Source organism: Pseudomonas jinjuensis (assembly GCF_900103845.1).
Classification (GTDB): Bacteria; Pseudomonadota; Gammaproteobacteria; order Pseudomonadales; family Pseudomonadaceae; genus Pseudomonas; species Pseudomonas jinjuensis.
Map to the genome: position 1 here is coordinate 111,758 of NZ_FNIJ01000010.1, position 114,195 is coordinate 225,952.

General features: G+C 64.1%; 96 protein-coding genes, 1 tRNA gene and 2 pseudogenes (2 of these 99 only partly in view). 30 read left to right on the plus strand and 69 right to left on the minus strand.

All coding sequences use genetic code 11. The features are described 5' to 3' along the window. The 4 genes from BLR75_RS15600 to BLR75_RS15615 all read right to left on the minus strand — a co-directional run. On the minus strand, positions 1–213 hold the 5' end (the start) of the coding sequence (locus BLR75_RS15600) for a TonB-dependent siderophore receptor (RefSeq protein ID WP_084312829.1). Its footprint begins 2,205 nt before the window's first position; only the first 213 of its 2,418 coding nucleotides appear in the window; its start codon is at positions 211–213; the stop codon falls past the left edge of the window. 515 nt (positions 214–728) lie between these two features. Then, a complete protein-coding gene (locus tag BLR75_RS15605) occupies positions 729–1,688 on the minus strand; it encodes a FecR domain-containing protein (protein WP_084312827.1) in 960 nt (319 codons plus the stop codon). Then, positions 1,685–2,194 carry an RNA polymerase sigma factor gene (locus BLR75_RS15610; protein ID WP_090416092.1) on the minus strand — a complete coding sequence of 170 codons (510 nt, stop codon included), beginning with the start codon at positions 2,192–2,194 and terminating at the stop codon, positions 1,685–1,687. The genes BLR75_RS15605 and BLR75_RS15610 overlap by 4 nt, the downstream gene beginning before the upstream one ends. A gap of 291 nt (positions 2,195–2,485) precedes the next feature. After that, positions 2,486–4,663, minus strand: a complete 2,178-nt coding sequence (locus tag BLR75_RS15615) for a malate synthase G (protein WP_084312823.1) — start codon at positions 4,661–4,663, stop codon at positions 2,486–2,488. A 325-nt stretch (positions 4,664–4,988) separates the two neighbouring features. Here BLR75_RS15615 and BLR75_RS15620 point away from each other — a divergent pair, with 325 nt between their 5' ends. Next, the gene (locus tag BLR75_RS15620) at positions 4,989–5,507 is read left to right on the plus strand and encodes a glycine cleavage system transcriptional repressor (RefSeq protein ID WP_084312821.1); all 519 of its coding nucleotides are present in this window, start codon (positions 4,989–4,991) and stop codon (positions 5,505–5,507) included. A gap of 486 nt (positions 5,508–5,993) precedes the next feature. Here the strand turns inward: BLR75_RS15620 and rarD are convergent, their stop codons facing one another. The 6 genes from rarD to BLR75_RS15655 all read right to left on the minus strand — a co-directional run bounded on the left by rarD (position 5,994) and on the right by BLR75_RS15655 (position 10,577). Continuing rightward, complete coding sequence (gene rarD, locus BLR75_RS15630) at positions 5,994–6,878, minus strand: EamA family transporter RarD (RefSeq protein WP_084312819.1); 885 nt, start codon at positions 6,876–6,878, stop codon at positions 5,994–5,996. A 250-nt stretch (positions 6,879–7,128) separates the two neighbouring features. Next, on the minus strand, positions 7,129–8,103 hold the full coding sequence (locus BLR75_RS15635) for a serine/threonine protein kinase (protein ID WP_084312817.1): 975 nt from the start codon (positions 8,101–8,103) through the stop codon (positions 7,129–7,131). Positions 8,104–8,167: 64 nt separating this feature from the next. Beyond that, positions 8,168–8,611 carry a substrate-binding domain-containing protein gene (locus BLR75_RS15640; protein WP_084312815.1) on the minus strand — a complete coding sequence of 148 codons (444 nt, stop codon included), beginning with the start codon at positions 8,609–8,611 and terminating at the stop codon, positions 8,168–8,170. Positions 8,612–8,694: 83 nt separating this feature from the next. Further along, positions 8,695–9,459 carry a TOBE domain-containing protein gene (locus BLR75_RS15645; RefSeq protein WP_084312813.1) on the minus strand — a complete coding sequence of 255 codons (765 nt, stop codon included), beginning with the start codon at positions 9,457–9,459 and terminating at the stop codon, positions 8,695–8,697. A gap of 69 nt (positions 9,460–9,528) precedes the next feature. Further along, complete coding sequence (locus BLR75_RS15650) at positions 9,529–10,260, minus strand: ComFC family protein (protein ID WP_084312812.1); 732 nt, start codon at positions 10,258–10,260, stop codon at positions 9,529–9,531. A 23-nt stretch (positions 10,261–10,283) separates the two neighbouring features. Continuing rightward, positions 10,284–10,577 carry a hypothetical protein gene (locus BLR75_RS15655; RefSeq protein WP_084312810.1) on the minus strand — a complete coding sequence of 98 codons (294 nt, stop codon included), beginning with the start codon at positions 10,575–10,577 and terminating at the stop codon, positions 10,284–10,286. A gap of 225 nt (positions 10,578–10,802) precedes the next feature. Between BLR75_RS15655 and bioB the strand changes: the two genes are divergently transcribed. The 7 genes from bioB (at position 10,803) to BLR75_RS15690 (ending at position 19,562) form a co-directional block, all read left to right on the plus strand. Then, positions 10,803–11,861, plus strand: coding sequence for a biotin synthase BioB (gene bioB / locus BLR75_RS15660; RefSeq protein WP_084312808.1), 1,059 nt, complete (start codon positions 10,803–10,805; stop codon positions 11,859–11,861). A 145-nt stretch (positions 11,862–12,006) separates the two neighbouring features. After that, entirely contained in the window at positions 12,007–13,212 is a 1,206-nt protein-coding gene (gene bioF / locus BLR75_RS15665) for an 8-amino-7-oxononanoate synthase (RefSeq protein ID WP_084312806.1), read from the plus strand. Next, positions 13,205–13,930 (plus strand): alpha/beta fold hydrolase, encoded by a 726-nt coding sequence (locus BLR75_RS15670; RefSeq protein WP_084312804.1) that lies wholly within the window; start codon positions 13,205–13,207, stop codon positions 13,928–13,930. The genes bioF and BLR75_RS15670 overlap by 8 nt, the downstream gene beginning before the upstream one ends. After that, positions 13,923–14,729, plus strand: coding sequence for a malonyl-ACP O-methyltransferase BioC (gene bioC / locus BLR75_RS15675; RefSeq protein WP_084312802.1), 807 nt, complete (start codon positions 13,923–13,925; stop codon positions 14,727–14,729). Before BLR75_RS15670 ends, bioC begins: the two co-directional genes overlap by 8 nt. 94 nt (positions 14,730–14,823) lie before the next feature. Next, positions 14,824–15,513, plus strand: coding sequence for a dethiobiotin synthase (gene bioD, locus BLR75_RS15680; protein WP_084312800.1), 690 nt, complete (start codon positions 14,824–14,826; stop codon positions 15,511–15,513). 270 nt (positions 15,514–15,783) lie between these two features. Beyond that, positions 15,784–17,589, plus strand: a complete 1,806-nt coding sequence (locus BLR75_RS15685) for a phenylacyl-CoA dehydrogenase (protein WP_084312798.1) — start codon at positions 15,784–15,786, stop codon at positions 17,587–17,589. Positions 17,590–17,783: 194 nt separating this feature from the next. After that, positions 17,784–19,562: an acyl-CoA dehydrogenase C-terminal domain-containing protein gene (locus BLR75_RS15690; protein WP_084312796.1), complete on the plus strand. Its 1,779-nt coding sequence runs from the start codon at positions 17,784–17,786 to the stop codon at positions 19,560–19,562. 45 nt (positions 19,563–19,607) lie between these two features. On the opposite strand, the gene BLR75_RS15695 is transcribed toward BLR75_RS15690, so the two are convergent. The 11 genes from BLR75_RS15695 to nirS are packed head-to-tail and all read right to left on the minus strand — an operon-like array spanning position 19,608 to position 28,621. Further along, a complete protein-coding gene (locus tag BLR75_RS15695) occupies positions 19,608–21,089 on the minus strand; it encodes a nitrite reductase (protein ID WP_084312795.1) in 1,482 nt (493 codons plus the stop codon). After that, complete coding sequence (gene cobA, locus BLR75_RS15700) at positions 21,080–21,907, minus strand: uroporphyrinogen-III C-methyltransferase (RefSeq protein ID WP_084312793.1); 828 nt, start codon at positions 21,905–21,907, stop codon at positions 21,080–21,082. The genes BLR75_RS15695 and cobA overlap by 10 nt, the downstream gene beginning before the upstream one ends. 10 nt (positions 21,908–21,917) lie before the next feature. Further along, entirely contained in the window at positions 21,918–23,096 is a 1,179-nt protein-coding gene (nirJ, locus tag BLR75_RS15705) for a heme d1 biosynthesis radical SAM protein NirJ (RefSeq protein WP_084312791.1), read from the minus strand. Continuing rightward, on the minus strand, positions 23,090–23,599 hold the full coding sequence (gene ahbB / locus BLR75_RS15710) for a siroheme decarboxylase subunit beta (protein ID WP_084312789.1): 510 nt from the start codon (positions 23,597–23,599) through the stop codon (positions 23,090–23,092). The genes nirJ and ahbB (BLR75_RS15710) overlap by 7 nt, the downstream gene beginning before the upstream one ends. Beyond that, positions 23,574–24,017 (minus strand): Lrp/AsnC family transcriptional regulator, encoded by a 444-nt coding sequence (locus BLR75_RS15715; RefSeq protein WP_084312787.1) that lies wholly within the window; start codon positions 24,015–24,017, stop codon positions 23,574–23,576. The genes ahbB (BLR75_RS15710) and BLR75_RS15715 overlap by 26 nt, the downstream gene beginning before the upstream one ends. After that, the gene (gene ahbB, locus BLR75_RS15720) at positions 24,010–24,534 is read right to left on the minus strand and encodes a siroheme decarboxylase subunit beta (protein WP_084312785.1); all 525 of its coding nucleotides are present in this window, start codon (positions 24,532–24,534) and stop codon (positions 24,010–24,012) included. Before ahbB (BLR75_RS15720) ends, BLR75_RS15715 begins: the two co-directional genes overlap by 8 nt. Next, positions 24,509–24,991, minus strand: coding sequence for an Lrp/AsnC family transcriptional regulator (locus BLR75_RS15725; RefSeq protein ID WP_084312783.1), 483 nt, complete (start codon positions 24,989–24,991; stop codon positions 24,509–24,511). Before BLR75_RS15725 ends, ahbB (BLR75_RS15720) begins: the two co-directional genes overlap by 26 nt. Positions 24,992–25,004: 13 nt before the next feature. Then, positions 25,005–26,186, minus strand: a complete 1,182-nt coding sequence (locus tag BLR75_RS15730) for a cytochrome D1 domain-containing protein (RefSeq protein ID WP_084312781.1) — start codon at positions 26,184–26,186, stop codon at positions 25,005–25,007. Continuing rightward, positions 26,183–26,542: a c-type cytochrome gene (locus BLR75_RS15735; RefSeq protein WP_084312779.1), complete on the minus strand. Its 360-nt coding sequence runs from the start codon at positions 26,540–26,542 to the stop codon at positions 26,183–26,185. Before BLR75_RS15735 ends, BLR75_RS15730 begins: the two co-directional genes overlap by 4 nt. Continuing rightward, entirely contained in the window at positions 26,539–26,859 is a 321-nt protein-coding gene (locus BLR75_RS15740; protein ID WP_084312777.1) for a c-type cytochrome, read from the minus strand. Before BLR75_RS15740 ends, BLR75_RS15735 begins: the two co-directional genes overlap by 4 nt. Positions 26,860–26,908: 49 nt before the next feature. Next, positions 26,909–28,621, minus strand: a complete 1,713-nt coding sequence (gene nirS, locus BLR75_RS15745; protein ID WP_084312775.1) for a nitrite reductase — start codon at positions 28,619–28,621, stop codon at positions 26,909–26,911. Between the two features lie 238 nt (positions 28,622–28,859). On the opposite strand from nirS, the gene BLR75_RS15750 reads away from it, so the two are divergent. The 6 genes from BLR75_RS15750 to BLR75_RS15775 all read left to right on the plus strand — a co-directional run bounded on the left by BLR75_RS15750 (position 28,860) and on the right by BLR75_RS15775 (position 34,245). Then, positions 28,860–29,639: a CbbQ/NirQ/NorQ/GpvN family protein gene (locus BLR75_RS15750; RefSeq protein WP_090416094.1), complete on the plus strand. Its 780-nt coding sequence runs from the start codon at positions 28,860–28,862 to the stop codon at positions 29,637–29,639. After that, on the plus strand, positions 29,623–30,210 hold the full coding sequence (locus BLR75_RS15755; protein WP_084312771.1) for a cytochrome c oxidase subunit 3: 588 nt from the start codon (positions 29,623–29,625) through the stop codon (positions 30,208–30,210). Before BLR75_RS15750 ends, BLR75_RS15755 begins: the two co-directional genes overlap by 17 nt. A gap of 9 nt (positions 30,211–30,219) precedes the next feature. Continuing rightward, positions 30,220–30,468, plus strand: a complete 249-nt coding sequence (locus BLR75_RS15760; RefSeq protein WP_084312769.1) for a cytochrome C oxidase subunit IV family protein — start codon at positions 30,220–30,222, stop codon at positions 30,466–30,468. 97 nt (positions 30,469–30,565) lie between these two features. Then, positions 30,566–31,006 carry a c-type cytochrome gene (locus BLR75_RS15765; protein WP_084312767.1) on the plus strand — a complete coding sequence of 147 codons (441 nt, stop codon included), beginning with the start codon at positions 30,566–30,568 and terminating at the stop codon, positions 31,004–31,006. A 1-nt stretch (position 31,007) separates the two neighbouring features. Then, entirely contained in the window at positions 31,008–32,399 is a 1,392-nt protein-coding gene (locus tag BLR75_RS15770; RefSeq protein ID WP_084312765.1) for a cbb3-type cytochrome c oxidase subunit I, read from the plus strand. A gap of 7 nt (positions 32,400–32,406) precedes the next feature. Next, entirely contained in the window at positions 32,407–34,245 is a 1,839-nt protein-coding gene (locus tag BLR75_RS15775; RefSeq protein ID WP_084312763.1) for a nitric oxide reductase activation protein NorD, read from the plus strand. An 8-nt stretch (positions 34,246–34,253) separates the two neighbouring features. On the opposite strand, the gene BLR75_RS15780 is transcribed toward BLR75_RS15775, so the two are convergent. The 3 genes from BLR75_RS15780 to BLR75_RS15790 all read right to left on the minus strand — a co-directional run bounded on the left by BLR75_RS15780 (position 34,254) and on the right by BLR75_RS15790 (position 36,622). Further along, positions 34,254–34,451 carry a protein DnrP gene (locus tag BLR75_RS15780; protein WP_084312761.1) on the minus strand — a complete coding sequence of 66 codons (198 nt, stop codon included), beginning with the start codon at positions 34,449–34,451 and terminating at the stop codon, positions 34,254–34,256. A gap of 80 nt (positions 34,452–34,531) precedes the next feature. Next, a complete protein-coding gene (locus BLR75_RS15785) occupies positions 34,532–35,215 on the minus strand; it encodes a Crp/Fnr family transcriptional regulator (protein WP_084312759.1) in 684 nt (227 codons plus the stop codon). Positions 35,216–35,743: 528 nt separating this feature from the next. After that, positions 35,744–36,622 carry a LysR family transcriptional regulator gene (locus tag BLR75_RS15790; protein WP_084312757.1) on the minus strand — a complete coding sequence of 293 codons (879 nt, stop codon included), beginning with the start codon at positions 36,620–36,622 and terminating at the stop codon, positions 35,744–35,746. Positions 36,623–36,721: 99 nt separating this feature from the next. On the opposite strand from BLR75_RS15790, the gene BLR75_RS15795 reads away from it, so the two are divergent. Beyond that, on the plus strand, positions 36,722–37,399 hold the full coding sequence (locus BLR75_RS15795; protein WP_084312755.1) for an MOSC domain-containing protein: 678 nt from the start codon (positions 36,722–36,724) through the stop codon (positions 37,397–37,399). Positions 37,400–37,614: 215 nt separating this feature from the next. Further along, positions 37,615–39,573 (plus strand): annotated as a pseudogene (locus tag BLR75_RS15800) (PhoX family protein). 165 nt (positions 39,574–39,738) lie between these two features. On the opposite strand, the gene fnr reads toward BLR75_RS15800, so the two are convergent. Further along, positions 39,739–40,440 carry a fumarate/nitrate reduction transcriptional regulator Fnr gene (gene fnr / locus BLR75_RS15805; RefSeq protein WP_090416095.1) on the minus strand — a complete coding sequence of 234 codons (702 nt, stop codon included), beginning with the start codon at positions 40,438–40,440 and terminating at the stop codon, positions 39,739–39,741. Between the two features lie 210 nt (positions 40,441–40,650). Here fnr and BLR75_RS15810 point away from each other — a divergent pair, with 210 nt between their 5' ends. Together BLR75_RS15810 and BLR75_RS15815 are read left to right on the plus strand one after the other, a co-directional pair. Next, positions 40,651–41,940, plus strand: a complete 1,290-nt coding sequence (locus BLR75_RS15810; protein ID WP_084312751.1) for an NAD(P)/FAD-dependent oxidoreductase — start codon at positions 40,651–40,653, stop codon at positions 41,938–41,940. A gap of 21 nt (positions 41,941–41,961) precedes the next feature. Further along, positions 41,962–42,522, plus strand: a complete 561-nt coding sequence (locus BLR75_RS15815) for a helix-turn-helix domain-containing protein (protein WP_084312749.1) — start codon at positions 41,962–41,964, stop codon at positions 42,520–42,522. Positions 42,523–42,642: 120 nt separating this feature from the next. On the opposite strand, the gene BLR75_RS15820 is transcribed toward BLR75_RS15815, so the two are convergent. Then, positions 42,643–44,076, minus strand: coding sequence for an amidase (locus BLR75_RS15820; RefSeq protein WP_084312747.1), 1,434 nt, complete (start codon positions 44,074–44,076; stop codon positions 42,643–42,645). Between the two features lie 471 nt (positions 44,077–44,547). Here BLR75_RS15820 and BLR75_RS15825 point away from each other — a divergent pair, with 471 nt between their 5' ends. Next, positions 44,548–46,128, plus strand: a complete 1,581-nt coding sequence (locus BLR75_RS15825; protein WP_084312745.1) for a ShlB/FhaC/HecB family hemolysin secretion/activation protein — start codon at positions 44,548–44,550, stop codon at positions 46,126–46,128. Positions 46,129–46,163: 35 nt separating this feature from the next. Continuing rightward, positions 46,164–56,204, plus strand: a complete 10,041-nt coding sequence (locus BLR75_RS15830) for a two-partner secretion domain-containing protein (RefSeq protein ID WP_090416096.1) — start codon at positions 46,164–46,166, stop codon at positions 56,202–56,204. Between the two features lie 354 nt (positions 56,205–56,558). Here the strand turns inward: BLR75_RS15830 and BLR75_RS26540 are convergent, their stop codons facing one another. From BLR75_RS26540 to BLR75_RS15875, 9 genes are all read right to left on the minus strand, one after another. Beyond that, the gene (locus BLR75_RS26540) at positions 56,559–56,906 is read right to left on the minus strand and encodes a winged helix-turn-helix domain-containing protein (protein WP_169720298.1); all 348 of its coding nucleotides are present in this window, start codon (positions 56,904–56,906) and stop codon (positions 56,559–56,561) included. A 53-nt stretch (positions 56,907–56,959) separates the two neighbouring features. Beyond that, positions 56,960–57,250, minus strand: a complete 291-nt coding sequence (locus BLR75_RS15840) for a helix-turn-helix domain-containing protein (protein ID WP_139207030.1) — start codon at positions 57,248–57,250, stop codon at positions 56,960–56,962. A gap of 370 nt (positions 57,251–57,620) precedes the next feature. Then, on the minus strand, positions 57,621–58,256 hold the full coding sequence (locus tag BLR75_RS15845; RefSeq protein WP_084314965.1) for a response regulator: 636 nt from the start codon (positions 58,254–58,256) through the stop codon (positions 57,621–57,623). A 22-nt stretch (positions 58,257–58,278) separates the two neighbouring features. Continuing rightward, positions 58,279–62,583, minus strand: a complete 4,305-nt coding sequence (locus tag BLR75_RS15850) for an ATP-binding protein (RefSeq protein WP_084314964.1) — start codon at positions 62,581–62,583, stop codon at positions 58,279–58,281. Positions 62,584–63,786: 1,203 nt separating this feature from the next. Next, positions 63,787–64,860: a PDDEXK family nuclease gene (locus tag BLR75_RS26545; RefSeq protein WP_139207031.1), complete on the minus strand. Its 1,074-nt coding sequence runs from the start codon at positions 64,858–64,860 to the stop codon at positions 63,787–63,789. 38 nt (positions 64,861–64,898) lie between these two features. Beyond that, positions 64,899–66,659 (minus strand): ATP-binding protein, encoded by a 1,761-nt coding sequence (locus tag BLR75_RS15860; protein ID WP_084314962.1) that lies wholly within the window; start codon positions 66,657–66,659, stop codon positions 64,899–64,901. Next, positions 66,656–67,702: an SIR2 family protein gene (locus BLR75_RS15865; protein WP_084314961.1), complete on the minus strand. Its 1,047-nt coding sequence runs from the start codon at positions 67,700–67,702 to the stop codon at positions 66,656–66,658. The genes BLR75_RS15860 and BLR75_RS15865 overlap by 4 nt, the downstream gene beginning before the upstream one ends. 49 nt (positions 67,703–67,751) lie before the next feature. Beyond that, positions 67,752–68,672, minus strand: coding sequence for a restriction endonuclease (locus tag BLR75_RS15870; RefSeq protein ID WP_084314960.1), 921 nt, complete (start codon positions 68,670–68,672; stop codon positions 67,752–67,754). Between the two features lie 38 nt (positions 68,673–68,710). Beyond that, positions 68,711–69,481 (minus strand): nuclease-related domain-containing protein, encoded by a 771-nt coding sequence (locus tag BLR75_RS15875; RefSeq protein ID WP_084314959.1) that lies wholly within the window; start codon positions 69,479–69,481, stop codon positions 68,711–68,713. Positions 69,482–69,671: 190 nt separating this feature from the next. Here BLR75_RS15875 and BLR75_RS15880 point away from each other — a divergent pair, with 190 nt between their 5' ends. Further along, complete coding sequence (locus BLR75_RS15880; protein ID WP_084314958.1) at positions 69,672–70,409, plus strand: metallophosphoesterase; 738 nt, start codon at positions 69,672–69,674, stop codon at positions 70,407–70,409. 80 nt (positions 70,410–70,489) lie between these two features. Here the strand turns inward: BLR75_RS15880 and BLR75_RS15885 are convergent, their stop codons facing one another. From BLR75_RS15885 to BLR75_RS15900, 4 genes are all read right to left on the minus strand, one after another. After that, on the minus strand, positions 70,490–71,299 hold the full coding sequence (locus tag BLR75_RS15885; RefSeq protein WP_084314957.1) for a DUF3037 domain-containing protein: 810 nt from the start codon (positions 71,297–71,299) through the stop codon (positions 70,490–70,492). Next, a complete protein-coding gene (locus BLR75_RS15890; RefSeq protein ID WP_084314956.1) occupies positions 71,296–72,039 on the minus strand; it encodes a HipA family kinase in 744 nt (247 codons plus the stop codon). The genes BLR75_RS15885 and BLR75_RS15890 overlap by 4 nt, the downstream gene beginning before the upstream one ends. Before the next feature lie 18 nt (positions 72,040–72,057). Continuing rightward, a complete protein-coding gene (locus BLR75_RS15895) occupies positions 72,058–75,507 on the minus strand; it encodes a class I SAM-dependent DNA methyltransferase (RefSeq protein ID WP_090416097.1) in 3,450 nt (1,149 codons plus the stop codon). Between the two features lie 111 nt (positions 75,508–75,618). Next, entirely contained in the window at positions 75,619–76,497 is an 879-nt protein-coding gene (locus BLR75_RS15900) for a competence protein CoiA family protein (RefSeq protein WP_084314954.1), read from the minus strand. A 141-nt stretch (positions 76,498–76,638) separates the two neighbouring features. Between BLR75_RS15900 and BLR75_RS15905 the strand changes: the two genes are divergently transcribed. Then, positions 76,639–77,619: a hypothetical protein gene (locus tag BLR75_RS15905; protein ID WP_139207033.1), complete on the plus strand. Its 981-nt coding sequence runs from the start codon at positions 76,639–76,641 to the stop codon at positions 77,617–77,619. Between the two features lie 167 nt (positions 77,620–77,786). Here the strand turns inward: BLR75_RS15905 and istB are convergent, their stop codons facing one another. The 3 genes from istB to BLR75_RS15920 form a co-directional block, all read right to left on the minus strand. After that, complete coding sequence (gene istB, locus BLR75_RS15910) at positions 77,787–78,536, minus strand: IS21-like element IS1474 family helper ATPase IstB (RefSeq protein WP_139207034.1); 750 nt, start codon at positions 78,534–78,536, stop codon at positions 77,787–77,789. Further along, positions 78,424–80,109 (minus strand): IS21 family transposase, encoded by a 1,686-nt coding sequence (gene istA / locus BLR75_RS15915; protein ID WP_084314951.1) that lies wholly within the window; start codon positions 80,107–80,109, stop codon positions 78,424–78,426. Before istA ends, istB begins: the two co-directional genes overlap by 113 nt. A gap of 182 nt (positions 80,110–80,291) precedes the next feature. Then, positions 80,292–80,477 carry a hypothetical protein gene (locus BLR75_RS15920; protein WP_084314950.1) on the minus strand — a complete coding sequence of 62 codons (186 nt, stop codon included), beginning with the start codon at positions 80,475–80,477 and terminating at the stop codon, positions 80,292–80,294. A 174-nt stretch (positions 80,478–80,651) separates the two neighbouring features. On the opposite strand from BLR75_RS15920, the gene BLR75_RS26550 reads away from it, so the two are divergent. Beyond that, complete coding sequence (locus BLR75_RS26550) at positions 80,652–80,840, plus strand: hypothetical protein (RefSeq protein WP_139207035.1); 189 nt, start codon at positions 80,652–80,654, stop codon at positions 80,838–80,840. Between the two features lie 37 nt (positions 80,841–80,877). On the opposite strand, the gene trbL is transcribed toward BLR75_RS26550, so the two are convergent. From trbL to rpsU, 14 genes and pseudogenes are all read right to left on the minus strand, one after another. Continuing rightward, the gene (gene trbL / locus BLR75_RS15925) at positions 80,878–82,293 is read right to left on the minus strand and encodes a P-type conjugative transfer protein TrbL (protein ID WP_084314949.1); all 1,416 of its coding nucleotides are present in this window, start codon (positions 82,291–82,293) and stop codon (positions 80,878–80,880) included. Between the two features lie 4 nt (positions 82,294–82,297). Further along, a complete protein-coding gene (gene trbK, locus BLR75_RS15930) occupies positions 82,298–82,537 on the minus strand; it encodes an entry exclusion lipoprotein TrbK (protein ID WP_084314948.1) in 240 nt (79 codons plus the stop codon). 10 nt (positions 82,538–82,547) lie between these two features. Continuing rightward, a complete protein-coding gene (trbJ, locus tag BLR75_RS15935; protein ID WP_245726154.1) occupies positions 82,548–83,327 on the minus strand; it encodes a P-type conjugative transfer protein TrbJ in 780 nt (259 codons plus the stop codon). Further along, positions 83,308–83,703 (minus strand): conjugal transfer transcriptional regulator TraJ, encoded by a 396-nt coding sequence (traJ, locus tag BLR75_RS15940; protein ID WP_084314946.1) that lies wholly within the window; start codon positions 83,701–83,703, stop codon positions 83,308–83,310. Before traJ ends, trbJ begins: the two co-directional genes overlap by 20 nt. Positions 83,704–83,977: 274 nt before the next feature. Continuing rightward, positions 83,978–84,370: a TraK family protein gene (locus tag BLR75_RS26555; RefSeq protein ID WP_139207036.1), complete on the minus strand. Its 393-nt coding sequence runs from the start codon at positions 84,368–84,370 to the stop codon at positions 83,978–83,980. Between the two features lie 17 nt (positions 84,371–84,387). Next, complete coding sequence (locus BLR75_RS15945; protein WP_084314945.1) at positions 84,388–85,242, minus strand: helix-turn-helix domain-containing protein; 855 nt, start codon at positions 85,240–85,242, stop codon at positions 84,388–84,390. Further along, entirely contained in the window at positions 85,242–85,469 is a 228-nt protein-coding gene (locus tag BLR75_RS15950) for a helix-turn-helix domain-containing protein (protein WP_071579492.1), read from the minus strand. Before BLR75_RS15950 ends, BLR75_RS15945 begins: the two co-directional genes overlap by 1 nt. Before the next feature lie 524 nt (positions 85,470–85,993). Then, complete coding sequence (locus BLR75_RS15955; protein WP_027600721.1) at positions 85,994–86,308, minus strand: helix-turn-helix domain-containing protein; 315 nt, start codon at positions 86,306–86,308, stop codon at positions 85,994–85,996. Next, positions 86,253–86,649 (minus strand): annotated as a pseudogene (locus BLR75_RS15960) (toxin). Before BLR75_RS15960 ends, BLR75_RS15955 begins: the two are co-directional and overlap by 56 nt. A 47-nt stretch (positions 86,650–86,696) precedes the next feature. Continuing rightward, positions 86,697–87,770, minus strand: a complete 1,074-nt coding sequence (locus BLR75_RS15965; RefSeq protein WP_084314943.1) for a tyrosine-type recombinase/integrase — start codon at positions 87,768–87,770, stop codon at positions 86,697–86,699. Positions 87,771–87,897: 127 nt separating this feature from the next. Then, positions 87,898–87,974, minus strand: a tRNA-Ile gene (locus tag BLR75_RS15970). Positions 87,975–88,095: 121 nt separating this feature from the next. Next, positions 88,096–89,943 carry an RNA polymerase sigma factor RpoD gene (rpoD, locus tag BLR75_RS15975; RefSeq protein ID WP_084314942.1) on the minus strand — a complete coding sequence of 616 codons (1,848 nt, stop codon included), beginning with the start codon at positions 89,941–89,943 and terminating at the stop codon, positions 88,096–88,098. Positions 89,944–90,009: 66 nt separating this feature from the next. Further along, positions 90,010–91,986 carry a DNA primase gene (gene dnaG / locus BLR75_RS15980; RefSeq protein ID WP_084314941.1) on the minus strand — a complete coding sequence of 659 codons (1,977 nt, stop codon included), beginning with the start codon at positions 91,984–91,986 and terminating at the stop codon, positions 90,010–90,012. A gap of 190 nt (positions 91,987–92,176) precedes the next feature. Next, entirely contained in the window at positions 92,177–92,392 is a 216-nt protein-coding gene (gene rpsU, locus BLR75_RS15985) for a 30S ribosomal protein S21 (protein WP_003085057.1), read from the minus strand. Between the two features lie 204 nt (positions 92,393–92,596). Here rpsU and tsaD point away from each other — a divergent pair, with 204 nt between their 5' ends. Continuing rightward, positions 92,597–93,622, plus strand: coding sequence for a tRNA (adenosine(37)-N6)-threonylcarbamoyltransferase complex transferase subunit TsaD (gene tsaD / locus BLR75_RS15990; RefSeq protein WP_084314940.1), 1,026 nt, complete (start codon positions 92,597–92,599; stop codon positions 93,620–93,622). Positions 93,623–93,681: 59 nt separating this feature from the next. On the opposite strand, the gene plsY is transcribed toward tsaD, so the two are convergent. After that, a complete protein-coding gene (gene plsY / locus BLR75_RS15995; protein ID WP_084314939.1) occupies positions 93,682–94,251 on the minus strand; it encodes a glycerol-3-phosphate 1-O-acyltransferase PlsY in 570 nt (189 codons plus the stop codon). Positions 94,252–94,332: 81 nt separating this feature from the next. On the opposite strand from plsY, the gene folB reads away from it, so the two are divergent. Together folB and folK are read left to right on the plus strand one after the other, a co-directional pair. Continuing rightward, entirely contained in the window at positions 94,333–94,686 is a 354-nt protein-coding gene (gene folB, locus BLR75_RS16000; protein ID WP_084314938.1) for a dihydroneopterin aldolase, read from the plus strand. After that, the gene (gene folK / locus BLR75_RS16005; RefSeq protein WP_084314937.1) at positions 94,677–95,213 is read left to right on the plus strand and encodes a 2-amino-4-hydroxy-6-hydroxymethyldihydropteridine diphosphokinase; all 537 of its coding nucleotides are present in this window, start codon (positions 94,677–94,679) and stop codon (positions 95,211–95,213) included. Before folB ends, folK begins: the two co-directional genes overlap by 10 nt. Positions 95,214–95,317: 104 nt before the next feature. On the opposite strand, the gene BLR75_RS16010 is transcribed toward folK, so the two are convergent. The 11 genes from BLR75_RS16010 to BLR75_RS16065 form a co-directional block, all read right to left on the minus strand. Then, positions 95,318–96,547, minus strand: coding sequence for a multifunctional CCA addition/repair protein (locus BLR75_RS16010; RefSeq protein WP_084314936.1), 1,230 nt, complete (start codon positions 96,545–96,547; stop codon positions 95,318–95,320). 88 nt (positions 96,548–96,635) lie between these two features. After that, the gene (locus BLR75_RS16015) at positions 96,636–98,189 is read right to left on the minus strand and encodes a SpoVR family protein (RefSeq protein WP_084314935.1); all 1,554 of its coding nucleotides are present in this window, start codon (positions 98,187–98,189) and stop codon (positions 96,636–96,638) included. Beyond that, positions 98,186–99,457: a YeaH/YhbH family protein gene (locus BLR75_RS16020; protein WP_084314934.1), complete on the minus strand. Its 1,272-nt coding sequence runs from the start codon at positions 99,455–99,457 to the stop codon at positions 98,186–98,188. The genes BLR75_RS16015 and BLR75_RS16020 overlap by 4 nt, the downstream gene beginning before the upstream one ends. 208 nt (positions 99,458–99,665) lie before the next feature. After that, positions 99,666–101,588, minus strand: a complete 1,923-nt coding sequence (locus tag BLR75_RS16025) for a PrkA family serine protein kinase (RefSeq protein ID WP_084314933.1) — start codon at positions 101,586–101,588, stop codon at positions 99,666–99,668. Positions 101,589–101,866: 278 nt separating this feature from the next. Continuing rightward, a complete protein-coding gene (gene glpE, locus BLR75_RS16035; protein ID WP_084314970.1) occupies positions 101,867–102,196 on the minus strand; it encodes a thiosulfate sulfurtransferase GlpE in 330 nt (109 codons plus the stop codon). A gap of 41 nt (positions 102,197–102,237) precedes the next feature. Next, the gene (locus tag BLR75_RS16040; RefSeq protein WP_084314932.1) at positions 102,238–103,056 is read right to left on the minus strand and encodes a symmetrical bis(5'-nucleosyl)-tetraphosphatase; all 819 of its coding nucleotides are present in this window, start codon (positions 103,054–103,056) and stop codon (positions 102,238–102,240) included. Next, positions 103,056–103,436 (minus strand): Co2+/Mg2+ efflux protein ApaG, encoded by a 381-nt coding sequence (apaG, locus tag BLR75_RS16045; protein WP_084314931.1) that lies wholly within the window; start codon positions 103,434–103,436, stop codon positions 103,056–103,058. The genes BLR75_RS16040 and apaG overlap by 1 nt, the downstream gene beginning before the upstream one ends. A 17-nt stretch (positions 103,437–103,453) precedes the next feature. Then, the gene (gene rsmA, locus BLR75_RS16050; protein ID WP_084314930.1) at positions 103,454–104,260 is read right to left on the minus strand and encodes a 16S rRNA (adenine(1518)-N(6)/adenine(1519)-N(6))-dimethyltransferase RsmA; all 807 of its coding nucleotides are present in this window, start codon (positions 104,258–104,260) and stop codon (positions 103,454–103,456) included. A 138-nt stretch (positions 104,261–104,398) separates the two neighbouring features. After that, complete coding sequence (pdxA, locus tag BLR75_RS16055) at positions 104,399–105,388, minus strand: 4-hydroxythreonine-4-phosphate dehydrogenase PdxA (protein ID WP_084314969.1); 990 nt, start codon at positions 105,386–105,388, stop codon at positions 104,399–104,401. A 140-nt stretch (positions 105,389–105,528) separates the two neighbouring features. Next, a complete protein-coding gene (locus BLR75_RS16060) occupies positions 105,529–106,821 on the minus strand; it encodes a peptidylprolyl isomerase (protein ID WP_090416099.1) in 1,293 nt (430 codons plus the stop codon). Next, positions 106,802–109,540, minus strand: coding sequence for an LPS-assembly protein LptD (locus tag BLR75_RS16065; RefSeq protein WP_084314928.1), 2,739 nt, complete (start codon positions 109,538–109,540; stop codon positions 106,802–106,804). The genes BLR75_RS16060 and BLR75_RS16065 overlap by 20 nt, the downstream gene beginning before the upstream one ends. 129 nt (positions 109,541–109,669) lie before the next feature. Between BLR75_RS16065 and BLR75_RS16070 the strand changes: the two genes are divergently transcribed. The 3 genes from BLR75_RS16070 to BLR75_RS16080 are packed head-to-tail and all read left to right on the plus strand — an operon-like array spanning position 109,670 to position 112,126. Next, a complete protein-coding gene (locus BLR75_RS16070; RefSeq protein WP_084314927.1) occupies positions 109,670–110,692 on the plus strand; it encodes an aminoglycoside phosphotransferase family protein in 1,023 nt (340 codons plus the stop codon). Continuing rightward, positions 110,689–111,366, plus strand: a complete 678-nt coding sequence (gene murU / locus BLR75_RS16075; protein ID WP_084314926.1) for an N-acetylmuramate alpha-1-phosphate uridylyltransferase MurU — start codon at positions 110,689–110,691, stop codon at positions 111,364–111,366. Before BLR75_RS16070 ends, murU begins: the two co-directional genes overlap by 4 nt. A gap of 1 nt (position 111,367) precedes the next feature. Further along, positions 111,368–112,126, plus strand: coding sequence for a DnaJ domain-containing protein (locus BLR75_RS16080; RefSeq protein ID WP_084314925.1), 759 nt, complete (start codon positions 111,368–111,370; stop codon positions 112,124–112,126). Positions 112,127–112,138: 12 nt separating this feature from the next. Here the strand turns inward: BLR75_RS16080 and BLR75_RS16085 are convergent, their stop codons facing one another. Continuing rightward, the gene (locus BLR75_RS16085; protein ID WP_084314924.1) at positions 112,139–113,143 is read right to left on the minus strand and encodes an alpha/beta hydrolase family protein; all 1,005 of its coding nucleotides are present in this window, start codon (positions 113,141–113,143) and stop codon (positions 112,139–112,141) included. A gap of 153 nt (positions 113,144–113,296) precedes the next feature. Between BLR75_RS16085 and BLR75_RS16090 the strand changes: the two genes are divergently transcribed. Further along, positions 113,297–114,195, plus strand: the 5' portion of a protein-coding gene (locus BLR75_RS16090; protein WP_084314968.1) for a PAS domain-containing sensor histidine kinase. Its footprint extends 1,555 nt past the window's final position; the window shows 899 of its 2,454 coding nt (coding positions 1–899); it begins with the start codon at positions 113,297–113,299; the stop codon falls past the right edge of the window.

The window sequence follows — 114,195 nt, forward strand, 5'->3', positions numbered from 1 at the left end:
GTGCGCGGTGCGGCCGCTGGCCAGCGCCGGGTCGAGGCTCAGGCTCAGCCCGCCTTCGGCGGCGATGCGGTTGAGGGTGCTGGCCAGCGGGCCGGCGGGAATCTGGTAGCTGCGCACGCTGTCATCGGCGACCGCGCCGCTCAGCGGGGTGGCGAGGAGGATGGCGGCGGCCAGCAGGTGGGGCCGGAAGGCCAGGTCGAACGAACGGGGCATCGAGGAAAACTCCTGAATGAAAATTACTCTCAATGCCTCCTTGCCGAATGAGATTCAAAAAGTGATAGGGCTGGGTGAAAAAAAATTTCGGCGCTGCCGGGAAATCCTCTGCGACGGGGCAAACCGTCTGGCGGATGACGCTGGCGCGTCATGCGCCCTACGCCGTGTTCGAACGGACCGTGTAGGAGCGAGCTTGCTCGCGAACCGGTCCCGCTGTGGAGCTTGTTCGCTAGGCGCCCCCCTCGTTCCTACGAAAAGCATCGCGGCCCTGGATTACCTGTAGGAGCAACTGTCTTCACATCGGCGCGGTGCATCCCCTCACCCTAACCCTCTCCCGGAGGGAGAGGGGACTGTCCGGAGTTGCCGGTTGGCACATCATTCATCCTGACGCCAATCTGCCCCCTCTCCCTCTGGAGCGGGGCGCGCAGCCAGGGCTGGGGGTGAGGGAAACCACGACGCCAGACTTTCCCGTAGGACCATGCCCGCGACCGCGCGCCAACTGTGCGCTGACGGCGTCACTCGCGCGGCACCACCTTGACCCACCAGTCGCCGCTGCGCTCGATGCGCACCGGGAGGGTCGGTTCCAGCGACTTCAGCGCCAGGTCGGTGTCGCGCAGCGGGAAGCTGCCGGTGATGCGCAGCCCGGCGACCGCCGGATCGACGCCGAGATGGCCGCTGCGGTATTCGCCGAGCCTGTCGATCAGCTCGCCGAGGGGCACGTTGTCCACCACCAGCATGCCGTGGGTCCAGGCGTCGGCGGTGGCGCTGTTCGCCTCCAGCGGGCCGAGGCCGTCGCGGCGCACCAGCACGTGCTGGCCCTGCTGGATCACCTTCTCGTCCGTCAGGCGCTCCGGGCGCGCCGCCACCGCCGATTGCAGGACGCTGAGCAGCGTGCCGTCCTCCGCGCGCTGCACCAGGAAGCGCGTGCCGAGGGCGCGCAGGCGGCCGTCGCGGGTCTCGACGATGAATGGACGACTGTCGCCATGGGCGGTCTGCACCATGATCTCGCCGCTGAGCAGGACGATCCGCCGTTCCTGCGCATCGAAGCGGATGTCCAGGGCGGTGCGGCTGTCGAGCTTGACCAGGGTGTCGTCCGCCAGGCGCAGCTCGCGGAGTTCGCCGGTATGGGTGACCACGTCGGCCAGCGCGTAGCGCACCGGCAGGTAGCGGTTGCCCAGGGTCAGCGCCAGCGCGCCGGCCAGCAGCAGCGACAGCCCGGTGCCGGCCAGGCGCCGCAGCCGCCGGCGGGATTCGTCGGGCGCCCGCAGCAGCGCACTGCGCGCTGCCGGTGCGCTGGCCGCGGCGAGGTTCTGGTCGAGCATGCCGAGCTGGCTCCAGGCGCGGGCGTGCTCGCTGTGCGCGGCGTGCCAGCGGGCGAAGGCGGCTTCGTCCTCGGGATGTGCCTCGCCGGAACCGAGGCGCAGCTGCCAGGCGATGGCCTCGTCGAGCACGCGCAGCGGAACCGGGCCTTTCATGTCGGCTCTCCGTACAGGGCGATGTAGCACTGGCGCAGGCCCTGGGCGATGTACTGGCGCACGCGCGGCACCGAGACGCCGAGGCGTTCGGCGATTTCCGCATGGCCGAGGCCGTCGAGGCGGTTGAGCAGGAAGGCGCTGCGCGCGCGGGCGGAGAGTTTGCCGAGCAGGCGTTCGATTTCGCGCAGGTCGGCGAGGATCAGGCACTGTTCCTCGGCCGAGGGCTGCAGCGGCTCGGGCAGGCGCTGCAGTTCTTCCAGGTAGGCCTGTTCCAGCGCGGCGCGGCGCCACTGGTCGATCAGCAGGCCCTTGGCGATGGCCAGGAGGAACGCGCGCGGCTCCTTCAGCGAGGGCAGTTCGGCGCGGCCGAGGACGCGGACGAAGGTGTCCTGGCCGAGGTCCTCTGCGCGCTGCCGACAGCCGATGCCGCGCTGCAGCCAGGCGACCAGCCACTCCCGGTGGTCGCGATACAGCGTCCCGACAATTTCGCCGTTGCTGGCCAACACCCTTGCTCCCCCATCCCACGCGGGACGAAATAACAAAACGATAAGTATTCGCAAATGATCTCAAGATGCGACTACGCCTGCAATTGGCTCCTGTCGGTTTTTGCACGATTGGGGGCCGGGATGAGTGCGCCCCAACGCCGAAGGTCCTGTAGGAGCGGGCCATGCCTGCGAAAGACCGGCAGCGCCGATGTCGCGCGCATGGTGCTCCTACAGGAAAGCGGCGCCGCTGGAATCGGCCAGGCAAGAAAAAACCGCCCCGAAGGGCGGTTTCCTTTTATTGCAGGCTGCGGATCAGAGGCCGTTCTTCGCCTTGAACTCGCGGCGGCGGCGGTGCAGCACCGGCTCGGTGTAGCCGTTCGGCTGCTTCGTGCCTTCGACCACCAGCTCCAGCGCGGCCTGGAAGGCCACGTTGTCGTCGAAGTTCGGCGCCATCGGGCGGTACAGCGGGTCGCTGGCGTTCTGCCGGTCGACCACCACGGCCATGCGCTTCAGGCCTTCCACCACCTGCTCCCGGCTGATCACGCCGTGGCGCAGCCAGTTGGCCAGCAGCTGGCTGGAGATGCGCAGGGTGGCGCGGTCTTCCATCAGGCCGACGTCGTTGATGTCCGGCACCTTGGAGCAGCCGACGCCCTGGTCGATCCAGCGGACCACGTAGCCGAGGATGCCCTGGCAGTTGTTGTCCACCTCGTTGGCGATCTCTTCCGCGGTCCAGTTGGTGTTGGGCGCCAGCGGGATGGTCAGGATGTCGTCCACCGAAGCCGGCGCGCGCCTGGCCAGCTCGGCCTGGCGGGCGAACACGTCGACCTTGTGGTAGTGCAGCGCGTGCAGGGTGGCGGCGGTCGGCGACGGAACCCAGGCGGTGTTGGCGCCGGCCAGCGGGTGGGCGATCTTCTGTTCGACCATCGCGGCCATCAGGTCCGGCATGGCCCACATGCCCTTGCCGATCTGCGCCTTGCCCTGCAGGCCGGTAGCCAGGCCGACGTCGACGTTGTTGTTCTCGTAGGCGCCGATCCACTTCTCGCTCTTCATGGCGCCCTTGCGCACCACGGCGCCGGCTTCCATGGAGGTGTGGATCTCGTCACCGGTGCGGTCGAGGAAGCCGGTGTTGATGAACACCACGCGCTCGCGGGCTTCCCTGATGCAGGCCTTGAGATTGACCGTGGTGCGGCGCTCCTCGTCCATGATGCCGACCTTCAGGGTGTTGCGCGGCAGGCCGAGGACGTCCTCGACGCGGCCGAACAGCTCGCTGGTGAAGGCGACTTCTTCCGGACCGTGCATCTTCGGCTTGACGATGTAGACGCTGCCGGTGCGGGTGTTCCTGCGGGTGGTGTTGCCGTTCAGGTTGTGCACGGCGATCAGGCTGGTGAACAGGCCGTCCTGGATGCCTTCCGGCACTTCGTTGCCGGCGGCGTCGAGGATCGCCGGGTTGGTCATCAGGTGGCCGACGTTGCGCACGAACAGCAGGGAGCGGCCGTGCAGGGTCAGCGCGGAGCCGTCGGCTTTGGTGTATTCGCGGTCCGGGTTCATGGTGCGGGTGAAGGTGCTGCCGCCCTTGGAGACTTCCTCGGCGAGATCGCCCTTCATCAGGCCCAGCCAGTTGCGGTAGACCACGACCTTGTCGTCGGCATCGACCGCGGCGACCGAGTCTTCGCAGTCCATGATGGTGGTCAGCGCGGCTTCCATCAGCACGTCCTTCACGCCGGCGGCGTCGGTCTTGCCGATGCTGTGTTCGCGGTCGATCTGGATTTCGAAGTGCAGGCCGTTGTTCTTCAGCAGCACGGCGCTCGGCGCGGCCGCATCGCCCTGGAAGGCGAGGAACTGGGCGGCGTTCTTCAGGCCGCTTTCGGAACCGTTGGCCAGGCGCACTACAAGATTTCCGCCAGCCACTACATAAGCGGCGGCATCGACGTGGGAGCCCGATTCCAGAGGGGCCGCTTCGTCGAGGAAGGCGCGCGCGTAGGCGATGACCTTGTCGCCGCGGACCTTGTTGTAGCCCTTGCCCTTCTCGGCGCCGTTCTCCTCGCCGATCACGTCGGTGCCGTAGAGCGCGTCGTACAGCGAGCCCCAGCGGGCATTGGAGGCGTTCAGGGCGAAGCGCGCGTTCATCACCGGCACCACCAGCTGCGGGCCGGCGACGCGGGCGATCTCGTCATCGACGTTCTCGGTGACGGCCTGGAAATCCGCGGCTTCCGGCAGCAGGTAGCCGATTTCCTCGAGGAAGGCCTTGTAGGCCACGGCATCGTGGGCCTGGCCGGCGCGCGCCTGGTGCCAGGCGTCGATCTTCGCCTGGAGTTCGTCGCGCTTGGCGAGCAGCGCCTTGTTCTTCGGTGCGAGGTCGTTGATCACTGCTTCCACGCCGGCCCAGAACTTGTCGGCGGCGACGCCGGTTCCCGGGATGGCTTCGTTGTTCACGAAGTCGAACAGCACCTTGGCGACCTGCAGGCCACCGACTTGAACGCGCTCAGTCATTGCTTGCCTCACTCTGCTCAGAACCAGCTTTGGACTGCGGCAAAATCGCCTTGTAGTCCGAGTTGCGGGATACTACATGATGCGACGGGAAAAACCAGTGGGCTAAAGTCGAGGACCGACCAGGAAGCACGCAACAGTCATGCAGTGGCAATAATGTTCGCAAAAAATTGAGTGATTGTTCCAGATAAATCTTGAAACCGTACACGATTGCCCTGCCGACAGCTCTGCGGCGCCCCGTCGCAGCCACCCCGGGAAGTCCACCTATACTTCTTTTTCCAACCCTGAAAAAGCCTTTTCCCGCCCGTCGCTTCCAGGAGTCTGCCTTATGGATCATCTCGTTCTTACAGTCATCGCTCCGGATCAGCCGGGGCTGGTGGAACGGATCGCCCAGTGCATCGCCGCCCATGGCGGCAACTGGCTGGAAAGCCGCATGTCGAGGATGGCCGGGCAGTTCGCCGGAATCCTCCGCGTGGCGGTGCCGGCGGAAGGCTACGACGAACTGGTGGAGGGCCTGCAGGGCCTGGCCGACCAGGGTATCCGCGTGCTCCTGGCGGAAAGCGGCATCGAGCCGTCCTGCAACTGGAAGCCGATCCATCTCGACCTAGTGGGCAACGACCGCCCCGGCATCGTCCGCGACATCACCCGCCTGCTCGCCGAGCAGGGCGTGAACCTGGAGCGGCTGACCACCGAAGTCCTGCCGGCGCCGATGAGCAGCGAACCGCTGTTTCACGCCGAAGCCGTGCTCGCCGTCCCCCTGACGCTGTCGCTGGAAGCGCTGCAGCAGCGCCTGGAAGCGCTGGCCGACGACCTGATGGTGGAGCTTAATCTCCATAATGGAGAGTGAAGGGCGTATCTCCTTGCCGGCTGTGGACAAGTCTGTGGTCAGCCTGTGGGCTGTTGGCTTGGAAGCCCATGGATGCTGGCCCAGCTGAGCGATGGATGGTTCCGGGAATTGTGCACAGCTGGCGTGGACGGGAATGTGCGCGGCCTGTGGATGGATTGCCGTGAGGATTGTGGGGCGTGGGGTTCAGCGTTCTGTACGTTTTTCGATCTGAAAGTGCACCGGGCGCTGCGGCGCATGTCATGCACAGATGCCGTGGATCAGCCTGTGGAAAAGCTCCGGATTCCTTGCCGGAAGCCGGGCCTGGCAAGGGTTGTACGGCCTGGTTCAGGAAATGAGCAAGGGGCCTGAAGGCGGCTGGATCCGTGCGGAACAGGGGAAAGGTGCCGCGTTATCCACGTTCGCGCTGGATGAAGCTGTGGACAACATGCGGGTTATCCTCTGCAAGCCAGGCGCTGCGTGGCTTGCAGGGATTCGCTCGATTTTTGCTCAGCGGCTGCGGGTGACCCGGTACCAGGCGTCCGCGCTGTAGACGATCAGCCCGGCCCAGATGAAGGCGAAGGACAGCAGCCGCGTGCTGTCGAGGTGCTCGCCGAACAGCAGCACCGCCTGCAGCAGCACCAGGGTCGGCGCCAGGTACTGCAGGAAGCCGAGGGTGGCGTAGGGCAGGTGGCGCGCGGCGGCGTTGAAGCAGACCAGCGGCACCAGCGTCACCGGGCCGGCGGCGGCCAGCCAGAGCGCTTCGTGGCTGGTCCAGAATTCCGCCTGGGTGCTCGGGCCGTCGCTGAACGCCAGCCAGCCGAGGGCCAGTGGCAGCAGCAGCCAGGTTTCCACCACCAGCCCGGGCAGCGCGGCCACCGGCGCCTGCTTGCGGATCAGCCCGTAGAAACCGAAGGTCAGCGCCAGTGTCAGGGACACCCAGGGCAGGTTGCCCAGCTGCCAGACCTGCTGTGCCACGCCGATCGCCGCCAGGCCGACCGCCACCCATTGCAGCGGATACAGCCGCTCGCGCAGCACCAGCAGGGCCAGGAGGACGTTGATCAACGGGTTGATGTAGTAGCCGAGGCTGGCTTCCAGCATGTGCCCGTTGTTCACCGCCCAGACGTAGATCAGCCAGTTGCAGGCGATCAGCATGCCGCTGCCGGCCAGCACCGCCAGCCGCCACGGATTCTCGCGCAGCTCGCGCCACCAGCCGGGATGCTTCCATACCAGCAGCAGGAGCGCGCCGAAGATCGCCGACCAGATGGCCCGGTGGGTAATGATCTCCAGCGCCGGAATGCGTTCGAGCAGTTTGAAATAGAGCGGAAAGAGTCCCCAGATCACATAGGCAGTGAGGCCCAGGGTGTAGCCCAGGCGGGGGTTGGCGGTGGCCATGGAACGTCCTTGGATAGGCAGCTAAGGGTTGTCCGGGCCATTCTAGGCGGGCGGCCGCGGGTTGTCTGTGCGTTCAGGTTTTTCGGCGGCGGCGCATGGTGGCTGGAGTAGGGCGAATGAAGCGGAACGCTTCATCCGCCGATAACGCCACGCCGATGGGATGGCGGATAACGCTGGCGCGTTATGCGCCCTACCCGGACATTCCAGCGAAACCCTGTAGGAGCGGGCCATGCCCGCGACCACCGTGCAGTCAGAACAACCGCAACGGCTCCTCGTCCAGCGCCGCCAGCTGTTCGCGCAGGATCAGCACCTGCTCGCCCCAATAGCGCTCGCTGCCGAACCAGGGGAAGCTCGGCGGGAAGGCCGGGTCGTCCCAGCGCCGCGCCAGCCAGGCGCTGTAGTGCATCAGGCGGATGGAGCGCAGGCCTTCGATCAGCGGCAGTTCGCGCGGATCGAAGTCGTGGAATTCCTGGTAGCCATCCATCAGCTCGGAGAGCTGCGAGAGGCGCTCATGGCGCTCGCCGGCGAGCATCATCCACAGGTCCTGCACCGCCGGGCCCATGCGGCAGTCGTCGAGATCGACGATGTGGAAGACGTCGTCGCGGCACAGCAGGTTGCCGGGATGGCAGTCGCCGTGCATGCGGATCGCGTTGTACGGGACGCGGGCGAACAGCTCGTCGAGCCGCTTCAGCAGGTCGCGCGCCACCGATTCGTAGGCCGGCAGCAGGCTGGCGGGGATGAAGTTGCTCTCCAGCAGGGTTTCCAGGGATTCGTGGCCGAAGTTATCCACAGTCAGGGTTTCGCGATGGACGAAGGGCCGGGTGGCGCCCACCGCATGCAGGCGGCCGAGCAACTGGCCGAGGCGGTAGAGCTGGTCGAGGTTGCCCGGTTCCGGCGCGCGGCCGCCGCGGCGCGGGAACAGGGTGAAGCGGAAGCCGGCGTATTCGAACAGCGTCTCGCCGTCATGCAGCAGCGGCGCCACCACCGGCACTTCGCAGTCCGCCAGTTCGGCGGCGAAGCTGTGTTCCTCGCGGATCGCCTCGTCGCTCCAGCGCCCGGGGCGGTAGAACTTGGCGATCAGCGGTTCGCCTTCGTCGATGCCCACCTGGTAGACGCGGTTCTCGTAGCTGTTCAGCGCGAGCACCCGCGCATCGCTGCGGAAGCCGATGCTTTCCACCGCGTCGAGGACCAGGTCTGGCGTGAGGGCGGAAAAGGGATGGGACATGGCGGCGCACCGAAGCTGTGGTCAGAACGCCTAGTTTACGCGCGCCATGCCGGCAGTGGGCGGGCTAGTGAGTGCAACTGGCCTGTTCCGGCAGGTGATAGCCGGCCTTGGTCAGCATCTCGCCATGGGCGTCGAAATACTCGATGAAGCGCTCGGCCAGCTCATGCCGGGGGCCTTCCACCAGGACCACGTACTGCTGCCTGCAGGCGTAGGTATGCGGCGTCTCGCCACGGCCCATGGCGTGCAGCTTCTGCGGGCCGGCGCTGTCGTCGGCGAAATACATGTCGTAGAGCGCGCCCTGGGCGATCTCGTCGGCCATCTGGTCGCTGGGGCCGTCGATCAGCAGCACCTTGTTGCCGGTGTCCATCTGGTACTGGTCGACCAGCGGTTCGAGGGTGCGCATGATCTGGCTGCCGCTGGCGACCCGCAGCACGTCGGGCGTGGCCTGGCTGACCGCAGGCAGCAGGGATAGGAAGAGGGACAGCAGAAGGAGGGGAAGGCGGCGCATGGGCGGACACTCCAGGAGCGTGTGGAAGCCGCCGATTGGATCGCAAATGCGCCGTTTTCCGCTTGATATATGGCAGCCGTTCCTCAGAGCGGCGTGCCGAGGATCACCTGGGCCGGGGAGAACTGCGCGCGCACGTAGTCGCCCACCTGCAGGCGCAGCATTTCGATGCGCTCCGGATCGACCAGCGCGCAGAGCATCTGGCCGCTGGGCAGCTGGATGCGCACTTCGCTGGGGCCGTCGCCGGCTTCGCGGATTTCCTCGATGTTGCCTTCCAGCGCGTTGAGGCCGTCCGGGCAGGCGATCTGTGGCAGGTCGACGTAGAGCCAGCCAGCCTTCATCAGCGCGATCACCGGCTGGCCGCTGCGCAGCTCGAGCTTTTCCGTGCTTTCCCGGGTGACCCGCGCCTGGATGCGCGCGCCGCCCGGCAGTTCGATGTGCACCAGGTCGTTCAGCCCCATGTGCTCGATCTCGCTGACCCGCCCATGCAGCTGGTTGCGCGCGCTGGTGCGCATCATCAGGCGGCCGATCAGCTCCAGGTCGGCCTGCTGCTCGACATTCTCGACGATGCGTTCGCGCAGTTCCTCCAAGTGCTGGTAGAGCGCCAGCAGGCGTTCGCCGTCGGCGGTCAGGCGCGCGCCGCCGCCGCCCTTGCCGCCGACGCTGCGCTCCACCAGCGGGCGGTCGGCCAGGTTGTTGAGTTCGTCGATGGCGTCCCAGGCGGTCTTGTAGCTCATGCCGGCGGCCTTGGCGGCCTGGGTGATCGAGCCGAGCTGGGCGATCTGCGCGAGCAGGGCGATGCGCTGCGGGCGGCGGGTGACGTGCTGGGTGAGGAGGCTGAGGGTGGTCATGGCAAGCGCTGCAACGATTCTTGTTTCAGTCGAGAGTCGATCATACCGGGGTGGAAGGCAAGCGCGGATTCAATCCGGTTTCGCCGTGCGCGCCAGGCAGTACACGTCGACCCGCGCCGCGCCTGCCTTGCGCAGCAGGCGGGCGATGGTCTCGGCGGTGCTGCCGGTGGTCAGCACGTCGTCCACCAGCGCCAGATGCGCGCCGCGCAGATCGCCGCCGGATTCCAGGGCGAAGGCATGGCGCAGGTTGCGCTTGCGGGTGGCGGCGTCCAGGCCCTGCTGCGGCGGGGTTTCCTGCACGCGACGGACGAGGTTCCCGCGCACCGGCAGCCGCAGTTCCCGGCCGAGCCAGTCGGCCAGCAGGCCCGCCTGGTTGAAGCCGCGCTGACGCTGCCGCAGCGGCGCCAGGGGCACCGGCAGCAGCAGGTCGGGGCGCGCCAGGCCGTCATGGAAGGCATGCTGCAGATGGCGCGCGAGCAACTGGCCGAGCAATCGTCCCAGCGGCCACTGCGCGTGATGCTTGAAGCGGGTGACCAGGCTGTCCAGCGGGAAGGCGTAGCGCCAGGGCGTCTCCACCCGGGCGAAGGCCGGCGGCTTCTTCAGGCACTCGCCGCAGACCAGGCCGTGCGCCTGCAGCGGCAGGGCGCAGATCGCACAGTGCGCGGCGAGCCACGGCAGGTCGGCATCGCAGCCGGAGCAGAGCGGCAGTCCGGGCGCGTCGGCGGTGGCGCCGCAGAGCAGGCAGGCGGGGCGCAGGTCCAGCCAGACGGGGCGTAGCCGCGCGAGCAAGGTCTTGTGCATGTCGCCCCTCCATGGGCGGGGAATCAATGGATCAGCCAGCTCATCACGATCAGGCCGAGGAAGGTCCAGACCAGGCCGCCGAAGATCGAGCGGCGCAGGAATGCGCGGATGCCACTGTAGAGCAGCAGCAGGCCGATGAAGAGGACGACGAAGCTGAAGAACGAGACGTCCATTCCGATGGCCCGCGCCAGGCCGTGGAGGAAGTCGTCCATCGCGCCCCAGACGCCGCCGAGCACGCCGGAGAGCAGGTCGACGAGGAAACGGATGGCCTTGCCGAGCGTTTCGCCGAGCCAGTCGAAGAAGCTTTCTGTACCCATGAATCCCTTTGTTCCCTGGGGAATGTTGATTTGGAGCGAAGATTAGCCGTTCGGTTCAGCGGAAGCATGTGCTGTTCATTTGTTGATCATATGTCAACCTGTGTCTTTTCACAGGTTGACAGCATCCAACGGGTTCTGAATTATTCAGCAAGCCTGATTCCCGGTGGCGCGCCGCCGGGCACCCCTGACAAGAGGCGCCCCGAAGCGTCACAAGGAAGCCGAACCATGACTGCCACCGCAGCCCAGACCACCCGCCACGACTGGACCCTCGCCGAGGTCCGCGCCCTGTTCGAGCAGCCGTTCAACGACCTGCTGTTCCAGGCGCAGGTGGTGCATCGCAGCCACTTCGATGCGAACCGCGTGCAGGTGTCCACCCTGCTGTCGATCAAGACTGGCGCGTGCCCGGAAGACTGCAAGTACTGCCCTCAGTCCGGCCACTACAACACCGGCCTGGACAAGGAAAAGCTGATGGAAGTGCAGAAGGTGCTGGAAGCCGCGGCGGAAGCCAAGGCCATCGGCTCCACCCGCTTCTGCATGGGCGCCGCGTGGAAGCACCCGTCCGCCAAGGACATGCCCTACGTGCTGGAAATGGTCAAGGGTGTGAAGCGCCTCGGCCTGGAAACCTGCATGACCCTCGGCAAGCTGACCCAGGAGCAGACCCAGGCGCTGGCCGAAGCGGGCCTGGACTACTACAACCACAACCTCGACACCTCGCCGGAGTTCTACGGCAACATCATCACCACCCGCACCTACAGCGAGCGCCTGCAGACCCTGGCCTACGTGCGCGAGGCGGGGATGAAGATCTGCTCCGGCGGCATCCTCGGCATGGGCGAGTCGGTGGACGACCGCGCCGGCCTGCTGATCCAGCTGGCGAACCTGCCGGAGCATCCGGAATCCGTACCGATCAACATGCTGGTCAAGGTGCAGGGCACCCCGCTGGCCGAGGAGAAGGACGTCGATCCGTTCGACTTCATCCGCACCCTGGCGGTTGCCCGCATCATGATGCCGAAGTCCCACGTGCGCCTGTCCGCCGGCCGCGAGCAGATGAACGAGCAGATGCAGGCCCTGGCCTTCATGGCCGGCGCCAACTCGATCTTCTACGGCGAGAAGCTGCTGACCACCACCAACCCGCAGGCGGAGAAGGACATGCAGCTGTTCGCCCGCCTCGGCATCAAACCGGAAGAGCGCGAGGAGCACGCCGACGAGGTGCACCAGGCCGCCATCGAGCAGGCGCTGGTGGAACAACGCGACTCCCGGTTGTTCTATAACGCGGCTTCGGCCTGACCTGCTTTCCTTGTAGGAGCGAGGGGGACGCCTAGTCCTTGCTCGCGAACCGACCGGCATCTGCGCATCCGGGTAGGCCGTTCGCGAGCAAGCTCGCTCCTACAGGTTCTCCATCGGGGGGACCGCTGCCGACTCGGGGTTGCGTATGTCTTTCGATCTGAATTCCCGCCTTGCCCAGCGCCAGGCGGACGACCTCTACCGCCTGCGCCCGCTGCTGGAAAGCCCGCAGGGTCCGGAAGTGGTCATCGACGGCCAGCCGCTGCTGGCCTTCTGTTCCAACGACTACCTTGGCCTCGCCAACCATCCCGAGGTGATCGCCGCCATGCGTGCCGGCGCCGAGCGCTGGGGCGTGGGTGGCGGCGCCTCGCACCTGGTCAACGGCCACTGCGGACCGCACCACGAGCTGGAACTGGCCCTCGCCGAATTCACCGGCCGGCCACGCGCGCTGCTGTTTTCCACCGGCTACATGGCCAACCTCGGCGCGGTCACCGCGCTGGTGGGCAAGGGCGACACGGTGCTGGAAGACCGCCTCAACCACGCCTCGCTGCTGGACGCCGGCCTGCTCTCCGGCGCGCGTTTCTCGCGTTACCTGCACAACGACGCGACGAGCCTCGCCTCGCGTCTGGAGAAGGCCGAGGGCAATACCCTGGTGGTGACCGATGGCGTGTTCAGCATGGACGGCGACCTTGCCGACCTGCCGGCCATCTGCGCGGCTGCGCGGAAGAAGGGGGCCTGGGTGATGGTCGACGACGCCCATGGCTTCGGCCCGCTGGGCGCCAACGGCGGCGGCATCGTCGAGCATTTCGGCCTGGGCATGGACGACGTGCCGGTGCTGGTCGGCACCCTCGGCAAGGCTTTCGGCACCGCCGGCGCCTTCGTCGCCGGCAGCGAGGAGCTGATCGAGACGCTGATCCAGTTCGCCCGTCCCTACATCTATACGACCAGCCAGCCACCGGCGGTGGCCTGCGCCACGCTGAAGAGCCTGGAACTGCTGCGCAGCGAAGGCTGGCGCCGCGAGCATCTGGACAAGCTGATCGCGCGCTTCCGCAAGGGTGCCGAAGACATCGGCCTGACCCTGATGGACAGCTTCACGCCAATCCAGCCGATCCTCATCGGCGGCAGCCGCCAGGCCGTGGAGCTGTCCGCCGAGCTGCGCGGGCACGGCATCATGGTCGGGGCGATCCGTCCGCCGACCGTGCCGGCCGGCAGCGCGCGCCTGCGCGTGACGCTTTCCGCCGCTCACAGCGAAGCGCAGGTCGACCGCCTGCTCGACGCCCTGGCCGACAGCTGGCAGCGGGTGTCCGCTAGTCTTCTCGCAGAAATCGAAGGCGAGGAGGGTGACGATGCGTGACCAACTGATTCTGCTGCCCGGCTGGGGCCTGGGCTGTGCGCCACTGGAACCGCTGCGCGAGGCGCTGCTGGAGCAGGCGCCACATCTCAACGTACAGATCGAACCGCTGCCCGCTATCGGCGAGGCCGCGGACTGGCTGGATGAACTGAACGACAGCATTCCCCACGATGCCTGGCTCGCCGGCTGGTCGCTGGGCGGCATGCTCGCCGCCGAACTGGCCGCGCGGCGTGGCGAAGCCTGCCGCGGGCTGGTCACCCTGGCCGCCAACGCCTGCTTCCGCCAGCGCGACGACTGGCAGGCGGCGATGGCGAACGCCGTCTTCGAGGACTTCTTCGAAGCCTTCCTGCTCGACCCGGCGCAGACCCTGAAACGCTTCACCCTGCTGGTCAGCCAGGGCGCCCGCGATGCCCGCACCCTGGCGCGCCAGCTGCAGGTGGCGCTGCCGCAGCTGGACAGCGAGGCGCTGTCCGCCGGCCTGCAACTGCTCGGCCAACTGGATACCCGCCAGGCGCTGCACAACTACCCGGGCCCGCAGCTGCACCTGTTCGCCGGCAACGACGCGCTGGTCCCGGCGTCCGCCGCCGAGGCGCTGCTGGAGTGGCTGCCGGACGTGGAGGTGAGCGTGGTCGAAGGCGCCAGCCACGGCCTGCCGCTGGAGCGGCCGGACGAGGTGGCGACCGCGATCCTGCGTTTCATGCGAGAGGGCGAGGATGTCTGATCTGTCGGTCGCGACCCAGGGCGTGCTGCCGGACAAGCGCCAGGTCGCCGCGTCCTTCTCCCGCGCGGCGGAGACCTACGATGCCGTCGCCGAACTGCAGCGCGGGGTGGGCGAAAGCCTGCTGGCGCGCTTGCCGGCCATCGCGCCGCAGCGCTGGGTCGATCTCGGTTGCGGCACCGGCTATTTCAGCCGGGCGCTGGGCCGGCTTTTCCCCGCGGCCGAAGGCCTCGCCGTGGACATCGCCGAAGGCATGCTGCGGCATTCCGCCAGCCTCGGTGGCGCGCGCCATTTCATCGGTGGTGATGCCGAGAGCCTGCCGCTGCGCGACGAGAGCTGCGACCTGGTGTTCTCCAGCCTGGCCATCCAGTGGTGCGCGAACCTGCCGGCGGTGCTGGCCGAGGCGCGGCGCGTGCTGCGTCCGGGTGGCGTGTTCGCCTTCAGCAGCCTGTGCGTCGGCACCCTCGGCGAGCTGCGCGAGAGCTGGCAGGCGGTAGATGGCTTCGTCCATGTGAACCGTTTTCGCCCCTTCGCCGAATACCAGCAGCGCTGCCCCGACAGCGGGCTGCAGGTGCTGGAGTTATCCACAGAGGATCGCGTGCTGCATTTCCCCGACCTGCGCAGCCTGACCCACGAACTCAAGGCCCTCGGCGCGCACAACCTCAACCCCGGCCGCCCCGGCGGGCTGACCGGCCGCGAGCGCATCCGCGCGCTGATCGCCGCCTACGAGCGCTTCCGCCAGCCGGAAGGGCTGCCGGCGACCTACCGGGTGGTCCACGCCATTTTGCGTAACCCCCTGTAGGAGCGGCCCATGGCCGCGACCTTGCAATCGCGGGCATGGCCCGCTCCTACAACATGCCCGCGCAATGCGTGGGATCGATGAGTCGAGAGCTGAAATGCCCCACGCCTACTTCATCGCCGGCACCGATACCGAAATCGGCAAGACCACCATCGCCTGCGGCCTGCTGCATGCCGCGCGGATGGCCGGGCTGTCCACCGCCGCGGCCAAGCCGGTGGCGTCCGGCTGCGAACGCACCGCAGCCGGGCTGCGCAATTCCGACGCGCTCGCCCTGCTCGGCGAGTGCTCGCTGCCGCTGGGCTATTCCCAGGTGAATCCCTATGCATTCGAGCCGCCTGTCGCGCCGCACCTGGCGGCGCGGGAAGTCGGCATCAAGCTCACCGCGGCCGGGCTGTTCGAGCCGGTGCAGAAGGTGCTGGAGCTGGGCGCCGATTTCACCCTGGTGGAGGGCGCGGGCGGCTGGCGCGTGCCGCTGAGCGGCGAGGAAAGCCTGTCCGACCTGGCGATCCGCCTCGGCCTGCCGGTGATCCTGGTGGTCGGAGTGCGCCTGGGCTGCATCAACCACGCGGTGCTCAGCGCCGAAGCGATCCTGCGCGACGGTCTGCCGCTGGCCGGCTGGGTCGCCAATATCGTCGAGCCTTCCACCTCGCGCATCGAGGAAAACCTCGCCACCCTCGCCGAACGCCTGCCCGCCCCCTGCATCGGCCGCGTGCCGCGCCTGCCGCAGGCGACTCCGGCTGCCGTCGCCGACCATCTCGACCTCGATATCCTCGACCTCTCCCTCTGATCCTTTCCGCGCCCACGAAAAGCCCGTCCGCCGGGCTTTTCGTGTTGGGCTTTACTTGTCAGGAAAGGGGTGGCTGGAATGGTACTGGCGTGTCTGACTGGCTGGTCAGTCTTCATGCTTGACAAGGCATTGCGCTGATACGTATGTTTCAAACGCCTGTTTGATTGTCGGGGCGCCGTGCGCGCCGACTGGGCGGCCGGGAATCATCCCGCACTGCGACCGCGAGGCCGGTCACCCATTTACCAGAACCCTTCGTAGAGGTTTACCGCTATGCCCGAATACAAGGCCCCTTTGCGTGACATCCGTTTCGTTCGTGACGAGCTGCTCGGCTACGAAGCGCACTACCAGAGCCTGCCTGGCGCCCAGGACGCCACTCCGGACATGGTCAACGCCATCCTCGAAGAAGGCGCCAAGTTCTGCGAACAGGTGATCGGCCCGCTGAATCGCGTCGGCGACCAGGAAGGCTGCACCTGGACTGCGGAAGGCGTGAAGACCCCGACCGGCTTCAAGGAAGCCTACCAGCAGTTCGTCGAAGGCGGCTGGCCGAGCCTGGCCCATGACGTCGAGCACGGCGGCCAGGGCCTGCCGGAATCCCTCGGCATGGCGATCAGCGAGATGATCGGCCAGGCCAACTGGTCCTGGGGCATGTACCCGGGCCTGTCCCACGGCGCGATGAACACCCTGAGCGCCCACGGCACTCCCGAGCAGCAGCACACCTACCTGACCAAGCTGGTTTCCGGCGAGTGGACCGGCACCATGTGCCTGACCGAGCCGCACTGCGGCACCGACCTGGGCATGCTGCGCACCAAGGCCGAACCCCAGGCCGACGGCAGCTACAAGGTCACCGGCACCAAGATCTTCATTTCCGCCGGCGAACACGACATGGCCGACAACATCGTCCACATCGTGCTGGCCCGCCTGCCCGACGCCCCGCAGGGCACCAAAGGCATCTCCCTGTTCATCGTGCCGAAGTTCCTGCCGAATGCCGAAGGCGGCGTAGGCGAGCGCAACGGCGTGAGCTGCGGTTCCATCGAGCACAAGATGGGCATCCACGGCAATGCCACCTGCGTGATGAACTTCGATGCGGCCACCGGCTTCCTGATCGGCCCGCCGAACAAGGGCCTGAACTGCATGTTCACCTTCATGAACACCGCCCGCCTGGGTACCGCGCTGCAGGGCCTGGCCCACGCCGAAATCGGTTTCCAGGGTGGCATCGCCTACGCCCGCGAGCGCCTGCAGATGCGTTCCCTGACCGGCCCGAAGGCTCCGGAAAAGGCCGCCGACCCGATCATCGTGCATCCGGACGTGCGCCGCATGCTGCTGACTGCCAAGGCTTTCGCCGAAGGCAACCGCGCGCTGCTGTACTTCGCCGCCAAGCAGGTCGACATCGTCCAGCGCAGCCAGGACGAAGAGCAGAAGAAAGCCGCTGACGCGATGCTGGCCTTCCTCACCCCGATCGCCAAGGCGTTCATGACCGAAGTCGGCTTCGAAGCCGCCAACCACGGCGTGCAGATCTTCGGCGGCCACGGCTTCATCGCTGAACACGGCATGGAGCAGAACGTCCGCGACAGCCGTATCTCCATGCTGTACGAAGGCACCACCGGCGTGCAGGCCCTCGACCTGCTGGGCCGCAAGGTGCTGATGACCCAGGGCGAGGCGCTGAAGGGCTTCACCAAGGTCGTGCACAAGTTCTGCCAGGCCAACGAAAGCAACGACGCCGTCAAGGAATTCGTCGCCCCGCTGGCGCAGCTGAACAAGGAGTGGGGCGAACTGACCATGAAGGTCGGCATGGCCGCCATGAAGGACCGCGAGGAAGTCGGCGCCGCCTCGGTGGACTACCTGATGTACTCCGGCTACGTGACCCTGGCCTACTTCTGGGCCGACATGGCCCGCCTGGCCGCCGAGAAGCTGGCCGCCGGCACCAGCGAGGAAGCCTTCTACAAGGCCAAGCTGCAGACCGCGCGCTTCTACTTCCAGCGCATCCTGCCGCGTACCCGCACCTACGTGGCCACCATGCTGTCCGGCGCCGGCAACCTGATGGACATGGCCGAGGAAGATTTCGCCCTCGGCTACTGATTTGCTCCGCACTGGAGAAAGGCCCGCCAATCTTGGCGGGCTTTTTTTATTTCCGTGGCGGGCAAATGGGTGTGACCAATGTGTGAATATCTGGTCATGCAATGACGCTACGTTTCGCAATAGTTGTAGGTGTAAGCTCCGTAGCAATACGCGTTCGCGTAATCCATCAGCCGTCGTTTGTTCGAGGAATTCCCATGGCCGACTACAAAGCCCCGCTGCGTGACATGCAGTTCGTCCTCCATGAAGTGTTCGAAGTCGCAAGGCTCTGGGCGGAACTGCCGGCCCTGGCCGAGACCGTCGATGCGGACACCGCAACGGCGATCCTCGAGGAAGCCGGCAAGGTCACCGCGGGCAGCATCGCCCCGCTGAACCGTTCCGGCGACGAAGAAGGCTGCCAGTGGACGGACGGCGTGGTCAGCACCCCGGCCGGCTTCCCCGAGGCCTACCGTACCTATGCCGAGGGAGGCTGGGTCGGCGTCGGCGGCGATCCGGCCTACGGCGGCATGGGCATGCCCAAGGTGATCTCGGCGCAGGTGGAGGAGATGGTCCACTCGTCCAACATGTCCTTCGGCCTCTACCCGATGCTCACCGCCGGCGCCTGCCTGTCGCTCAACGCCCACGCCAGCGAGGAGCTGAAGCAGAAGTACCTGCCGAACATGTACGCCGGCGTCTGGGCCGGCTCCATGTGCCTGACCGAGCCGCACGCCGGCACCGACCTCGGCATCATCCGCACCCGCGCCGAGCCGCAGGCGGATGGCAGCTACCGCATCAGCGGCACCAAGATCTTCATCACCGGCGGGGAGCACGACCTCACCGGGAACATCATCCACCTGGTGCTGGCCAAGCTGCCCGACGCGCCGGCCGGTCCCAAGGGCATCTCGCTGTTCCTGGTGCCCAAGGTCATGGTCAACGCCGATGGCTCGCTGGGCGAGAAGAACGCCGTGTCCTGCGGCTCCATCGAACACAAGATGGGCATCAAGGGCTCGGCCACCTGCGTGATGAACTTCGATGGCGCCACCGGCTGGATCGTCGACGCGCCGAACAGGGGCCTGGCGGCGATGTTCACCATGATGAACTACGAGCGCCTGGGCGTCGGCATCCAGGGCCTGGCGGCTGGTGAGCGCTCCTACCAGAGCGCCGTGGAATACGCCCGTGAGCGCCTGCAGAGCCGCGCGCCGACCGGTCCGCAGGAGAAGGACAAGGCCGCCGACCCGATCATCGTGCACCCCGACGTGCGCCGCATGCTGCTGACCATGAAGGCCCTGACCGAGGGCGGCCGCGCCTTCTCCAGCTACGTCGCGATGCAGCTGGACACCGCCAAGTTCAGCGAGGAAGCCACCACCCGCAAGCGCGCCGAGGAACTGGTGGCGCTGCTCACCCCGGTGGCCAAGGCGTTCCTCACCGACGTCGGCCTGGAAGCCTGCGTGTATGGCCAGCAGGTGTTCGGCGGCCACGGCTACATCCGCGAATGGGGCCAGGAGCAACTGGTACGCGACGTGCGCATCGCGCAGATCTACGAGGGCACCAACGGCATCCAGGCGCTGGACCTCGCCGGGCGCAAGATCGTTGGCAGCGGTGGAGCCTTCTACAAGCACTTCAGCGACGAGGTGAAAACCTTCGCCGAGGGCGCCGGCACTGAGCTGGCGGAATTCGTCGAGCCGCTGAAGGCCGCCATCGCCAACCTCGACGACCTCACCGCCTGGCTGCTGGACGCCGGCAAGCGCAACCCCAACGAAATCGGCGCGGCCTCGGTGGAGTACCTGCACGTGTTCGGCTACACCGCCTATGCCTATATGTGGGCGCTGATGGCGCGGGCCGCGCTGGGCAAGGAAGGGCAGGACGAGTTCTACGCCAGCAAGCTGGGCACCGCGCGCTTCTACTTCGCCCGCCTGCTGCCGCGTATCCACTCGCTGACTGCCTCGGTGAAGGCCGGTAGCGAGTTGTTGTTCCTGCTGGATGCGGCGCAATTCTAAGATTGCACCCCAGAGCCCTCTCTCATTGAGAGAGGGCTCTAACCCTCAATGTGATGTCCCTTCTGCATACTCGATCTTGTTGCCGACGTTGTACTTGCCGGACGGCTTGTTCATCGGCAAGCGCTTCACCTCTTTCAGCGTGCGGGCGTCATAGACCACCAATGCACCCTGCGTGTCCCAGACGCTGAGCAGCGCATAGCGCCCGTCGCGGGTGAACTCGACGTGGCCGGCGGTCTTGCCGGGCATGGGCTGCAGGCGGTGGGCGATTTCCAGGCTCTGCTTGTCGATCAGCAGGATCTCGTCGTTCTTTCTGCCGAGGAAGGTGTCGGTCCAGGCATAGGGCGAATCGGCATGGCTGCGCATGAAGAAGCCGGGGCCTCCGGTTTCGATTTCCTTGATCGGCTTCCAATCCTGCAGATCGATGACCGAAACGACGCCGCGGCTGATGTTGGGCGTGGCGAAAACCCAGCGGCCGTCGCGCTGCCAGTAGATACCCGAACCCAGGTGTGGCATGCCCGACAGGGGGATTTCGGCAACCTTTTCGCCATTGTCGAGATCGATGACTTCGCCGCCTTTGGCCTGCCGTGAGCTGCCCAGCAGGTAGCGGTAGTCCGGAGTGAAGGAGAAGTCGTCGAGATAGTCCTGGACCTCCAGGCGTCTCGGGATGGTCGGTTCCTGGCCCGCGTAGGGCAGTTCCCACAGTTCGTGCACGTCCTTCAGCGCTACCACGAAGCTGTGCCGGGGCGGGGCGGTGTATGCCGCACTGACCCGCGATGGCTTGCCGGCCCGGTCCTGCGCGGGAATCACGCGCACCAGCGAAAGGTCGCGGCCATCCAGCAGCACCAGGTTCCCCGGCAGGTAATTGCCCACCAGCACCCAGCGGCCGTCGTCGCTGACCGCAAGGTTGCGGGTGTTCAGCCCGGCGCGAATCTCGGCAACCGTCTTCAGGTTGTACAGGTCGTAGAGGGTGATCCAGCCGTCGCGCGAGGCGAAATACACGAAACGGCCGTCCGGCGAGAATTTCGGTCCGCCGTGCAGTGCGTAGCGGGAGGCGAAACGGCTGAGCGGTTCGAAGCTGTCGCCGTCGAGGATGGTGACATGGTGATCGCCGGACTCGACCACGACGAACAGGTTCAGCGGGTCGCTTCGATAGGTGGGGTGCGCAGGCAGGCTGTCCGGCGCATTGGCGATGACATGGCTGGCGCGTATGTCGGCGGCCTCCCAGCGCGGAGGCCTGGCTGGCGGCTGGTAGAGATAGGCGACCAGGCTGTCGATCTGGCCGTCGTCGAGTTGCCCGGCGAAGCCGGCCATCTGGGTTGCCGGGCGGCCATTGCGGATCACTGCGCGGACCTGCTCAGGCTTCAGCCGTCCGAGGCTTTCCGGCAGCAGCGCCGGGCCGCTCGCGCCGAGTCGTGCATTGCCGTGGCAGGCCTGGCAATGCTGCTGGTAGAGCTGTTCGGCAGCATTCTCGCCGGCATGGACGATGGCGGCAAACAGGTACAGTGCCAGCGAAGCGATCAGGCGCATAACTCTGCCTCGCTGGCCGGCCGGGTCAGGGACGGTTGCTTGAGACAGGAGAGCATCGCTTCGTCGAACAGGGCCACCACCTTGCCGATCACGATCAGCGTGGGCGGCTTGAACTGCTGCTGCGCGGCCAGTTGCGGGAGATTCCACAGTTCGCCGCGGACTACCTGCTGTGTGCTCTGGGTGCCCTGGCTGATCAATGCGGCGGGGGTGGTCGTGGGCAGGCCGTGTTCCATCAGTTGCCGGGCGATCTCGCCGAGATTGCCCAGGCCCATGTAGAACACCAGGGTCTGGCGTTCGCAGGCCAGCTTTTCCCAGTCCAGCAGCAGGCGGCCGTCGTTCTGCAGATGGCCGGTGACGAACACGCAGGACTGGGCCAGTTCGCGGTGGGTCAGCGGGATTCCTGCGTAGGTGGTGCAGCCGGAGGCGGCGGTGATGCCGGGCACCACCTGGCAGGGAATGCCGTGGCGCAGGAGGGTTTCCAGCTCTTCGGCGCCGCGGCCGAAGATGAACGGATCGCCTCCCTTGAGCCGCACCACGCGCCGCCCGCTGTGCGCCAGGCCGAGCAGCAGCAGGTTGATTTGTTCCTGCGGCAGGCTGTGGAAGCCACTGCGCTTGCCGACATAGTGCAGTTCGCACCCTTTCGGCAACACCCCGATGAGCTCGTCGGCCACCAGGCGGTCATGGACGACCACGTCAGCCTGCTGCAGCAGACTCCAGGCCCTCAGGGTGAGCAGGCCGGGATCGCCGGGACCGGCGCCGATCAACGCGACGCTGCCGGGTTCGAGGGTTGCACCGAACAACTGGGAAGGAAGATCCATATCGCCTGCCTCATACGGCCTCAAGGGGAATTCGACGGGGCTCGACCAGCCCGATTTCCGTGTCGCTCAGGTGGCATCCGGGGTCCTCGCCCCACAGGTCGCCATCCGCCCAGGCGCGGGTCCGGGTATTGCCATTGCAGATGTCCAGCCAGCGGCACGCTGCACACCGGCCTCCGACATGGCGCGGATGCTGGCGCAGTTGCTGGAGCAGCGCGGCGGGCCGTTCGAACCACAGTTCGGCGAAGCGCTGCTGGCGTACGTTGCCGACGCTGTGATGCCACCAGTAGGTGTCGGGATGCACGTTGCCGGTGTTGTCGATGTTGGCGATGCCCGCGCCGGAGGCATTGCCGCCCCAGTTCCGCAGCATCCGCTGCAGACGGTCCAGCTGCCGGGGGCGACGGCGTTCCACCCAGGCGAGCAGCAGCACGGCGTCGGCGTCGTTGTTGCCGGTGACGAAGTCGCTGTCGCATCCCGTGCGGATGTCTTCGTCGGCGTGGCTGAAGAGCAGTTCCACCGCCTCGCGGGCGCGCTGGTGATGGGCGTCGAGCTTGCGGCTGCGGCGTCCGCGTCCGCTGTAGTTGAGGTGGGAAAGATAGAACTTCTGCACGTGCAGTTCGCGCATCAGGTCGAGCAGCGCCGGCAGTTGCGGGGCGTTCTCCTCGGTCAGGGTGGTGCGCATGCCGACGCGGATGCCGGCCTCCCGGCACAGGCGCATGGCGCCCAGGGCGCTATCGAAGCTTCCGACCTGCCGGCGGAAACGGTCATGGGTTTCCCGCAGGCCGTCGAGGCTGATGCCGACGTAATCGAACCGGGCATCGACGATGCGCTGGATGTTCCGCGAGTCGATCAGGGTCCCGTTGCTGGACAGCGCGACGAGCATTCCGTGTTGCCGGGCGTGGGCGGCGATTTCGAACAGGTCGGGGTGCAGCAGCGGTTCGCCGCCGGAAAGGATCAGGACACGGACGCCTGCGCTGTGCAGGTCATCGATGCCCCGCAGGATTTCAGGCGTGGACAGCTCGTCCCGGAAGGTGCTGTCGGCCGAGGTGGAATAGCAGTGCCTGCAGGTCAGGTTGCAGCGACGCAGCAGGTTCCAGATCACCACGGGTGGGCGGGGCGTACCGGTAGGCGCGGCGTGGGCGCCTTCCTCCGGCATCTCCAGGCTGCGCAGGTAATGGCTGATTCTCAGCATGTCCGCTCCTCAGGCAGGCGCAGTCCGGTTTTCTTCAGGATGTGGCTGCTGACCAGCATGTCGTCGGCCCGACAGCTTTCGTCCAGGAGTACGCGGATCTGCCGGCGATAGTCATCGATTTCCTCGCGGCTGCGGCCGTGAACCATGGCGAACAGGTTGTAGGGCCAGCCGGGCAGGTGCCGCGGGCGTCGGTAGCAGTGGCTGACGAAGGGCAGGATGCCGACGATGCGGCCATACCGATCTACGAGTTGGTCGTCGACGTCCCACACGGTCATGCCGTTGTGTCGGTAGCCCAGACGGTAGTGATTGGGTACGGCGGCGATCCGGCGGATGATGCCGGCGTGCTGCAAGCGGCGGATCAGGGCGAGGGTTTCCGCAGGGGACAGTTGCAGCTGTTCCGCCAGCCACTCCCAGGGTTCGCTGACCAGCGGCAGGCCGGCCTGTGTCAGCGCGATCAGGCGGCGGGCGAACAACTGGTCAGAGGGGGAAATGCAGACCGACATGATAGGTAGCCTCCTTGGGCAGCGAGAGCACCGGCAATCCGGTTTCGTCTTCCAGGCGGGCGAGGGTCGCGGCCATCTGTTCGGGGCTTGCGCAGGCCAGGACGAACCACATGTTCAAGTGGTGCTCGCGCCGATAGTTGTGCGCCACCTCCGGCATGGCCTGCAGATGCGCGGCGACTTCATCGAAGCGGTCTCCCGGGACGCTCATGGCGGCCAGGGTGAAGGCGCCGCCAAGCGGCTCGATGTCGAACATGGGGCCGAAACGGGTCAGCGTTCCGTCGTCCAGCAGGCGTTGCAGGCGCGCCAGCAGTTCCTCTTCGCTGCACTCCAGTTGCTTCGCCACCCCGGCGTACGGGTGAGGTTCCAGCGGCAGACCGTACTGCAGTCGGTCGAGCAGGCGTCGGTCGAGATCATCCATCGCTGGCCTCCATCGGGTCCGGCAGGGTGGTGTAGCGGGCTCCGCATTGCTTGAAGGCGCGCAGGCTGAACAGCATCCGGTGTGGCCGATCGCGCAGGCCGTATCGGTCGAGCAGAGCCAGGACCTGCTGTTCCACCGCCTCGCGCTCGCGGCCGTGGATCATGCAGAACAGGTTGAATCGCCAGTGGGGAAGTCGGCGCGGGCGTCGATAGCAGAGGGAGACGGCCGGCTCCCGTCCAAGCGCCTGGCCGATGGCGTCGACCCGATCGTCGTCGATGTCCAGTACCAGCATGGCGTTGGCCGTGAATCCCAGCGCGCGATGGTTGACCACCAGGCCGACGCGCCGGAACAGCCCGGTATCGCTCCACCGCTGAACCTGCTCCAGTACCTGTACCTCATGGGCGCCGATCTGTTCCGCCAGGTTCCGGTACGGTCGCCGCGTCAGCGGCAGCCCTTGCTCGAGAAGATGGCGCAGGTGCCGTAGCTGTCGTTCATCGAGCGGTGCGAAGGCGGTCATGAGCGGTTCCGAATGGCGGGAACGCCAGGTCGATGTGGTAGGCCTGCAGCATCGGCAGGTCGAGGGGCTGCAGCCCCGTGTCCGCAGCGATCTCGTCCAGAACTTCCTCGATGCGCGCACGGCTGTCGGCAGTCAGGACGAACCACAGGTTGTAGCGGTGGTCACGCTGGTAGTTGTGGTTGACTTCGGGATAGCCGCTGATGCGTTGCGCGACGCACTCCAGTCTCCCGGGGGGAACAGCCAGGGCCGCCAGGGTGCTGGCGCCGGCCAGGCGATGCTCGAATACCGGACCGACGCGGGAGAGGGCGCCGCACGCCTGCAGGCGTTCGAGATGCTGCAGGACTTCCTGCTCGTCGCAGCCCAGCATCTCGGCGATCATGCGGTAGGGTTCCGCACAGATCGGCATGCCTTTCTGGAACTGTTCCAGGAGCTGGCGGCTGAGGGGATCGAGGGTCATGGCCTTCCTCTCCCTATTGGCCGATCTGCTGGGCGCGCTTGCTGAAGAAGATGCCGCTCGGGCTTTGGGCGGGCAGGCTCGTAACCTGTTGCAGGCGATAAGGGTCCCAGACCTGCACCTGTTCAGCGTCCCGCACGGAAATCCATACCTGCTCGCCGCGTCCGCTGAACTCCATGTGCAGCACGGCGGGGCCGGGATGCAGTGTCCTGATGATCCGATGGGTCTCGCTGTCGATGACCTGGACCTTGTCGTTGTCCGGGTAGGCGAAGTTCACCCATATCTGTCGCTCGTCCGGGCTGTTCATCACGAATACCGGTTGCCCGGCGACGGCGATGGCGTCGGTCTGTCTCCAGTCGCGGCTGTCCAGCACCAGTACCTGGTGATGACCGACGGCGGGTACGAAGGCCTGGTCGCTGGCGATGGTCCAGCCTTCCAGGTGCGGCATCTTGTAGACCGGCAGCTTGAGGGCGCCGCGTCCGTAGTCGGCGAGAACGCGCCTGACGCCACGCTCGGGGTGCCAGAGGTCGAGCTGCGCCATGCCGTCCTCGCCGAACAGCCCCGCCATGTAGTAACGGCCAGTCGGGCTGATCAGGGCGTCGTAGGGTTGCTTGCCGATATCGCGGTAGCGGGTGATTCGCGGGGTGTCGCTCTCGCTGAAGTCGGCGACCCAGATTTCCCCCGTATCGAAGAGGCTGAACACGAAGCGCTGGCCGGGGGCATCCACCAGGCCCACCACGCGGGAATTCTTCTGCTGGCCGGGCAGCGGGGTGGCCGGGATATCCGCGACCAGATGCAATGTCCGGGCGTCGAATACCTTCACTCCGCCCGGTTCGTAGTTCGAGACCGCAATCAGGCGGCCGTCTTGGCTGATGGCTCCACCGATGCTGTTGCCGCCCTGGATGATGCGGCGGTCGATGCGCCGGGTCAGCAGGTCGACCTTGCTCAAGCCGCCATCACGGCCGAATACATAGGCGTAACGCTGGTCACGCGAGAACACCACCGAGGCATGGGAAAGGTCGCCCAGGCCCTCGACGCGCCCCAGGGCCTTGCGGGTGCCGGTGTCCACCACCTGCACGCTGCCGCTGGCCCGCTCGATGATGACGCCGAGATCGCCGGTACCGCGCAGCGAATGGATCTGGCCGCAGCCACTGAGCGATCCGGCGAACAGGCAGAACAACAGCAGGACGCGGATCATGGTCCGGTATCTCCTTGCAGCAGGTGGTCGACGAGCCAGGCGGCGTCGTGCTCGTCGAGCTGGCCGGCCCAGGGCGGCATCGGTGTGCCGGGGCGGCCATGGAGGACTGTGGCGACCAGCGAGTCGCGGGGCTTGCCGCGCAGGGCGGCGGGGGTGAGGGCGGGACCGAGGCCACCGGTCAGGCGCAGGCCGTGACAGGAGCCGCAGTCCTGCAGAAGCAGGTGGCGCAGTTGAGCCTGGCGTTGCGTGTCGATTCCATTCGCCGCTGTGGCGGCCGGAAGTAGGACGGCGAGCGTCGCCCCGGCTGCGAGGCCTAGGAGGAAAAGGCCGGAACGACGCTCGCCGTGTCTGGTCATTTCTGCGAAAGCACCCACTTGGCCAGGGTGGTGGCTTCTTCCGCAGTGACTGCGTTCGGCGGCATGGGGATCGGTCCCCAGACGCCCTGGCTGCCTTCCTTGATCTTCTTGGCGAGCTCTGCGTCAGCACCCGCCTGCCCGGCGAACTTGGCGGCCACATCCTTGTAGGCGGGGCCGACCATCTTCGCGTCGATGGCATGGCAGGCAGCGCAGCCCTTGCTCTTGAACAGGGCCTCCCCGTCGTCGGCGAGGGTGGTCTGCTGGTAGCCCAGCAGGCCGCCGACCGTGAGCAGGGTGAGCATTCCGTAAGCTTTCATGATGGTTCCTCGTTCAGGTGCGCGGGCCGTCCGGCCCGCGCGGTTGCGGTCAGTACACGTCGTGCTGGGTGTTGTAGACGTTGAACTTGCCGGTCGGAGTGATCAGGTGCGGGTCCTTGATGACGGCTTTCAGCTTGCGGGTCTTGTCATTCACCACGACCAGCGCCGAGGTGTCGTCCTTGCCGTTCCACACGGAGAACCAGACTTCGTCTCCCGCCTTGTTGTATTCCGGCTGCACCACGCGTTTGGGGCCTTCACCGAGGTCGGCCCATTCGGCGATCGGCAGCACCTCGAACTTGCCTTCGGGATTCTTGAGATCGAACACGGCCACGGACTGGCTGATTTTCGGATCCGGGTTGAAGGTCGTATCGACGTAGAGGTTGGTGGATTTCGGATGGGTCTTGATGAACAGCGAACCGCCACCCTGTCCCTGGAGTTCGGCGACCTTCTTCCAGGCGTATTGCGCATGTTTCTGCGGATCGGTGCCGATCAGCGAGATGCTGCCGTCGCCCAGGTGGCTGGTGGCCCATACCGGGCCGTATTTCGGGTGGATGAAGTTGGCGCCGCGGCCGGGATGGGGAATCTTGCCGACGTCGATCAGCGCGGTGAGCTTGCGATCCCGGGAGTCGATCACGGCGATCTTGTTGGAGTTGTTGGCAGCGGTCAGGAAGTAGCGGTGAGTGCTGTCCCAGCCGCCGTCGTGGAGGAAGGGCGCCGTGCCAATGCTGGTGACGGTGAGGTTGTCGATGTCCTCGTAGTTGACCAGCAGGACCTTGCCGGTTTCCTTGACGTTGACGATGAACTCGGGACGCTCGTGGGAGGCGATGATCGCGGCCACTCGTGGTTCCGGGTGGTAGGTCTGGGTATCCACGGTCATGCCGCGGGTGGAGACGATCTGTTTCGGCTCCAGGGTTTCGCCATCCATGATGGTGTACTGCGGCGGCCAGTAGGAGCCGGCGATGGTGTATTTGTCCTCGTAACCCTTGTACTTCGAGGTTTCCACCGAGCGGGCCTCGATGCCGACCTTGAGCTCGGCGACCTTGGTCGGTTCCTTCGGCCACAGGTCGATCATGTCGATGCGCGCGTCACGGCCGATGACCAGCAGATAGCGGCCCGAGGCGGACATCCGCGAGATGTGCACGGCATAGCCGGTGTCGATGATCTTGATGATCTTCTTGCTGTCGCCATCCACCAGGGCGATCTGGCCGGCGTCCCGCAGGGTGACGGAGAACAGGTTGCCGAGGTTCAGGTCGTTCTGCTGTTTCTTCGGCCGGTCTTCCGGCTTGACCAGCAGCTTCCAGGACTCGCGCATTTCCGGCATGCCCCACTCCGGCGGTTGCGGCGGGGTGTGCTGGATGTACTTGGCCATCAGGGTGATCTGGTCCTTGCTCAGTTCGCCGGATGTGCCCCAGTTGGGCATGCCGGCGGGAGAACCATAGGTGATCAGCGCTTCGAGGTATTGCTGGCCACGCTGCTGGGTGATGTCCGGCGTCAGCGGCTTCCCGGTGGCTCCCTTGCGCAGGACGCCATGGCAACCGGCGCAGCGCTGGAAGTAGATCTGCTTGGCCTGGTTGAACTCGCTTTCGCTAATGTCCGGCGCACCCGCGGTGTGGATGACCGGAACGGTGGATGGATCGACGGTGGAGGGGGCGCCCTGATATTGCTCGGTTGCCTTCATCTCGTCCTTGGCTTGGGCAGTTGCCAGGCCCAGCAGCGTCAGCGAGGCGATCAGGGGCCACGCGAATTGCTTGCCGAATGGCATGGTAGTTCTCCTTAGGGAGCTCACGAGTAGCTCTCCGTGCAGTAGCGGTTTGGCTGCGGCGGAACTCCCGGGATTCCAGGCGCGACAGGATCATAAGAACGGTCGAGTCCCGCTTCGCTTGATTGCAATCAAGTTTGTCTCCCGTGCGACTTGTTGATGCAGGGGGGCGCAGTTAGCTTGCCGGCGGGAAAACCAGGCCGTGCAGGAGTTGCGTATGAGTCGAACAGCGAACGCGGGGATGGGCGCGACGCCTTTCTATCTACCCGTGGGGAATGAGGTGGAGCTCTTCGAACAGGCCTGGCGACATGGCCTGCCGGTACTGCTCAAGGGGCCGACCGGCTGCGGCAAGACCCGCTTCGTGCAATACATGGCGCATCGTCTGGAGTTGCCGTTGCATACCGTGGCCTGCCATGACGACCTGAGCGCCACCGATCTGGTCGGACGCCACCTGATCGGCGCCGATGGCACCTGGTGGCAGGACGGACCACTTACCCGCGCCGTGCGGGAGGGCGGTATCTGCTATCTCGACGAAGTGGTCGAGGCGCGCCAGGACACCACTGTGGTGGTCCACCCGCTGGCCGACGATCGCCGCGAACTCCATCTGGAGCGCACCGGTGAACGCCTGCAGGCATCTCCCTCGTTCATGCTGGTGGTGTCCTACAACCCCGGCTACCAGAACCTGCTGAAGGGGATGAAGCCGAGCACTCGCCAGCGTTTCCTGGCATTGCGCTTCGACTACCCGAGCGAGGCCGTGGAAACCGACATCCTGATCGGCGAGGCGGGGATCGACGAAGCGCTGGCCCGGCGTCTCGTGTCTCTCGGCCGGGCTCTCCGGCGCCTGGAGCAGCATGATCTCGAGGAAGTCGCCTCGACGCGCCTGCTGGTGTTCGCCGGCCGCCTGATTCGCGCGGGGCTGGACCCGCGTCAGGCCTGCCTGGCGAGCCTGGCCGAGCCGCTGTCCGACGATCCGGCCACAGTGGCTGCGCTGATGGATATCGTGGATGTCCATTTCCACTGAGCACCTGCCGCAATCCGTCCCCCGGCTGCCGGGCGACCTCGCCATGTGGTTCTTCATCCTGATGGAACTGACGGTGTTCGGTCTGCTATTGCTGGCGTTCGCCGGCGCCCAGGTCATGCAGCCGGAGCTGTTTCAGCGCGGCCGGGAGGAACTGGACAGCCGCTGGGGCATGCTGCTGACCTTCTCTCTGCTGACCTCCGGGCTTTTTGCCGCCCTGGCCGTGCACGGGGTGCGTCAGTCACGGTTGCGGCTGGCGACCTCATGCCTGCTCGCCGCGTTGCTGACGGCGGGAGGCTACGTGGGTCTGAAGCTGCATGAATACGCCCATCTCGCCAGCAGGCAGCTGGATATCGAGCACGACACCTTCTTCACCCTGTACTGGAGTCTCACCGGCTTCCACTTCCTCCACGTGCTGCTGGGCATGCTGATCCTCGCCGTCATGACGCTACGTTGCGCTCGCGGTCGCTATGGGCCGGAAAACTGCTCGGGGCTCGAGTCGGGAACCCTGTACTGGCACATGGTGGACCTGGTCTGGGTCCTGGTGTTCCTGCTGGTCTACGTACTGCACTGAGGCGTGTGTATGCGGGTCTTGCTTCTCTGCTGGGGTGTCCTGTTGCTGCTGACGGTGGCCAGCGTGGCTGCCGGTTCCCTTGGGGAACACTGGGCGATGCTGCTGGCGCTGGGCGGTTGTGTGGTCAAGGGCTGGATCATCAGCGAGCACTTCATGGAGCTGCGCAGCGCGCCACGCTTCTGGCGATTCCTCCTGCTGGCATGGCCCCTTCTGCTTACTGCGTTGATCGGTACGACGCTATGGCTGGGCATGTGGTAATAGCCGACTGAATCGTTCGGGAATTCTTGATTGCCATCAAGCGGAACGCGCGGGACGGCTTCCTAGAATGGCGCCGCACTGCCAATCAGGAGGCTTCATGTCCGAAACCTTTACCAAAGGCATGGCCAGGAACATCTACTTCGGGGGAAGTCTGTTCTTCATCCTGTTGTTCCTGGCACTGACCTTCCACACCGAGGGAACCCTCCCCGAGCGCACCAACGAGGCCGCGATGAGCGAGGCCGTGGTGCGCGGCAAGCTGGTCTGGGAGCAAAACAACTGCATCGGTTGCCACACACTGCTCGGCGAGGGCGCCTATTTCGCGCCGGAGCTGGGCAACGTGGTCCAGCGCCGCGGGGGAGACGAGGGCTTCAACGCCTTCCTGCATGCCTGGATGAAGATCCAGCCGCTCGGCGTCCCGGGACGGCGCAGCATGCCGCAATTCAACCTGAGCGAACGCCAGGTGGACGACCTTGCCGAGTTCCTCAAGTGGACCTCGAAGATCGATACCAACAACTGGCCGCCGAACAAGGAAGGTTGATATGTCACCCAATCCGACACTGAAATTCGCTTCCCAGACGGTCGCCAAGCCCTACTTCGTATTCGCCCTGATGCTGTTCGTCGGGCAGATCCTGTTCGGTCTGATCATGGGCTTGCAGTACGTCATCGGCGACTTCCTGTTCCCGGCCATACCGTTCAACGTCGCCCGCATGGTGCATACGAACCTGCTGATCGTCTGGCTGCTGTTCGGCTTCATGGGCGCGGCCTACTACCTGATTCCGGAAGAAAGCGACTGCGAGCTGTACAGCCCGAAGCTGGCCTGGATCCTGTTCTGGGTATTCGCCGCCGCCGGTGTGCTGACCATTCTCGGTTACCTGCTGGTGCCCTATGCGGGGCTGGCGAACATGACCGGCAACGAACTCTGGCCGACCATGGGCCGGGAGTTCCTCGAACAGCCGACCATCACCAAGGCGGGCATAGTCGTGGTCGCCCTCGGCTTCCTGTTCAACGTCGGCATGACCGTGCTGCGCGGGCGCAAGACGGCGATCAGCATGGTGCTGATGACCGGCCTCGTCGGGCTTGCCGTGCTGTTCCTGTTCTCCTTCTACAACCCGGACAACCTCGCTCGCGACAAGCTCTACTGGTGGTGGGTGGTGCACCTGTGGGTCGAGGGCGTGTGGGAGTTGATCATGGGGGCGATCCTCGCCTTCGTGCTGGTGAAGATCACTGGCGTGGACCGCGAGGTGATCGAGAAGTGGCTCTACGTGATCATCGCCATGGCCCTGATCACCGGCATCATCGGAACCGGTCACCACTACTTCTGGATCGGCCTGCCCAGCTACTGGCTCTGGCTCGGCTCGGTGTTCTCGGCGCTGGAGCCGCTGCCGTTCTTCGCCATGGTCCTGTTCGCCTTCAACATGATCAATCGCCGCCGCCGCGAGCACCCGAATCGGGCTACGGCCCTGTGGGCGATGGGGACCACGGTGATGGCCTTCCTGGGCGCGGGCGTCTGGGGCTTCATGCATACCCTGGCGCCGGTGAACTACTACACCCACGGCAGCCAGATGACCGCCGCCCACGGCCACATGGCCTTCTATGGCGCCTACGCGATGATCGTGATGACCATCATTTCGTACGCCATGCCGCGCCTGCGGGGGATAGGCGAGGCCATGGAGAGCCGTTCGCAGGTGCTGGAAATGTGGGGCTTCTGGCTGATGACCATCGCCATGGTGTTCATCACCCTGTTCCTCACTGCCGCCGGTGTGTTGCAGGTCTGGCTGCAACGCCTGCCGGACGACGGGGCCGCCATGTCGTTCATGGCCACCCAGGACCAGATGGCGATCTTCTACTGGATGCGCGAGGCATCCGGGGTGATTTTCCTGATCGGTCTGGTGACCTACCTGCTCAGTTTCCGCCGCCGCCAACTGGCCTGAATCCTTCGTGGGTATTCCACTGGAACTGGAGGAGTGGGTAGGCGGCCACTGGCATCGCTTCATCACCCGCCATGCGGAAGCCGGTTTTCCGCAGGCGGAAGTAACCCTGGAAAGCATGGCCCGATCGCTGGCCATGCTCTTCCATGCCTTCGGTGGTGAGTCCGGCATGGCGCTGGAAGGCGCGCCGGCCCGCCAGCTGCTGCTGCGCCGCGGCTGGCTGCAGCGGATCGCCGGCACCTGCCGGCAGATGACGGTCGCCTGGCGGAGCCAGGATTGCCTGCGCCTGCCGGAGCGTCTGGCGGTGTACCCGGAGGCCGGTCTGAATCGTGAGCTCTACCGCTGGCTGGCATTGCTGGCAGCCGGAGCCGATGGAATTTCCCACTGGGGGCGGGACAACCAGCGCTGGACGGCTCGCCTGCTGGCGGATTATCCGGCACTGCGGCCGCGCTACCGGCAACTGGTGGAGGCGCACATCGCCTTGCGCCCAGCCATGGATAGCCTGCCGCGTCTCGAAGCCGGTCTTGAGGATTGCATTCGGCATGCGCTGCTGGAACCGGGCAGCGTGGAACATTTCCCGCGCGCGGAACGAGCGCCCTGGCCGGTACCGCTATGGCTGTATCCCGAAGGACAGTTGCAGGCGCCGCAGTCGACGCATCTGCTCGACGGGGAACCGGGCGGAGGCGCACCACGGATCGATCAGGGACGAGGCCCGAGCAAGCGGGCCGAGCGGGTCGCCGACAGCCAGGGCAAGGATGGCCTGCTGCTGTTCCGGCTGGAGAACCTGTTCAGCTGGTCGGAATACCTCGACCTGGATCGTTGCGGCGACGACGAAGAGGATCAGGACGCCGCCCGGGTGGCCGAGGATCTGGATCATCTGGCGCTGTCCCGGCATCGCACGCACAAGGGCGGCGGTCTGCGCCTGGACCTCGACCTGCCCGCGGCCGAGTTGGACGACGTGCCGCTGGGGCCGGGGCTGAGGTTGCCGGAGTGGGATTACCACCGGCAGTGTCTGCTGGCGGACCACGTGTCGCTGCAACAGATGCTGCCCCGCGATGCCGTCCCGGCAGGACTGCCTGAGCGGCTGCGGCCGATGTCACGGCGTTTGCGTCGGCAGTTCGAGCAGTTGCGCGATGGCCGCCAGCGCCGCAGGCAGAGGCCGCAGGGCGAGGAACTGGATCTGGATGCCTGGCTCGATTTCCAGGTCGAGCGCAGGCATGCGATCTGCGCCGAGCCCGGCTTCTTCGTCGAGCGCCTGCCCTTGCGCCGGGACCTGGCCTGCCTGCTGCTGGCGGACCTGTCGATGTCCACCGAAACGTACCTGGACAACGAGCGGCGGGTGATCGACACGATCGTAGACAGCCTGCTGCTGTTCGGCGAGGCGCTCGACGCACTGGGCGATCCCTTCGCCCTGTACGGGTTCTCCTCGCTGCGCCGGCAGCAGGTACGCATGCAGGTGCTCAAGCCCTTTGCCGAAAGGTATGGGGACGCCGTGCGCGGACGCATCCTGGCGCTCAGGCCGGGGTACTACACGCGCATGGGCGCGGCGATTCGCCAGGCCACGCGCCTGCTTGGCGGTCGTTCCGAGAAGCGCCGCCTGCTGTTGCTGGTCAGCGATGGCAAGCCCAACGATCTGGATCGTTACGAAGGTCGTTATGGCGTGGAGGACACCCGCCAGGCGGTGCTCGAAGCGCGCCGACAGAATCTGCTGCCATTCTGCATCACCATCGATCGCGAAGCCGGCCAGTACCTGCCGTACATGTTCGGCGCCAACGGTTATGCGCTGGTGGCCCGCCCGGAGCAACTGGCGGTGCGCCTGCTGCACCTCTACCGGCAACTACGGCGCTGAGTCGCGCATCAACCCAGGATGGTGCGGGGCAGCCACAGCATCATCACCAGGCAGAACAGCGCGAGTCCCACGCAGAACCAGAGGAAGCACCGTTGCCGGCGGCGCAGCCGGGCATCGACGGTTGCGGCGGGCAGGGGCATCCCGCATTGCGGGCAGTCCTGCAGGTGGTCGGTGGTGTCGTGGTGGCAGTACAGGCAGTGGCGCATGATCCGGCTCCCGAATGACCGGCACAGCATGTGGCCGTTGCCGGGAAATCCCCCTTGATGGCGATCAAGGGGGAGGGGTGTCACTCGAAGTTCTCCAGGCGGGGGCGGTCGAGGATGTCGATCTCCCGCCCGTTCAGGCAGATGATTCGTTCGTCGTGCAGGCGATGGAGGATGCGCGAGAGGGTTTCCGGCTGGATCGACAGGTGTCCGGCGATCAGTTGCTTGCTCACCGGGATGGAGAAGCGCTGGCGCTCCGCCGGCAGGCGCGAGGCTTGCGTCAGCAGATAGCGGACCACGCGGTGGGTGGCGTTCTTGAGCGACAGCGTTTCGATCTCGTGGATGCGCTGGTGCAGGCGGACGCACAGCTTGGCCATCAGCGCCAGCATCAGGGTGGGCTGGTTCTGCAGCAACTGCAGATAGGCCCTGTTGGAAATCCGGAAGAGTTGCGTTGGCGCCACTGCCTGGGCAGTAGCGATGTAGTCCGGGGTATCCATCAGCGTCATGGCTTCGGCGAAGGTGTTGCGGTCGCCGACCACCTCGAGGATTTTTTCCTGCCCCTCGGGCGTCAGGCGGTAGATCTTCACGCAGCCGGAGATCACGAAGTAGAAGGCATGGGCCGGTTGGCCCTGGCGGAACACGTAGTCTCCCTTGTCGAGGCTGAGCAGGTCGCTGCTGGCGAGCAGTTCGCGAAGCTGTTCGGCATTCATGGATTCGAAGAGCAGGTGGGATTGCAGCAGTTGCTGGTGGATCAGTTGCGGTTCCATTGCGTCGATATCACAGTCCAGGCTCGTCCGGATCTATGCTCGCTGGAGAGCGGCCGGCATTGAATTGACTCAGGGCAATGGCGAAGGACTGTGGGAATGCCGCGTAAGCCAAAGCTTACAAGTGCTGGTGGCGATAACGCCTATCGCCTCTGAGTCTGGATCGCTAATCTTGTTTCCAGTCAGGACATTGCGCAGGAAGCGCCAACGACAAAACGGAAAATCAGGGAATCCACCACGGATGGTGGCTCGCAAGGACGTCAGGATATCGGTCTGCAAAGCCCCGCTTCGGCGGGGTTTTTTAATGTCTGCGATTTTTGTGGCTGCCCCATCGCTCCCACATCCGCCCCGAAGGGGCCCGTAGGAGCAAATGTCCTGGTATCTCCGCGCATTTTGTTCGCGAGCAAGGACTGGGCGTCCCCCTCGGTCCTACGAAGAGCGAGAACGTACCTGTAGGAGCGAGCTTGCTCGCGAATTCTGTGTAGGAAGCGGGCCATGCCCGCGACCCGCATCGCACCCAGCGCCCGCCTTTCAGACCACCCCTTCCAGCAACGACCGCAGCAACTCCACCATGCTGTGCTGGCGCTGTGCGTCCCGATAGACCAGGCCGACGCTGAGCGGGATGCGTGGCTCGCTCAAGGGTTTCCACAGCAGTTCCGGATGGCTGTGCATCTGCCGCGCCCGCCCCGGCAGCACGGTGGCGAAGCGGCTGTTCGGCAGGCTGTCGAGGATACCGCTCATGTGGTTCAGCTCGGCCTGTACCCGCGGGCGGCGGCCGATCGCGGCGAGTTGTTCCTGCCAGATCTGCCGTGCGCGGAATTCCTCGCCGAGCAGCAGCATCGGCAGCTCCGCCGCCTGGGCCAGCGAAACCTTCTTGAATTCGCGCAGCGGATGGTCCCGCGGGATCACCAGTTGCAACTCGTCGCTGTACAGCTCCATGCCATGCAGCGCCGGCTGGCGCGGCGGCAGGAAGCCGATGCCGATGTCCAGCTGGCCGGCGAGCAGGCGCCGCTCGATCTCCACCCCGGACAGTTCGTAGATGCGCACCTGCAGGTGCGGCTGGGCGCTGTGCAGGCGTTCGACCAGATAGGGCACCAGGCTGGCGTTCACCGTCTGCAGCACGCCGAGCGCCAGGCCGCGCGGGGTGTGGCCGCGGAATGCGCGCAACGCTTCGCGGGCGCGCTCAAGGCCCTCCAGCAGCGGCACGGCGTGGTGATACAGGGTGTGCGCCGCCACGGTCGGCACCAGGCGCTTGCCGTTGCGCTCGAACAGCGCGACTTCGAGGTTGCGTTCGAGCTGGCGGATCTGCTGCGAAAGCGCCGGCTGGGACAGCGCCAGGCGCTCCGCGGCGCGGCCGACATGGCCCTCTTCGTAGACCGCGACGAAATAGCGGAGCTGGCGAAAATCCATAAGAGATACTTATCAACGAAACTGGAAAATCGAAATGGAGAGCATACCGGCGAATCGCTAGTCTAGCGCCTGTCCGCTGTCAAAGACGGGGTCCGCAAGGTGGAACCGATCGTTATCCAGGGCGTTTTCATAGGCAAAGTCGAAGAAGTCTGGGGAGGTTTGCTCAGCGGCATCGACAAGCTTCCGACTGACCAGGAGTGCTGGCTGGGGAATGATGGCCTGCCCGGCGACGAACAGGCCGACCTGCGCCACCACGGCGGCCTGGACCGGGCGCTGCACCACTACCCGGCGGAACACTACCGGCACTGGCGCAAGCAGTATCCGCAGCAGCGCTGGCAGCAGCCGGCCTTCGGCGAGAACCTGTCGACCTTCGGCATCAGCGAGGCGGACGTCTGCATCGGCGACCTGTTCCGCTGGGGCGATGCCCTGCTGGAAGTCAGCCAGCCGCGCTCGCCGTGCTACCGCCTGGGCGTGCGCTGGAATCTTGCCGAACTGCCGCGGCAGGTGCAGGAACAGGGCCGCTGCGGCTGGTTCTACCGGGTGCGCCGGGCCGGCATGGTTTCCGCTGCCGCGCCGCTGGAGCTGGTGCAGCGCCATTACCCCGAGCTGAGCGTGGCGCGCCTGCTGGACTGGTACTTCGGCACGCCGCTGGATCGCACCGCCCTGCGCCTGATGCTGGCCTGCGAGGCGCTCTCGCTGCGCTGGCGCAAGACCGCCGCCAGGCGCCTGGCCAGCGGCGAAGTGGAAGACTGGACGGCCCGCCTGCTCGGGCCCTGAACGCATTCCGCGGAGTGGCGCATGCCCGCTCCGCCTATTGTCCTCGCGCCCGCCCCCGGACGTCGTCTTGGTCCTGTGGGGCGGTTTTTATTCCGCTGTTCGGGTGGTGGAAAGCGGCTTCGCCGTTTTCCCCCACTCGCTTTGCTCCTCCGTCACGGGACCGTAACCTCGACTGCCTAGCCTGCCGGACCGTGGACCGCATTCGAGGAGCAACGATGAGCGACAGCTTTCACCAACGCCTGGAAGCGCTGGATGACCAGCGGATCAACCCGTCCGGCAACGCGCCGCTGGAGGAACTGCTGGACCGGCGCCGGCGCGACCTGCTCAAGGGCGGCCTGGCCTTCTGCGCCCTCGGCTTCCTCGGCGGCGGACTGCTGCCGTTGCGCACCGCCTCGGCCGCTCCCGGCGCGCTGCTCGGCTTCGCCGGCGTGCCGGTGCAGCAGGACCCGTCCTTCGACCGGGTGGTGGTCGCCGAAGGCTACAGCGCGCGGCCGTTCTTCTCCTGGGGGGACCCGGTGCTGCCCGGCGCCCCGGCCTGGCGCGCGGACGCCTCGGACGACTGGCGCGCCCAGGAACTGCAGGCCGGCGACAACCATGACGGCATGCATTACTTCCCCTTCCCGGACGATCCCAACGGCCACGGCCTGCTGGTGATCAACCACGAGTCGATCAACTAGACCCTGCATCCCGCCGGGCTGACCTTCGAGCCCCGCGCCGATGGCAGCCGTGGTCGCCCCGAGGGCGAGGTGCGCAAGGAAATCGCCGCCCACGGCCTGAGCGTCATCGAGGTGCGCAAGGACTCTGCCGGGCAGTGGCAGCGCGTCCTCGACTCCCGCTACAACCGGCGCATCACCGGCAGCACGCCGATGCGCCTGAGCGGCCCGCTGGCCGGCCACGACGCGATGAAGACCGCCAGCGATCCCGCCGGCCTGACCGTGCTCGGCACCCTGAACAACTGCGCCATGGGCGTCACGCCCTGGGGCACCTATCTCGTGTGCGAGGAGAACTGGCACCAGTACTTCGTCAACCGCGACAAGGCCGACTACGCCGCGCGCGTTTCCCATCGGCGCTACGGGCTGTCCAACGGCGGCTCCAGCAACTACTACGCCTGGGAGGCGGTGAAGCCGCGCTTCGACGCTACGCCCTACGCTGACCAGCCCCACGGCGGCCATGTCAACGAGCCGCACCGCTTCGGCTGGGTGGTGGAAGTCGATCCCTTCGACCCGCAGTCGGTGCCGGTCAAGCGCACCGCCGTCGGCCGCTTCTGCCGCGAGTGCTCGACCCTGTCGCTCGGCGCGGACAACCGCATGGCCTTCTACTATGGCGACGACACCAAGGGCGAATACGTCTACAAGTTCGTCCCCGGCGGCCGCTACCAGCCGGACGATGCGAAGGCCAACCGCGACCTGCTGGACGAGGGCATTCTCTATGTCGGCCGTTTCGACCCCGATGGCAGCGGCCAGTGGCTGCCTCTGGTATTCGGCGAGAACGGCCTGACCGCCGCCAACGGTTTCGCCAGTCAGGCCGAGGTGCTGCTCAATGCCCGCGCCGCCGCCGACCTGCTCGGCGCCACGCCGATGGATCGTCCCGAATGGGTGGCGGTGCATCCGCGGAGCCGCGAGGTCTACGTCAGCCTGACCAACAACAACGACCGCGGGCGCAAGCCGGAGCAGCCGCTGGACAAGGCCAACCCGCGCGAGCGCAACCTGCACGGGCAGATCCTGCGCTGGAACGAGGAGGGCGGCGACCCGACCGCCACGCGCTTCCAGTGGGAAGTCTTCCTGCTGGCCGGCGAGGATCGGCATGCGGGGGCACCGGGGCACCTGACCGGCGACATCGACGGCGATATCTTCTCCTCGCCGGACAGCCTCTACTTCGACCCGGCGGGCCGCCTGTGGATCGAGACCGACTACGAGGATGGCGAGGAAGCGATGCAGGCCATGGGCTGCAACCAGCTGCTCTGCGCCGACCCGGCCGGCCGCGAGGTGCGCCGCTTCCTGGTCGGTCCGCGCGGCTGCGAGATGACCGGCATCACCCAGACGCCCGACGGCCGCAGCATGTGGGTGAACGTCCAGCACCCCGGCATCAGCTACCCGGCCAGCGATGGGAAGAGCCGGCCGCGTTCGACCACGGTGCTGATCACCAGGGATGATGGTGGGGTGATCGGGGGTTGAGGGAGTGCGGATGCGGCGGGTTTCACCCGCCCTACGCGACGAGCGCCGAACCTGTAGGGGCCAGCTTGCTGGCGATTCCGGAGTTATCGGTAACCACTGAGCAGCCGGCAGGCACGGATCGCCAGCAAGCTGGCTCCTACGAAAAGCGCTTCGGCGCGGTGAAGCTCAAAGCTCCACTTCGCCGCCCGCCAGCGCGCACAGCTCGGTGAAGTCGAGGATTTCCGTCTCGCGGCCTTCGGCGTGGATCAGCCCGTGTTTCTGCAGGCGGGTGAAGCTGCGCGACACGGTTTCCACCGCCAGCCCGAGGTAGTCGCCGATCTCGTGGCGCGACATGCTCAGGCGGAAGCGCAGGGCGGAGAAGCCGCGCTCGCGGAAATGCGCCGAGATGTTGAGCAGGAAGGCGGCGATGCGTGAGTCGGAATTGAGCCGCGAAAGCAGCAGCTTCATCTGCTGATCCTCGCGGATCTTGCGGCTCATCATCAGCATGATCTGGTGCGAGAGACCGGGAATCTGCTCGGAGAGGGCTTCCAGCTGCTCGAACGGAATCTCGCTGACCATGGCGCTTTCCAGCGCCTGGGCGGAGACCGGATAGCTGTCCTCCCCAATGCCGGAGAAGCCGAAGATCTCGGTGGCGAAGTAGAAGCCGGTGATCTTCTCCAGCCCCTGTTCGTTGGTGGTGAAGGTCTTCAGCGAACCGGAGCGGACCAGATACACGTTCTCGAACGGGTCGCCCTGGCGGAACACGAACTCGCCCTTGCTCAGCACATGCCCCGGCTTGATGACGGCTTCCAGCTGCATGACCTTGTCGTCGCTCAGGCTCGGCGGCGCCAGGCGGCAATTCTTGCAGTACGGTTGCTGTTTGAGCATCTGATTCATCCATTTCCCCTGCGCGGTCGCATCCAGGCGCTCTGCGCATTGCGCACCTGAGTTCCGGGGATTTCCCCCCTATATGACCATAGCAACTCGCGGCAATCTGTCACTGCGAGCCCCACGGGATTCGTGTTGCCGGACTATTCTTGTGAAAATTATTGTGTTAATTTTCATGAAAAATATGAATTGTATTTTCACGAGGCCGTCATGTTCCTGCGTTCCACCGAGCCTGTTTCAACCTACTACGCCGCCGCCAACCCGGAGCTGCTGGAGCCGCGCCCGCCGCTCGACGGGCCGCTGGATTGCGAAGTGCTGGTCATCGGCGCCGGCTTCAGCGGCCTGCACACCGCGCTGCAATTGGCGGAGGGCGGTCGGCAGGTCTGCATGATCGAGGCCAGCCGGATCGCCTGGGCGGCGTCCGGGCGCAACGGCGGGCAGGCGCTGCCGGGCTGGTCCAGCGATCTCGGGCCGATCGAGGACGACCTTGGCCACGAAGGCGCCCTGCGCCTGTGGCAGGGCATGCTCTGGGCCGCGCGGGAGCTGCGCGAGCTGCCGCAGCGGCACGGCTTCGATTGCGACTACCGCGTCGGCCACCTGTGGGCCGCGGTGCTGCCGCGCCGGGTCGGCCTGCTCTACGACTGGCAGGCCGAGGCCAACCGGCGCTGGAACTACGAGGGCCTGCGCTTCGTGCCGCGCGAGGAACTGCCGGAATGGATCGCCAGCGAGCGCTACCAGGCGGGCCTCTACGATCCCAATTCGGCGCACCTCAACCCGCTGAAGCTGGCCTACGGCCTGGCCTGCGCCCTGGAGCGCGCCGGCGGGCGCATCTTCGAGCAGACCCGTGCGCTCCACTACCGCGAGCATGGCCAGGGCTTCCAGGTCGACACCGAGCACGGCACCATCCGCTGCGCGGCGCTGGTGCTGGCCTGCAACGCCTACATCGACGGACTGGACCGCGACATCTCGGCGCGCATCCTGCCGGTGGGCACCTACCAGATCGCCACCGAGCCGCTGGGCGAGGAGCGCGCCCGCGCGCTGCTGCCGAAGAACTGCTGCGTGACCGACAACCAGTTCGTCCTCGACTACTTCCGCCTCACCCCGGACCACCGTCTGCTGTTCGGCGGCGGCTGCACCTATCTCGGCGGCATGCCGAAGGACATCCGCGCGGCAACCCGGCCCTTCGTCGAGCGGGTGTTCCCGCAACTGCGCGGGGTGGAGCTGGAATACGCCTGGGGCGGGCATATCGACTGCAGCATGCGGCGCACCCCGGACGTCGGCCGGCGCGGCGAGCTGTACTGGCTGCAGGGCTATTCCGGGCATGGCGTGCTGCCCAGCCTGGCCGCCGCCCACGCGGTCAGCGAGGCCATGCAGGGCCGCCCGGAGCAGTTGCAGCTCTACCAGCGCCTGCGCAATCCCGGCTTCCCCGGCGGCCAGCGCTTCGCCGCACCGCTGGAAGCGGTGGGCAAGGCGTATTACCGTTTGCGCGACTTCTTTTAAGGACTGCTATCGGAATCGCCAATGATCGAAGAGAACAGCAGCGAGGATCTTGCCGCCATCGCCGCGCAGATCCGCGACCTGCGCAAGCGCAAGGGCGTGACCCTGCAGGCGCTGGCGGATGGCATCGGGCGCTCGGTGGGCTTCGTCTCCCAGGTCGAACGCGGTCTATCGCGGCCGGCGGTGGACGATCTGGTTGCGATCAGCCAGGTGCTCGGCGTTTCCGCCACCTATTTCTTCGGCAGCCGCCCGGAACCGGAATCGTCCTGGATCACCCGCCCGCAGGAGCGCCGCACCCTGGCCTACGCCCGCGGCGCCGAGGACAGCCTGGTCTCGCCGCGTCTGGGCGGTGCCTTCTTCATGCTGGAAACCCGCCTGGAACCGGGCGCCGACAGCGGCGAGCGCAACCTGGTGGACAACTCGGAGCAGGGTGGCTACGTGCTCGAAGGCGAACTCAGCCTCTGGCTGGATGACGAGCTGTTCGTGCTGCAGGTCGGCGATGGTTTCCAGATTCCCAGCCATATGCGCAGCCGCTATGCCAATCAGGGGAAGGGGCTGCTGCGGGTGTTGTGGATATACGCCTGAGTACTGTCTTTCGTAGGATGGGTTGAGCTTGCGATACCCATCGGGGCGGACGCGGGAGCGTCCTGGGATGCGTTCCCACGCGGGAGCGTGGGAACGATGGGATCGCCAGCAAGCTGGCTCCTACAGGTTCAGCAGCGGCGGCAATCTTTCCGCCCACGGCCTCGCCCGTTCCAGTTCCGCCGCCAGCCGGAACAGCACCCCGTCCTCCCCGAAGCGCCCGGCGAATTGCACGCCGATCGGCAAGCCTTGCTCCGACCAATGCAGCGGTACGCTCATCGCCGGCTGGCCGGTGGCGTTGAACAGCGGGGTGAAGGCGGCGTAGTGGCTGGCCTTGATGAAGCCGGGCAGCGGGTCCCGCGCCGGGTAGCGCAGTTCGCCGATGGCGAGCGGCGGTTGCGCCAGGGTCGGGCTGAGCAGTACGTCGTGGTCGAGGAAGAAGCGCGCGATCTCGCGGGAAGCGGCGTGCAGGGTGCGGGTCGCCTGGATGTACTGCGGAGCCGACAGGGTGCGGCCCATGGCGGCGAGCCGGCGGGTGATCGGTTCCAGGTCGCGGGCGTGGGCCAGGTGCCCGGCGAGCGCCTCGGCATGGTCGACGTTGGCCGCCGCCATCACTGCATAGACCTTGCCGAACGCCTCGCGAAAGCCTTCCGCATCGAGTAGCGTGGGATGTTCCTCGCGCACTTCGTGCCCCAGTTCGCGGCACAGCGCGATGGCCGATTCGAGGGCGGCCAGGCACTCGGCATGCACCGTTGCGCCGTTGAGCGGCACGCGCATCACGCCGATGCGCAGCTGCTGGTGGGGCGCGTCGATTTCCTCGGCGAACGGGCGTAGCCGGGGCGGCGCCGCGTAGGGAGCGCCCGGATCGGCGGCGCAGGTGGCGTCGAGCAGCGCGGCGCTGTCGCGCACCGAGATCGAACAGCAATGGTCGGTCGCCAGCCCGGCCACGCTCTCGCCCAGGCGCGGCCCCATCGGGTTGCGCCCGCGCGTGGGCTTGAAGCCGAACACGCCGCAGCAGGAGGCGGGAATGCGGATCGAGCCGCCGGCATCGCTGGCATGGGCGAAGGGCACCAGCCGCGCCGCCACCGCTGCCGCCGCGCCGCCGCTGGAGCCGCCGGGCGAACGGGTGAGGTTCCACGGGTTGTGGCAGGCGCCGAACAGCTTCGGTTCGGTGATCGGCGGGATGCCGAATTCCGGCGTATTGCTGCGCCCGACGAAGACCAGCCCGGCGGCACGCAAGCGGCACACCAGTTCGCTGTCGTAATGGGCGATGTTGTCCTTCAGCAGGCGCGAGCCGCAGGTGTGCCGGGCGCCTTTTTCCACGCCGTTGGCCAGGTCCTTGAGCAAGAACGGCACCCCGCGGAACGGCCCGTCCGGCAACTCGCCGCGCGCCCGCGTCCGCGCCTGCTCGAACTGTCGCTCGACCACCGCGTTGATCTTCCTGTCGAGGCGCTCGATGCGGGCGATCGCCGCATCGACCAGCTCCAGTGGCGTGACCTGCCGGGTCGCCACCAGTTGCGCCTGGGCGACGGCGTCGAGCAGCGCGAACTCATCCATAGCGTCCTGCCTCCCGTTTGTCGGAATGGGGCAAGTATCGTCGCTGTTCAAATTCGTGGCGAATAGAGACGCATATATATCGGCGGGAAATTATTTAACTTGAGCGATTTTTCGAGAATTTATTCAGGTGATGCGTTTTGCAACTAATTGCGGCCTTCGCCGAATGTCGGCAGTGCATTGTGCAAATAGTGGGAAACGCTCGGGGAGGTGAAACGCCGATAATTGTTAATAAATGTCAGCTTTATATGTGACGGCTTTAGCAGAATTGCCGAGCCATGCCGTGGAAAGGCTCCGGCACTCTCGCTGCAAAGGCGGGACGCCGGTGGGTCAGGGATCTGACAGGGTAATCGCGGTTTTGTTCCCGGTAGTTTGCGAAAGCATGACCGCTGCAGAAATCAGGATAGGCGTTGCGCCGGAATCTTCCTGTTTCTTCGTTTATTTCAAAAACAAACAACGCATGTCAGGTCGGCTATGTCTTATTCCAATGCGGCAATTCCAAAGTTCATTTGCGCCCTGAGTCTGGCGATTCTCTGCGCCAACAGTGGCTACACCCTGGCGGCCGAAGTGCCCGCCGGCGAGGCGAGCGTGCTGGTCAGCCGCGTGTCCTTCAGCGGCAATCGCACCTTCACCAGCGAACAACTCAATGCGCAGATCGCCAACGAGATCGGCAAGCCGATGACGCTGCTGCAGATGCGCGCGCTGGCCGACAAGATCCAGCAGCTCTACCGCGACGCCGGCTACCAACTGGTCAAGGTCATCGTGCCGAACCAGGATTTCGGCAATGCCGAGTCGCTGCGCCTGGTGGTGCTGGAAGGCTGGCTCGGTGACATCGAGGTCACCGGCAACGACCGCTATAGCCGCGAGCGCGTGATCGAAGCGCTGGAGGCCGCCGGCATCCATGCGGACAAGGCATTCGCCCTGGAAGACGTCGAGCGCGCCCTGACGCGCCTGAACCGCCAGTCCGGCATCGAAGTCAGCTCCACGCTGAAGCCGGGCAAGGAAGCGGGCTCCACCGACATGCTCATCGAGGTCAAGGAAGCGCCGCGCGTGCAGGGCATCGTCGAGGTGAACAACTACGGCAGCGAGGACACCGGCGAGAACCGCCTGATCCCCAGCCTGCAGCTGACCAACCTGACCGGCCGCGGCGACGAGATGAACCTGCTGGGAATGACCAGCGTCGGCGACGGCGACCTGCACTACGAGTACATCGACTACTCCACGCCGATCAACGCCATCGGCACCAAGGTCCACGCCTACTACACCCAGGGCAACGTCGACGTCGGCGAGGAATTCCAGGTTCTCGAGATCGAGGGCGACAACAAGGGCTGGGGCCTGGGCGTGAGTCACGATTTCGTGCAATCCGCGCGCACCATCTACAGCCTGGAAACCTGGCTGGAATCCCAGGACCTCGAGCAGAAGATGCTCGGCACCACCACCTCCGAGGACAAGATCCGCAAGCTGCGCGTCAGCTTCCGCCTCGACGATTCCGGCCTGAACGGCCGCACCCTGGCCTCGGTCGATCTGCACCAGGGCCTCGGCGAAATGCTCGGCGGCATGGACGACGATTCCGAGATGTCCAGCCGCAGCGGCGCGCATGCCGACAACAGCTTCACCAAGGTGTCCTTCGACATCGCCCGCCTGCAGCGCATCACCCCGCGCATCATGCTGATCCCGCGCCTGTACGGGCAGTACTCCTTCGATTCGCTGGTTTCCAGCGAGCAGTGGGGCATCGGCGGCATCGGCTCGGTGGTCGGCCATGAGTCCTCGACCTTCTCCGGCGACCACGGCTACACCGCCAGCCTCGAAGGCCGCTACTCGCTGTTCGGCGACAACGACCGCTACCAGCTGGCGGCGCGCATCGACCACGGCCAGGTCTTCGTCAAGGACCCGCTGATCGATCAGAACGACAGCGACGACCTCTCCGGCGCCGCCATCGGCTTCCTCGCCCGTCCCATCGACAGCCTGGACTTCCGCATCGACTACGCGGTGCCGGTCGGCGAGCGCACCGACAAGAGCTCCTACGTCTACGCCCAGGCGCGTTACCACTTCTGATCCGACGGCTCTCGACTCGCAAAGGAATTCCCATCATGTCCCGCAAGAAAAAGCAGAATCCGTCGGTACGGAGCGCAATCACCACTGTTTCCGTTTCCCTGGCTGCCGTCGCCCAGACGGCGCTGGCCGGCCCCACCGGCGGTGTGGTCGCCGGCGGCACCGCGACCATCGACCAGAGCGCGGCGCTGCAGACCATCATCAACCAGGCGACCAAGAAGGCCGTCATCAACTGGCAGGAATTCGACATTCCCGCCAACGAGCTGGTGAAGTTCGTCCAGGCCGCGGGTAACGACTCGGTCACCCTGAACCGGGTGCTCAGCAACAAGTTCTCCAACATCCAGGGCGCGCTGGAAGCCAACGGCAACATCTTCCTGATCAACCCCAACGGCATCGTCTTCGGCGCCAACGCCAAGGTCGACGTCGCCGGCCTGCTGGCCTCCACCCTGGACGTCGATCCCGCCAGCTTCATGAGCGGCGACAGCCTGTCGTTCAGCCAGGTGCAGGGCAAGGAACTGGCCTCGATCAGCAACCAGGGCGAGATCAAGGTCGGCGACGGCGGCTTCGTCTATCTCGTCGCGCCGAAGGTCGACAACTCCGGCATGGTCATCGCCAACATCGGCCGCGTCACCATGGCCGCCGGCAACCGCTTCAACGTCGACCTGCAGGGCAGCGGCCTGATCAACTTCAACGTGTCCGCCGATCAGTTGGGCTCGGCCACCGGCAATGCCAAGGTCGGCGTCGACAACAGCGGCGAGATCAAGGCGCAGAACGTCCTGCTGCAGGGCAACATCGCCAAGGACCTGATGTCCTCGGTGGTGAACAACACCGGCGTGATCGAGGCGACCTCGCTGACCATCAACGCCGCCGAGATCGAGCAGGCCGGCCAGATCAAGGCCGCCGCCGGTACCGTCAACCTGACCGCCAGCGACAGCATCCGCACTGCCGACGGCAGCAGCACCCGCGCCGGTACCCTGAACCTGGAAGTGACCAACGATGGCGCCTCCATCGGTGCCGAAGGCGTCGCGCTGAAGGTCGACGCCGACGTACTGAATGCCAAGGCGAAGAACGGCCACGTGCTGGTCACCGACGTCAATGGCGGTGTCGCCCTTGGCGAGATCACCACCGGCAACAAGGACAACGTCAACCAGCGCCGCGCGATCATCAAGAGCCAGAACGGCAGCATCACCTCGGCCAACCCGGCGAAGACCAACGTCACCGCCTGGTCGACCAACCTGGAGTCCGACGGCGCCATCGGCAATGCCGCGCAGGCGGTCACCACCGCCACCGACGTGCTCACCGCTTCCACCCAGAACGGCGGCATCTACGTCACCGACACCGATGACCAACTGATCCTCGGCAAGATCACCGCGCGCGAGACGCTCAGCGTCAGCGGCCAGCCCACCGCGCTGGAAGCGATCAGCGACGGCAGCGGGCAGGTCACCCTGTCCAACGGCGCCACCGGCACCAAGGATGTCCAGATCATCTCCCAGGGCAGCATGTTCATCACTGGCCCGGTTTCTGCGACCAACTTCCTCGGGCTCGGTTCTTTCAGCGGCGGCCTGTTCAACGCCGCCGACGGTACCCAGCTGACCGGCCGCAACATGACTCTGATCGGGGACAACGTCGGCCAGGCCGAGCGTGCCTTCAACATCCAGAGCAACAAGCTTGACGCCACTGCCAGAACCGGCGGCGTATACATCACCGAGAACAACGGCCTGACCGTCGGCAGCATCCAGGCCGGCAACGGCAGCGACGTGGTGCTGAAGGCTGCGCAGGGCTCGCTGCAGGTCGGCAGCATCGTGGCGCAGAACGGCAAGGTCGGCCTCACGGCGGACAACGGCGCGATCCTCGACAACAACGGCGATGCGCTGAACGTCACCGCCGCCGAGCTGGCGCTGAACGCCAACACTGGCATCGGCGCGTCGAACAACGCGCTGGAAACCTCGATCAGCAAGCTCGCCGCCGCCACCCGCGCCGCGCAGTCGGGCATCTATGTGAAGAACAACCTGGCGCTGCAGAGCATCGATGCGCAGACCGCCAACGGCGACGCGCAGATCGACTTCAGCGGCGGCCAGCTGTCGTTCAACCGCAACAGCGGCCAGCTCTCGCTCAATGCGCCGCTGGACCTGACCTTCACCAACAGCGCCGGCGCCCTGGTGCTGGCCGGCATCGATGCCGGCCCCAGCCACAGCGTCAAGCTGACCGCCGCCGGCAACATCAGCCAGGGCAGCGGCAGGCTGACGGCCGGGGACGTCACCCTGGATGCCAGCAACAACATTGGTAGCGCCGACACCGCGCTGGTCACCGATACCGCCAGCCTTGACCTGACCAGCCGCAACGGCACCATCAACGTCGACAACCGCTCGGCGCAGCAGACCCGCGTCAAGGCCAGCGCCAACAGCACCAACGGCGCGGTGAGCGTGAAGCAGGCCGGTGCACTGCTGGTCGATTCGGTTTCGGCATCCAAGGCGGTCAACCTCACCGCCGGCGGCGCCATCGAAGGCGCGGCGGACAACAGTGGCTTCCACGTCTCGGCGGGTTCGCTGAACCTCGACGGCGCTGCCATCGGCAGTTCGACCACCGCGCTCTCCACCAAGGTCGACGCGGGCTCGGTCAGCCTGACCAGCCGTGGCGGCGATATCAATCTGTCCAACGTCGGCAACATCGCCCTGCTGAACGCCAATGCCAGCGGCAAGATCGCCTTCCGCAACTCGGGCGATGCCAGCATCGACAGGCTGCAGGCCGGCCAGTCGATCACCTTCGACATCACCGGCGCCGCGAAGAACGGCGGCAGCGGTGTCAACTTCATCGCCACCGGTCTCGACGTTTCCGCCAAGTCCTTCGGCGAAAGCGGCAAGGCCATGCAGATCCAGGTACAGAACCTGGTGATCGATACCGTCAACGGCGGCATCTACGCCCGCCAGGCCAGCGGCCAGCTGCTCGGCCTGATGCAGGCCACCTCCGGCGGCAGCGGCAGCGACATCGAGATTTCCGCGGACGGCAGCATCGGCCTCGGCACGGTCAACGCCGGCGGCAACAATGTCGTGCTCAAGGCCGGCGGCAGCATCGAGGATGCCCGCAGCGACAAGAGCAAGGCCAACGTCACCGCGCGCTCGCTGGACATGAGTGCCCCGGGCGGCATCGGCATGAACGGCGACCTCAACCTCGACGTCAGCTTCCTCTCCGCCGCGGGCGGCGCCAGCGGCGTGAAGGCGGCCAACGCCGGTGCCATCGCCGTCGACAACAAGACGCTGACCGGCAAGGGCAGCAGCGAAATCTCCATCATCGCCGCCAGCATCACCATCCTCGACAACAACGGCGGCACCATCACCATGGACGGCGGCAAGCTGACCATGACCGCCACCGCCGGCAACATCGTCTTCCTCAACCAGAGCGACACCATCTACCTGCCGGGCGGCGGCAGCATCACCCTGACCGCCATGTCGAAGTCCGAGATGGACGGCTACAGCGGCGTGATCATCGCCGGCAACCTGAAGACCGACGGCGGCGATATCAAGCTGCAGGCACAGTCGAACATCACCATCGGCATGCTCGATGCCCTCGGCAATGCCGGCACCGCCGGCGACGTCTGGGTCGGTTCGCTGCACGGCATCATCATCGATGGTAACGGCAGCGCGCAGAACATCCGCGGCGACCACGTCACCCTGCAGGCCAGCACCCCGTCGCTGCGCGACGCCGAGCTGAACCGCGACACCGCCATCTCCGAGTATTCGGCGAAGGTGGCCGAGGCCGCCGCCAAGCTGCTGCAGCTGGAAATCCTCCAGCAGCAGCTGAAGAGCTACCAGCAGATGGTGTCCCAGGCCGAGTTGCAGCAATCCCTGGCCGCCAGCATCGAACGCCTGACCGCCCTGCAGCAGCGTGCTGCGCAAGCTTCCGTGGACAGCGCTTCGGCCTATGTCGACATCCTGAATACCGCGCTGAATGCCGCCACCGTGGTGCGCAACGCCGCCGCCATCGTCGCCGGCGCCGCCCAGGCGATTCCGTTCTCCGGCGACGCCGGCGCGGATGCCGCCTTCGCCGTGGTCGACCTGGCCCTGTCCGCCGCCACCCTGGCGCTGGACAGCTACGAGCGCTACACCCTGGCGCCGCGCCAGGACGCGCTGGACGACCTGAACAACCAGCTCGATGTGGCCACTGCCGCGCTGACCGACGCGCAGACCAACCTGAATATGGCCACCACCATCCGCGACACCACGCAGACCTCGAAGGACATGGCCGACCTCGCCGTGTTCAAGGCCAACGTGGCGCGCGATGCCGCCCAGCAGGTGCGCAAGCAGGCGGTGAGCGCCTATGACCTGAACAAGGACATCGACAGTTCCGCCGACAAGCCGCTGGGCATCACTGCCAACCGCCTGGACGTGAACCAGGGCAGCACGCTGAACACCGACCTGTTCCTCGACTCCACCGGCAGCATCGGCCTCGGCGACATCGAGGTGATCTCCGGCAAGCAGATCGTCGCCAGCGCCAACCAGGACCTGAACCTGGTCGGCACCGTGCACAGCGACAAGTCGATCAGCCTGAACGCCGGCAATTCCATCCAGGGCGCCGGCGGCAAGCTGTTCACCCCGGACCTGCTGCTCAAGGCCAACAACGGCATCGGCAACCTGACCGCGGTGAACACCCAGGTCGATCGCCTGGCCGCCTCTGCCGGCAACGCCGGTGTGAACATCGTCAACCGCAACTCCGGCGCGCTGCTGAGCGTCACCAGCGAAGGTGCGGTGAACGGCGTTTCCGGCAACGGCGACATCAGCATCGACACCGACGGTTCGCTGCGCGTCGAGAAGCTGATCAGCGACACCAACCAGACCCACACCGTGACCCTGACCAGCGGCGGCGCGATCGTCGACGGCAACGGCCAGGAGCGCAACGTGCAGGGCGGCACCCTGGTGGTGAACGCACTCAACGGTGTGGAACTGGACAGCGAGATCGTCCGTCTGCAGGCGCAGATCACCGGCGTCGGCGACTTCGCCATCCGCGAAGCCAGCGAACTGGTGGTGGATAGCCTGTCGACCGCTGACGGCGACATCGATGTCGATGCTACCGGCAACATCACCGTTGGCAGCCTGAGCGCCGCCGGCCACCGCATCGACCTGGCGTCGGGCGGCCGCATCGACGACGACAACAACAACGCCACCCAGATCGTCGCCAACGAACTGGGCCTGACCGCCGCCGGCTCCATCGGCGGCACCGGCGCCCATGCCACTCGCGCGCTCGACACCCATGTGGGCAGCGTGGATGCCACGGCCCATGGCGAAATCAATATCGCCGAGCAGGACGACCTCAGCGTCGGTGTGGTGGAAACCGACACCGGCAACATCACCCTGACCAGCGGTGGTTCGCTGGACATCGGCCGCGTCGCCACTGGCACCACTTCCGACACCATCACCCTGATGGCGGCCAATGCCATCCGCAATGCGCTGAACGACGGCGCGGCCAACCTGACTGCCGCCAACCTGGCGCTGACCGCCGGCAGCGGCATCGGCGAAGGCAAGGCGCTGAACGTCAGCGCCGACCGCCTGGTCGCCAGCGGCGGCAGCGGTGGCGTGGAAGTTACCGATCTGGACGGCGATCTCACCATCGGTGGCGTCACGGCGAATCTGGGACTGCCGACGCCGTTTGGCCTGAACTCGACCGGTGGCGACATCCGCGTACAGGCGGACGGCGGTTCGCTGTTCGTGGACGAGATGGTGGTCACCCTGGGTGGCGGCGACATCGCTCTCGGCGCGGAAGGTTCGCTGCAGCAGAACGCGGCTGTCCTCGGCGCCGCCAATGTCTCGCTGACTGCCGATGACGACATCACGCAGAACGCGGTGATCGTCACGAGCAATGGCGACATCGCCCTCGCGGCAGGCGGCAGCATTTCGCAGAACGCGCTGAACCTGACCGTCTCCGGCGACATTTCGCTGCAGGCAACCGACGGCGACGTGACCATTGCCGCCGGCGCTACCAACACCGTCACCGGCGCCGGCAATATCACCGTCGAGGCGGGCGAGGACGTAGTTCAGAACGCTGCGATGTCGACCGGCAGCGGCAACATCTCGGTGAAGGCCGGTTCCGGCGACGTGACCATCGCCAGCGCTGCGACCAGCACTGTGACTGGCGCAGGCGACATCACCATCGAGGCGGGCTCCAACGTCCAGCAGGGCGCGAACTTCAGCACCGGCACCGGCGACATCAGCGTCACCGCGCACACCGGCAACATCGAAATGGGCAGCGGCGTCTCCAGCATCGTGGGCGGCACCGGCAACATCGCCTACAACGCCGGCAGCAACGCGGTGATCGGCGACCTCGGCAGCATCACCGGCAACATCGGTGTGCTGGCTGGCGGCGACATCCAGCAGAACGGCAATATCGTCACCACTACCGGCGACATCTCGCTGGCTGCCGACGGCGATATCCAGCAGGCCGGCGATACCGGTACCGACGAGGGCTCCATCAGCGTCGTGGCCGGCAACGACCTGCTGCAGATCGGCAACACCACCACCCGCGTGGGCGGTATCACGCTGAACGCCGGCAACGATATCGAGCAGAACGGCAATACCGGCACCGACGAGGGCGCCATCAGCGTCGTGGCCGGCAACGACCTGCTGCAGAACGGCAACACCACCACCCGCGTGGGCGGTATCACGGTGAACGCCGGCAACGATATCGAGCAGAACGGCAATACCGGCACCGACGAAGGCGCCATCAGCGTCGTGGCCGGCAACGACCTGCTGCAGAACGGCAACATCACCACCCGCCTGGGCGGTATCACGCTGAACGCCGGCAACGATATCGAGCAGAACGGCAATACCGGCACCGACGAGGGCGCCATCAGCGTCGCGGCTGGCAACGACATCCTGCAGAACGGTGACATCACCACCAATGCGGGCGCTGTCTCGGTGGCTGCTGGCGGCAATATCCAGCAGGTCGGCGACATCACCACCTCGGTGGGCGGAGTCGAGAGCGGCGCTGCCGGCAACATCACCCAGACCGGCAACATCGGCACCGGCACCGGCGACATCGCGGTGACTGCCAACGGTGACCTGCTGCAGGACGGCGATACCTCCGCAACCAACGGCGACATCGCGCTTCTGGCCCACGGCAATATTCGCCAGAACGGTGCGGTCACCAGCGGCGCGGGCGACATCTCGCTGGCCGCCGACGGGGATATCCGTCAGGACGGCAACATCGGCACCGACGCTGGCGACATCAGCGTCGCCGCCGGGCAGGACATCCTGCAGAACGGCAATGTCAGCAGCGGCGCCGGCAACATCGATGTGAACGCTGTGCGCGACATCACCCAGAACGGCGATATCCGTACTGACGCCGGCAACATCAACATCGCTGCCGGTCGGGACATCCTGCAGAACGGCGACGTGACCAGCGGCGCAGGCGACATCGCGGTGAACGCGGTGCGCGACATCGTGCAGAACGGCGTTATCGGTACCGACGCTGGCGCGATCCAGATCGGCGCGGGCAACGACTTCACCCAGAACGGCCTGGTCACCACCAACGCCGGCGACGTCGCGATCACTGCCGTTGGCGACATCGAGCAGAACGCGGACATCGAAGTCGGCACCGGTAACCTGTCGGTACAGGCGGGTGGCAACCTGACCATGGCGGATGGCACCTGGAGCGAAGTCGGTGTCGGCAATATCGGCTACCAGGCCGGTGGCGATCTCGTCAGCAACATCATCTGGGCAGGCTCGGGCAATGTGGACGTGACTGCTGCGCAGAATCTGTTGCAGAAGGTCTACACCGTTGCAGAGAACGGCAACCTGGCGGTCACCGCAACTGCGGGCAACCTGGTCATGGCTGACGGCGCCGTGGGCTTCGCCTCGGGCACCGTCGACTATCAGGCCGGCGCCGATGCCGAACTGAATGTCCTGGTCAGCGAGGGAGCCGATGTAACGGTCAACGCTGGCGACAACATCCGCCAGAAGACCTTCATCGCCACTACCGATGCCAATATCGTGCTGAACGCCGGCTCCGGCGACATCGGCATGGACGAAGGCGCTTCCAGCTACGTCAGCGGCAGCGGGGACATCCGCTACAGCGCGGGCCGCAACATCCTGATCGACGAGTTGGCGACCGATGACGGCGACGTACGCCTGACCGCCACCGCCGGCTCCATCGGCGTGCATGGTTCGGCTGCGGACAACGTCAGCGCCAACAGCCTGATCGCCACCGCCGCCAACGGCATCGGCAGCCTCGGCAATGCGGTGCGTACCCGCATCGACAGCCTGGTCGCCAACCTGACCGGTGCCGGCGATATCGCGGTGACCGAGGCCGACGGCATCGAGCTGACCCAGGTGCGCAACGCCAACGGCACCGTCGCGGTCCATGCCGGCGGCGACATCACGGCGGTGGACGTGCAGTCCCGCCAGGGCAGCGTGCAGCTGGATTCGGCTGGCCGCGTGGACACCACCCCGGCTGGCCTGATCCAGGCCGGCGCGCTGCAGATCGATGCAGTGAACGGCGTGGCGGTGCGCACCAGCGTCGACCGCGCGAGCGTGGCGGTCAGCGGCACCGGCGACCTGAGCATCGGCGAAACCGACGGCATCGTTCTCGATCGCCTGACCACCGCCGACGGCGACATCGCGGTGAATGCCGGCGGCAACATCGGCGTGGATACCGTCCTGGCCAATGGCGACGTCAGCCTGAACTCCGGCGCGGCAATCAGCAGCCAGCGTTCCGTGGCGACTCCGGCGAACGCCGTGGTCGGCAACCGCATCGCCCTGCAGGCGGCCAGCGGCATCGGTGCGCAGCGCGCGCTGGATATCGCCGGCCAGCAGGTCAGCGCGCAGACCACCGGCGGCGACATCCGCCTGGCCCAGGCCGGCGCGGTGGTGCTGGAGAACGTGCGTACCGGCAACGGCAACATCGACGTCGCGGTGAGTGGCGGCGATGCGCAGGTCGGCCAGGTTTCGGCCAACGGCGCGGTGAACCTGAGCGCCGCGAACGGCAGCCTGCGTACCGACGGCAGCGGCAACAGCCGCGTGAGCGCCGGCGACCTGGCCCTGCGTGCTGCCAACGGCATTGCCCTGAACACCGCGGCGGGCACGCTGGATGCGCGCCTGAGCGGCGCCGGCGACATCGCCATCGACGAACTCGATGGCCTTGCCAGCCTGACCGCCATCGCCCCTTCCGGCGACATCAGCGTACGCAGCGCCAGTGGCAATATCGCCGTGGACAGCGTGCAGGCCAGCGGCCATGCCGTCCGCCTGCAGGCCGACCGCGGCGCGATCCGCGATGCGCACAACGGCACGTCGAACAACGTGACCGCGGCGCGGCTGACCCTGAGCGCCAGCACCGGTATCGGCCTGCCGAGCAATGCCTTCGACATCACCGTAGGCAGCCTGAGCGCGCAGACCGGCAGTGGCGGCATCTACATCAACAACTGGGGTACCGCCCCGCTGGTGCTGGAATCGGCCAGCGGTCCGGCGCTGCAGACCGGCACCGGCGACATCGTGCTGAACACTGCCGGTCGCCTGAACGTGGAAGACGAGGTGCGCAACACCGGCACCGGCGGCATCAGCCTGAACGCCGCCGGCGATATCGCGCAGGATGCCGATGTGCGGGCCCAGGGCAGTGGCAACATCAGCCTGAAGAGCGGCGGCAGCATCGACATGGGCGACGGCGTGACCACGGCTTCCAACGGCGGCAACATCCGCTACGAGGCGGCCGGCCAGCTCTCGGTCAGCCAGGTGGAAACCAGCAGGGGTGCCGGTGGCGGCGTGGTGACCTTCGTTGCACCGGAGATCATCGACAACATGCCTGGCGTCGCCAACGTCAAGGCGTGGGTGATCGACCTGCAGTCGCCGACGGCGAACAAGGCGCTGGTCCGTGAAATGATCGGCGAGACCCAGGACCAGGCGCTGATCCGCCTGAACTTCCGCCCCATCGGCGGCAGCCTGGCGGAGAGCCGTCGCTTCATGGCCGACCTGCTGAACATCCCGCCGGTGGCCACCGCGCCGACCACGGCCGTGCTGACCAGCGGCGTGATCAGCGACACCGACATCACCGCGGACGAAGGCTACAACGCCGATGGCGAGGGTAATCTGCGGCTGTGATGGAGAGCCCGCCGTTTCCCCTGAGCGGGGCAGCGGCGGGCCTTGCAGGAGCCGGCTGGCGGGCGCAAGGCGTTTTCGCTGGATGCTTCGGCGTCCGGGGCAGCGCCGGGTCGCCAGCAAGCCGGCTCCTGCAGGTTGGCGCCACTTGTCCATCGTTCCCACGCTCCCGCGTGGGAACGCCTCCAGGGACGCTCCCGCGTCCGGGCGCGGCGTAATGACTGCAAGTGCGGCCGGGTTTCCCGGATAGCTTCGTGCGCCTCCCGACCCCGTCGTCCCCGCGAACGCGGGGACCCGGTGAAGCGGCGCAGGAGCGGTCTTGGCCCGTCGTGCGGCCTATGCGCCGGGGGAGACGGATCAGTGCTGGATGTGCAGTTCCTGCACCAGGCAATAGCCGCGGTTGCGCACCGCGCGGAGGAGGTCCTGGCCGCCGCAGCCCAGGCGGAACTTGGTCTGCAGGCGACTCAGGCTCATTTCCAGGCCCTTGTAGGTGTCCGGGTCTTTTTGCAGCAGGGCGACCATCTCGGACTTGCTCAGTACCCGCTTGCCGCATTCGACGAAGCCGGTGAGCAGGCGCAGTTCGGTGCCGGTCAGGTGCAGGCTGTGGTGCTGGCCGGCCAACGTGCGGTTGGCCGGGAGCAGTTTCCAGACGTGCGGGAGGTGCGGGCGTGGTTCGCCGTCGCTGGGCAGTGTGGAGGTTCCCATGGTGTTTCGCCGGGCAGTGGGGTAGTGGAGATGGTTGCGAAAGCGTCCGGAGGTCAGTGGCTCAGCGACTGGGACAGCCGGTAGCCGTGGCCGCGCACGGAAACGATGAGCTTGCAGCCGAAGGTATGGGCGATCTTCAGACGCAGGCGGCTGACGCATTTTTCCAAGGCGCGGGCATCGTAGTACAGCTCGTTCCGGCCGAGGATTTCGGCGATCTCGCTGCGCGAGAGGGTGTGCTGCCGGGCTTCGTTCATTGCCCTGAGCAATTCCGCTTCGTCATAGGAAAGCTGCAGCCGCTGGGGTTCCCGGTGCAGGCAGAGTTGGGACAGATTGATGGTCAACAACGCTTGGCTCCGATCGTAGTACTGCTCGTTACAACGCGGGGCGCCTCTTGCGAAGCATGTCTGATATCACCGGGCCAGCATAATAGGGAGCCAGGATCGCTGGCACAAGCATGTCTCTATCGGATCGCCGCTTCAAAAGGACGCGGTTCCGTCGGGGGCAGCGAGGTCTGCCGGTGTTGGCGGCCGGCACGCGCCTGTATAGGGAAAACCCGTGCGCCGCTCAAGCGCCGGGTGTGCGGGACGATCAATTCGGAAAAAACAGCCAGTTTGGCGGGCGCGGGGTTGCGGTTTTTTCTGCGGGTGGGCGCCGGGAGGCCAGCGAAAAGCCGCACGCACGCGCGGCTTCCGGCAGGGTGGATGAAGCGCCGTCCTATGCTTCCATCAACCCATGCTTGCTGGCATAGGCGAACAGCTCCGCTTCGCCGCCCAGCCCCAGCTTCCTGATGGCGCTGATCTTCTGGGTGCTGACGGTCTTGATGCTGCGATTGAGGTGCTGGGCGATGTCGGTCATGGTCATGCCGTTCACGTACAGCCTCACGACTTCCAGTTCGCGCGGCGTGACCAGCGTCGCCACCTCGCTCCCGGCGCCGTCGCCCCCTGGCGGTTCCGCGGCCCGGTTGCTCCGCGAATAGCGGCCCTCATAGGCCGCGGTGATCACCTGCGGCAGCTTCGACAGTTCGTTGCGCTTGTTCAGCACCGTCAGCGCGCCGGCCTTCAGCATGCTCAGCTGCAGGCCCGGATTCTCCAGCATGGTCAGCACGATCACGCGCAGCTTCGGGTAGGCGCTGCGGATGTTGCGCAGCATGACCAGGCCGTCGGGAATGCTGCCGGGCATGGAGAAATCGGTGATCAGCACGTCGCACGAGGCGCTTTCCAGTTGCTCCATCAGCATCTTCGGATCGGCCGCCTCGGCCACCACGGAGATGTGCCTGGAAGATTTCAGTATCTGCCGCACGCCGAATATGACCACGGGATGATCGTCGGCCACTACTACTCGTATTGTCATTCTCTGCTACCGATTATGGGGTTCATGGGGTCATCGCTTCGAAGTTCCCTGTCCTGGCAGCGGTCGTTGCCTTCTCGAATATCCCTATGAGCTGGTCGTACATCGCAAGGAGCGCGGCGGTTGGAGAGCTTTCCGCCGCCGGGATTGCGCCGGTGCGCAATGTCCGGTGGAAGCTGTCGACGATTTCGTCGAGCGCAGCCATGCCGAACATGCTGATGGCGCCTCTGGCCCGGTGGCACCAGGCGCGCAGTTCGTCGATGGAGCCCTTCTCGAGCGCAATGCGCAGGCTTTCCCGGTCATCGCGCAATGCCCCGCTGAACAGCCGGCAGGTGTCGGCGTCATGCAGAAGGTCGGCCAGCGCGGCGGCCAGTTCGTCCCGTTCGACGGGGTGGGTGGAGCGGCTGTGCTCGATGTCCGGCGGTGCGTCGCTGGCCGCTGCCGCCAGTGCCTTCTGCAGCGAGGCGAGGGTGGTGGGCTTCAGCACGTAGGTGTTCATGCCGACGTCCAGGCAGCGGCGCAGTTCTTCGCGCACCGTGGTCGCGGTCACTCCCACCACGGGAATGGAGCGCAGCTGCGGGTCGTCGCTGGCGCGAATCCGCGTGGTCAGGTCGAAGCCGTTCATGACCGGCATGTGGCAGTCGGTGAGGATCAGGTCGAATTCTTCGCGCGCCAGCGCGAGCAGCGCCTGCTCGCCGTTTTCGGCTACCACGCTGGTGCAGCAGAGCAGGCGCAGCTGTTGCTGGATCACTTCCCGGTTGATCGGATGATCCTCGACCACCAGTACCTTGCGGCATGGCAGCGCCGGGGCTTGCGCCGGCATCGGTCCCGCCGGCGGCTGCGCCGGGTTGCCGGTCAGCGTCGTGGTTGCGGCGAGGAAGGCCATCCAGCGCAGCGGGTTGACGCTCAGTCGCGCTGTGCCTGCCTCGACCCGGTAGCCGAGCTGCTTCGGCACGGTGCTGACCTGGATGACGTACTTCGATCGTCCCGCGTCTTCCGGATGATCCGCATCGACGAAGTGGATGGCCTCGGGATGCCTGTCCAGCAGGCGCATGCCGGCGGCCATGGCGAAGGCGGCGAGGCTTTCCCGGCTTTCCGCGTCACGCACCGCGAGCACCGCGGGCCGGTTCTTCAGCAAGGGCAGGTCGTATTCCGCGCAGAGGATGGAGCAGGGAATGCGCAGCGAGGCGATGGTGCCCACGCCTTCCGCGCTTTCCAGGGTGACCTGGCCGCCCATCAGCTCCGCCAGCCGGCGCGAGATCGAAAGCCCCAGTCCGGTGCCGCCGAAACGCCGGGCGGCACTGCGTTCGCTCTGCACGAAGGGCGCGAACAGGTGCTGGATGTCATCCCTGGGGATGCCGATGCCGGTGTCCTCGACACTGACCACGACCACCGCGGACCGGCTGTCCATCGACTCGACGCGGGCATGCAGCCTGACGCTGCCGTGGCTGGTGAACTTGATGGCGTTGCCGAGGAGGTTGAACAGGATCTGCCGGACGCGGATGCCATCGGCATGCACCGTCGCCGGCACCCGGGCATCCACGCCCAGGCGCAGCTGCAGGCCCTTTTCATGGGCCTGCGGCAGCAGCAGGCTCAGCACGCTGTCGATCAGTTCGCGCAGGTCCAGCGGTTCCGGGGTGATGCTCAGCCGGCCGGCTTCGATCTTCGCGTAGTCGAGGATGTCGTCGAGAATCTGCGCGAGCGCCTGTCCGGACTCCTTGGCGAGGGCGAGCAGCCGCCGCTGTTCGTCGCACAGCTCGGTGGTCTGCAGGACCTCCACCAGGCCCAGCACGCCGTTCATCGGCGTGCGGATCTCGTGGCTCATCATCGCCAGGAAACCTTCCTTCGCCCGCAGAGCCGCCTCGGCGACTTCCTTGGCCTCGCGCAGCGCTTCCTCCTGGCGATGGCGGTCGGTCACATCCGAGATCACGCCATTCCACATCTGCAGCTCGCCATCCTTCTTCGGCACGGCGCTCAGGTGTACCCAGCCGCCGCCGAATTCATCGACCAGTTCCAGCTCCAGGTCGATCGGGGCGGAAAAGCCATCACTCTGGTTGAGTTCCTGCTCCAGTCTCCGGGTATCGGCCTGACGGAATACCTGCGGGCACCTTTCCCCGCGGCGGTTGACGAGGGCCTCGTCGACTTCCTGGCGCCCGGATATGTCGCCGGCGATGTAGCTGACCTGCCACTCCTTGTCTCCCTGACGGCGCCGAAGCTGGAAGACCACCGCCGGGAGACTCCTGGTGACGTCCTTCAGCTGCTGCTCGGCGCGCAGGGCCCGCTGGCGCGCCTCGTGAATCTCGGTGACGTCCTGATACATGGCGACAACGCCGCCGACGGAGCCATCGGCCAGGGGATAGGGAACCGCCCAGGCGATGACCGTGCGCTTCTCGCACTGTGCATTCAGCAGAGGCACCGTCGCATGCCGGACCTCCATGGTTTCCAGCGCCTGTTGCTGCAGTTCCCGCAGTATCTGGATCGAGCTGGTCGGCTCCTTCAGCGCCAGATCCGCCTGGCCCAGGTAATCGGTCTTCCGCACCCCGAAGAATTGCTCGAAGGCCGAGTTCATCTCGACGTAGCGATGCTCCGTATCCTTGGCCACGATGGGCTGCGGCAGGCATGCCAGCAGCGTTTCCTTCAGGGCGAGTTCGCGGGCCAGGCGATCCTCGATCTGGCGCCGGCGGCGGACCTGGTAGTGCAGGCGGAAGTAGGCGACCACCAGCAGCAGGATCACCAGGGCGGTCAGTGCGAGCACTACCCAGTAGCGGGCCAGCAGCATCGTCCAGGGCGTGTCGAACTGGTATTTGACCGCGGTCCAGCGCTGGCTGATCCGGTTGCGTTCCGTGGCGGGCATCGACGACAGGGCGCGCTGCAGGACATGGCCCAGCGAGGCCTGCCGGGCCGACAGCCACAGGCCGAAGTCCTGGTCGAATCCCGCGGCTCCGGCGATCCGCATGTCCTGGCCAGCCTCGCCGCGCACCAGCGCATCCAGGGTCAGCAGGTTGCCAATCATGGCGTCTGCGGCGTGGTTGCGCAGCAGTTCGAAGCCGCTCTGGAAGTCGTCAACTTCCGTCACCCTGGCGTCCGGCAGCTTTTCATGGAGCGTGCGGGCGATGGTGCTGGCGGCGATGACCGCTATCTTCCTGCCGCGCAGGGCTTCGAGCCCGGTGGTGTAGGGCGTGCTCGCGGCGGTGACGATCGCCGCCGGGATGGAGGCATAGATACCGGCGGATACCAGCGCGGAGTCATCGACCGGCTCGCTCACGGAGCCCGCGATCAGGTCGATCTCGCCCCGGGCAAGCCGAGCCAGGGCATCTTCCGGACTATTGCTGGGAACATGGACGAATTCGACGTTCAGCAGCTTGCGCAGGTAGTCGAGGTAGTCGACCGTCAGCCCGCTGAGCCTGCCCTGCGCGTCCTGCGAGGCGAAGGGGAACTGCAGCGACGGGGCCGTGTAGCGGATGGTCCTGTGGGCGGAAAGCAGGACCTTCTCGGAAGGGAGCAGGACAAACTCCTTCGGGCTGCCGGTCTCGACGCCGCCCAGCCATTTGTTGCGCAGGTGCTCCATGGCGATATCGGGGAAGAGGGCCAGCCGCCGGTCCAGTTCGCGCACCACTTCGGCGGACTTCAGCGGCGCGCCGAAACGATAGGCCGTGTTGCCCATGTCCAGGCGGCGCAGGCCGGTCAGGTCCTGGTTGTCCTTCTCGGCCAGCATCCTGGTGATCAGAACCGCCGAGCCGACATAGACGTCGCCGTGGCCGTCCCGCAGGGCGCGCATGGCGTCGTGGGGCGAACTCACGCCGAGCAGGCGCGCCTGCGGATACTGCAGGCGCAGCTCGGTGGCCCAGGGCGTGCCGGTCTCGACGATGATCTGCGCGTGGCGCAGGAAGCTGGCGTCGAGCGCTCTTTCGTCGCCGCTCCGGGCAACGAGCATCGCCCGGCGCTCGAAATAGCCCGACGAATAGACCAGGCAATCGGCAAATTCAGGCAGCGGTACGGCGCCGAGAACGAGATCCACGTCGCCACGGCACGCCGCGCGCATCGTGTCGTCACGGGTTGCGTACCTGTGCAGTTCGAGAGCGCTATCCGTCGCCAGCAACATGTTCAGCAACTCGCCGCTGAAGCCGGTCAGTTGCCCGTCCTTCATGGCTTCAAGAGGCGTGTCGGTGCCAATCACGGCAACACTCAGTCGCTTCGGCAATCCGAGATCGGAGAGGTACTGCTGCCCTTCGCTGGCCTCTGTCTGCGGCAGGGCCGATATGCTCGCGGCCACGAACAGACATATCGTTCGCAAGAAGAAGCTCATCCAGCGGCATGAGGAAATATTCATTTCTGATTCCTCATGCGCCGGGCAGAACTTCCGGGTACGGCGAAATGCAGATCGAGAAGCGCTGCATCGATTGCCGGCGCCTGATTTCCCGCAGTCATTTCAATACTGGCAACGTTCAATTTCTTTACCGGAAATGGACGGCTCTGTCCGTTTTTCCTGAGTCCATTTCAGGCGCGTGGTTTTGGTGGGCTTTTATTTCTGTGACGTACTTTCAATATAAGCCTTGGCCCGGGATGAATTTTCTTGATGTGTATCAATGCAGGGGAGTTGCAGTGGATTTAATGCGCGGGTTATTAGGAATACTCCTAATGAATCGCCGCCAATCCAGGCGGGATGGCGGTCAGAGCCTTCCGGGAATTCATGGGCGTGCTTTGTAGCGCTCCACCCCAGGGCTGGTGCGGCATGGCGTACCTGGCTTCGATCGTGGGGGTGCGGAGATATGACGTGCCGACGCACATCTTTCGCGAATTGATTCTGGAGCGGGAAAGTAACAGGCGGGATGGCTGGATATGGGAGAAGTGACACATCCCTGTGTCGGGCTCAGCAAGAGGAGCCAAGGAAATTATGTGGGTTTCCTGTTCGGTTTGAAATCGGCCGTTTCCTGGTTTCGGTTTTGCTTTTACCTGAGGTATCCGTACTTCAGAAATGTTCTGTTTTTTGCGGCGCAGTGTTTCCGTGAGCGCTTCCGTTACATGAACATGCTCACCCCGATCGGATCATCGCAGTTCTGCAGGAGCGGGGCTCCGGTAGCAATCGCTGGGGCGTTGTGGACGCTTTGTGAACACAAAGGCGCTTCCATTGGGCCGCTGGCTTGACGTCCAGAAAGACGAAAGCCGCGCGATGCGCGGCTTTCGATTTGGTGGGCCCACACGGACTCGAACCGTGGACCAAAGGATTATGAGTTGCCCAGAAACGCTGCAAGCCCAGTGAAATCGTGCGTAGCTTAGCGCAGGTACAATTAGCTGAAAGTAGCGTCGTAGAGCGGGTTAAGCGTAATTGAGCGAAATCTGTAAAAGCTGGGCACTGTACCGGCAGTGTACCGTTTTTTGTACCGCAAAAAGCCCAATTTCTTGGGTTTTCATCGGACTACCCAGCTTTTGATGCTCATTTTTTCTAGGAGGTTGGTTCGATAACCTCTGCAACGATGAAGGCGAGTCGCATTTGTGGGGGTATAGGCGACTCTGAAAAGTATTTGGTGTGGAGTTATCCGTACAGAAAGAGCCTGCCAATTATATCTCGCATGTTTTCTGGGAGAATCTTGCATAATATATATGGCGTCAATAGATTTCTTGATTTCTGAGAGTTTAGCTCATTTATAAACTCTTCACTTTTCTTTAGGTTTTTCAGCTCTTTTGTGTTTGGTGGGTGAGGGTGTGTGTTGCGAAGTGCCATGGTTTCTGCGAGGGATTTATTTGCTTTGCTGTCATCCCAAAATGACCAGGCTGCATTTATGAAGTATATGGTTGATTTTCTCTCAAGGCTAAGCCTTAAAGTATTCCATTTTGGGGTGTAAATGGATTTTCCTGATGCGGATGTTCTCTCTATGAAATACTTTGGATAGAGTTCGGCGGCATCTCGACAGGCTCTTTCAAAATAGGGTTTTTGCTGAATTGACGTCTTTATAAGGTTTTCGTAGTTTGCAATCCTTGCTTTGGCTTCTTGTATTGTCGATGGTGATAGGTTTTGCAATGGATAGGCGTGGTTTCCATACTTGACTACATTTCCTTCGAGCAATACGTCATCTGGGGATATGTGTTGAATGGTTTTTATAATTGTTCCATAGTGGTTTGTCATTGATATTGGAAAGTAGCGTGCAGCTATTGCCGTCCCCTCTGCTGAGTTGAGTAGTTCGTGCTCTATCGCTTCTTTCGTGTATCGGATTACTTTTATTTTATGCTTCTCAGCTCCAGATAGGCGGCTGTCAACCGTAGTGCTTGGGACAGTTGTATAGAAGGCAATGAAGCCATCGCAATCCCAATCTCTTACTCTCTCGATAATGCTCTCCTCCCTACTAACTGGTTGGTCAGAGTGAGCATAGTGCTTGCAGCTAACGAGCCATCGTGTTCCATCTGAGGCGCTTTCGACACCAAGATCAATTCCATCGTCAGGGCCATTGGAGACTGATTTAAAAATGGACATTTTCTTCACAGTCAAGAAAAACTCCTGAGCGAATAGCTCAAAGTCGTCTACCGAATTTGATTTGCCGACCTTGTTGTTTGAGGTCTTTGTGTGATTTCGGTTGGGCGAGGCGATTTCCCGGAAATCAAGTATCCCCATGCTTCTCTCCTTGTGCAGCAAATAAATTATATGGTGGCTCAAGCTCCTGAGTTTCTAGTTTGGCGCCTTAGTGATTCTACAGCTTTAGATAGCGCTGCTAGATCAGGTTCTTGAGACCCCCAGTCTTTCCAGAAGTCCCGAGTCGCGCTGTCTGGTCTGACGGTTGGAAGGTCTAACTTGATACGCGATGGCAAAAGCACTGCGTCACCAAGCATTAAAGCCTCGCCTGTATCCAGTAGCGGGAGGACGCTGGTTAATCCTGCTAAAGAGTCAGGCATTAGTCGTTTGATGACACCTTGATCCATATCGTTTGTGAGTCGTAGAGATAGAAAATTGTTGCATTGACTCAAAATCGTTCGGCTGACATCTGATGGACGCTGGCTGACTACAAGTAGTGAAAATCCGTACTTCCTTCCTTCTTTGGCAATTCTCTCGAAGGCTCCTAGCGCCTGCCTTTGAACTGCGTCAGCATCGTCGCGGACGGGTAAGTAAAGGTGGGCTTCGTCGCAGAGCAAGGTAACGGGGGTGCGCTTCTCTGCGGTCATCCAGAACTGCACGTCATACAGCAGTCGTGCAAGCGTCCCAGTAACCACTGGCAACACATCAGAGGGTACTTCTGAAAAATCGATGATCTTGATGCCATGTCCACCAGTGGAGCCAAGAAGTCGCGCGATCTGGGTTGCTAACCATTCATAAGCATTCGCTTCAGTAGGCGGTGAGAACATGAATCCGTAGCGGCGGTCCTCTAGCTTGGCTTCCATTCTTGAGATGAAGCGTGTCAGCTTGTCCTCCCACTCACCTTTGACTGGGCCAGTTTTGCCCACCCCCTTAGTAGTGTTATCTATATTTAGGGCCGCAAGGAGATCCTCGATTGCATAGGGAATTGGTGAGTCAACGGTGAACGTCTTCGCCACATCTACCTGCCCCTCCGCTTCAAGGGTTTTTTGTTTAAGGGCGCGAACATGAGAGGTGAATCTTGACGCCTGATTTGGTGCGTTCTGGTCGCTGCGATCGAGAATCATCGACAACATCTCGTCGCGATTTAGCAACCAGTAGGGGAGAAATAACGCATCGTCACTTGGGATCGCCAAATCACCAGGCCCGGCGATGCGCAGGCGCGTCGCGTAACCTCCATTGGCTACATCAGCGAGTGGGGCATATTCCCCATGCATATCAAAAATAATAATATTCGGGTACTTGAGCTGAGCTGCGCGCTCCAAAATAAGAGCTACTGCATAGCTTTTACCGGAGCCTGTACTTCCCAGAATTGCCGCATGTCGCTGAAAAAATTTGTCGCCGTTAACAATAGCCTCAGCTGTACGGTCAGCGACAAATACACCCAATTTCAGGCGTTCGTTCTCAGGGTAGTCCGCACCAAGAATGCCCATGAATCGTTGAAGGTTCGCACCTTCAATTACATAGCACTCTCGGTCAATCTGCGGAAAGCTGTCGGCTCCCCGTTTAAATGTGTTGCTCTTGACTCCATCTACAGTTCGAAAGGTTCCAATCAGTGCCCCCCGAACCGTGTCTGTTGGTAAGGCCGTTAGAGATAGCTCTTCGCCCTCAAGAGGGATTTCGTCAGGAAGGTCATCGCTCAGTGTTCGTGTAACACGTTCGACGATTGCTATAAGATATTCACGTTCAGTGCTGCCTTTAATGGCGATGAGATTCCCGATGCCAATTCGTGTTAGCAGTGCTGAGTTCGAAACGTCGATAGCTACCCTGCTTGTATCGACAGAAGAAACTCGACCCAGCAAATCAGTATCAGCAAATTGCAGCGCGGCGAGATTAGCTGTCATGGCTCCAGAACCTCCGTTACAAATAAACCTACGTCCCACATTCCGGTTTTCGGAAAGAAGAACTCCTTTGTTTCAACAATGGCAGTTGTGCCTTCGATTCCATCCAGCGCTGAGTGTTCGAGTGCGATTACATTGGGGCACGAGAGTGCAAGGTGTCTTGCTGTGTGCGACAAAGATCGGGTTAGCATCAATGTGGGCTTGCCACTTTTAATACCGGGCGTCAGGTGTGTTTCAAGATGGTCATCATTGAAGCCGTAGCCGAGAATCAAGTACCGGCTAGCACGATCAATTGCATCATTGGCCCGTGTGCGATGAAGGTCGAATGGGCTTTCATAGCCGTTTCTGAATTTATTTTGGCCAGGTGTAATAATTAATCGAGTAGCGTCTGGTAGGTCACCCGCATAAAAGACGGGGCGGCCAGCTCGAACATACCAATCAAGACTTCCATGCGGCTTACAGATTAGTGCTCGTGACCGGTACTGAAGTGAAACTATTTTTGTGCGGGGTTTGACTGTTGCTTCGCGACAGAAACTCATTCGGCTCTCGCGTTCATTTAGCTGCCCTGCAAAGCGGCCGACAAACATTGTGTCTGCGCCAATACCCGCTTCCTCTGCGGCTATCTCGACAAGGCGATCATAATTTGTCGTTACTATTACCATACCTGCTGTTGGTTTGATTAAGTGCCCCAACAGTCGTGTCAGCCTTAGCGTTCGAGCTCCTGCAAATAGCTCAGAAACAACTGTGCGTTCCCGTTCTGATATAAGTTGGCCTGTTTCGGCCGATATCGATGCTTCAAGCTGTGGTGTGGGTGGGGCAGCTAATAACGCTGCCTCCAAGCCTTTGGTTTTTATAAGCTCCGAGGCGGCCTTCCACGCAGCAGCGTCAGCGCCGGTCAATGCATTACCAACTTTTTCAAGCAGGTGGTCAGCAAGCTCACCCATGCCAGGCAGGCCTTCTGCACAAGAGAGCCCTGACCCCACAATAGTGACAAGTCCATCACTTAAGTGGGCTTGTAGGCGGGCCTTCAACGTATGTAGATCCATTTCCTAACCGTCTATCGCTAAATAGAAATGATGGATAGGGGGGTTGAGGTCATTCTTCATCGAAGTAATCGCTATCCAGCTTTGGCAGCTTTAGCAGGCGCGAAGTGACCCCAACCTCGTGATCCATCATCAAGTTGACCAGTCGACTGCCATCAATAAGAACCATGCCTTCTACGGAACGGGAAAAATCGATTGCCTGTGCTGTAAAACCGGAGGTGGTAATAAACACACCACGCTTGGCTTTCTGTCCGGCGAGAGCGCCATAGAAGGCTTGCAGTTCTGGCCGCCCAACCGTGCCTTGCCAGCGCTTGGCCTGAATGTAGACCTTTTCTAGGCCGAGCTTGTCGAGAGAGATCACCCCGTCGATACCGCCATCGCCGCTGCCGCCGACGCGCTGCAGATCGTTACGGCTAGCGCCATAGCCAAGGCTATGCAGCACGTCCAGCACGATGACCTCAAAGCGGTTGGGACTGACTTGCAGAAGGTTGTCCAACAGGTCTGCAGCCGTTGCCTCGCGTAGCTCGCGTAGAGCCTGCTCCAGCCGGTCGTCAGGGCTAACAGTGGCTGAGCTAAGCGCCAGCGCAGGCTGCTCTTGTGCATCGAGCGGGATAGCGTCGGCCGGACTCTTGAGTTTCACGTCCATAAAGCCGATGGCGAGCTGTTCGACCTTCTCCGGAGCCAGGGGGCCGGGGTGCTGGGCGGCATAGGTAATGCCTGCGTCAGTTAGCTTCCAATACCCACGCTTGGCGCTGCTGGACAGACCGGCGCGCTTTAGACGGTCATGGGCCCAGCCTGCACGGTTTTTGTAGGTGGCCTGGCCGCTGGCAATTAGCTCTTGGCGCTGTGCTTCCGAAAGATTCAGCGCATCCGCAGCGGCTTCATGGGCATCACGTGCTGCCGCGCCTTCGGGCGTTGCGGCCAGGTAGCGCAGGATCGGTTCAATGAACTGGTCGTAGGTTGGGACGGACATTGCGACTCCAGGCGCAGGGAGGATGATTTGGCCGCGTGTTACAGGCTCTGCATGGTTCTGCACTTGGGAAACCCCGAGCATCCCCAAAACTGCTGCCCCGCTTTCGCCCCTGATTTCACGGTGCGAATCAGCAGCGCACTACCGCATTTCGGGCATTGCCGTTCGGCTGTCGGATCGCTACGACGCTTGAGGTTTTGCACGTGCTCGCGGTGGGTGGCGAGGGTCGGCGCGCGGCGGCCGGTTTGCAGGGCATGCAGCATGGCGTCGACTTCAGCCTTGCTGAATACCGGCTGCTGGAATGACTTGATATAGCGGACAAAGCCGATGCCCTGGGTCACGTTGGCCGGCACCTCGGTTTTAAAGGTGCTGCCGCCAACGAAGGTGATGACCGATTGCAGGTGCTCAGGGTTTACGCCAAGGGTGGCTTCCAGGGCTTTGAGGTGCTTGTAGTTCTGCCGCAGCGGGTTCTGGAACTTGAAGGTGCGTTTGTAGAGCTTCTGCGTCCACTGCGCCTGCTTCTCGCTGCCAAAGATCCAGCCGCTCATGTTCTTCGTTTCCAGCACGAAGATGCCGTAGGGCGAGAGGAATACGTGGTCGATCTGCGTGGTGCCGTCTGGCGTGCCCAGCGTGACGTTGTGTAGGCGGCGGTAGGTCAGTTTATCCAGCTGCCAATGGGCAAACAGCCGTACCAGGAGTTCGCCAATATGGCCCTTGGCCCAGGGGGACTTGAGCAGGCCGATCAGCAGCATCAGTGGGATAACCCAACCGAGCGTGCCCCAGACCTGGGCGACTATAGGGGTGAAGTCCATTTCTTAACCTTCAGCAATTCTCAGTTAATCGGATATTACCGAAAGTAAGCGTAAATGAACGAAAGTATTCAATGAGGCCTCTAGATCGGGCGATAGCTGCTGATTGTTCGCCAGCTTGCGGGCCGGTATATGTGGTTATGCACCTGGTAGGGCTCGCCGCTCGGCCTGGCTAAACCACTGAGAAATGACGATGCGTATCCACCTGCTGTCCGACCTGCACAACGAATTCAGCCCCTTTGAGCCGAAGCCTCTGGAATGTGATGTGGTGATTCTGGCGGGCGACATCGATGTCAAAGCACGCGCTGTTGAGTGGGCCAAGAAATCCTTCTCTGGGCCGGTGCTGTACGTTCCAGGTAATCACGAGTTTTACGGCGGGCACCTGACGCACACCCTGCAGAAACTAAGGGCGGCGCAGGATGGCCGCGTTCGGGTGTTGGATCGGGATGAAGTGATCCTGGCCGGGGTGCGGTTTCTGGGGGCAACCATGTGGACGGATTTCTCCGCTACTGGAAACCCACCTATGGCGTGCATGAGTGCCCAGAATGCGCTGAACGACTTCCGGCAGATTCGAACTGAAAGCTACAGGCGCATTCGGCCCGCTGATTTGGTTGCCCAGTCAGTGCAGACGAAAGACTGGCTGCGCATGAAGTTATCGGAACCGTTTGACGGGCCAACAGTGGTGATCACTCATCATGCGCCGACGCTGCGCTCTCTCCAGGGCAACCCACATGCCGGCACGCATATGGATGCTGCGTATGCCAACCGCTGGGAAGGCCTTATGGGGGCCGAGCAGATGGCGCTGTGGGTTCATGGACATTCACACACTGCCGTCGACTATGACGTGGCAGGTACGCGTGTGGTCTGCAACCCAAGGGGGTATCCGGGTGAAGAGACTGGCTTTCGCCCGGATTTGATCATCGATGTATAGCTCGCTGGTGTAACGCAAGAACAAAAGCACAAGGCCCCGGACTTACCGGGCCTTGTGCTAAGCAGGAAAGCTGCTTGAGGCTATTGAACGTAGCTCTGCGCGAAGGCAGCGATTTTCTGGGTGGCCTGATAGTCGACCAGCTGCAGGCCGCGTTCCTGGATGCTGTCCTTGGCTATCTGCACCGCTTTGCGGTGGCGGGGCGAATCGTTCTCTGCCGGGGCAGCAACAGGTATGAGCACGTTTTTCAGCTGAATAACCCCTTCCCGCTCTGCACGCACGAACTTCATCAGCCACTGATCGCAGTGGTCGAGGATTGCGCTTGGTTCCGCCTGGTCAAAAGCTAAAGGCTTGATGGCGGCAACGACTTCATTGCGGTGAACCAGAGGTAGATGCAGCTTGGTGAGATCACCGGTCAGGGTGTCATCGCGGAAGCTACGGATAGAAGCTTCCGTGAACAGGGTGCGAATTTCACGCACCATGACTTCCTCGCGACGATCACGTGCCATGCCTTGGCGGTCGATATAGCGGCCAAACAGCTCATCAAGGGTCGCGTCAAAGTTTTCCACCAGAATCGAGCGCATGGGGCTGAAGCGAATCAGCGACTCCTTGGGCTCGGTCAGGAAGCGGAAGTGGTTAACGATTTGGCTCTCTTGTGCTTCTGCCGTCATCGCTCGCACAGCATCCAGCTCGTTCTGGGCTATTTCCATGGCCTTGGCGAACAGATTGTTGCACTCGAAGAAATGATTGACCCGTTTTAGGTTTTTACGGGCGAGCCTGTACTCCATGCGCCCGATAGCCGGGGCCGAGAGAACGATGCCGACATTGGCAAATTCTTCGGTTTCGGCAAAAGGCGCGAAGCGCACGATGCTGTAAAGACAGGCGTATTTCATTGCAGGACGCTCCAGAACTCGTCCGAATTGCAGCGCATCAGGTTACTTTCGATTTCTTCGAGCAGAATGTCGAGTCCCTGTTTGCCGATAGATTCACACCATTCATCGGGTATGTCTGAGCATAGGTCACGAAAGCGTTCGGCAGTGTCGTGCATCCGCTGGCTGTATTCAACTTTGTCGACCAGATCCAGGCGCCATGCACGATTGCTTGGGCCAAACACATGGCTTTCAGCAAACTCTTGGGCATCCTGCGGCCAGTGAAACGCCTGGTTGTGGTCGATCAGCTGCAGCTGATTGTCTGTGCTGCACATCAGCAGATTGGGGCGGCCGCCCAGCGGCCCTAACTGACGATCACCGTTACCAACCCAGTAATCAAAGGTGAAAACGGCTTTTTGCAGGTCGATAGGAACCTGCAGTGCTTGCGAATAGAGCAGATCTGCAGCGTCTGCGACATAGGCCAGGGCGAAGCTGTCGCCAGGCCCCAGGTCGCTGCGTGCTTCTGGGTTGTAGCGCAGCAGGGCGGGGTCAATATAGATATAGCCGTGCTCTGGGATTGGTAAGCCAAAGTCAGCGGCCAGGCGGGCGCAAAGCAGCTCGGCAATACGTTCTGCGGGCGGTAGCTCCAAGCCCTTGGCCACATAGTGTTTGCCGTTGCTGGCTCGGCATAGGAAAGGACGTGTCATGCCGCCCTCCAGCCGCCGGATGATCTCCACCGCTTCTATGTAATTACCCTCGGCCATTGCCCGCTCCCTTATGCATCAGCTGGCCAGACGATACTGGTCTGCGTCTTGCTGCACCATGCCTAGCTCTTCCAGGGCATCCAGTACGGCCTGAACGGCGACCTTGGGCGAGCGTTTGAACTGGGCGGCGAGGGCGTCGGCGGGCAGTGGGCTTTGGCTGAGTGCGTGGCGCACGGCAGCGACCTGTTCGCGCATTTGCTTGGGCCAGGTGAGCTTGCCGGTGACGGCTGCGGCGGCAGGGGCGGATTCGAAATCCGTTGTGTCGTCCAGCTCGGCTTCGCGTTGCTCCGGCGCGACGGCGGCGCTCGGGTTCTGGTACTCGGGGCGCAGCCAGCGGATATGGCCACGGGCTTCCTCGGCGGCACGCTCGCTGTTGAGCGCCACCAGGCGGCAGAGCAATTCTTCTTCGGCTTCGGCCTGCGCTTCTGGTTTGTCCGGCAGCGGCGTGGTCGCGCCGGGCTTGCCCGCCAGCTGCTCGGCCAGATCATCCCAACCATAGGCAGTGAAGACCGCGCGATCCAGTTCGTCATGCAGCTCGCGCAGCAGGGATACCAGACCTTGTTCGTGGATGGTCTTGTCTTTGGCACTCAGCGGTTCGCCGGCGCGCAGCTTTTCCAGCACGTTGTACATGCCGGTTAGGGTCAGCTCGGGGTGCTGTCCTTGCTGGCGTTTGCGGTGGGCGTCCAGGCGTTCGGCTAGATCGCGGATCTGTGCCTGTTGTTCTGGATTAGTATCGGGGAAGGGGAATGTTTCGAAGCAGCGCGAGTTATTGTAGCGAGGATCGTTGCCGACTCCGAGGCGGCCGCCCGTAGCCTGTGCCCACAAGGCATGCACGCGGGACGACAGAACACCTAGAGATTTCGCACCCTGCAGGGCAATGGAGACCAGCCCTTGATCAGGAAGAATTCCCTCCTCGAGAAATTGAAAAACTCGATGTTTTGCAGTCATGGAAGTCACAATAAACCGTGACAATCCAGTGAGACTCTCGCGCAAGCGTGGATTGGGTTCTCCGAACAACCACCAGTTCTCACGGCGACCCGGGCGAGGGTTCAGGTCACGCTCTGGTTTTACGCGCTCAAACAGCCATTGATACACGGCGGGATGAAGCTCCCGAAGTTGATCCCGTGATAGGCCATATGCATCGAGTACAAATACTCCGCGTGGTTTATCCGTGATGTCCTTGCCATTTCTGTAGGGGCGAATGACCTTCTCGGCCCCGGCGGCATGACCCAGGCCGAGCTTTTCTGCCTGATGCTCGTCAACAACGAATCCGGCCCCCATCAGCACCAAACCTCTCACACTGACACCTCGATTGGCTTCAAGCGTCGCGGCGGCGGCCACGTTAGCTCCTGTGCGCAAGTCCGCGTGTAGGACGCCACGCTTTTCCGCCAATGTGACATGGCGCTCATCACTGTCGGTTTCACGCTCATCGATTGAGGTCAGCAAACGGCCCTCTTCGGCCTCGTTCGCGCCGACGGTCATTGCAATGCGCACCGCCGCACCGTCCGCTGCGTCCACCCACGGATGGTCGGGAATGGCAAAAGTCAGCGCTAGCGGATTCTTCGCGCCGAGCTGGGCTTCGATCACGCGGCGGTTGAAGGTCTGCTTGATACTGTTGGTAGTGATAAATCCAAAGCGCTTTGCATTGCCAGCGCGCACCGCTTCGGCTGCGATATACCACCAGTGCATGACGAAGTCTGCCGACTCCGGAACCTCAGGCCAGGTGCTACGCACAGCATCGACATAGCCATCACCTAGGGCGCGACGCATTGTCGATGCACCAATAAACGGAGGGTTCCCGACGATATAGTCTGTCTGTGGCCACTCGGCCTTTTGCGGGTTGCGGTAGATGTATTGTTCTACTTGCGCCGATTCATCCGGCACCTGTTCGCCGGTAATCGGGCTGGTTTTGGTGGTAATGCCATCCCAGCGAGTGATGGGCTTGCCGGCTTCGTCACGCAGCAGCTCGACGGCGTCGTAGGCAATCAGTGCATCGCGGTGTTCGATATTGTGGAAGTCGCGCAGTACCGGCTCGGGCGGGTTGACCTTGCCGTGGGTGCGAAAGTGCCATTGCAGGTAGCCGATCCACAGCACCATTTCGGCGATGCGGGCGGCGCGCGGGTTGATTTCCAGGCCGAGGAACTGGTGCGGGTCCACGGTGACGCCTTCCAGTTCCAGCAGACCCTGGGATTCGCCCAAGTCGTGCAGCAGGTTGAGCACTTCGCCTTCGAGGCGCTTCATGTGCTCCAGGGTGACGTAAAGGAAGTTGCCACTGCCGCAGGCTGGATCGAGTACGCGCACGTCGCACAGATGGCGGTGGAAGGCGCGGATCTCGGCGACGGCTTCCTTGTGCTTGCCCTGGCCTTCATAGGTGAGCGCGGCAACCTGCACTTCCTTCCACTCGGCGCGCAGCGGCTCGATGACGGTGGGCAGTACCAGGCGCTCGACATAAGCGCGGGGCGTGTAGTGGGCGCCGAGCTTGTGTCGCTCGCGGGGGTTGAGCGCGCGTTCCAGCAGGGTGCCGAAGATCGCCGGTTCGACATAGCGCCAATCGGCCTCGGAGGCCTTGAGCAGCAGCTCCATCTGGTCGCGGTCGAGAGCTATAGCCTGGGCTTCGGCGAACAGGCCGCCGTTGAACTTGAGCAGGGTGCTTTCCAGGATCGGCGAGAAGCCGCCGCTGTTCATGGTTTGCCAGAGGTTTTCGAGCATCGGCGCGAAGGTGTCCGGCTTGTTCTTCAGGCGTTGTAGCAGCTCGGTAAAGCCGCGCTCGGGGAGCAGGCCCACGTCCTCGGCGAACATGGTGAACAGGGCGCGCATCAGGAAGCTGGCGACCAGTTGTGGCGGATGACCATCGGCTTCTAGCGACTTGGCCAGTTTGGCCAGTTGATCGGCGATTTCGCGGGTGACGCGGGCCGAGCGGCGCGAAGGGTCGAGCGAGAGCGGATCAAGCCAGACGGCGCGCAAGCGTTCGCGAACATCTTCCTTGCGCAGGTCTTCCAGGCGGATGCGGTGGTTGCGGGCATCCGGGTAGGGCGTGTAAGTGGCGCCGGAGCGGCTGAATTCGGCGTACAGCTCGATGTTGCGGCCCACGTCCACTACGAGGATGAACGGCGGACGGCCTTCCTCGGCAGGCAGAGCCCGGGCGTACTGGTCGGCCTGGTTGTGGGCCTTGAGCATGGCCTTGTCCCAGCCGGAGCTGTCCAGGGGCTTGCCGGTTTGCTTGGCCTCCAGCACAAAGCTGCTGCGCTTGTAGAGGTCGATGAAGCCGTTGTTGCTGCTGCCGTCTGGCTGGTTGATGACTACGCGGCGCTCGAATACGTAGGCGTTGTCTCGAGTGTCGTCGCCGGCCGGCTCCGGCAGTGGCAAGCCCAGCAGACTGCACAGTTCGGTGAGGAACAACTGGTAGTTGGCGCGCTCAGTACCTCCAGCCTTTTGCCAGCGGGCCAGGAAGGTGTCCAGGTGTTCCATCACGGCATTGCTCCGACTGCGAGAAAGGCTTGGATTCTAACGGAGAGGTCAGGTCAGGGGTATGGCATCGCAAAGCTGCGTAGTTGAACGCATTTTGCGATGCCTTTTTACTCAGGGAGCTTCATCCAACTGCTTGAGGCGATTCAGCACTTCTTCGCGACTTCGCGGGTAGTAGATCCAGTTCTTGAATTTGGGGTTGTATTCACCGCCCAGCTCGTTACGCCAGGATTTAAGCAGTTCGGTGATCTGCGGGTTGAATGACCAGGAGCGCACGGCAATTGAGCCTGTAGGCAGTTCCCGGGCAGACACCCACATACCCATAATCGTGAATCGATGCTCAAGGCATTTCGCTTGAGGCTTAGCCACAAGCGGCTTTGCCAGAATGGATTGCCAATCCATTGCGTATGGCAATGGCTGTCGTGGTGGTTCTGGATAGATCCACGATTTGTTATGCGTCTGCTTCAGGATATGGGCTGCGACCTCTTCCGAGGGTACAGGCTGCTTGTTGAACAGCAGTTCGCTGAGGTCAATTTCGACGGTATTAATGCCGACGGTTTTGATCCGCTCCAGCTTTTCCTCGTCAATAAACGAGGTGACTGCGATTTCGATGAATAGCTGGCTGCCATCTCTCAGGTGGGCGACCAGGTCAGGTTGGAATCCTGGTTGTGGGACTTCTTCATCCACCCCTTCGAAATCCCACCAGCTGGTTTGGTCTTCGCTCTCTGAGCAAGTGCCAGGCATTGGGGGCAGTTGCAGACCGAGCTTGTTGCGGATGACTTGTTTGGCGTACAGGTGCAGCAGGCTTTCGCGCTGGATGAAGCAGCTTTCTTTGTTCGAGTGGTGAGAGAAGTGATGCTCACGGATTAGGCCTTTGCGAGCGACTACCGGCTCACCGCAGCATGCGCAGGTGCAATTGCACGCAAGACCACGTATGGCGTTTTCAATGGTGATCAGCTGGCCGTTTGGATCGAGTGCAACGAACATGCTCATGGGGTAAGCCTCTGGTGTGAAGACGGCTTCAAGAGTCATGATTCGGGCAGGTTGAAACCTCCCCCGAACCCTACGTGAAGGGTTCGGGAGGGTTCATGGAAGTGCTTGGGCCCCTTTGTTTTCGGGGCTTTGGGAGGAGTTGTGCTGGAAGTAATGCGTTGTCTGGATGAAGAGCTGCGGCAGTCGCCAGCCCCTGAGTTAAAGCCCTATAAGGTGATCCGGATATTGCTGGACGCCAGTATTAACGCATTGGAAAAAGGCAATCAGGACCCGCAGACCTTTGATCGTGCGACCTTGTTAGCAATATGCGATCCAAAAGCTAGAACAGCGGGGCGTGATCCGGCGCGTTGGCTGGCAAGCGATGCGCTAGAAATATTTCTGGACGCGCGGATGAATTCGATTCGGCAGCGTGCGGAGCAAATGGGTTTAAAGCATCTGCCCGTAATCGCCAGCAGTGAAAAGAAGGGGGGCGCAGGTAACCAGCGAATTTTCTGGCTCGCAACACAACCGTTCGAATCCACTGGTGACGGGGAGTCGAAAGGGCAACCGCATAGTCAGATCATCTACACCCGTACGGAGAATGGCGAAGTTCAGCCGGCATTGTGTTTGCGGCTTATTTTCCGCAAGGGTGTTCTTGAAAACCGAAGCTGGCGTGGCTTGATGATGTTTATCACTGTGCTGCTGGGCATGGGGGCACTGCTGCTGTGGGTCTTGGCATCAATATGGAGCCTTTCTGCGCTTGACCAGGCCCTCACGCTCCGTCAGCTCGCCAGTAGTTTTTTGGTGAGCTTCCTGGCTTGGTGCATATGGCGCGGGCTTCATCAGCCGTGGGTTGAGCTGGTGGAAAATCGAGTGGTGAAGGCGCCGGCAGTTTTGCTTGCGTTCAAGGAAGATTCTGCTGAGCTCGAAATGTATCGCGACGAGGCGAAGAGGCCTTGGACAAGGTTCGTGCGCTTTTCCAGTGAATGCCCATTCTGTGGTGGCCGGGTTTTACTGGCAGAGGGCAGGCCGGATCATCTGATGCCTCTTGTTGGGCGATGCGGTGAAAGCCCCCATGCACACGTGTTCAGTTTTGACCGGGCGAGGCTTTCAGGGAGTTACATCGGGCCGCCTTTGAGCTGATCCGATGTTTGGCAAATTGGCTTCTGTGTATTAACAGCAGCATTGCTGGCTGCCTTGGCTGATGTGTTCCTAGCTGCGGATTTCGGTGAACATGACCGAGCGTTTCGCTAATACGTGACCGGTGCTTCCACCCCGGTTGCGCGGGTTCTGGATTGTAATCGCATCGGTCACGATGCGGTTTGTTCCTCGGCTTTTTTCCGGCGCAGTGACTCACCCTTCATCGTCAGCCGGTAGGCGTTGTGCACCAGGCGGTCGAGTATGGCGTCGGCCAGGGTCGGGTCGTTGATCCAGCCATGCCAGTGTTCGAGGGGCAGTTGACTGGTCAGGATGGTGGAGCGGTTGCCGGCGCGGTCGTCGATCACCTCCAGCAGGTCATGCCGAGCCCCTTCCTCCAGCGGGGCCAGCGCCCAGTCGTCCAGCGCCAGGACGTCGACCTTGGCCAGCTGTTGCAGGGTGCGGCCGAAGCTGCCGTCGCCGTGGGCGATACGCAGTTGCTCCAGCAGGCGCGGGGTGCGCAGATACAGGGTGTTGTAGCCCTGGCGGCAGGCCTGGTTGCCCAGAGCGCAGGCCAGCCAGGTCTTGCCGGCACCGGTCGGCCCGGTCAGCAGCAGGTTGTGCTGCTGGCGGATCCAGTCGCCGCTGGCCAGGCTGGCGATCAGGCGCTCGTCCAGGGCGCGGCCGGGGCGGCGGTCGAGATCTTCCAGGCAGGCGTTGGCGTACTTGAGCTTGGCCTTCTTGCGCAGTCGCACCAGGCGCTGGTTGTCACGCCAGGCCAGTTCGCGGTCGAGCAGCAGGCCGAGGCGTTCATCGAAGCCCAGGCTGTGGCTGGCTGGCAGCGTCCATTGCTCTTCCAGCGCGCGGGCCATGCCGTCCAGGCGTAGCTGGTGCAGTTGATTGAGAGTGTGTTGCGGCATCATCGAACAGCTCCTGTTGCGGGGGTTGGTAGTAGTCAGCACCACGGACGTTTTCGTGGTGCTCGGGCAAGGCCGTTTCGGCCGCGCGCTTGGGCAGCGGCTGCCGATCCAGGCCTTGCTGGAGCAGGTTGCGCACGCTGCGCCCGGTGAAGGCGCGCAGTTGGACGGCCCGCTCGGCGGCGGCTTCCAGCCGTGCATTGCCGTAGCGGCGGGCCAGCGAGAGCAAGCCGAGACAGGCGCGATAGCCCATCTCCGGGTGCGGTTTGTGGGTCAGCTGGTGATCAATCAGTTGGCGCGTGCAGGGGCCGATTCGCTCGCCCCAGTCGAGCAGGCGTTGCGGTGTCCACTCACGATGGGCCTGGTGCGCGGCGGGCATGTGTTCGCGCTGGGTGCTGTAGGCGCCGCGACGGCCCAGCAGCACATGGCTGGCCACCCGTCGGTTGCCATGCAGCACTTCCAGGGTGTGCGCCGTCAGCCGCACGTCGACGCTCTGCCGGGCCAGGGCCGAGGGCACGCTGTAGAAGCTGCCATTGACCTCGACGTGGTAATCGATGCTGACCTTGCAGCGCTTGAAGCTGGCCACCTCGTAGGGCTGCGCCGGCAACGCTCGCAAGGCCGGGCGATCCAGGCGCTCGAACCAGTCGCGCCGGCAGCCGTCGAGGCGCTTGAACGGGAGTCGATTCAGATCCTCCAGCAGTTCGGCGATGGCCTGGTTGAGCGCATGCAGGCTGAAGAACTGCCGATGGCGCAACCGCGCCATGATCCAGCGCTCGACCACCTGCACCGCCACCTCGGCCTTGGCCTTGTCCTGGGGTTTGCGTGGCCGCGCCGGCAGCATCACGGTGTCGTAATGGCGGGCGCACTCCAGCGCCGCCCGGTTCAGGCCCGGTTCGTAACGATCCGGCAGCGCGACTAGAGCGCGCGGATTGTCCGGCACCACCATCTCCGGCACGCCACCGAAGTAGGTCAGCGCCTGACTCAGCGACGTCAGCCAGTCCACCTGGGTTTCGCCCGGCGTCGCGCAGGCATAGGTGTAATTCGAGGCGCCCAAGGCCGCGACGAAGATATGCGCCCGGCGGACTTCGCCGCTGGCCGGATCGACCACCGGCAGCGTCGGCCCGGCATAGTCGATGAACAGCTTCTCGCCCGCCCGGTGCAGCTGGCGCATCGAACGTTTGAGCGTCTGGGCGTAACGCCGGTAGTGCTCGACGAACTGGGTGTAGCGGTAGGTCGGCTGCCCCGCATGCGCGGCGAGATACTCCTCCCACAGCAGCTGCAAGGTCACGCCCTTGCGCCGCAGCTCGCGGTGGATGCTCAGCACGTCCGGCAGCACCCGCTCACCGCGAGTCCTTCCCGACGGCACCGGCGCAAACAAGGCGGCTGCCAGCGCGGCCTCATCCATGGCCGCCAACGTCGGCCAGTCCAGCCCGGCCACGCGCGCCGCCGTGACGTATTTGCTGACCACGCCCTTGGACAGCTGCAAGGCGCGGGCGATCTTCTCGTGGGATAAACCGGCCTCGAGCTTGAGGCGCAGACATTCTTTGATGTTTCGCATGGCTACTCGCGGCGCCGCCATCCCTCGTCTCCCGAAATCGGGCGAGGGTGACGGTCGCGTCAGGTCATGCGCAACGAAGGAGAAGGCTTTCGCTAAGCCGTGACCGGCGATTTCGGTAAGCCGTGACCGCCTGTTTCGGAGCAGGCGGAAAATCGGTCACGTTGCTACCGAAATGAGCGGTCACGCGTTAGCGAAATGACCGGTCACGATCTACCGAAACAGCCGGTCACGATGCTCCGAAATCCGCACCTAGCCATCGCATCCAGTACGGTTTCGCCCTCTTTCAAGCCAAATAGCTCACGCGCGTTGGTGGTGGAAATAAACGTGAGCAGGTCTTTGCTCGGGCCATCATCGTCCAGAAAGGCTGGTTCATAATCAGCGTTGTTCATTGTGGCCTCTATCTAGTTGTCCGGCTCTCTCGTGACGTTAACGAGCCTGCGGCTAATATCCTGGCTGCGTAAGCTTTTTGGCATTTTGCCGGGCAGCAAAGAGAATTTTAGCGGCTAAAAAGGGAAGGGCACTTTAGCTGCTAAAATTTTGGCCACGATCTGAGAGGTGCCGCTATGCCGAGTCGAGATGAGCTTGAAGCTGTCTTGGAGCGTTATGCCCTGGGGAAAACTGCAGTAGCCAACGCGATTCGCGAAAACAAGCGGTTTGGCCTGGGTGATGCAGAGCTGCCGACTGAGGAGGAGATTGCGGCAGAGATTGCTGCGCTGGACTTCTCTCGCTGGAAATCTGTTCCAGTGACATAGCGGTAGCCCCTGTACGGGGCTACCTAGATTTTAGCGGCTAAAATTTCTCGTCACGGCTGCCGCGATTAACGAACGCGGCGATTTCATCGGCCGGGGTATCGCCTGTGCCACCACCGGGTCCGATGCTGTTGGATTGATCGTCTTCCTGGCTCCGAATGGCTGCTGCCATCTGGCCGCCAAGAGTCTGCTGGGCTCGCTCCATAAAGTCGCTGCCAAGCTTGGCGGCTTTCTCCTCGATCACTGCCCCTGCGCCTTTGGCGAGTTCGGCGGTGGTGCGTGCAGCGACTCTGGCAGCTTGTTGTAGTGAGCCGCGTTCGGGATTGCCCATGGCGACGGCAAGCGGGCTGCTGCTTTCGGAGTCGGAAGGCATGCCACCTTCGCTCTGCTGCATGCTGCCATTGAAGTTAGGCATGCTGCTGCTCTCAATTGAGCTTTGTGCCTTCTCAACGGCTGCCTTGATGGCTGAAATGCCCCCGGCCATGTTCTGCGCTCCGGCCATGGCAGTGGCGCCTGCCATACTCATGGCTGCAGACGCCATGCCTGCTGCTCCCATAGCCGCGCCGACCGCTGCGCCGGCCCCGAAGTTGCCAATGCCCCCCGCACCCGTACTGCTTCCTGTGATGATGCTGGCGAGCATGGGGGGCACCTTGTTGGTCAGGAGCAGCAGGCAGAGGCAGAAAATCAGCATGACGCCCAGCTCCTCGAAATTGAGGGTGCCTTTGGTCATCTTGGCGTAGAAACTAGTGAGCAGGTCGCTACCAATGCCAACCAGAAGCACCATGGCAAACAGTTGGACGGCCACACCCAGGACGGTCTTGTAGTAATTGATGGCCATGTCGGAAGTCCAGCGTGAGCCGCCGAAGCCCAGGAAGAAGATGCCGGCATAGATCAGCAACCAGCCGGACACCAACATGATGAGCATGTTGATCGCGATGAGCGCCAACATGAACAGAATCATCAGGCTCAGCACTAAACCAACCAGACTATCTACTGGACTCCAGGCCGAAAGCGCGGCGAGTGTCTGCCTCCACAGCATGAATCCAATATCCACGATGCCGGATGGCGTGACCGAGGTTATGCCGGATGCCTGTTCGCCCAGCCTCTGCAGCGACCGAATGATTGAGGTCGCAAACTCCGGCCCGTTCCTGAGTAGCCACAGGTAGAAGCCGAAGAACAGAATGAAACGGCAGAACTCGGCAAAGAACTCGGCTAGGTCGGCCTTGCGCAGGGCCATCATGCCTAATGTCCAGGCCAGAGATATGGTGCCCAGCGTCCAGAACAACCAGGACGCGGCATTGAGGATGACCGCCTGCCAGGTGGACGCACGGCTGCTGAACTCGGTAATGACCTGATCCAGCATGCCCTGATTGGTGAGCTGGGCTGCGGCACCACCGGAGTAGAGGGCTAGCAGCAGACAGCAGCTGATCAGGCTGGTGTTCTTGAGCGTTTTCATACGGTCACTCCTGCGAACTGTTCAGTTCGAGCCAGTTCTTCGGTTGCTCGGTGGGCTGGATGGCGCCCGAGCGTCTGGAGCACTGGCCGGCAAACTCTGCCCGGGCCGTCCTGTCCTTGATCTGGTTGATCACCTCCAGGGTGCAGTTGGTATCGCTGACTTCGGGTATGGCTTGCGTGTTTGGCTGGTCATCGCATCCGGCAAGCGCCAGAAGGGTGAGTATCAGCGGGGTTAGTTTTTTCATGGGGCTCTCCTTAGCGGTTCATGTCCAACCAGTTTTTGGGGGCCTGGGTGGGCGCTATGCGCCCCTCGGTCGAGGCGGCGTGGGCGGCTTGCTGCTTGGCCTCCAGGTCGGCCTCGGCCTGCATGCGTGTGGCAATGGCGTTTTGCTGGGCGACCAGCAGGCCGCGAATCTGAAGTAGCTGATTGGCTTGCTGGCTGGCCAGTTGGTTGGCGTAGCCGATGGCCTGCATCTGGCCGGTAGCGCCTTGTGCCTGGCGTTGCAGTTGCTGCAGCGTAGTGGCGTCGTGTTGCAGCGCAGCCTGCTGCTGATCCAGGCCGCGAAACAGCGCATCGTTGGCCCTCTTCTGCGACTCGGAGGCAAGGCGCCGATTCTCGTCCAGCGCCGCCCACTCGGCCTCGCTGCAGCCGGCGCTGGAGAAGCAAGGGGAGGCTCGGTAGTAGGCAACGTCCTGGAACTTGCCGAGGTAGCCGTCGATGCTGCCCAGGCTGCGCTTGTAGTAGTCCAGGGTGTCGATGGCAGTACGCAGCCTGTCTATCGTCTGGCTGGCCTGGTCCCAGATGTAGACCGAGGGCGCCGCCGTGTTCTGCAGCATGTTTTCGTATTGCTGCAGCTGGGTCTGGTACTGCTCGATCTGCTTCAGTGTCTGCGCCACGCTTTCCATGGCAGTCAGCACGTTCTGGGTGAGATTGCCGCCGTCGATGACGGGGATACCGGCATTGGCGTTTAGGCTTATGAGCGAGCTGGCGATGCAGGCCAGAAGCCAAGGATTTTTAGCCGCTAAAATTTTCATCATCGTCTCCATACACTTTCATGGCTAGTTGCAATAACGCCTGCTGCGTTTCCTCGATTTTTGACAGCACCACCCCAATGGTTCGGCGCATCTGTGCCTCCTCGAAGCCAGCGAAGCGCTCGTCATTGGTCAGCCACATTTTCAGCAGTCCCCCCAAGCGCCCCTGGTCGGCATTTATCTTCACCAGCTCCCCGACCAAATAAGCGTCAATGACGCTTTCGACCTCGTACCCCATCCCCAGTGCGAGCAAATAGGAAGACGCCGTTTTTCCTGCATTCCTAGCGCCGGCCCCTATGTGAGCCTTCTCGTCTGGAAGGCAGTACACCTTGATGGGGGGACTGCTTTTTCTCGTCGCTTCGCTTTGAACTTTTTTCATGCTCTTGGCTTCTCGTTTCTGCTAGCGGTAGCTGGCGCCTCGCAGAGCAAGACACCCCCTTGAGCGCGTAGCGCGAATGTGGGGGAAGTGAAGAAGGCCGATCCGCTTGCGGGTGGGCCTACTTCACCTGTCTTGCCCGGCATTTCATGCCGATTAAAGGCCGCCTGTAGTCGCCAACGGATCGCCTCTCTGCCGTTCAGCGATGGGTTAACGCCAGGAGAACGGGAATTGAACGGTTCCGTTGATACTTGAACGACTGCGCGGGGTTTTTTGTTCATGGCAGTGGCTCCTTGGCGGGCTTTGCCTTGAACGCAGAGGCGCCTGCAGCAGCTTTGGGATGCGGCCGGGGCACAGGTGCTTTCCTGCTCTGCTGCTGACTGCCGTTTTCCGGCACTGATAGGTCGAGCAGCTGATGTGCGTATCGCCGGAAGGCTTGGTATGTGAAGGAAACACGCCCTTCATCGTGCAGCGTTTTCCAGATGGACAACAGCGACCAGCCGTCTGTGTAGGCCAGCTGGATTTCGCTTCTCAGGCTGAGAAAGGTGCTGCGGTTGCGAGATGTAATGCTGGCATCAGGTTTTCTCTGAATCCGGGCTGCAATTCTTTGTGAGAGTGTCTGGCCAGCTGGCTTCTCGGCTGTGCTTGGGTGAATGTCGATCTCGCTCATGCTCCGTCCCTCAAGTGTCAATGAGCAGCGTTTTTCTCGGTTGCTTTGCCCAGGCCCGCAGTAGCGCGATGTTTCCACCCCGTTTTCATTGACCCTTGAGGGATGGGGGCCGCTTTAGTCGCTGCATGCTTTGTTGTGATCCGATGGCTGAAGGTCTGCCTGGCAATTTGCAGAGCGTCTTCCGCTGCGATACCGCCTTGGATCAGGCGCTCGACATACGCCGCTTCTGATAGCTCCGGCACCGCCTGCGCCGTCGATTGATATCCTTTGCGGCGAATGACGGCTTTCAGCCAGCGTGACGGGGAGGTTTGGATTGCTCCCTTGGTCAGCGCGTCCACCAGAAGCGCGGTAATCGCTTCCTGTTGGTCCGTGGGCACTTCGGAGATCAATCGTGCGAGCTTTAGGCGCTCTTCGGCCTTGAGCTGCGTAATTTTTGCCAGGCCCGGTGTTGATGATTCTTTTGATGGTTCATGTGGTGGTTCTAGGGGTGACATAGCTGCGTCACTCCCCCCATGACATAACTCTGTCGTGCCCGGGGTGACGCTAGCGACGCCCTCCCTGTTGTTGCCGCCTCGCTGTTGGGAGGGGGGTGACAATTTGTCGGGGTAGGAAAGCGCGAGCGTGTAGCTATTGGATACTTGCCTTCCTGACCCATCGAATCGAGCTGCTTTGTGCAGCAGGCCGGTCCCCAGAAGAGACTTTATGGTTCTCTGGATGGTGCGTTCTGAAGTGCAGCACTTAGTGGCAATTGTCCGCATCTTGGGCCAGCAATAACCGTGATCGTCGGCGTTGTCTGCAAGAGCCAGGAGCGTCAACTTCGGCACAGGTGGAAGCTGCTGCTCCCATGCCCAGTTCATTGCTTTGATGCTCATTAGCTTTGCCCGAATGTATCGATCAGCCTGGCTACTTCTGCGGTTTTAAAGTAAACGCGGCGCCCGATTTTTACCCTGCAAGGGAGGATCTTGCGAGAAAGATCATTGTTGCTGCATAAGCTGATTCGTAGTCCTTGCTTGCTGCGATGCAATAGCTCGGCGAGCTGCTCAAGTGATAGCAGTGGGGCGCCGTTATAGCGGCTTAGTATTAATTCTTCGGTTGTCATGGTTTGTCTCACGAAGGTTTGCGTGTGTGAGACTATTTTGAGTGCAATTTTGATTAGATCAATACGTCATCTAGATTTTGTATTGCTAATCAATGGTTTATCTAAACTATGGCTGTCCTCATGAAGATCCGGGGGATAAGTTAGGACGATATGTCCTAATTTTTCTGATTTGCGCGCCTGGGCGCGCGGCCGACAGCGCCTGGTTATCGATTTGTTTGATGTGTTGGGGCAGTTAATGGGCGTGCTTCAAAAATTTAGCTGCTAAATTTTGATAAGTGGCTGGGAGGTGGGGTGGTTGTGGTTTTTTATCTGCGTGAGGTCTGCTTGGACTTTTTAGTGTATGATTCAGAGGGTAATAATAAGAATAATATTATTATTCTTATTATTATGGGCGGTTGTCGCGGGTGCTGTTCAGTTCTGCTGCTGTAGTTTTGCCAGGATCGGCGGGGCTGATTTAGATCGACGAGGTTTGGAGGCGGCTAATAAGCTCGAAGAGCTGCTGGTAGATGAGTAGCTTTGGAAGGTTAGCCAAGGGCTGCAAGGTGCTCGACAGTTTCAGGATACTTTTGCACCAGACGAATCAGCGTAGTCGCCTGGGCGTTTGGCTTGGCCCGGCCTTGCTCCCAGTTCTCCAAGGTGCGTGGGTTGGTGCGCAGGTACATGGCGAAAACCGGGCGTGACATGTTCAGCTTCTGGCGGATTTCCACCAGCTCCTCGGAGCTGACTTCGCACAGTTCGGGTAATTGGACTTTGTGCGAGCGCAGAGTCACCTTGCCTTGGCGTTCATCCTCCAAAGCCTCGAAGCCCTCGACCAGCTCGGCAAAGATGTCTCGTTTCATGGTGTCGTCCTCGCATCAATTTCTGCTTGCAGCAGCTGCTTGAGTAATTTCTTCTGCTGCTCGTTCAGGTCGTCCTGGACGTCCTTCCCATACAGGGTAAACAGCCAGAACTGCGCGCCACCCAGCCACCAGTAGTAGATGACTCGGATGCCACCGCGCTTGCCTTTCTGTCGTCGCTCGTCGGCGAAGCGAATCTTTCGTAGGCCGCCGGTTCCCTGGATCACGTCGCCGGCTTCCGGTTTCTTCATCAGCAGGCGCTGGAAGCTGCGAAAGGCCTCATCGTCCAGGTAGTCCGCTCGATGGCGCTCAAAGGGCGGTAGTTCGACAAATAGTGCTTTCATTGTCTGTACGTTATCTGCGTATAGTTTGTGGTGCGTTTAAGGCACCGTCAAGGCGCCTTGCGCTGGCGTTTCAGCTTGTCCAGCTTGCCGACGAGGTCCTCGGCCCGCAGGTGGGTGTAGCGCTTGAGCATCTGCATCGACTTATGTCCGCTAATGGCCGATACCTCCTGGTCGGATAGGCCGCCCTCGACCAGCCGGCTGACAGCCTCATGACGCAGATCGTGGAAGCGCAGGTCGGGCATGCCGAGTTTCTTCTTCAGCAATCCCCAGGTCTTGGTGAAGGCATAGGGGCGACGTTTCTCGTCCTTTCCCGGTTCGCCAAAGAACACCAAGTTGCAATCCTTGGGGCGCACAGGGTTATCCAGGGCGGCCTTAAAGGCTTCGGTGGCCAGTTTGGTGAGGGGGACAGTTCGGGCGCTGTCGTTCTTGGTGTCTGCGAGGCGCACCACGCGCTTTTTCAGGTCGACCTGGTGGCAGCGTAGGCCCGTGATCTCCGAGGAGCGCATGCCCGTTTCCAGGGCGATGCGGACGATCCAAGCCAGCATGGGGTTGCTGTGGTTGTTCACAGCGGCGAGCAGGCGTCTTTCCTCGTCGGCGGTGAGTCTGCGGTCGCGGCCGTCACCCGGGCTGGGCTTGCGGATATTCAGTACAGGATTGAAGGTCAGCCCCAGGCCCCATTCTTGGATTGCCACCGTGTAGAGGTGGCTGAGGAGGGCCAGCTCAAGCCGCACGGTATTGTTGCTGGTGGGCGCGCCGCGTTTGCTCAGGGTGCCGAGTCGGGTGTCGCGGTAGTTGGCGATGACCTCGGCAGAGAGGGCGGCGAGGGAGTATTTGCCCAGGTGCTGGATCAGCTGCTTGGCTTTGGTGGCTTCAGCTTTGCGCGTGGTTGGCTTCTTGCTCGGCGTCACCTCGGCCAGATAGCGCTCAAGTGCCTTTTCCAGCGTCAGGCGCTCGGAGCCGCTGCGCTGGATGTATACGCCACGCACCATCTCGTCTTCGGTGCGGCGTGCCCAGTCTTCGGCGTCGCGCTTGGTGCGGAAGGTTTTGGTGTTGGTCGGCCAGCCCGTTTTTCGGACTACGGCCTTCCATGTGCCGGCAGGGGTTTTAACGATTGTGGCCATCTGAAAGGACTCCAAAGGCAGGCTGGCGTACCAGCACTGTACCGATTTTGTACCTTTGGACCATAGGACTGATCCAGATGCCACAACCTTATAAGGCTTAAAGCCGCGCAATGCGCGGCTTTGAAGGTGGTGGGCCCACACGGACTCGAACCGTGGACCAAAGGATTATGAGTCCTCTGCTCTAACCGACTGAGCTATAGGCCCTCAGAGGGTCGGCGGATTATACCGATGCGTTCGGGGAAGCGCCAATCTCATACCCTGAGGTGAGGACCGGGCTGTGCGGAAGGCGCAAAAGAAAACCCCCGGACTGGCCGGGGGTTGTTCATCACTCGTCGAGGAAGGAGCGCAGGTGCTCGCTTCGCGACGGGTGGCGCAGCTTGCGCAGCGCCTTGGCTTCGATCTGGCGGATACGCTCGCGGGTCACGTCGAACTGCTTGCCGACTTCCTCGAGGGTGTGGTCGGTGTTCATGTCGATGCCGAAGCGCATGCGCAGCACCTTGGCTTCCCGTGCGGTGAGGCCGGCGAGGACTTCGCGGGTGGCTTCCTTGAGGCTCTCGCTGGTCGCCACTTCGATCGGCGACTGCATGGTGGAGTCCTCGATGAAGTCGCCCAGGTGCGAGTCTTCGTCGTCACCGATCGGCGTTTCCATGGAGATCGGTTCCTTGGCGATCTTCAGGACCTTGCGGATCTTGTCTTCCGGCATGTCCATGCGTTCGCCCAGCTCTTCCGGGGTCGGTTCGCGGCCCATCTCCTGCAGCATCTGGCGGGAGATACGGTTGAGCTTGTTGATCGTCTCGATCATGTGCACCGGGATACGGATGGTGCGCGCCTGGTCGGCGATCGAGCGGGTGATCGCCTGGCGAATCCACCAGGTGGCGTAGGTCGAGAACTTGTAGCCGCGGCGGTATTCGAACTTGTCCACCGCCTTCATCAGGCCGATGTTGCCTTCCTGGATCAGGTCGAGGAACTGCAGGCCGCGGTTGGTGTACTTCTTGGCGATGGAGATCACCAGGCGCAGGTTCGCCTCGACCATCTCCTTCTTCGCGCGACGGGCCTTGGCCTCGCCGATCGACATGGAGCGGTTGACGTCCTTGATCTCGGCGACCTTCAGGTCGACGTCGCTTTCCAGCGCCGCCATCTTCTGCTGGTTGCGCTGCACGTCGGCCTTCACGCGCTCCAGCGCTTCGGCGTATTTCGGCTTGTTCTTGAGGACGCTGTCGACCCAGGACTCATTGGTTTCGTTGCCGGGGAACTGGCGCAGGAAGTCAGCGCGCGGCATGCGGGCATCACGCACGCACAGCTGCATGATGGCGCGTTCCTGGCGGCGAACCTGGTCCAGGGCGTCACGCACGCGGGCGACCAGGGCGTCGAACTGCTTGGGCACCAGCTTGATCGGCATGAACAGCTCGGCCAGGGCGACCAGCTCTTCGCTGGCCTGCTTGCTGCCGCGGCCATGCTTCTTCAGCGCCTTCTTGGCTTTTTCCAGCTGCTCGGAAACAGCGCCGAAGCGGCGAGCGGCTTCTTCCGGGTCCGGACCGCCATCGCCTTCGTCTTCGCTGTCGTCGCTTTCTTCCTCTTCTTCCTCGTCGTCCTTGTCCTTGGACTCGGCGGCGTTGTCCTTGAGGTCGAGTTCGACTTCCTCGGCCGGAACCGAGCCGTCGTCCGGATCGATGTAGCCGCTGAGAACGTCGGACAGGCGGCCGCCTTCGGCCACGATGCGGTTGTATTCGTCGAGGATGCTGTCCACCGCGCCAGGGAACTGGGCGATGGCGCTCATGACTTCGCGGATGCCTTCCTCGATGCGCTTGGCGATTTCGATCTCGCCTTCGCGGGTCAGCAGTTCCACGGTACCCATCTCGCGCATGTACATGCGCACCGGGTCGGTCGTGCGGCCGACATCGCTCTCCACCGCGGCCAGGGCGGCAGCGGCTTCTTCTGCGGCGGCTTCGTCGGTATCGGTTTCCGCCAACAACAGGGCATCCGCATCCGGGGCAGTCTCGAATACGTTGATCCCCATGTCGTTGATCATGCGGATAATGTCTTCTACCTGTTCCGGATCGGAGATATCCTCCGGAAGGTGGTCGTTGACTTCCGCGTAAGTCAGGTATCCCTGCTCACGACCACGGCTGATCAGTTCTTTCAAACGAGATTGCTGTTGCGCTTTTCCGGACATAACACCCTATCCACTGACGGTCTTGGCGGGCAAATACAAGCTGACCATTATAGCTGAGAGACGACCTCAAGCGCCAGATGAGGTCGGGGCGACGGGGGTAGCGGGGCGGCTGAGAAGGTCGCGCAGGCGTTCTTTCTCTTCCGCGCTGAGCTCGCTTTGACGAGCCTTGCGCAACAGTTGTTCGAGGCTGCGTTCGCGTTGGCTGGCCGCTAACCTAGTTATAGTGTCGAAAAACTGTTGTTCAAGGTTGTCCGCTGAAATCAGCCACTCCTTTTCCGCCAGTGCGCGCAGCAGGCGGCCCTGTTCGGTGCCGTGCCAGCGCGCGATGAGCTGCATCGAATTCTGCTTCGGGGCTTTCTGCAGGGAGTCCAGCAGGGCGACCAGAAGCTGTGCGTAAGTGTGTTCTTCATCGGCGAAATTGCCGGCTTCATCGACCTTCTGCGCCAGCTCGGGATGGTGCAGAAGGGTGCGCAGGGCGGTCAGGGTCGGGGTTTCCACGCTGACCGCGGTGCGCGGCTGGCGCGGCGTGAAGTCGCCGCGGCCGCCTTTCCTGTTCCATTTCCTGTCGCCCTTCCAGGGTTTGCGCTCCTTGTGCTGCCCACCTGAATCGGACGAGCTGTCGAGGTAGGCAGGCACATCCCGGGCATGTCCGCCGTCGGATTCCGCGTACCCCGCCTCATAGCCGGAATAGTCGAACCCGTGATCGTCGATGGACGGGCCGTGGCCGTTGTTCTGCCGCGGCGCGCTCAGCTGGCCGAGCATCTCGCTGTTCAGCCCGGTGATTTCCGCCAGGCGCTGGCGCATCAGCAGGCGCAGGTTGTTGCCGGGAATCTTCTCCAGCAGCGGGCCGGCGAGGGTGGCGAGGTGCGCCTTGCCTTCCAGTGTGCTGGGGTCGGCTTCCTCCTGCAGTTGCTGAAAGAAGTATTCGGCCAGTGGCAGTGCCTGGTGCGACAGGCGGGCGCGGAAGGCGTCGGGGCCTTCGGCGCGGACCAGGCTGTCCGGATCCTCGCCTTCGGGGAGGAACAGGAAGCGCACCTTGCGCCCGTCCTGCAGGTTCGGCAGCGCCGATTCCAGTGCGCGCCAGGCGGCATTGCGGCCGGCCTGGTCGCCGTCGAAGCAGAACAGGATGTTCGGCACCAGGCGGAACAGGCGCTTGATGTGCTCTTCGCTGGTGGCGGTGCCGAGAGTCGCCACGGCATTGCGGATGCCCTGTTGCGCCAGGGCGATCACGTCCATGTAGCCTTCTACGACCATGATCTCATCGAGGTCGCGGTTGTTCTTGCGCGCCTCGAACAGGCCGTAGAGTTCCTGGCCCTTGTGGAATACCGGGGTTTCCGGGGAGTTCAGGTACTTCGGCTTGTCGTCGCCGAGCACCCGGCCGCCGAAGGCGATCACCCGCCCGCGGCTGTCGCGGATGGGGAAGATCACGCGGTCGCGGAAACGGTCGTAGCGTTTGCCGCTGTCGGGATTTTCCACCAGCAGGCCGGCGTCGAGCATGGTCTTGAGCTGCAGGTTGTCGCCGCCGAGGTGCTTGAGCAGGTTGTCCCAGCCCGGCGGGGCGAAGCCGAGGCCGAAGTCGCGGGCGATCTGGCCGGTCAGGCCGCGGCCCTTGAGGTAGTCGACCGCCGCCCTGCGCGCCGGATGGCTCTTCAGCGCCTGGCGATAGTAATCGGCGGCGGCGGCGAGCAGCGGGTAGAGCGGCGAATCGGTCGGCTGGCGCGGCTTGCTGCCGCGGCGGCCTTCCTCGCGCGGGATGTCCATGCCGGCGCGCTTGGCCAGTTCCTCGACGGCCTGGGGAAACTCCAGGTTGTCGTGGTCCATGATGAAGCCAAGGGCATTGCCGCCGGCGCCGCAGCCGAAGCAGTAGTAGAACTGCTTGTCCGGGCTGACGGTGAAGGAGGGGGTCTTTTCCTTGTGGAACGGGCAGCAGGCGCTGTAGTTCTTGCCGGTCTTCTTCAGCTGGATGCGCGAACTCACCACATCGAGAATATCGGTGCGGTTGAGCAGGTCATCGATGAAGGATTGCGGGATCAGGCCGGCCATAGTGCGTTCCGGGGGCGGAATGGACCCAGGCAGGCTTCCCCGTGTCGCGGGAGCGCGCTGGATTTCATGGAGGCATGAAAGCAAAAACTCCGATTGTCGCCGTGGCGAATCGGAGTCTGGCGTGCTTTTTCAAGCACTCGCCCGGCGAGTGGGCCGGGCGATGCGGAGGCGTTTGGCCGAGTATCGAAACTCAGTACAGACGCTCGCGACGGCGCTGTTCGCGCTGCACTTTCTTGGCGTGACGCTTGACAGCGGCAGCAGCCTTGCGCTTGCGCTCAGCGGTGGGCTTTTCGTAGAACTCGCGGCTACGGACTTCAGCCAGTACACCTGCTTTTTCGCAGGAGCGCTTGAAACGACGCAGGGCTACGTCGAAGGGTTCGTTCTCTTTAACTTTGACGGCGGGCATCCAGGTCGTACCTATCAATGATTACCGGGGATTTATCGCGCTCCGGGCAGGTGCCTGCAGAGACGGCGGTTTTCAAGGGTTGCGGATATTAACGTTTCGGGCGGAGGAATGCAAAGCCTTCGATCGAAAAACGCTGGCCGGCATTGGGGGGCGGCATTATGATGCGCGGCTTCAATTTTGACCAGATTGGGAAGGCTCGAGCCCATGCGAGTGCTGGGGTTGGAAACCTCCTGCGACGAAACCGGCGTCGCCCTTTACGACAGCGAGAAAGGCCTGCTGGCCGACGCGCTGTTCAGTCAGATCGACCTGCATCGCATCTACGGCGGCGTGGTGCCCGAGCTCGCCTCGCGCGACCACGTCAAGCGCATGCTGCCGCTGATCCGCCAGGTGCTGGACGAGGCCGGCTGTGCGCCCACAGACATCGATGCGATCGCCTATACCGCCGGCCCCGGCCTGGTCGGGGCGCTGCTGGTCGGCGCCTCCTGCGCCCAGGCCATGGCGTTCGCCTGGGGCGTGCCGGCGGTCGGCGTGCATCATATGGAAGGCCACCTGCTGGCGCCGATGCTGGAAGAACAGCCGCCGCAGTTCCCGTTCGTCGCCCTGCTGGTTTCCGGCGGCCACACCCAACTGGTGCGGGTGGATGGCATCGGCCGCTACCAGTTGCTCGGCGAGTCGCTGGACGATGCCGCCGGCGAAGCCTTCGACAAGACCGCCAAGCTGCTCGGCCTCGGTTATCCGGGCGGCCCTGAGATCGCCCGGCTGGCCGAGCGCGGCACGCCGGGGCGCTTCGTCTTCCCGCGGCCGATGACCGATCGTCCGGGGCTGGACTTCAGCTTCAGCGGCCTCAAGACCTTCGCCCTGAACACCTGGCAGCGCTGCCGCGAGGCCGGCGACGACGGCGAGCAGACCCGCTGCGACATCGCTCTGGCCTTCCAGCAGGCGGTGGTCGAGACGCTGACCATCAAGTGCAAGCGCGCGCTCAAGCAGACGCATCTGAAGAGCCTGGTGATCGCCGGTGGCGTCAGCGCCAACCAGTCGCTGCGCGCGCATCTGGAGAAGGTGCTCGGCGACATGAAGGGGCAGGTGTTCTACGCCCGCCCGCGCTTCTGTACCGATAACGGCGCGATGATCGCCTATGCGGGTTGCCAGCGCCTGCTGGCCGGCCAGCAGGACGGCCCGTCGATCGCCGTGCAGGCGCGCTGGCCGATGGAGCAGTTGCCGGCGGTCTGAACCCGGATCGCGTCGTTTCCAGGCAGGCGGCCGCTTCCGGCTTTCCCGCAAACTATGTTCTAGAAATGCCGTTCACGCCCGGCGAGCAGATCGCGCAGGTTGCTGCGGTGGCGCCAGACGATCAGCCCGGTGAGAAGGGTCATCGGCAGCAGCGCGGCGGGTAGCTGCCAGGCGAGCAGCGGCAGGGTCAGCGGAGTGGCGACCAGCGAGGCGAGGGAACTGGTGCGGGACAGCCTGAAGGTCACCAGCCAGGCGCTGATGGCGAGCAGCGCCGCCGGCGGATAGAGCGCGAGCAGCATGCCGGCGGAAGTGGCCACGCCCTTGCCGCCGCGAAAGTTGAAATACACCGGATACAGGTGGCCGAGCACCGCAGCCAGGCCGACCCAGGCTTCCGCCATCGTGCCGAGGCCGAGCCAGCGGGCGATGAGGACGGGTAACAAACCCTTGGCAAGATCGCCGGCAAGGGTGAGGATGGCGAGCTTCCTGCCCGCCAGGCGCAGCATGTTGGTGGCGCCGGGATTTCCCGAGCCGCCGGCGCGCGGGTCTTCGGTGCCGAACAGGCGACTGAGGACAACCGCGAAGGACAGGGAGCCGAGCAGGTAGGCGAGGATCGCCAATAACCAGACCATGGTTTCCACCGGGGGCGAGTCAGCCTCCGATTCTAACGGGGCGGCGCGCGGTTGTCGTGGCTGCCTTGGAGCACGTAGCGAGTGGACACAGTTTTTATCGAGGGCCTGGAAGTCGACACCGTGATCGGCGTCTACGACTGGGAGCGCGGCATCAGGCAGTGCCTGCGCCTGGACCTGAGCCTGGGCTGGGACATCCAGCCCGCCGCGGCGGATGACGACATCGCCCGGGCGCTCGACTATGCGGTGCTCTCCCAGCGCATCGGCGAATTCGCCCGGGATGCGCATTTCCAGTTGGTGGAAACCTTCGCCGAGCGCCTCGCCGCGCTGCTGATGGCGGAATTCGGCATCCGCTGGCTGCGCCTGAAGGTGACCAAGCCCGGGGCCGTGCCGACGGCGAAGGGCGTTGGCGTGGAGATCGAGCGCGGATGTCGCTGACCACCGTTTTCCTGGGCCTCGGCAGCAACATCGACCGTGAGCGCCATCTGCATGCCGGCCTCGAGGCGCTGACCGGTTTCGTCGACGATCTGCGCTGTTCGCCGGTGTTCGAGAGCGAGCCGGTGGGTATCCGCAGCGGTCCCTTCCTCAACCTGGTGGTCACCGGCCAGACCCGCCTGCCGCTGCGCGAGCTGGGTCTGCGGCTCAAGCACATCGAGGCGGACAACGGCCGCTACGCTCCGGAGCGCAAGGGCCTGCCGCTGGATATCGACGTGCTGCTGTACGACGACCTGTTCGGCGAGTTCGATGGCCTGACCCTGCCGCGCGCCGAGGTGCTGAAGAATGCATTCGTGCTCTGGCCGCTGGCATTGCTGGCGCCGGATGCAACGCATCCCGGCGCGCAGCGGACCTTCGCCGAGCTGTGGGCTGAGGCTCGGATCGAGCAGAAGCTCTGGCCGGTGCCCTTCCAGTGGCGCGGCGTGGAGCTGACGCCGGCGGCGCTGATCGAGGCGCATCCGGCCGCTTGAAGGCTCTTTCGCAGGAGCAGGCTTGCTCGCGAACCGCCCAGCGATGAAGCGGCCGGTGATCTCTTGTTCTCGAGCAAGCTCGCTCCTACAGGGTTATCCCATCATCAATCCGCGTAGCCTTCCTTGTAGGCCTTGAGCGCCCGCACGCGCTCACCTTTCAGCGCCTCGCCCAGTTCGGCGCCCTTCAGCCCGCGCTCCAGCAGCGGTTGCACGCTGACCGCGCGGGCCGCCCTGGCGGCGCCGCGCAGGTAGTCCGCCTGTGGATAATCGCGCTGCTCGAAGCCGAGGCGGCCGCGTGCGTCCATTTCGCAGGCGGCGATGAATTCCTCCATGCGCTGCGGGCGGCGATACAGGTCGAGGGTCTGGAACAGTTCGGCGATGGTCTTCGCCCGCAGTTCCAGCGCCCGATGGCAGTGGGAGTGGTATTCGCCCACCAGCAGGGCCAGTTCCTGGCAATCCCGCGGCACCTTGAAGCGCTGGTTGACCGCCTCGATCGCCGGCAGGCCCAGGGTTTCGTGGCCGTGGTGCTTCGGCCAGTCGTCGCGGCGCGTGAGCGCCTTGCCGAGGTCGTGCATCAGGCAGGCCCAGCGCACCGTCAGCGGTTGCTGGTGCTCCGCGCACTGGCGCAGGACCGCCAGCACGTGCACGCCGGTATCCACTTCCGGATGGTGCGCCGCCGGCTGCGGCACGCCGAACAGGGCGTCGACCTCCGGCAGCAGCACGGCCAGGGCGCCACAATCGCGCAGGGCCTGGAAAAACACGTCGGGGCGCGGCTCCATCAGTGCGCGGGCGATTTCCTTCCAGCTGCGCTCGGCGGTCAGGGCCTGCAGTTCGCCTGATTGCGAGAGCTCGCGCATCAGCTCCAGGGTTTCGTCGGCGATTTCGAATCCGAGCGGGGCGTAGCGGGCGGCGAAGCGGGCGACGCGCAGGACTCGCAGCGGATCTTCGCTGAACGCCGGCGAAACATGGCGGAGGAGGCGCGCCTCCAGATCACGCTGGCCATCGAACGGATCGATGATCCTGCCGTTGTCGTCTTCCGCCATGGCATTGATGGTCAGGTCGCGACGGGCGAGGTCCTCTTCCAGCGTCACGTCCGGGCTGGCGTAGAAGGTGAAGCCGCCGTAGCCGCGGCCGCTCTTGCGCTCGGTGCGGGCCAGGGCGTACTCCTCGCCGGTCCGTGGATGCAGGAACACCGGGAAATCGGCGCCCACCGGGCGGAAGCCGCGTTCGAGCATGTCATCGGCGCTGGCGCCGACCACCACCCAGTCGATATCGGCCACCGGCCGCCCGAGCAGCCGGTCGCGAACCGCACCGCCAACTTTGTATGTCTGCATGAAAAACCTCCGTGACCTTAGAGGATACCGTAGCCACGGAGGTTCGAAGGATCGGCCTGGCGACACTGCCCAGGCCGTGGAGCGGGGCTCAGATGGGTGGGATGATCAGATCGAGCCGCGGGTAGCCCTCCTCGTTGCCCGATTCACCCTTTGGGGGCATGTGCTGGGTGTGCACGATCTGGTCGCCCTGCAGGGTTTCCAGGTGGATGTCGAAGCCCCACAGGCGGTGCAGGTGCTTGAGTACGTCATCGGTGGAGTCGCCCAGCGGCTTGCGGTCGTGCTGCTGGTGGCGCAGGGTCAGCGAGCGGTCGCCGCGGCGGTCGACGTTCCAGATCTGGATGTTCGGTTCGCGGTTGCCGAGGTTGTACTGCGACGCCAGGTTCTCGCGGATCTTGCGGTAGCCGTCGTCGTCGTGGATGGCGTCGACCAGCAGCTCTTCCTTGTGGTCGTCGTCGAGGATGCTGAACAGCTTGAACTCGCGGATCACCTTGGGCGAGAGGAACTGCAGGATGAAGCTCTCGTCCTTGAAGCTCTTCATGGCGAACTTCAGGGTGGCCAGCCAGTCGCTGCCGGCGATGTCCGGGAACCAGCGGCGGTCTTCCTCGGTGGGCTCCTCGCAGATGCGGCGGATGTCGCGGTACATGGCGAAGCCCAGCGCATAGGGATTGATGCCGCTGTAGTAGGGACTGTCGAAGCCCGGCTGGTAGACCACGCTGGTGTGGTACTGGAGGAACTCCATCATGAAGCCGTCGTTGACCAGGCCTTCGTCGTAGAGGTCGTTGAGCAGGGTGTAGTGCCAGAAGGTCGCCCAGCCCTCGTTCATCACCTGGGTCTGGCGCTGCGGGTAGAAGTACTGCGCCACCTTGCGCACGATGCGCACCACCTCGCGCTGCCAGGGCTCCAGCAGCGGCGCGTTCTTCTCGATGAAGTAGAGGATGTTTTCCTGCGGCTCGCTGGGGTAGCGGGCGAGGGATTGTTCCTTGTCCTTGCCGCCGGCCCGGGGAATGGTCCGCCAGAGATCGTTGACCTGGCGCTGGATCAGCTCCTCGCGCTCCTTCTGGCGCTGCCGTTCTTCCTCGGCGGAGATCGGGTAGGGCCGCTTGTAGCGGTCGACGCCGTAGTTCATCAGCGCGTGGCAGGAGTCCAGCAGATCCTCCACCGCGTCGATGCCGTAGCGCTCCTCGCACTGCATGATGTACTGCTTGGCGAACACCAGGTAATCGATGATCGAACTGGCGTCGGTCCAGGTGCGGAACAGGTAGTTGCCCTTGAAGAAACTGTTGTGCCCGTAGCAGGCGTGGGCGATCACCAGCGCCTGCATGCACTGGGTGTTCTCTTCCATGAGGTAGGCGATGCACGGATCGGAATTGATGACGATCTCGTAGGCCAGGCCCATCTGACCGCGCTTGTAGTTCTTTTCCGTGCTCAGGAAGTGCTTGCCATAGGACCAGTGGTTATAACCGATGGGCATGCCCACGGAGGCGTAGGCATCCATCATCTGCTCGGCGGTGATCACCTCGATCTGGTTGGGATAGGTGTCCAGCGCGTAGCGTTCGGCGATGCGGCTGATCTCGCGGTCGTACTGGCGGATCAGGTCGAAGGTCCATTCCGAACCGGTGGCGATAGGCTGGCGCTTGCTCATGCGACGAGCCTCCTGTGGAACAGTTCACGGAACACCGGGTAGATGTCGGCGGCCGAGACGATCTGCTGCTGGGCGAAGCTGTCCGGGAAGGCTTCGCGGATGCGCTCGTACTCGAACCACAGCGCCTGGTGCTCGCGCGGGGTGATCTCGACGTAGGTGTAGTACTGCACGAACGGCATGATCTGCTTCATCAGGATATCGCGGCAGACCGGCGAATCGTCGTTCCAGTTGTCGCCGTCCGACGCCTGGGCGGCATAGATGTTCCATTCATTGACCGGGTAGCGCTCGGCCATCACTTCCTGCATCAGCTTGAGCGCGCTGGAAACGATGGTGCCGCCGGTTTCCCGGGAGTAGAAGAATTCTTCCTCGTCCACTTCGCGGGCGCTGGTGTGGTGGCGGATGAACACCACGTCGATCTTCTCGTAGTTCCGCTTGAGGAACAGGTACAGGAGGATGAAGAAGCGCTTGGCGATGTCCTTGGTGGCCTGGGTCATCGAGCCGGACACGTCCATCAGGCAGAACATCACCGCCTTGGAGGTCGGGTTGGGCTGCTTGACCAGCAGGTTGTACTTGAGGTCGAAGGTATCGAGGAACGGCACCCGGTCGATGCGTGCGCGCAGCCGGGCGATTTCCTGCTCCAGCGCCTGGATGTCGCCGAGGTTGTCCGGCTCTTCCAGCTTCAGCCGCTCCAGTTCCTGCAGCGCCGCGCGCAGCTTGTGCCGGCTGCTGCCGGACAGGGCGATGCGCCGCGCGTGGGCCGAGCGCAGGGTGCGGACGATGTTGATCCGCGACGGGTTGCCTTCGTTGCTGATGCCGGCGCGCACGGTCTTGAAGGTGTCGCTGCCGGTCAGGTGGCGCTTGATCAGGTTGGGCAGTTCGAGGTCCTCGAACATGAAGTCGAGGAATTCCTCCTGGGTGATCTGGAAGACGAAGTCGTCCATCCCTTCGCCCTGGTTGCTCGCCTTGCCGCCGCCGCGCCCGCCGCCACCGCCGGAGGGGCGGGGGATGCGGTCGCCGGTGGTGAATTCCTTGTTGCCCGGGTGAATGATGGTTTGCCGCCCGCCACGGCCGTGGTGCAGCACGGGCTCGTCGATGTCGCGGCTGGGAATGCTGATCTGTTCGCCGTGCTCCATGTCGGTGATGGAACGGCGGCTGACGGCCTCCTCGACCGCCTTCTTTATATGGTCACGGTACCGCCGCAGGAAGCGCTGGCGGTTAACCGTGCTCTTGTTCTTGCCGTTCAGACGGCGGTCGATCACGTAGCTCATACGAGCCCTCCGGGCTGAGGCTGAAGGCTGAAGGCTGGACGGGGTGCGGCTTTTGCGTCCAGCTTTCAGCTTCCCACCTTGAGCGGCTTTGGGTTGCTGCGATTTACGTACCCGCCAGCACCACTTCTACGAGCCCTCTGCGCTGAGGCTGAAGACTGGACGAGGTGCGGCTTTTTCGTCCAGCCTCCAGCCTTGAGCGGCTTTTGGGTTACTGCGACTTGCGTACCCGCAGATACCATTCCGACAGCAGGCGTACCTGTTTCTCGGTGTAGCCGCGCTCGACCATGCGTTTGACGAAGTCGTTGTGCTTCTGCTGATCCTCCTTGCTGGCCTTGGCGTTGAAGCTGATGACCGGCAGCAGGTCCTCGGTGTTGGAGAACATCTTCTTCTCGATCACCACGCGCAGCTTCTCGTAGGACAGCCAGCTCGGGTTCTTGCCGTTGTTGCCGGCGCGGGCGCGCAGGACGAAGTTGACGATCTCGTTGCGGAAATCCTTCGGATTGCTGATGCCCGCCGGCTTCTCGATCTTCTCCAGTTCCTCGTTGAGGGCCGCGCGGTTGAGGATTTCGCCGGTTTCCGGATCGCGGTATTCCTGGTCCTGGATCCAGAAGTCCGCGTACAGCACGTAGCGGTCGAAGATGTTCTGGCCGTACTCGCTGTAGGACTCCAGGTAGGCCGTCTGGATTTCCTTGCCGATGAACTCGACGTAGCGCGGCGCCAGGTATTCCTTGATGAAGCGCAGGTAGCGCTCGCGGGTTTCCGGCTGGAACTGCTCCTGCTCGATCTGCTGTTCGAGGACGTAGAGCAGGTGCACCGGGTTGGCGGCGATCTCATGCGGGTCGAAGTTGAACACCTTGGACAGGATCTTGAAGGCGAAGCGGGTGGAGAGCCCGGACATGCCTTCGTCCACGCCGGCGGCGTCGCGGTATTCCTGGATCGACTTGGCCTTGGGATCGGTGTCCTTCAGGTTCTCGCCGTCGTATACGCGCATCTTCGAGTAGATGTTGGAGTTTTCCGGCTCCTTCAGGCGCGACAGCACGGTGAACTGCGAGAGCATCTTCAGCGTGTCCGGCGCGCAGTGGGCGTGGGCCAGCGAGCTGTTGATCAGCAGCTTGTGGTAGATCTTGATCTCGTCGGTGACGCGCAGGCAGTACGGTACCTTGACGATGTAGATCCGGTCGATGAACGCCTCGTTGTTCTTGTTGTTGCGGAAGCTGTGCCACTCCGATTCGTTGGAGTGGGCCAGGATGATCCCGCTGAACGGCAGGCCGCCGAGGCCCTCGGTGCTGTTGTAGTTGCCTTCCTGGGTGGCGGTCAGCAACGGGTGCAGCACCTTGATCGGCGCCTTGAACATCTCGACGAATTCCATCAGGCCCTGGTTGGCCCGGCACAGCGCGCCCGAGTAGCTGTAGGCGTCGGCGTCGTTCTGCGGGAATTCCTCCAGCTTGCGGATATCCACCTTGCCCACCAGCGAGGAGATGTCCTGGTTGTTCTCGTCGCCCGGCTCGGTCTTGGCGATGGCGATCTGGTTGAGGATCGACGGGTACACCTTGACCACGCGGAACTTGCTGATATCGCCGCCGAACTCGTTGAGTCGCTTGGTTGCCCAGGGCGACATCACGGTGCGCAGGTAGCGCCGCGGAATGCCGTATTCCTCCTCGAGGATGGCGCCGTCCTCGTCCGCGTCGAACAGCCCGAGCGGCGATTCGAACACCGGCGAGCCCTTGATCACGTAGAACGGCACCTTTTCCATCAGCTGCTTGAGCTTTTCCGCCAGCGACGACTTGCCGCCGCCGACCGGGCCGAGCAGGTAAAGGATCTGTTTCTTCTCTTCGAGCCCCTGTGCCGCGTGGCGGAAGAACGCCACGATCTGGTCGATGCATTCTTCCATTCCATGGAAGTCGGCGAAGGCTGGGTAGCGACGGATCACCTTGTTGGAAAAGATCCGCGACAGACGCGAATCGGTGGACGTATCAAGCAGCTCGGGTTCGCCAATGGCGACCAGCATGCGCTCGGCAGCCGTCGCGTAGGCGGTTTTGTCCTGCTTGCAGATATCCAGATACTCCTGAAGGGAGTATTCCTCCTGGCGGGTCGCTTCGAAGCGTTCCTGGAAGTGACTGAAAATGCTCATGACGTCTCCTCGCTCGATGCATGGAGCCGGCGCGGGGTCGATCGTGAGGGTGCGGGCGAGCCGCCAGTGTTGCCGGCGAGATTCCCCCAGAACTCCAGCGATACCTGGATATCCCCTCCAGGACCGCTCCAAATGGTCACGGCCGATAAACCCGGAAGCCGGTGTGCCGGCTCTCCCCTGTTTTGGATGGCCTGAGGGAAAGGATAGTTCGTTATCTGGCGTGTAAAGGCCAAACGGCGAGGAAGTTACAGATTTTTTGAAGGAACTTTTCTGGATATTCAGTCGGAGCCGTCACGGCTGGTATCCGCGGGATAGACGCTGCGCCACAGTTCGAAACCGCCATCCAGACTGTAGACGTCGGTGAAACCCTGCTGGATGAAATAGGCCGCCGCGCTCTGGCTGGAATTGCCGTGATAGCAGACCACCACCAGTGGCGCGTCGAGATCGGCCTGGCGGATGAAGTCGGCCACCGAGTAGTTGTCGACATGCTGCGAGCCGCTGATGTGGCCCATGGCGAAGCTCTGCGGGTCGCGGATGTCCACGACCTGGGCGCCATCGGCGCGCAGTTGCTGGGCGTGGTTGGGGGCGATGCGTTTGAAATCGGTCATTCGGGTCACCTCGGGCGCGCGGAGCGGCCCGTTCATCGGGATTATTTCCTGGCGCAGTCGCAGCTGATGCGCTCGCCGCTATCGACATTCAGCAGGGTCAGGCTGCCGCCCCACACGCAGCCGGTGTCCAGGGCGTAGAGGCCGGGCTCCCTGACGCGGCCTTCCAGCGCCGCCCAGTGGCCGAAGATGATCTTCTGCCCGCGGGTCTTGCGCCTGGCGAAGCTGAACCAGGGCGCGTAGCCGGGCGGGGCGGTGTCCAGGCCTTCCTTGCTCTTCAGGTCGAGCCTGCCGTCCTCGGTGCAGAAGCGCATGCGCGTGAAGTAGTTGGTGATCACCCGCAGGCGTTCGATGCCGTGCAGCTTCTTGTCCCACTTCGCCGGCTCGTTACCGTACATGCCTTCGAGGAACAGCGGCAGCCGCTCGTCGTCGCGCAGCGCTTCTTCCACCTCGGCGGCGCGCAGGAGCGACTTTTCCAGGCTCCACTGCGGCGGAATGCCGGCGTGCACCAGGGCGACGTCGCGTTCCCTGTCGTGGAACACCAGGGGCTGCCGGCGCAGCCAGTCGAGCAGGTCGGCACGGTCCGGCGCCTCGACGATCTCGCGCAGGGTGTCGGATTTCTTCAGGCGCTCGACGTTGTGCGCCACGGCCAGCAGGTGCAGGTCGTGGTTGCCGAGCACGCAGGTCAGGCTGTCGCGGATGGAATGGAGGAAGCGCAGGGTTTCCAGCGATTGCGGGCCGCGGTTGACCAGGTCGCCGGTGGACCACAGGCGGTCTTTCGCCGGATCGAACTTCACCCGTTCCAGCAGGCACTTGAGCGGGCCCAGGCAGCCCTGCAGGTCGCCAACGGCATAGGTCGCCATCAGTGCAGGGCCCCCGGGACGGCAAGGCGGAATACCGGAATCTCGGCGTCGAAATGGTGGCCGTCGGCGGCGAGCATCTGGTAGCTGCCGTGCATGCTGCCGACCTGGGTGGCGAGCACGGTGCCGCTGGTGTAGGTGTGGCTGGCGCCCGGTTCGATCAGCGGTTTCTCGCCGACCACGCCGGCGCCGCGGACTTCCTGCACGTGGCCGTTGCCGTCGGTGATGATCCAGTGGCGGGTCAGCAGCTGGGCGGCCTGCTCGCCGGTGTTGCTGATGGTCACCGTGTAGGCGAAGACATAGCGCTGCTGTTCCGGCTGGGACTGTTCCGCCAGGTGGCGGGTGGTGACGCTGACGGAGATCTGGTAGCGGGGATCGCTCATGCTGGGTTGCCTTGGGTTCATTGGCCGGGCGTCAGCTCCGCCAGGCGGTTGGCCAGGCGGACGAACGCTGCGACGTCGAGCTGTTCCGGGCGCAGGGTCGGGTCGACGCCGACGGCCTCGATGTCTTCAGAAGACAGTAGACCCTTCAGGGTGTTGCGCAGCGTCTTGCGGCGCATGTTGAAGGCCTCGCGGACGACGCGTTCGAGCAGGCGGTGATCCCTGGCCGGATGCGGCGGCTCGTCGTAGGGCACGAGGCGGACGATGGCCGACTCGACCTTCGGCGGCGGGTTGAAGGCGCCCGGGCCGACGGTGAACAGGTAATCCACCCGGCAGAAGTACTGCACCATGATCGACAGCCGGCCCCAGTCGCCGCCGCCCGGCTCGGCCGCCAGGCGCTCGACCACTTCCTTCTGCAGCATGAAGTGCATGTCCTGGATGACCCCGGCGTGCTCCAGCAGGTGGAAGATCAGTGGCGTCGAGATGTTGTAGGGCAGGTTGCCCACCACCCGCAGCTTCTCGCCGGCGGCGGGGAGGGTGGCGAAGTCGAATTTCAGCGCGTCGCCCTGGTGCAGGGCGAAGTTCGGCTTGAGGCCGAAGCGCCACTTGAGCTGCGGGATCAGGTCGAGGTCGAGCTCGATCACGTCGAGCCGGGCGCCGCTGTCCACCAGTCCTTCGGTCAGCGCGCCCTGGCCCGGGCCGATCTCCACCAGATGCTGGCCTTCGCGCGGGGCGATGGAACGCAGGATGCGGTGGATGACGCCGGCGTCATGCAGGAAGTTCTGGCCGAAACGCTTGCGCGCGCGGTGTTGGTAAGGCTCGGACATCGGAGGCTCCAGTGGAGCAGCTGGAAGCTGGAAGCTTGAAGCTGGAAGCGGAAAAAGGCATCAGTTTATCAGCACCAGGCCCCGCTCGACGACTCGAAGCGCCAGTGGTCAATGTCCTCCAGCCTCCAGCCTCCAGCCTCAGCTATGTCCCGTCATCTGATACGCCGTCTCCAGCGCCACCCGCAGGCTGCCGCCGTCGATCCGCCCGGTTCCGGCGAGATCCAGGGCGGTGCCGTGGTCCACCGAGGTGCGCACGATGGGCAGGCCGAGGGTGACGTTCACCGCCGCGCCGAAGCCCTTGTACTTGAGCACCGGCAGGCCCTGGTCGTGGTACATGGCGAGCACCGCGTCGCAGTGGTCGAGGTGCTTGGGGGTGAACAGGGTGTCGGCCGGCAGCGGGCCGATCAGCTCGATGCCTTCGCCGCGCAGGCTTTCCAGCGCCGGTTCGATCACCTCGATCTCCTCGCGGCCCAGGTGGCCGCCTTCGCCGGCATGGGGGTTGAGGCCGCAGACCAGGATGCGCGGCTTGGCGATGCCGAACTTGTCGCGCAGGTCGGCGTGCAGGATTCGGGTGACCCGCTGCAGGCGCTCGGCGGTGATGGCATCCGCGACCTGGCGCAGCGGCAGGTGGGTGGTGACCAGGGCGACGCGCAGGCCGCGGGTGGCGAGCATCATCACCACCTGTTCGGTGCGGGTCAGTTCGGCGAGAAATTCGGTGTGGCCGGAGAAGGCGATGCCGCCCTCGTTGATCACGCCCTTGTGCACCGGAGCGGTGATCATCCCGGCGAAGGTGCCGTCGAGGCAGCCCCGGCCGGCGCGGGTCAGGGTTTCCAGCACGTAGGCGGCGTTCGCCGGGTCCAGCTTGCCGCATTCCACCGCGGCGCCCAGCGGCGTGTCCCAGACGTACAGGCTGCCGGCGGGCGCCGGGCGCTGCGGCCAGTTGCCGGGCCCGGATTCCTGCAGGTCGATATCCAGGCCCAGCTGCGCGGCGCGCTCGGCCAGCAGCGTGCGGCTGGCGATGGCGACCAGCGGGTGCGGCTGCGCCTCGCGGGCGAGCAGCAGGCACAGGTCGGGGCCGATGCCGGCCGGCTCGCCGGGGGTCAGGGCGAAGAGTCGGGATGCAGTCATGGAGCGGACCTCGTTGGCGCCGGGCATTTCGTCCCGGTCGGGCGGAATGGGATGGGGCACTACTCTACGCCGGGGACGGCGCAGTTAAAAAAAAACCCGGCGCTGGGGCCGGGTTTCCGAGAGGGCGGGACGGGTGGAAGTCAGTTCTTGATTTCCACGTAGGCCTCGTCGCGGATCTGCCGCAGCCAGGCCTGCAGTTCCTCGTCGTACTTGCGGTTGCGCAGGGCCTGGGCGGCCTGCTGCTCGCGGTACTTGTCGCTGGCGTCGGTGGCGCGGCGGCCGAGGACTTCCAGGACGTGCCAGCCGAACTGCGAACGGAACGGCGGGGTCACCTTGCCCTGGGGGGCGTTGTTCATCTGCTCGCGGAATTCCGGGACCAGCGACTCCGGATCGACCCAGTTGAGGTCGCCGCCGTTCAGCTTGGAGCCAGGGTCTTCCGAGTACTGCTTGGCCAGGGTGGCGAAGTCCTCGCCGGAACTGATGCGCTCGTAGAGCTTCTGCGCCAGCGCCTGGGTTTCCTGTTCGCTGCGGATTTCGCTGGGCTTGAGCAGGATGTGGCGGACATGGACCTCGTCGCGGACCATCTTGCTGCCGCCGCGCTTGTCTTCCAGCTTGATGATGATGAAGCCGCCCGGGGTGCGCACCGGCTCGGTGACTTCGCCGACCGACAGCGAACCGACCATGCTGTCGAACGGCTGCGGCAGCTGGGCCGCCTTGCGCCAGCCGATCTCGCCGCCTTCCAGGGCGTTGTCGCCGGCCGAATGGGCGATCGCCATCTGGCTGAAGTCGGCACCCTGGCGCAGCTGCTGGTAGACATCCATGGCCTTGCGGCCGGCGGTCTGGATGGCCTCGGGGGAGGCGCTTTCCGGTACCGGGATGAGGATGTTGGCCAGGCGGTACTCTTCGGAGAGCTGGATCTTGCCGAGGTCGGAGGAAAGGAAGTTCTGCACTTCCTGATCGGTGACCTGGATGCGCTCGGCGACGCGACGCTGGCGCACGCGGCTGATGACCATCTCGCGGCGCACCTGGTCGCGGGCCTCGTCGAAGGACAGGCCGTCGCGGGCCAGCGCCTGGTGGAACTGGTCGAGGGTCATGCCGTTGCGCTGGGCGATGGTCGCCATCGCCTGGTTCAGCTCTTCGTCGGTGATGCGCACGCCGGAGCGTTCGCCGATCTGCAGCTGGATGTCCTCGAGGATCAGGCGTTCCAGCACCTGCTGGGACAGGACGCTTTCCGGCGGCATCTGTGCGCCGCGTTTCATGATGGTCTGGCGAACTTCACGCACGCGCTGGTCGAGCTGGCTCTGCATCACCACGTCGTTGTCGACGATGGCGACGACCCGGTCCAGGGGTACGACTTCCGCGTGGGCGAGGGAACTCACCAGCACTGCGCCCAACAGCAGCGGGCGCAGGCCGTTACATAGCATTTTCTTCACGTTGACGATAACCTTCGATGCCTTGGTCGAGGAAGCCTTCCACCTGGTTGCCGACCACGCCGCCAAGGCCTTTCAGGATGATTTGCAGGAAGATGCCGCGATCGGCCTCGGACGACGACGTGATGAAATCGTTGTCGTCGTAGTCGACCCAGTAGCGGCTCACGAGACGCATTTTCCAGCAGCAGTTGTCGTACTCGAAACCGCCCAGGGATTCCAGGGTACGGCTCTGGTTGTAGTCGAACTGCCAGCGCGCGATGGCGCTCCACTGCGGGACGATCGGCCAGATGACCGAGAAGTCGTGCTGGTTGATCTTGTAGTCGTCGCTGCCGTATTCGAAGCGGCCCAGCGCCGGGTTGAAGCGCTTGCTGTCCGCGCGATAGCGATAACCCACGTTGACGATCTTGTTTAGATTGTCTTCCGGCTGGTAGTGGAACATCACGTTGCCGGAATCGGTGTGGTGGATGTTGGGGTTCCAGTTGTAGTCCGAGCTCAGGCGCCAGTCGCGGTTGAAGCGGTAGATGCCTCTCAGCGCGTAGGGCGAACGCGAGCCGTCGGCGTCCGGATTCTTGGCGCCGCTGCGTTGCAGGTCTTCCTCGGTCAGGCCCGGCAGCTGCACGCGGCGATCGCTGAAGTAGTAGATCTGCCCGGCGCTGACGGACGCGCGTTCGAAGCCGTCTTCCTCGATGAAGCGCGAGGTGGCGCCCAGCGACAGCTGGTTGGCGTCGCCGATGCGGTCCTTGCCGGTGAAGCGGTTCTCGCGCCACAGCGAGTCGTAGCTGAAGGTGAACTCGCCGGTGTCGAAGGTCGGCAGGTCGTTCTGGTTCCGGTACGGCACGTACAGGTACATCATCCGCGGTTCCAGGGTCTGGCGGAACCTGGTGCCGCCGAAGCTGGTGTCGCGATCGAAGTACAGGCCGGTGTCCAGCTTGGCCAGCGGCAGGCCGCGGTCCGGGCTGCTGTCGAAGGTCTGGAACGGCTGCAGGGTCGCCTGGCCCTTGCTATCGAGGTCCAGGTCGTACTTGGTGTAGAGATACTTGGCCGTCGGGGTGAGGAAGCCCCAGCTGGCGGTCATCGGCAGGCTCACGCCCGGCTCGACGTGACCGCGGTCGCCGGTGGCACGAGCCAGGCCTTGCAGGCGCGCGTCAGGACGTTGACCAAGGGGATTGCCCTCCTCGTCGAAGAAGAATTTCTCGTCGAGATCGCGGTCGAAGCGCACCAGCTCGGTGCCATAGGTGAATTGCAGGCCGCCCGGGTTGTAAGGCACGCGGCCGTCCAGGGTCAGCTGCGGCAGGCGGTCGTACGGCGTCACGTCGGTGACAGTCGCCAGTTGGTATGCCTGCGCGTTCAGGCGGGCGGTGAAGCTGTCGCCGCGGTAGGTGAGCACGCCCTGCTGGTTGACGTAGGTCGGCGTGCCGATGCCCAGCGAGGTATCCAGGTCCTGGAAGTAGTACGGGTCGCTGATCTTGGTGTAGTCGACCTGGGCGAGCCAGCGCGAATCCAGGCCGCTGACGTTCTTCCAGCCGTACAGCCAGCGCTGGTCGGTGAATTCCGGCTGGCCTTCGCGCTCATCTTCCTTGTCGTTCAGATAGGCCGCGTTGAGCTGGCCTTCGCTGCTGTGGGTCAGGTAGCGGAATTCGCCTTCCATCATCAGGCCGCGCTTGGCCATGTAGCGCGGATACAGCGTGGCGTCGTAGTTCGGCGCCAGGTTGAAGTAGTACGGCGTGACCAGGGTGAAGCCGGTGTCGCTGCTGCTGCCGAGACTCGGCGGCAGGAAGCCGGACTGGCGGCGGTCATCGATCGGGAAATAGATGTAGGGGGTATAGAACACCGGGATGTTCTTCACCCGCAGGGTCGCGTTGGTCGCGGTGCCGAAACCGGTGGCCGGGTTCAGCTCGATGTTGTTGCCCTTGACGTACCAGGCGTTGCTGTTCGGTTCGCAACGGGTGTAGGTGCCGTCCTTGAGCTGGATGATGGCGGTCTCCTGGCGCTTGGCGTACAGCGCGCTGCCGCGCACCGAAGCCTGGTGGAGGACGTACTCGGCGTTATCGATCTTCGCCTCGCCGTTGTCCAGCTGCAGCTCGGCGTGGTCGCCGACCACCAGGGCGCCGTTGTCGCGCAGCTTGACGTTGCCGACCAGCTCGCCGCGGTTCTCCGCCTGGTGCAGGCTGGCCTCGTCGGCCTCGACCTGCATGCTGCCCTGGCGCAGCACCACGTTGCCGGCGAGGGTGGCGATCTGTTTCTCCTGCTCGTAGCGGGAGACCTTGGCCGAAACGTAGGTCGGCGCCTCGTCGTTCGGGGTCTTGTCGTTCATCCCCGGGCGGATCGGCTCGATGTAGCCGCCGCTGCAGTACGGGCCGATTTCCGCCAGCTGGGCCGGGGTCAGCTTGTCGCGGGTAACCCAGTCCAGGTGGCTGTAGTCTTCGCTACGGGATTTCAGGCCGCGGCCACGGGATTCGGTGACCAGCTGCCCAGGCTCTTCGCGGGACTGGCCGGCGCTGATGGATTCCGCGGCGCCGGCGCTGACTGCGCTGGTGCTATGCTGCGGGCGCGGTGCGACCTCGGCGGCAGGCTGCTGTGGCGCGCATGCCCAGGAACCGCCAGAGGGTTTGCAGTCGAATTGCTCTGCCGCATTGACGTTGGCCAGCGGTTGGATAGCCAGCAGGCCTCCGGTCACCAGCAAGGGGAATTTTCTACGGAACACGGGAAGGTTGACTGCCATCTTGTTAATCCGGGCTTCCTGCGGCGCCTTCGGCCCAGTAGGGGCGGCACGCCTCTCGATGGGCTGAAAAAGATGCTGGATAATAAAACATGACCTCATCAACGGCTAGGGCCGTGGAGATTCCCGCAAATGTCTGAAGACGTTCGTTACCAGCAGTTGAATCGCTGGTTGGACTCGTGTTTGCCGTCCGTGTTCACCAGCGAAGGCTGGGGTTTGGTACCGACCGCCACACTGACCGCCGCCAGCAGCGACGCCAGTTTCCGCCGTTATTTCCGCTGGCAGGCGGGCGAGCGCACGCTGATCGTCATGGACGCGCCGCCGCCGCAGGAAGACTGCCGGCCCTTCGTCAAGGTCGCCGGACTGCTGGCCGAGGCCGGGGTGCATGTGCCGCGGATTCTCGCCCAGGACGTCGAGCAGGGCTTCCTGCTGCTGACCGATCTTGGCCGCCAGACCTACCTGGACGTGCTCACCAGCGCCAATGCCGAGGAACTCTTCGAGCCGGCGCTGGACGCCCTGGTAGCCTTCCAGCAGGTGCCGGTGGCCGACCGCCTGCCGCCCTACGACGAGGCCCTGCTGCGCCGCGAACTGCAGCTGTTCCCCGAGTGGTACCTGCAACGCCACCTCGGCGTGACCCTGGAGGGCGAGCGCCTGGCGGCCTGGCAGCGGACCTGCGACCTGCTGGTGGAAAGCGCGCTGGCGCAGCCGCGAGTGCTGGTGCATCGCGACTACATGCCGCGCAACCTGATGGAGAGCGAGCCGAACCCCGGCATCCTCGACTTCCAGGACGCGGTCTACGGCCCGGTGACCTACGACGTCACCTGCCTGTACAAGGACGCCTTCCTCAGCTGGCCCGAGCCGCGCGTCCACGACGGCCTCAGCCGCTACTGGCGCAAGGCCCAGGCGGCGGGCATCCCGCTGCCGGCGAGCTTCGAGGAATTCCTCCGCGCCAGCGACCTGATGGGCGCCCAGCGCCACCTCAAGGTGATCGGCATCTTCGCCCGCATCTGCCATCGCGACGGCAAGCCGCGCTACCTCGGCGACGTGCCGCGCTTCTTCCGCTACCTGGAAAACGTCATCGCTCGCCGCCCGGAACTGGCCGACCTCAAGGCGCTGCTCGCCAGCCTGCCGCAGCACGAGTCGGTGCCCGCATGAAGGTCATGATCCTCGCCGCCGGCAAGGGCGAACGCCTGCGACCGCTGACCCTGCACACGCCCAAGCCGCTGGTGCGCGCCGCCGGCGTCCCGCTGATCGAGCGCCAACTGCTGGCCCTGCGCCAGGCCGGGTTCGAGCAGCTGGTGATCAACCACGCCTGGCTCGGCGCGCAGATAGAGGAATACCTTGGCGACGGCGGGCGCTTCGGTGTGAGCATCCTTTATTCCGCCGAAGGCGAACCGCTGGAAACCGGCGGCGGCATCTTCCGCGCGCTGCCGCTGCTCGGCGACGCGCCCTTCGCGGTGGCCAACGGCGACATCTGGACCGACTTCGACTACCGCGCACTGCACGCGGCGCTGGCCGACGGCGACCTGGCCCACCTGGTGCTGGTGGACAACCCCGGCCACAACGGCCGCGGCGACTTCCGCCTGCGTGACGGCCGCGTCGAGGACCAGCGCGAAGGCGAGCCGAGCCTGACCTACAGCGGTATCGCCGTGCTGCATCCGGCGCTGTTCGACGGCTGCCGCGACGGCGCCTTCAAGCTCGCGCCGCTGCTGCGCCAGGCGATGGCGGAAGGACGGGTCAGCGGCGTCCATCATCGCGGGCGGTGGGTGGATGTCGGCACCCACGAGCGTTTGGCCGAAGTCGAACGGCGACTGGCGGAGGCGCCCTGACATGCTCTGGCCCGGCACGCTGATCGGCGCCGCCGCCGGCTGGGCGCTGGCGAGCATTCCCGGCGCCATGCTCGGCGGCCTGCTGGGCCAGGTGCTCGACCGCCGCCTGCGCCTGCAGTCCTGGCGCGACCTGCTCGGCCAACTGGGCGGCGAGGAACCGCTGGCCGACGAGGAACTGCTGTTCCTCGCCCTAGGCCGGCTGGCGAAGAGCCGCGGCCGGGTCACCGACGAACACATTCGCCAGGCGCGCGCGGAAATGCTGCGTCTGCGCCTGGATGAAACGGCCAGGCTGCGCGCCATCGACGCCTTCGGTCGTGGCAAGAGCGCCGGCGAGCGCCTGGGCAGCGGCCTGCGGCAATTGCGCGAACGGCGTCATGCGGCGGAGCAGCTGATCTGCGCCTGCTGGCGCATGGCCTGGGCCGCCGGTGCGCCGGGCGCGGCGGAAAAGAGCCTGATCCTGCTCTGGGGCGAGGAACTCGGCCTGCCGCGCGGCCGCGTGCTGGCGCTGGCCGCCGGGGCGGAAGCGCTGCGCCAGGTGGAGCCGGAGGCGGCCAGTTATCCCCAGGCGCTGCGCGTGCTGGGCGTGACGGCGGCCAGCGAGCCGGCGGAAATCAAGCGGGCCTACCGTCGCCTGCTCAGCCAGCACCATCCGGACAAGCTGGTCGGCGCCAGCGCCTCGCGCATCGCCGCGGCGACCGAGCGGACCCGGGAAATCCAGGCGGCCTACGCCCTGGTCAGGCGGCGCCGCGGCTTCCGCTAACGGGCTGCCGCGCTATCCGCCGGCACCTTCCTGCCGATGCTTCTCCAGCCAGCCGCGCACGCGCCGGTACAGTTGTTCCTGCTCGGCCTCCGGGTTCGCCCGCTGAGTGTTCAGTCCCACCTGGGTATAGGCCGGATGCCGCTCGCGCTTCTCCGCCTGCCGGCGCAGGAGGGCGGCTGCATGGGCGGCATCGTCGTCCTGGTAATAGAAGTCGCCGATGGCCAGCGGCAGGCGCGAAACCATGCTTTCCAGCGGCGGCAGGAAGTCCGGCGGCACGTCGCCGGCCACCAGCAGCAGGTTGCGCACCTCGCCCGGCTCGCGTTCCGCCAGGTAGCGCGCCGCCCAGTAGGCGCCGCTGCCGTGGCCGAGGAGCACGACGCTGCGCGGCTTGTGCTGCAGGGCCTGGTCGATGCCGGCCTGGATGCGCGCCATGACCCGCTCGGCATGTGCCTTGCGCTGTTCCTGCGGATCGATGGGGCGGGGCGCCGGTTCCGGGCTGGCCTGGGCCGGTTCGCCGCTGCCGACCTCGGCGGTGCTTTCCGCCGGCGGCGTGGCGCCGCTGGAGCCTTCCACTTGCGGCCGGCTGGCGCTGTCCGCGCCGCTGGCATCGGCGTCGGCGCCGGCCTTGTCGCTGGAAGCGGTGGGGCGCGGCACCGGCGCGGTGCTCTGCGGATCGGGCAGCGACAGGCTCAGGGTGCTCCAGCCGGCATCCGGCAGCTTGCGCCGCAGCGGGCCGATCGCCACCGGCCAGTCGGCGCTCTCGCCCTCTCCGGGGACGAGGATCACCACGCCTTGCGCCTCTGCGGTGTTGGCCGGCAGCCAGAGGGCGAGGAAGCTTTCCTTGCCGGCCTGCAGTCTCTGCTGCTCGGCTTCCGGCAGGCGCCGTTGCAGGCCGCTGGCGAGATCCTGGCTGCGCTCGCTGGCCGGCACGCGCTCCGGCGCCGGCGGGGTGCTTTCCGCGGCAAGGACGGCGAAGCTCAGGGACAGGCAGAGGGCGAGCGCGGCATGACGTGGCATCGGGGACTTCCGTTCCGGGGCTGGAGCGGGGGCCAGCCTAACCCCTTGTTCTAGCTTTGTCAGGCGCGGGCTTTGCGGGGTTCCCCCGAACCTGCGGTAAGGTATTGGCGCCTTCTATCTGCGAGCGGCACGAGCCGCATGGTGTCCGTCGGCATGATTCGTCTGTCCCGCTGCGCTGCCCTGGCGCTATTGCTGTTCATTCCCTTCCTGGCCCAGGCCGCCGTGGAGTCGCCCGGCGTGGCACTGGACGCGCAGCAGCGCGCCTGGCTCGATGCCCACGCCCCGCTGCGCGTCGGCGTGGTGCTGGAACCGCCCTACGTGCAGCAGGACCGCCGCACCCAGCAGCTGACCGGGGCGAACGTGGAATTGCTGGAACGCCTCGCCGGCGGGCTGAAGGCCAGGCTGCAGTGGGTCGTCCTCGACAGCCCGGCGGCGCTGGAAAGGGCCGCCCGCGACGGCCGCGTCGATCTCGCCGCCGGCATTAGCCAGACGCCCGCCAGCCTGCGCGACTGGCTGTTTTCCGATCCCTACCTGCGGGTGCCGCGCCTGCTGGTCGGCGAGCGCGGCAGCAGCGGCTCGGTGGAAATGGAGAAGCTGGGCGCCGGCGAACCGGTGGCGCTGCGCGGGCCCGGCCCGGTGGCGGAATACTTGAGCGGCACCTATTCGGCGCTGACCCTGCGCCAGGTGGAGAGCGACCGCGCGGCGCTGCGCCAGGTGCTCGCCGGCGAGGCGCGCTTCGCCGTGGTCGACGAGGCGCAACTGGCGCGTCTCGGCAAGGACGCCGAGTTCGCCGGCTTCGCCGTGCTCGCCGACATCGGCTATCCCCAGCTGCTGCGGATCGCCACCCGCCGCGACCTGCCGCAACTGGCGGAAATGGTCGACCTGGCCCTGCGCGCGATTCCGGCCAAGGAGATCGATGGCGTGCACGAGCGCTGGCTGCAGCCGAAGTACCCGCGTTTCGGCGAGTCGCCGGCGTTCTGGCGCAGCCTGTGCCTGCTGCTCGGCGTGCTGCTGGCGCTGGCGCTGGCCTTCCTCGCCTGGCAGAAGCGCCA

What these genes read in the sequence shown, in the direction of transcription:
- BLR75_RS15605 (WP_084312827.1), bottom strand. Translation starts at nt 1,688, where the DNA reads ATGAAAGGCCCGGTTCCGCTGCGCGTGCTCGACGAGGCCATCGCCTGG.
- BLR75_RS15615 (WP_084312823.1), bottom strand. Translation starts at nt 4,663, where the DNA reads ATGACTGAGCGCGTTCAAGTCGGTGGCCTGCAGGTCGCCAAGGTGCTG.
- BLR75_RS15620 (WP_084312821.1), top strand. Translation starts at nt 4,989, where the DNA reads ATGGATCATCTCGTTCTTACAGTCATCGCTCCGGATCAGCCGGGGCTG.
- rarD (WP_084312819.1), bottom strand. Translation starts at nt 6,878, where the DNA reads ATGGCCACCGCCAACCCCCGCCTGGGCTACACCCTGGGCCTCACTGCC.
- BLR75_RS15635 (WP_084312817.1), bottom strand. Translation starts at nt 8,103, where the DNA reads ATGTCCCATCCCTTTTCCGCCCTCACGCCAGACCTGGTCCTCGACGCG.
- BLR75_RS15640 (WP_084312815.1), bottom strand. Translation starts at nt 8,611, where the DNA reads ATGCGCCGCCTTCCCCTCCTTCTGCTGTCCCTCTTCCTATCCCTGCTG.
- BLR75_RS15645 (WP_084312813.1), bottom strand. Translation starts at nt 9,459, where the DNA reads ATGACCACCCTCAGCCTCCTCACCCAGCACGTCACCCGCCGCCCGCAG.
- BLR75_RS15650 (WP_084312812.1), bottom strand. Translation starts at nt 10,260, where the DNA reads ATGCACAAGACCTTGCTCGCGCGGCTACGCCCCGTCTGGCTGGACCTG.
- BLR75_RS15655 (WP_084312810.1), bottom strand. Translation starts at nt 10,577, where the DNA reads ATGGGTACAGAAAGCTTCTTCGACTGGCTCGGCGAAACGCTCGGCAAG.
- bioB (WP_084312808.1), top strand. Translation starts at nt 10,803, where the DNA reads ATGACTGCCACCGCAGCCCAGACCACCCGCCACGACTGGACCCTCGCC.
- bioF (WP_084312806.1), top strand. Translation starts at nt 12,007, where the DNA reads ATGTCTTTCGATCTGAATTCCCGCCTTGCCCAGCGCCAGGCGGACGAC.
- BLR75_RS15670 (WP_084312804.1), top strand. Translation starts at nt 13,205, where the DNA reads ATGCGTGACCAACTGATTCTGCTGCCCGGCTGGGGCCTGGGCTGTGCG.
- bioC (WP_084312802.1), top strand. Translation starts at nt 13,923, where the DNA reads ATGTCTGATCTGTCGGTCGCGACCCAGGGCGTGCTGCCGGACAAGCGC.
- bioD (WP_084312800.1), top strand. Translation starts at nt 14,824, where the DNA reads ATGCCCCACGCCTACTTCATCGCCGGCACCGATACCGAAATCGGCAAG.
- BLR75_RS15685 (WP_084312798.1), top strand. Translation starts at nt 15,784, where the DNA reads ATGCCCGAATACAAGGCCCCTTTGCGTGACATCCGTTTCGTTCGTGAC.
- BLR75_RS15690 (WP_084312796.1), top strand. Translation starts at nt 17,784, where the DNA reads ATGGCCGACTACAAAGCCCCGCTGCGTGACATGCAGTTCGTCCTCCAT.
- BLR75_RS15695 (WP_084312795.1), bottom strand. Translation starts at nt 21,089, where the DNA reads ATGCGCCTGATCGCTTCGCTGGCACTGTACCTGTTTGCCGCCATCGTC.
- cobA (WP_084312793.1), bottom strand. Translation starts at nt 21,907, where the DNA reads ATGGATCTTCCTTCCCAGTTGTTCGGTGCAACCCTCGAACCCGGCAGC.
- nirJ (WP_084312791.1), bottom strand. Translation starts at nt 23,096, where the DNA reads ATGCTGAGAATCAGCCATTACCTGCGCAGCCTGGAGATGCCGGAGGAA.
- ahbB (WP_084312789.1), bottom strand. Translation starts at nt 23,599, where the DNA reads ATGTCGGTCTGCATTTCCCCCTCTGACCAGTTGTTCGCCCGCCGCCTG.
- BLR75_RS15715 (WP_084312787.1), bottom strand. Translation starts at nt 24,017, where the DNA reads ATGGATGATCTCGACCGACGCCTGCTCGACCGACTGCAGTACGGTCTG.
- ahbB (WP_084312785.1), bottom strand. Translation starts at nt 24,534, where the DNA reads ATGACCGCCTTCGCACCGCTCGATGAACGACAGCTACGGCACCTGCGC.
- BLR75_RS15725 (WP_084312783.1), bottom strand. Translation starts at nt 24,991, where the DNA reads ATGACCCTCGATCCCCTCAGCCGCCAGCTCCTGGAACAGTTCCAGAAA.
- BLR75_RS15730 (WP_084312781.1), bottom strand. Translation starts at nt 26,186, where the DNA reads ATGATCCGCGTCCTGCTGTTGTTCTGCCTGTTCGCCGGATCGCTCAGT.
- BLR75_RS15735 (WP_084312779.1), bottom strand. Translation starts at nt 26,542, where the DNA reads ATGACCAGACACGGCGAGCGTCGTTCCGGCCTTTTCCTCCTAGGCCTC.
- BLR75_RS15740 (WP_084312777.1), bottom strand. Translation starts at nt 26,859, where the DNA reads ATGAAAGCTTACGGAATGCTCACCCTGCTCACGGTCGGCGGCCTGCTG.
- nirS (WP_084312775.1), bottom strand. Translation starts at nt 28,621, where the DNA reads ATGCCATTCGGCAAGCAATTCGCGTGGCCCCTGATCGCCTCGCTGACG.
- BLR75_RS15750 (WP_090416094.1), top strand. Translation starts at nt 28,860, where the DNA reads ATGGGCGCGACGCCTTTCTATCTACCCGTGGGGAATGAGGTGGAGCTC.
- BLR75_RS15755 (WP_084312771.1), top strand. Translation starts at nt 29,623, where the DNA reads ATGTCCATTTCCACTGAGCACCTGCCGCAATCCGTCCCCCGGCTGCCG.
- BLR75_RS15760 (WP_084312769.1), top strand. Translation starts at nt 30,220, where the DNA reads ATGCGGGTCTTGCTTCTCTGCTGGGGTGTCCTGTTGCTGCTGACGGTG.
- BLR75_RS15765 (WP_084312767.1), top strand. Translation starts at nt 30,566, where the DNA reads ATGTCCGAAACCTTTACCAAAGGCATGGCCAGGAACATCTACTTCGGG.
- BLR75_RS15770 (WP_084312765.1), top strand. Translation starts at nt 31,008, where the DNA reads ATGTCACCCAATCCGACACTGAAATTCGCTTCCCAGACGGTCGCCAAG.
- BLR75_RS15780 (WP_084312761.1), bottom strand. Translation starts at nt 34,451, where the DNA reads ATGCGCCACTGCCTGTACTGCCACCACGACACCACCGACCACCTGCAG.
- BLR75_RS15785 (WP_084312759.1), bottom strand. Translation starts at nt 35,215, where the DNA reads ATGGAACCGCAACTGATCCACCAGCAACTGCTGCAATCCCACCTGCTC.
- BLR75_RS15790 (WP_084312757.1), bottom strand. Translation starts at nt 36,622, where the DNA reads ATGGATTTTCGCCAGCTCCGCTATTTCGTCGCGGTCTACGAAGAGGGC.
- fnr (WP_090416095.1), bottom strand. Translation starts at nt 40,440, where the DNA reads ATGCTCAAACAGCAACCGTACTGCAAGAATTGCCGCCTGGCGCCGCCG.
- BLR75_RS15810 (WP_084312751.1), top strand. Translation starts at nt 40,651, where the DNA reads ATGTTCCTGCGTTCCACCGAGCCTGTTTCAACCTACTACGCCGCCGCC.
- BLR75_RS15815 (WP_084312749.1), top strand. Translation starts at nt 41,962, where the DNA reads ATGATCGAAGAGAACAGCAGCGAGGATCTTGCCGCCATCGCCGCGCAG.
- BLR75_RS15820 (WP_084312747.1), bottom strand. Translation starts at nt 44,076, where the DNA reads ATGGATGAGTTCGCGCTGCTCGACGCCGTCGCCCAGGCGCAACTGGTG.
- BLR75_RS15825 (WP_084312745.1), top strand. Translation starts at nt 44,548, where the DNA reads ATGTCTTATTCCAATGCGGCAATTCCAAAGTTCATTTGCGCCCTGAGT.
- BLR75_RS15830 (WP_090416096.1), top strand. Translation starts at nt 46,164, where the DNA reads ATGTCCCGCAAGAAAAAGCAGAATCCGTCGGTACGGAGCGCAATCACC.
- BLR75_RS26540 (WP_169720298.1), bottom strand. Translation starts at nt 56,906, where the DNA reads ATGGGAACCTCCACACTGCCCAGCGACGGCGAACCACGCCCGCACCTC.
- BLR75_RS15845 (WP_084314965.1), bottom strand. Translation starts at nt 58,256, where the DNA reads ATGACAATACGAGTAGTAGTGGCCGACGATCATCCCGTGGTCATATTC.
- BLR75_RS15850 (WP_084314964.1), bottom strand. Translation starts at nt 62,583, where the DNA reads ATGAATATTTCCTCATGCCGCTGGATGAGCTTCTTCTTGCGAACGATA.
- BLR75_RS26545 (WP_139207031.1), bottom strand. Translation starts at nt 64,860, where the DNA reads ATGGGGATACTTGATTTCCGGGAAATCGCCTCGCCCAACCGAAATCAC.
- BLR75_RS15860 (WP_084314962.1), bottom strand. Translation starts at nt 66,659, where the DNA reads ATGACAGCTAATCTCGCCGCGCTGCAATTTGCTGATACTGATTTGCTG.
- BLR75_RS15865 (WP_084314961.1), bottom strand. Translation starts at nt 67,702, where the DNA reads ATGGATCTACATACGTTGAAGGCCCGCCTACAAGCCCACTTAAGTGAT.
- BLR75_RS15870 (WP_084314960.1), bottom strand. Translation starts at nt 68,672, where the DNA reads ATGTCCGTCCCAACCTACGACCAGTTCATTGAACCGATCCTGCGCTAC.
- BLR75_RS15875 (WP_084314959.1), bottom strand. Translation starts at nt 69,481, where the DNA reads ATGGACTTCACCCCTATAGTCGCCCAGGTCTGGGGCACGCTCGGTTGG.
- BLR75_RS15880 (WP_084314958.1), top strand. Translation starts at nt 69,672, where the DNA reads ATGCGTATCCACCTGCTGTCCGACCTGCACAACGAATTCAGCCCCTTT.
- BLR75_RS15885 (WP_084314957.1), bottom strand. Translation starts at nt 71,299, where the DNA reads ATGAAATACGCCTGTCTTTACAGCATCGTGCGCTTCGCGCCTTTTGCC.
- BLR75_RS15890 (WP_084314956.1), bottom strand. Translation starts at nt 72,039, where the DNA reads ATGGCCGAGGGTAATTACATAGAAGCGGTGGAGATCATCCGGCGGCTG.
- BLR75_RS15895 (WP_090416097.1), bottom strand. Translation starts at nt 75,507, where the DNA reads ATGGAACACCTGGACACCTTCCTGGCCCGCTGGCAAAAGGCTGGAGGT.
- BLR75_RS15900 (WP_084314954.1), bottom strand. Translation starts at nt 76,497, where the DNA reads ATGAGCATGTTCGTTGCACTCGATCCAAACGGCCAGCTGATCACCATT.
- istB (WP_139207034.1), bottom strand. Translation starts at nt 78,536, where the DNA reads ATGATGCCGCAACACACTCTCAATCAACTGCACCAGCTACGCCTGGAC.
- istA (WP_084314951.1), bottom strand. Translation starts at nt 80,109, where the DNA reads ATGGCGGCGCCGCGAGTAGCCATGCGAAACATCAAAGAATGTCTGCGC.
- BLR75_RS15920 (WP_084314950.1), bottom strand. Translation starts at nt 80,477, where the DNA reads ATGAACAACGCTGATTATGAACCAGCCTTTCTGGACGATGATGGCCCG.
- BLR75_RS26550 (WP_139207035.1), top strand. Translation starts at nt 80,652, where the DNA reads ATGCCGAGTCGAGATGAGCTTGAAGCTGTCTTGGAGCGTTATGCCCTG.
- trbL (WP_084314949.1), bottom strand. Translation starts at nt 82,293, where the DNA reads ATGAAAACGCTCAAGAACACCAGCCTGATCAGCTGCTGTCTGCTGCTA.
- trbK (WP_084314948.1), bottom strand. Translation starts at nt 82,537, where the DNA reads ATGAAAAAACTAACCCCGCTGATACTCACCCTTCTGGCGCTTGCCGGA.
- trbJ (WP_245726154.1), bottom strand. Translation starts at nt 83,327, where the DNA reads ATGAAAATTTTAGCGGCTAAAAATCCTTGGCTTCTGGCCTGCATCGCC.
- traJ (WP_084314946.1), bottom strand. Translation starts at nt 83,703, where the DNA reads ATGAAAAAAGTTCAAAGCGAAGCGACGAGAAAAAGCAGTCCCCCCATC.
- BLR75_RS26555 (WP_139207036.1), bottom strand. Translation starts at nt 84,370, where the DNA reads ATGAGCGAGATCGACATTCACCCAAGCACAGCCGAGAAGCCAGCTGGC.
- BLR75_RS15945 (WP_084314945.1), bottom strand. Translation starts at nt 85,242, where the DNA reads ATGAGCATCAAAGCAATGAACTGGGCATGGGAGCAGCAGCTTCCACCT.
- BLR75_RS15950 (WP_071579492.1), bottom strand. Translation starts at nt 85,469, where the DNA reads ATGACAACCGAAGAATTAATACTAAGCCGCTATAACGGCGCCCCACTG.
- BLR75_RS15955 (WP_027600721.1), bottom strand. Translation starts at nt 86,308, where the DNA reads ATGAAACGAGACATCTTTGCCGAGCTGGTCGAGGGCTTCGAGGCTTTG.
- BLR75_RS15965 (WP_084314943.1), bottom strand. Translation starts at nt 87,770, where the DNA reads ATGGCCACAATCGTTAAAACCCCTGCCGGCACATGGAAGGCCGTAGTC.
- rpoD (WP_084314942.1), bottom strand. Translation starts at nt 89,943, where the DNA reads ATGTCCGGAAAAGCGCAACAGCAATCTCGTTTGAAAGAACTGATCAGC.
- dnaG (WP_084314941.1), bottom strand. Translation starts at nt 91,986, where the DNA reads ATGGCCGGCCTGATCCCGCAATCCTTCATCGATGACCTGCTCAACCGC.
- rpsU (WP_003085057.1), bottom strand. Translation starts at nt 92,392, where the DNA reads ATGCCCGCCGTCAAAGTTAAAGAGAACGAACCCTTCGACGTAGCCCTG.
- tsaD (WP_084314940.1), top strand. Translation starts at nt 92,597, where the DNA reads ATGCGAGTGCTGGGGTTGGAAACCTCCTGCGACGAAACCGGCGTCGCC.
- plsY (WP_084314939.1), bottom strand. Translation starts at nt 94,251, where the DNA reads ATGGTCTGGTTATTGGCGATCCTCGCCTACCTGCTCGGCTCCCTGTCC.
- folK (WP_084314937.1), top strand. Translation starts at nt 94,677, where the DNA reads ATGTCGCTGACCACCGTTTTCCTGGGCCTCGGCAGCAACATCGACCGT.
- BLR75_RS16010 (WP_084314936.1), bottom strand. Translation starts at nt 96,547, where the DNA reads ATGCAGACATACAAAGTTGGCGGTGCGGTTCGCGACCGGCTGCTCGGG.
- BLR75_RS16015 (WP_084314935.1), bottom strand. Translation starts at nt 98,189, where the DNA reads ATGAGCAAGCGCCAGCCTATCGCCACCGGTTCGGAATGGACCTTCGAC.
- BLR75_RS16020 (WP_084314934.1), bottom strand. Translation starts at nt 99,457, where the DNA reads ATGAGCTACGTGATCGACCGCCGTCTGAACGGCAAGAACAAGAGCACG.
- BLR75_RS16025 (WP_084314933.1), bottom strand. Translation starts at nt 101,588, where the DNA reads ATGAGCATTTTCAGTCACTTCCAGGAACGCTTCGAAGCGACCCGCCAG.
- glpE (WP_084314970.1), bottom strand. Translation starts at nt 102,196, where the DNA reads ATGACCGATTTCAAACGCATCGCCCCCAACCACGCCCAGCAACTGCGC.
- BLR75_RS16040 (WP_084314932.1), bottom strand. Translation starts at nt 103,056, where the DNA reads ATGGCGACCTATGCCGTTGGCGACCTGCAGGGCTGCCTGGGCCCGCTC.
- apaG (WP_084314931.1), bottom strand. Translation starts at nt 103,436, where the DNA reads ATGAGCGATCCCCGCTACCAGATCTCCGTCAGCGTCACCACCCGCCAC.
- rsmA (WP_084314930.1), bottom strand. Translation starts at nt 104,260, where the DNA reads ATGTCCGAGCCTTACCAACACCGCGCGCGCAAGCGTTTCGGCCAGAAC.
- pdxA (WP_084314969.1), bottom strand. Translation starts at nt 105,388, where the DNA reads ATGACTGCATCCCGACTCTTCGCCCTGACCCCCGGCGAGCCGGCCGGC.
- BLR75_RS16065 (WP_084314928.1), bottom strand. Translation starts at nt 109,540, where the DNA reads ATGGCAGTCAACCTTCCCGTGTTCCGTAGAAAATTCCCCTTGCTGGTG.
- BLR75_RS16070 (WP_084314927.1), top strand. Translation starts at nt 109,670, where the DNA reads ATGTCTGAAGACGTTCGTTACCAGCAGTTGAATCGCTGGTTGGACTCG.
- murU (WP_084314926.1), top strand. Translation starts at nt 110,689, where the DNA reads ATGAAGGTCATGATCCTCGCCGCCGGCAAGGGCGAACGCCTGCGACCG.
- BLR75_RS16080 (WP_084314925.1), top strand. Translation starts at nt 111,368, where the DNA reads ATGCTCTGGCCCGGCACGCTGATCGGCGCCGCCGCCGGCTGGGCGCTG.
- BLR75_RS16085 (WP_084314924.1), bottom strand. Translation starts at nt 113,143, where the DNA reads ATGCCACGTCATGCCGCGCTCGCCCTCTGCCTGTCCCTGAGCTTCGCC.